This window comes from Alcaligenes sp. NLF5-7, from assembly GCF_024266725.1.
Classification (GTDB): domain Bacteria; phylum Pseudomonadota; class Gammaproteobacteria; order Burkholderiales; family Burkholderiaceae_B; genus Alcaligenes; species Alcaligenes phenolicus.
Window position 1 is genome coordinate 288,358 of record NZ_CP100755.1, and the last position, 115,343, is coordinate 403,700.

General features: G+C 56.7%; 103 protein-coding genes, 2 tRNA genes, 1 pseudogene and 1 riboswitch (2 of these 107 only partly in view). Of the genes and pseudogenes, 33 read left to right on the forward strand and 73 right to left on the reverse strand.

The window, feature by feature from the left end:
- Window positions 1-1,554, reverse strand: partial view of an ATP-dependent RNA helicase HrpA gene (gene hrpA / locus MID00_RS01400; RefSeq protein ID WP_254499571.1) — the beginning only. 2,238 nt of this gene lie to the left of the window's left edge; the window shows 1,554 of its 3,792 coding nt (coding positions 1-1,554); it begins with the start codon at window positions 1,552-1,554; its stop codon lies beyond the left edge, outside the window.
- A 72-nt stretch (window positions 1,555-1,626) separates the two neighbouring features.
- On the opposite strand from hrpA, the gene argA reads away from it, so the two are divergent.
- The 3 genes from argA to MID00_RS01415 all read left to right on the forward strand — a co-directional run bounded on the left by argA (window position 1,627) and on the right by MID00_RS01415 (window position 4,980).
- On the forward strand, window positions 1,627-2,982 hold the full coding sequence (argA, locus tag MID00_RS01405; RefSeq protein ID WP_009461662.1) for an amino-acid N-acetyltransferase: 1,356 nt from the start codon (window positions 1,627-1,629) through the stop codon (window positions 2,980-2,982).
- A 70-nt stretch (window positions 2,983-3,052) separates the two neighbouring features.
- Window positions 3,053-3,325, forward strand: a complete 273-nt coding sequence (locus MID00_RS01410; RefSeq protein ID WP_009461661.1) for an oxidative damage protection protein — start codon at window positions 3,053-3,055, stop codon at window positions 3,323-3,325.
- Window positions 3,326-3,693: 368 nt separating this feature from the next.
- Window positions 3,694-4,980 carry an EAL domain-containing protein gene (locus tag MID00_RS01415; protein ID WP_254499572.1) on the forward strand — a complete coding sequence of 429 codons (1,287 nt, stop codon included), beginning with the start codon at window positions 3,694-3,696 and terminating at the stop codon, window positions 4,978-4,980.
- A 61-nt stretch (window positions 4,981-5,041) separates the two neighbouring features.
- Here MID00_RS01415 and phoU read toward each other — a convergent pair whose 3' ends face one another.
- From phoU to alr, 12 genes are all read right to left on the reverse strand, one after another.
- Window positions 5,042-5,776 carry a phosphate signaling complex protein PhoU gene (phoU, locus tag MID00_RS01420; protein WP_009461659.1) on the reverse strand — a complete coding sequence of 245 codons (735 nt, stop codon included), beginning with the start codon at window positions 5,774-5,776 and terminating at the stop codon, window positions 5,042-5,044.
- An 87-nt stretch (window positions 5,777-5,863) separates the two neighbouring features.
- Window positions 5,864-6,547: a ribose-5-phosphate isomerase RpiA gene (rpiA, locus tag MID00_RS01425; RefSeq protein ID WP_035270715.1), complete on the reverse strand. Its 684-nt coding sequence runs from the start codon at window positions 6,545-6,547 to the stop codon at window positions 5,864-5,866.
- 38 nt (window positions 6,548-6,585) lie between these two features.
- Entirely contained in the window at window positions 6,586-6,945 is a 360-nt protein-coding gene (locus MID00_RS01430) for a Spx/MgsR family RNA polymerase-binding regulatory protein (protein ID WP_161808944.1), read from the reverse strand.
- 12 nt (window positions 6,946-6,957) lie between these two features.
- On the reverse strand, window positions 6,958-7,764 hold the full coding sequence (locus tag MID00_RS01435) for an ABC transporter permease subunit (protein WP_009461654.1): 807 nt from the start codon (window positions 7,762-7,764) through the stop codon (window positions 6,958-6,960).
- Window positions 7,761-8,681, reverse strand: coding sequence for an ABC transporter permease subunit (locus tag MID00_RS01440; protein WP_254499573.1), 921 nt, complete (start codon window positions 8,679-8,681; stop codon window positions 7,761-7,763). The genes MID00_RS01435 and MID00_RS01440 overlap by 4 nt, the downstream gene beginning before the upstream one ends.
- Window positions 8,678-9,808, reverse strand: coding sequence for an ABC transporter ATP-binding protein (gene potA / locus MID00_RS01445; protein ID WP_009461650.1), 1,131 nt, complete (start codon window positions 9,806-9,808; stop codon window positions 8,678-8,680). The genes MID00_RS01440 and potA overlap by 4 nt, the downstream gene beginning before the upstream one ends.
- 6 nt (window positions 9,809-9,814) lie before the next feature.
- On the reverse strand, window positions 9,815-10,921 hold the full coding sequence (locus MID00_RS01450; protein WP_009461648.1) for a polyamine ABC transporter substrate-binding protein: 1,107 nt from the start codon (window positions 10,919-10,921) through the stop codon (window positions 9,815-9,817).
- 77 nt (window positions 10,922-10,998) lie between these two features.
- Window positions 10,999-11,718, reverse strand: a complete 720-nt coding sequence (locus tag MID00_RS01455; RefSeq protein ID WP_009461646.1) for a 3-deoxy-D-manno-octulosonic acid kinase — start codon at window positions 11,716-11,718, stop codon at window positions 10,999-11,001.
- 9 nt (window positions 11,719-11,727) lie between these two features.
- Window positions 11,728-12,507 (reverse strand): sulfite exporter TauE/SafE family protein, encoded by a 780-nt coding sequence (locus MID00_RS01460; RefSeq protein ID WP_009461644.1) that lies wholly within the window; start codon window positions 12,505-12,507, stop codon window positions 11,728-11,730.
- Window positions 12,508-12,512: 5 nt separating this feature from the next.
- Window positions 12,513-13,898 carry a DNA repair protein RadA gene (radA, locus tag MID00_RS01465; protein WP_009461642.1) on the reverse strand — a complete coding sequence of 462 codons (1,386 nt, stop codon included), beginning with the start codon at window positions 13,896-13,898 and terminating at the stop codon, window positions 12,513-12,515.
- A 9-nt stretch (window positions 13,899-13,907) separates the two neighbouring features.
- Entirely contained in the window at window positions 13,908-14,624 is a 717-nt protein-coding gene (locus MID00_RS01470; RefSeq protein WP_009461640.1) for an SDR family oxidoreductase, read from the reverse strand.
- A gap of 18 nt (window positions 14,625-14,642) precedes the next feature.
- A complete protein-coding gene (gene alr, locus MID00_RS01475; protein WP_009461638.1) occupies window positions 14,643-15,773 on the reverse strand; it encodes an alanine racemase in 1,131 nt (376 codons plus the stop codon).
- Window positions 15,774-15,843: 70 nt separating this feature from the next.
- Between alr and hpnC the strand changes: the two genes are divergently transcribed.
- The 3 genes from hpnC to hpnE are packed head-to-tail and all read left to right on the forward strand — an operon-like array spanning window position 15,844 to window position 18,857.
- A complete protein-coding gene (hpnC, locus tag MID00_RS01480) occupies window positions 15,844-16,704 on the forward strand; it encodes a squalene synthase HpnC (RefSeq protein WP_251196127.1) in 861 nt (286 codons plus the stop codon).
- Window positions 16,705-16,710: 6 nt separating this feature from the next.
- Complete coding sequence (gene hpnD, locus MID00_RS01485) at window positions 16,711-17,574, forward strand: presqualene diphosphate synthase HpnD (RefSeq protein ID WP_035270728.1); 864 nt, start codon at window positions 16,711-16,713, stop codon at window positions 17,572-17,574.
- Window positions 17,571-18,857: a hydroxysqualene dehydroxylase HpnE gene (gene hpnE / locus MID00_RS01490; RefSeq protein ID WP_009461632.1), complete on the forward strand. Its 1,287-nt coding sequence runs from the start codon at window positions 17,571-17,573 to the stop codon at window positions 18,855-18,857. The genes hpnD and hpnE overlap by 4 nt, the downstream gene beginning before the upstream one ends.
- Before the next feature lie 16 nt (window positions 18,858-18,873).
- On the opposite strand, the gene speG is transcribed toward hpnE, so the two are convergent.
- The 4 genes from speG to alaC form a co-directional block, all read right to left on the reverse strand.
- Window positions 18,874-19,431: a spermidine N1-acetyltransferase gene (gene speG / locus MID00_RS01495; RefSeq protein WP_009461630.1), complete on the reverse strand. Its 558-nt coding sequence runs from the start codon at window positions 19,429-19,431 to the stop codon at window positions 18,874-18,876.
- A 311-nt stretch (window positions 19,432-19,742) separates the two neighbouring features.
- Complete coding sequence (gene thrC / locus MID00_RS01500; RefSeq protein ID WP_254499574.1) at window positions 19,743-21,152, reverse strand: threonine synthase; 1,410 nt, start codon at window positions 21,150-21,152, stop codon at window positions 19,743-19,745.
- Window positions 21,152-22,450 (reverse strand): homoserine dehydrogenase, encoded by a 1,299-nt coding sequence (locus tag MID00_RS01505; RefSeq protein WP_022983573.1) that lies wholly within the window; start codon window positions 22,448-22,450, stop codon window positions 21,152-21,154. Before MID00_RS01505 ends, thrC begins: the two co-directional genes overlap by 1 nt.
- A complete protein-coding gene (gene alaC / locus MID00_RS01510) occupies window positions 22,447-23,634 on the reverse strand; it encodes an alanine transaminase (RefSeq protein WP_026484343.1) in 1,188 nt (395 codons plus the stop codon). The genes MID00_RS01505 and alaC overlap by 4 nt, the downstream gene beginning before the upstream one ends.
- A 167-nt stretch (window positions 23,635-23,801) precedes the next feature.
- Here alaC and MID00_RS01515 point away from each other — a divergent pair, with 167 nt between their 5' ends.
- The 5 genes from MID00_RS01515 (at window position 23,802) to MID00_RS01535 (ending at window position 28,563) form a co-directional block, all read left to right on the forward strand.
- Window positions 23,802-24,245, forward strand: coding sequence for an Mth938-like domain-containing protein (locus MID00_RS01515; RefSeq protein WP_009457563.1), 444 nt, complete (start codon window positions 23,802-23,804; stop codon window positions 24,243-24,245).
- Entirely contained in the window at window positions 24,242-24,709 is a 468-nt protein-coding gene (locus MID00_RS01520; protein WP_009457565.1) for a peroxiredoxin, read from the forward strand. The genes MID00_RS01515 and MID00_RS01520 overlap by 4 nt, the downstream gene beginning before the upstream one ends.
- Window positions 24,710-24,761: 52 nt before the next feature.
- Window positions 24,762-26,486, forward strand: coding sequence for a PhoH family protein (locus MID00_RS01525; RefSeq protein WP_254499575.1), 1,725 nt, complete (start codon window positions 24,762-24,764; stop codon window positions 26,484-26,486).
- A 116-nt stretch (window positions 26,487-26,602) separates the two neighbouring features.
- Entirely contained in the window at window positions 26,603-27,595 is a 993-nt protein-coding gene (gene pdxA, locus MID00_RS01530; RefSeq protein WP_009457568.1) for a 4-hydroxythreonine-4-phosphate dehydrogenase PdxA, read from the forward strand.
- Window positions 27,592-28,563 (forward strand): bile acid:sodium symporter family protein, encoded by a 972-nt coding sequence (locus MID00_RS01535; RefSeq protein ID WP_022983571.1) that lies wholly within the window; start codon window positions 27,592-27,594, stop codon window positions 28,561-28,563. Before pdxA ends, MID00_RS01535 begins: the two co-directional genes overlap by 4 nt.
- Before the next feature lie 144 nt (window positions 28,564-28,707).
- Here MID00_RS01535 and MID00_RS01540 read toward each other — a convergent pair whose 3' ends face one another.
- The 12 genes from MID00_RS01540 to MID00_RS01595 form a co-directional block, all read right to left on the reverse strand.
- A complete protein-coding gene (locus MID00_RS01540; protein ID WP_009457570.1) occupies window positions 28,708-30,078 on the reverse strand; it encodes a replicative DNA helicase in 1,371 nt (456 codons plus the stop codon).
- Between the two features lie 274 nt (window positions 30,079-30,352).
- On the reverse strand, window positions 30,353-30,808 hold the full coding sequence (rplI, locus tag MID00_RS01545; RefSeq protein ID WP_009457571.1) for a 50S ribosomal protein L9: 456 nt from the start codon (window positions 30,806-30,808) through the stop codon (window positions 30,353-30,355).
- 18 nt (window positions 30,809-30,826) lie between these two features.
- Window positions 30,827-31,099: a 30S ribosomal protein S18 gene (rpsR, locus tag MID00_RS01550; RefSeq protein WP_003802444.1), complete on the reverse strand. Its 273-nt coding sequence runs from the start codon at window positions 31,097-31,099 to the stop codon at window positions 30,827-30,829.
- 89 nt (window positions 31,100-31,188) lie between these two features.
- Complete coding sequence (gene priB, locus MID00_RS01555; protein ID WP_009457572.1) at window positions 31,189-31,506, reverse strand: primosomal replication protein N; 318 nt, start codon at window positions 31,504-31,506, stop codon at window positions 31,189-31,191.
- Between the two features lie 13 nt (window positions 31,507-31,519).
- Window positions 31,520-31,918, reverse strand: coding sequence for a 30S ribosomal protein S6 (gene rpsF / locus MID00_RS01560; RefSeq protein WP_009457573.1), 399 nt, complete (start codon window positions 31,916-31,918; stop codon window positions 31,520-31,522).
- A 143-nt stretch (window positions 31,919-32,061) separates the two neighbouring features.
- Window positions 32,062-32,865, reverse strand: coding sequence for a GTP cyclohydrolase FolE2 (gene folE2, locus MID00_RS01565; protein ID WP_022983570.1), 804 nt, complete (start codon window positions 32,863-32,865; stop codon window positions 32,062-32,064).
- Window positions 32,866-33,014: 149 nt separating this feature from the next.
- Window positions 33,015-34,880, reverse strand: coding sequence for a 1-deoxy-D-xylulose-5-phosphate synthase (dxs, locus tag MID00_RS01570; protein ID WP_254499576.1), 1,866 nt, complete (start codon window positions 34,878-34,880; stop codon window positions 33,015-33,017).
- Window positions 34,881-34,993: 113 nt separating this feature from the next.
- Complete coding sequence (locus tag MID00_RS01575) at window positions 34,994-35,902, reverse strand: polyprenyl synthetase family protein (protein WP_022983568.1); 909 nt, start codon at window positions 35,900-35,902, stop codon at window positions 34,994-34,996.
- A 1-nt stretch (window position 35,903) separates the two neighbouring features.
- On the reverse strand, window positions 35,904-36,170 hold the full coding sequence (locus MID00_RS01580; protein ID WP_003802451.1) for an exodeoxyribonuclease VII small subunit: 267 nt from the start codon (window positions 36,168-36,170) through the stop codon (window positions 35,904-35,906).
- Between the two features lie 179 nt (window positions 36,171-36,349).
- Window positions 36,350-37,189, reverse strand: a complete 840-nt coding sequence (locus MID00_RS01585) for a sulfurtransferase (RefSeq protein WP_254500285.1) — start codon at window positions 37,187-37,189, stop codon at window positions 36,350-36,352.
- Between the two features lie 4 nt (window positions 37,190-37,193).
- Entirely contained in the window at window positions 37,194-38,102 is a 909-nt protein-coding gene (locus MID00_RS01590) for a DMT family transporter (protein ID WP_250756911.1), read from the reverse strand.
- A gap of 89 nt (window positions 38,103-38,191) precedes the next feature.
- Window positions 38,192-38,350: a hypothetical protein gene (locus MID00_RS01595; protein WP_155624324.1), complete on the reverse strand. Its 159-nt coding sequence runs from the start codon at window positions 38,348-38,350 to the stop codon at window positions 38,192-38,194.
- Between MID00_RS01595 and htpX the strand changes: the two genes are divergently transcribed.
- Window positions 38,349-39,230 (forward strand): protease HtpX, encoded by an 882-nt coding sequence (gene htpX, locus MID00_RS01600; RefSeq protein WP_009457574.1) that lies wholly within the window; start codon window positions 38,349-38,351, stop codon window positions 39,228-39,230. The genes MID00_RS01595 and htpX overlap by 2 nt on opposite strands.
- Before the next feature lie 133 nt (window positions 39,231-39,363).
- Here htpX and MID00_RS01605 read toward each other — a convergent pair whose 3' ends face one another.
- From MID00_RS01605 to aceE, 3 genes and pseudogenes are all read right to left on the reverse strand, one after another.
- A complete protein-coding gene (locus MID00_RS01605) occupies window positions 39,364-39,822 on the reverse strand; it encodes a GNAT family N-acetyltransferase (protein ID WP_009457575.1) in 459 nt (152 codons plus the stop codon).
- 64 nt (window positions 39,823-39,886) lie between these two features.
- The gene (locus tag MID00_RS01610; RefSeq protein ID WP_254499577.1) at window positions 39,887-40,831 is read right to left on the reverse strand and encodes an alpha/beta hydrolase; all 945 of its coding nucleotides are present in this window, start codon (window positions 40,829-40,831) and stop codon (window positions 39,887-39,889) included.
- A gap of 186 nt (window positions 40,832-41,017) precedes the next feature.
- Window positions 41,018-42,367: pseudogene (gene aceE / locus MID00_RS01615) on the reverse strand (pyruvate dehydrogenase (acetyl-transferring), homodimeric type); the annotation flags it as partial.
- Between the two features lie 181 nt (window positions 42,368-42,548).
- On the opposite strand from aceE, the gene MID00_RS01620 reads away from it, so the two are divergent.
- Window positions 42,549-42,998, forward strand: coding sequence for a MarR family winged helix-turn-helix transcriptional regulator (locus MID00_RS01620; RefSeq protein WP_035270761.1), 450 nt, complete (start codon window positions 42,549-42,551; stop codon window positions 42,996-42,998).
- Between the two features lie 60 nt (window positions 42,999-43,058).
- On the forward strand, window positions 43,059-44,723 hold the full coding sequence (locus MID00_RS01625; protein WP_026484327.1) for a Na/Pi cotransporter family protein: 1,665 nt from the start codon (window positions 43,059-43,061) through the stop codon (window positions 44,721-44,723).
- 94 nt (window positions 44,724-44,817) lie between these two features.
- Here MID00_RS01625 and polA read toward each other — a convergent pair whose 3' ends face one another.
- Window positions 44,818-47,535, reverse strand: coding sequence for a DNA polymerase I (gene polA, locus MID00_RS01630; RefSeq protein WP_009457588.1), 2,718 nt, complete (start codon window positions 47,533-47,535; stop codon window positions 44,818-44,820).
- Here polA and MID00_RS01635 point away from each other — a divergent pair.
- The 4 genes from MID00_RS01635 (at window position 47,534) to hisM (ending at window position 50,506) form a co-directional block, all read left to right on the forward strand.
- Complete coding sequence (locus MID00_RS01635) at window positions 47,534-48,202, forward strand: TIGR00730 family Rossman fold protein (protein WP_009457591.1); 669 nt, start codon at window positions 47,534-47,536, stop codon at window positions 48,200-48,202. The genes polA and MID00_RS01635 overlap by 2 nt on opposite strands.
- Before the next feature lie 102 nt (window positions 48,203-48,304).
- Window positions 48,305-49,099 (forward strand): ABC transporter substrate-binding protein, encoded by a 795-nt coding sequence (locus MID00_RS01640; protein ID WP_009457593.1) that lies wholly within the window; start codon window positions 48,305-48,307, stop codon window positions 49,097-49,099.
- Between the two features lie 16 nt (window positions 49,100-49,115).
- Window positions 49,116-49,805 (forward strand): ABC transporter permease, encoded by a 690-nt coding sequence (locus tag MID00_RS01645; RefSeq protein ID WP_009457595.1) that lies wholly within the window; start codon window positions 49,116-49,118, stop codon window positions 49,803-49,805.
- Window positions 49,805-50,506, forward strand: coding sequence for a histidine ABC transporter permease HisM (hisM, locus tag MID00_RS01650; RefSeq protein WP_022983563.1), 702 nt, complete (start codon window positions 49,805-49,807; stop codon window positions 50,504-50,506). Before MID00_RS01645 ends, hisM begins: the two co-directional genes overlap by 1 nt.
- Before the next feature lie 76 nt (window positions 50,507-50,582).
- Here the strand turns inward: hisM and MID00_RS01655 are convergent, their stop codons facing one another.
- The 10 genes from MID00_RS01655 to scpB form a co-directional block, all read right to left on the reverse strand.
- Window positions 50,583-51,041, reverse strand: a complete 459-nt coding sequence (locus MID00_RS01655; RefSeq protein WP_254499578.1) for a DUF1641 domain-containing protein — start codon at window positions 51,039-51,041, stop codon at window positions 50,583-50,585.
- Between the two features lie 14 nt (window positions 51,042-51,055).
- Window positions 51,056-52,246, reverse strand: coding sequence for an FAD/NAD(P)-binding oxidoreductase (locus MID00_RS01660; RefSeq protein WP_254499579.1), 1,191 nt, complete (start codon window positions 52,244-52,246; stop codon window positions 51,056-51,058).
- Between the two features lie 363 nt (window positions 52,247-52,609).
- Window positions 52,610-54,427 carry a translational GTPase TypA gene (typA, locus tag MID00_RS01665; RefSeq protein WP_009457601.1) on the reverse strand — a complete coding sequence of 606 codons (1,818 nt, stop codon included), beginning with the start codon at window positions 54,425-54,427 and terminating at the stop codon, window positions 52,610-52,612.
- A 3-nt stretch (window positions 54,428-54,430) separates the two neighbouring features.
- The gene (gene truB, locus MID00_RS01670) at window positions 54,431-55,183 is read right to left on the reverse strand and encodes a tRNA pseudouridine(55) synthase TruB (RefSeq protein WP_022983561.1); all 753 of its coding nucleotides are present in this window, start codon (window positions 55,181-55,183) and stop codon (window positions 54,431-54,433) included.
- A gap of 33 nt (window positions 55,184-55,216) precedes the next feature.
- Window positions 55,217-55,630, reverse strand: coding sequence for a 30S ribosome-binding factor RbfA (rbfA, locus tag MID00_RS01675; protein WP_009457603.1), 414 nt, complete (start codon window positions 55,628-55,630; stop codon window positions 55,217-55,219).
- A gap of 3 nt (window positions 55,631-55,633) precedes the next feature.
- A complete protein-coding gene (gene infB / locus MID00_RS01680; protein WP_254499580.1) occupies window positions 55,634-58,690 on the reverse strand; it encodes a translation initiation factor IF-2 in 3,057 nt (1,018 codons plus the stop codon).
- Between the two features lie 67 nt (window positions 58,691-58,757).
- Entirely contained in the window at window positions 58,758-60,242 is a 1,485-nt protein-coding gene (gene nusA / locus MID00_RS01685; RefSeq protein ID WP_009457606.1) for a transcription termination factor NusA, read from the reverse strand.
- The gene (gene rimP / locus MID00_RS01690; RefSeq protein WP_009457607.1) at window positions 60,239-60,730 is read right to left on the reverse strand and encodes a ribosome maturation factor RimP; all 492 of its coding nucleotides are present in this window, start codon (window positions 60,728-60,730) and stop codon (window positions 60,239-60,241) included. The genes nusA and rimP overlap by 4 nt, the downstream gene beginning before the upstream one ends.
- Window positions 60,731-61,053: 323 nt before the next feature.
- On the reverse strand, window positions 61,054-62,886 hold the full coding sequence (rluB, locus tag MID00_RS01695) for a 23S rRNA pseudouridine(2605) synthase RluB (RefSeq protein ID WP_254499581.1): 1,833 nt from the start codon (window positions 62,884-62,886) through the stop codon (window positions 61,054-61,056).
- A gap of 2 nt (window positions 62,887-62,888) precedes the next feature.
- Window positions 62,889-63,908, reverse strand: coding sequence for an SMC-Scp complex subunit ScpB (scpB, locus tag MID00_RS01700; RefSeq protein ID WP_254499582.1), 1,020 nt, complete (start codon window positions 63,906-63,908; stop codon window positions 62,889-62,891).
- 72 nt (window positions 63,909-63,980) lie between these two features.
- Here scpB and MID00_RS01705 point away from each other — a divergent pair.
- The 5 genes from MID00_RS01705 to MID00_RS01725 all read left to right on the forward strand — a co-directional run bounded on the left by MID00_RS01705 (window position 63,981) and on the right by MID00_RS01725 (window position 66,985).
- A tRNA-Met gene (locus MID00_RS01705) sits at window positions 63,981-64,057 on the forward strand.
- Window positions 64,058-64,191: 134 nt separating this feature from the next.
- Complete coding sequence (locus MID00_RS01710) at window positions 64,192-64,365, forward strand: hypothetical protein (RefSeq protein WP_254499583.1); 174 nt, start codon at window positions 64,192-64,194, stop codon at window positions 64,363-64,365.
- 523 nt (window positions 64,366-64,888) lie between these two features.
- Window positions 64,889-64,965 (forward strand) — tRNA-Met (locus MID00_RS01715).
- Between the two features lie 559 nt (window positions 64,966-65,524).
- Window positions 65,525-65,887 (forward strand): hypothetical protein, encoded by a 363-nt coding sequence (locus MID00_RS01720; RefSeq protein WP_254499584.1) that lies wholly within the window; start codon window positions 65,525-65,527, stop codon window positions 65,885-65,887.
- Between the two features lie 72 nt (window positions 65,888-65,959).
- Window positions 65,960-66,985: a DUF3829 domain-containing protein gene (locus MID00_RS01725; RefSeq protein ID WP_035270781.1), complete on the forward strand. Its 1,026-nt coding sequence runs from the start codon at window positions 65,960-65,962 to the stop codon at window positions 66,983-66,985.
- Between the two features lie 131 nt (window positions 66,986-67,116).
- Here the strand turns inward: MID00_RS01725 and MID00_RS01730 are convergent, their stop codons facing one another.
- A complete protein-coding gene (locus MID00_RS01730; RefSeq protein ID WP_254499585.1) occupies window positions 67,117-68,082 on the reverse strand; it encodes a hypothetical protein in 966 nt (321 codons plus the stop codon).
- Between the two features lie 140 nt (window positions 68,083-68,222).
- Between MID00_RS01730 and MID00_RS01735 the strand changes: the two genes are divergently transcribed.
- Window positions 68,223-69,365, forward strand: coding sequence for a GNAT family N-acetyltransferase (locus MID00_RS01735; protein ID WP_254499586.1), 1,143 nt, complete (start codon window positions 68,223-68,225; stop codon window positions 69,363-69,365).
- Between the two features lie 3 nt (window positions 69,366-69,368).
- Here MID00_RS01735 and phaR read toward each other — a convergent pair whose 3' ends face one another.
- The 5 genes from phaR to MID00_RS01760 form a co-directional block, all read right to left on the reverse strand.
- The gene (gene phaR / locus MID00_RS01740) at window positions 69,369-69,911 is read right to left on the reverse strand and encodes a polyhydroxyalkanoate synthesis repressor PhaR (RefSeq protein ID WP_009457627.1); all 543 of its coding nucleotides are present in this window, start codon (window positions 69,909-69,911) and stop codon (window positions 69,369-69,371) included.
- Between the two features lie 59 nt (window positions 69,912-69,970).
- Window positions 69,971-70,708 carry an acetoacetyl-CoA reductase gene (gene phbB / locus MID00_RS01745; protein WP_009457629.1) on the reverse strand — a complete coding sequence of 246 codons (738 nt, stop codon included), beginning with the start codon at window positions 70,706-70,708 and terminating at the stop codon, window positions 69,971-69,973.
- A gap of 124 nt (window positions 70,709-70,832) precedes the next feature.
- Window positions 70,833-72,464: an alpha/beta hydrolase gene (gene phaC / locus MID00_RS01750; RefSeq protein ID WP_060185736.1), complete on the reverse strand. Its 1,632-nt coding sequence runs from the start codon at window positions 72,462-72,464 to the stop codon at window positions 70,833-70,835.
- Between the two features lie 142 nt (window positions 72,465-72,606).
- Window positions 72,607-73,374, reverse strand: a complete 768-nt coding sequence (pgeF, locus tag MID00_RS01755; protein ID WP_254002824.1) for a peptidoglycan editing factor PgeF — start codon at window positions 73,372-73,374, stop codon at window positions 72,607-72,609.
- Window positions 73,356-74,321 (reverse strand): RluA family pseudouridine synthase, encoded by a 966-nt coding sequence (locus MID00_RS01760; RefSeq protein WP_026484310.1) that lies wholly within the window; start codon window positions 74,319-74,321, stop codon window positions 73,356-73,358. The genes pgeF and MID00_RS01760 overlap by 19 nt, the downstream gene beginning before the upstream one ends.
- 95 nt (window positions 74,322-74,416) lie before the next feature.
- On the opposite strand from MID00_RS01760, the gene MID00_RS01765 reads away from it, so the two are divergent.
- Window positions 74,417-75,214, forward strand: coding sequence for an outer membrane protein assembly factor BamD (locus tag MID00_RS01765; protein ID WP_026484309.1), 798 nt, complete (start codon window positions 74,417-74,419; stop codon window positions 75,212-75,214).
- Window positions 75,215-75,467: 253 nt separating this feature from the next.
- Here MID00_RS01765 and MID00_RS01770 read toward each other — a convergent pair whose 3' ends face one another.
- The 6 genes from MID00_RS01770 to MID00_RS01795 are packed head-to-tail and all read right to left on the reverse strand — an operon-like array spanning window position 75,468 to window position 80,753.
- Window positions 75,468-76,148, reverse strand: a complete 681-nt coding sequence (locus MID00_RS01770) for a TetR/AcrR family transcriptional regulator (protein WP_250756862.1) — start codon at window positions 76,146-76,148, stop codon at window positions 75,468-75,470.
- A gap of 51 nt (window positions 76,149-76,199) precedes the next feature.
- Entirely contained in the window at window positions 76,200-77,495 is a 1,296-nt protein-coding gene (locus tag MID00_RS01775) for a TRAP transporter large permease (RefSeq protein WP_250756861.1), read from the reverse strand.
- A 2-nt stretch (window positions 77,496-77,497) separates the two neighbouring features.
- Window positions 77,498-78,004: a TRAP transporter small permease gene (locus MID00_RS01780; protein WP_009457636.1), complete on the reverse strand. Its 507-nt coding sequence runs from the start codon at window positions 78,002-78,004 to the stop codon at window positions 77,498-77,500.
- Between the two features lie 20 nt (window positions 78,005-78,024).
- Complete coding sequence (dctP, locus tag MID00_RS01785; RefSeq protein ID WP_250756860.1) at window positions 78,025-79,017, reverse strand: TRAP transporter substrate-binding protein DctP; 993 nt, start codon at window positions 79,015-79,017, stop codon at window positions 78,025-78,027.
- A 48-nt stretch (window positions 79,018-79,065) separates the two neighbouring features.
- Entirely contained in the window at window positions 79,066-80,391 is a 1,326-nt protein-coding gene (locus tag MID00_RS01790; protein WP_254499587.1) for an FAD-binding oxidoreductase, read from the reverse strand.
- Window positions 80,388-80,753 carry an ethanolamine utilization protein EutQ gene (locus MID00_RS01795; protein WP_254499588.1) on the reverse strand — a complete coding sequence of 122 codons (366 nt, stop codon included), beginning with the start codon at window positions 80,751-80,753 and terminating at the stop codon, window positions 80,388-80,390. Before MID00_RS01795 ends, MID00_RS01790 begins: the two co-directional genes overlap by 4 nt.
- Before the next feature lie 358 nt (window positions 80,754-81,111).
- On the opposite strand from MID00_RS01795, the gene MID00_RS01800 reads away from it, so the two are divergent.
- Window positions 81,112-81,591 carry a hypothetical protein gene (locus MID00_RS01800; protein WP_254499589.1) on the forward strand — a complete coding sequence of 160 codons (480 nt, stop codon included), beginning with the start codon at window positions 81,112-81,114 and terminating at the stop codon, window positions 81,589-81,591.
- A gap of 130 nt (window positions 81,592-81,721) precedes the next feature.
- Here the strand turns inward: MID00_RS01800 and MID00_RS01805 are convergent, their stop codons facing one another.
- Entirely contained in the window at window positions 81,722-83,776 is a 2,055-nt protein-coding gene (locus tag MID00_RS01805; RefSeq protein ID WP_026484303.1) for an ATP-dependent DNA helicase, read from the reverse strand.
- 160 nt (window positions 83,777-83,936) lie between these two features.
- On the opposite strand from MID00_RS01805, the gene MID00_RS01810 reads away from it, so the two are divergent.
- From MID00_RS01810 to MID00_RS20595, 3 genes are all read left to right on the forward strand, one after another.
- Complete coding sequence (locus MID00_RS01810) at window positions 83,937-86,285, forward strand: Tex family protein (protein WP_060185728.1); 2,349 nt, start codon at window positions 83,937-83,939, stop codon at window positions 86,283-86,285.
- A 3-nt stretch (window positions 86,286-86,288) separates the two neighbouring features.
- Window positions 86,289-86,801: a hypothetical protein gene (locus tag MID00_RS01815; RefSeq protein WP_250756857.1), complete on the forward strand. Its 513-nt coding sequence runs from the start codon at window positions 86,289-86,291 to the stop codon at window positions 86,799-86,801.
- Between the two features lie 235 nt (window positions 86,802-87,036).
- Window positions 87,037-87,696 carry a CatB-related O-acetyltransferase gene (locus MID00_RS20595; RefSeq protein WP_009457660.1) on the forward strand — a complete coding sequence of 220 codons (660 nt, stop codon included), beginning with the start codon at window positions 87,037-87,039 and terminating at the stop codon, window positions 87,694-87,696.
- 363 nt (window positions 87,697-88,059) lie between these two features.
- Here the strand turns inward: MID00_RS20595 and MID00_RS01825 are convergent, their stop codons facing one another.
- The 5 genes from MID00_RS01825 to MID00_RS01845 form a co-directional block, all read right to left on the reverse strand.
- Complete coding sequence (locus tag MID00_RS01825) at window positions 88,060-89,382, reverse strand: tryptophan--tRNA ligase (RefSeq protein WP_022983551.1); 1,323 nt, start codon at window positions 89,380-89,382, stop codon at window positions 88,060-88,062.
- A gap of 76 nt (window positions 89,383-89,458) precedes the next feature.
- Window positions 89,459-90,550 (reverse strand): cell division protein ZapE, encoded by a 1,092-nt coding sequence (zapE, locus tag MID00_RS01830; RefSeq protein ID WP_035271417.1) that lies wholly within the window; start codon window positions 90,548-90,550, stop codon window positions 89,459-89,461.
- 217 nt (window positions 90,551-90,767) lie between these two features.
- The gene (gene lpdA, locus MID00_RS01835; RefSeq protein WP_009457672.1) at window positions 90,768-92,195 is read right to left on the reverse strand and encodes a dihydrolipoyl dehydrogenase; all 1,428 of its coding nucleotides are present in this window, start codon (window positions 92,193-92,195) and stop codon (window positions 90,768-90,770) included.
- A 161-nt stretch (window positions 92,196-92,356) separates the two neighbouring features.
- Entirely contained in the window at window positions 92,357-93,571 is a 1,215-nt protein-coding gene (gene odhB / locus MID00_RS01840) for a 2-oxoglutarate dehydrogenase complex dihydrolipoyllysine-residue succinyltransferase (protein WP_009457673.1), read from the reverse strand.
- Window positions 93,572-93,605: 34 nt separating this feature from the next.
- On the reverse strand, window positions 93,606-96,473 hold the full coding sequence (locus MID00_RS01845; RefSeq protein WP_009457674.1) for a 2-oxoglutarate dehydrogenase E1 component: 2,868 nt from the start codon (window positions 96,471-96,473) through the stop codon (window positions 93,606-93,608).
- A 520-nt stretch (window positions 96,474-96,993) separates the two neighbouring features.
- On the opposite strand from MID00_RS01845, the gene MID00_RS01850 reads away from it, so the two are divergent.
- Window positions 96,994-99,288: an NADP-dependent malic enzyme gene (locus MID00_RS01850; RefSeq protein ID WP_250756856.1), complete on the forward strand. Its 2,295-nt coding sequence runs from the start codon at window positions 96,994-96,996 to the stop codon at window positions 99,286-99,288.
- A 273-nt stretch (window positions 99,289-99,561) separates the two neighbouring features.
- Here MID00_RS01850 and MID00_RS01855 read toward each other — a convergent pair whose 3' ends face one another.
- The 3 genes from MID00_RS01855 to MID00_RS01865 form a co-directional block, all read right to left on the reverse strand.
- Window positions 99,562-100,320, reverse strand: coding sequence for a class I SAM-dependent methyltransferase (locus MID00_RS01855; RefSeq protein ID WP_250756855.1), 759 nt, complete (start codon window positions 100,318-100,320; stop codon window positions 99,562-99,564).
- A 202-nt stretch (window positions 100,321-100,522) separates the two neighbouring features.
- Complete coding sequence (locus tag MID00_RS01860; protein ID WP_250756854.1) at window positions 100,523-101,764, reverse strand: voltage-gated chloride channel family protein; 1,242 nt, start codon at window positions 101,762-101,764, stop codon at window positions 100,523-100,525.
- A gap of 80 nt (window positions 101,765-101,844) precedes the next feature.
- Window positions 101,845-101,917: riboswitch (Fluoride riboswitch) on the reverse strand.
- A 45-nt stretch (window positions 101,918-101,962) separates the two neighbouring features.
- The gene (locus MID00_RS01865; protein ID WP_137431269.1) at window positions 101,963-103,726 is read right to left on the reverse strand and encodes an L-lactate permease; all 1,764 of its coding nucleotides are present in this window, start codon (window positions 103,724-103,726) and stop codon (window positions 101,963-101,965) included.
- Window positions 103,727-103,967: 241 nt separating this feature from the next.
- Here MID00_RS01865 and lldR point away from each other — a divergent pair, with 241 nt between their 5' ends.
- The gene (lldR, locus tag MID00_RS01870) at window positions 103,968-104,747 is read left to right on the forward strand and encodes a transcriptional regulator LldR (protein WP_254499590.1); all 780 of its coding nucleotides are present in this window, start codon (window positions 103,968-103,970) and stop codon (window positions 104,745-104,747) included.
- A 251-nt stretch (window positions 104,748-104,998) separates the two neighbouring features.
- Here lldR and gltA read toward each other — a convergent pair whose 3' ends face one another.
- The 7 genes from gltA to MID00_RS01905 all read right to left on the reverse strand — a co-directional run bounded on the left by gltA (window position 104,999) and on the right by MID00_RS01905 (window position 110,782).
- The gene (gene gltA / locus MID00_RS01875; protein ID WP_022983549.1) at window positions 104,999-106,303 is read right to left on the reverse strand and encodes a citrate synthase; all 1,305 of its coding nucleotides are present in this window, start codon (window positions 106,301-106,303) and stop codon (window positions 104,999-105,001) included.
- An 18-nt stretch (window positions 106,304-106,321) separates the two neighbouring features.
- A complete protein-coding gene (locus MID00_RS01880) occupies window positions 106,322-106,582 on the reverse strand; it encodes a succinate dehydrogenase assembly factor 2 (protein ID WP_003802528.1) in 261 nt (86 codons plus the stop codon).
- Window positions 106,583-106,600: 18 nt separating this feature from the next.
- Entirely contained in the window at window positions 106,601-107,317 is a 717-nt protein-coding gene (locus tag MID00_RS01885) for a succinate dehydrogenase iron-sulfur subunit (protein WP_003802530.1), read from the reverse strand.
- A gap of 13 nt (window positions 107,318-107,330) precedes the next feature.
- Entirely contained in the window at window positions 107,331-109,109 is a 1,779-nt protein-coding gene (sdhA, locus tag MID00_RS01890; protein WP_022983547.1) for a succinate dehydrogenase flavoprotein subunit, read from the reverse strand.
- Between the two features lie 3 nt (window positions 109,110-109,112).
- Window positions 109,113-109,496 (reverse strand): succinate dehydrogenase, hydrophobic membrane anchor protein, encoded by a 384-nt coding sequence (sdhD, locus tag MID00_RS01895; protein WP_003802535.1) that lies wholly within the window; start codon window positions 109,494-109,496, stop codon window positions 109,113-109,115.
- The gene (sdhC, locus tag MID00_RS01900) at window positions 109,496-109,909 is read right to left on the reverse strand and encodes a succinate dehydrogenase, cytochrome b556 subunit (RefSeq protein WP_009457694.1); all 414 of its coding nucleotides are present in this window, start codon (window positions 109,907-109,909) and stop codon (window positions 109,496-109,498) included. Before sdhC ends, sdhD begins: the two co-directional genes overlap by 1 nt.
- A gap of 102 nt (window positions 109,910-110,011) precedes the next feature.
- A complete protein-coding gene (locus MID00_RS01905) occupies window positions 110,012-110,782 on the reverse strand; it encodes a GntR family transcriptional regulator (protein ID WP_009457695.1) in 771 nt (256 codons plus the stop codon).
- A gap of 289 nt (window positions 110,783-111,071) precedes the next feature.
- Here MID00_RS01905 and MID00_RS01910 point away from each other — a divergent pair, with 289 nt between their 5' ends.
- Window positions 111,072-112,061, forward strand: a complete 990-nt coding sequence (locus tag MID00_RS01910) for a malate dehydrogenase (protein WP_022983546.1) — start codon at window positions 111,072-111,074, stop codon at window positions 112,059-112,061.
- Between the two features lie 154 nt (window positions 112,062-112,215).
- Here the strand turns inward: MID00_RS01910 and MID00_RS01915 are convergent, their stop codons facing one another.
- On the reverse strand, window positions 112,216-112,995 hold the full coding sequence (locus tag MID00_RS01915) for a helix-turn-helix transcriptional regulator (protein WP_254499591.1): 780 nt from the start codon (window positions 112,993-112,995) through the stop codon (window positions 112,216-112,218).
- Window positions 112,996-113,126: 131 nt separating this feature from the next.
- Here MID00_RS01915 and MID00_RS01920 point away from each other — a divergent pair, with 131 nt between their 5' ends.
- Window positions 113,127-114,566, forward strand: coding sequence for an MFS transporter (locus MID00_RS01920; RefSeq protein ID WP_254499592.1), 1,440 nt, complete (start codon window positions 113,127-113,129; stop codon window positions 114,564-114,566).
- Window positions 114,567-114,636: 70 nt separating this feature from the next.
- Here MID00_RS01920 and prpR read toward each other — a convergent pair whose 3' ends face one another.
- Window positions 114,637-115,343 carry the 3' end of a propionate catabolism operon regulatory protein PrpR gene (prpR, locus tag MID00_RS01925; protein ID WP_254499593.1) on the reverse strand. 1,207 nt of this gene lie beyond the right edge of the window, so only the last 707 of its 1,914 coding nucleotides appear in the window; the start codon falls outside the window, past its right edge — the gene reads right to left on this strand; the stop codon is at window positions 114,637-114,639.

Genomic DNA, 115,343 nt, shown 5'->3' on the forward strand with positions numbered 1-115,343 from the left:
CAGCTTCACATAGGACAGGAACTCGGACTTGTCGTCGTTGAAACGGGCATGGGCCTGATTGGCCGCTTCACGCTCATGGACAGGACGATCACGCGGATCTTGCACGGACATGGCCGAGGCCACGATCAGCATTTCCGTCAAACAATGATGTTCATGACCGGCCAGAATCATGCGGGCCACACGCGGGTCCACAGGCAGTTTGGCCAGGGAACGGCCTACCTTGGTCAGGCGCTGCTGTTCATCCAGCGCACCCAGCTCTTGCAGAATTTGATACCCATCGGCAATCGCACGGCCAGTGGGCGGCTCCACAAAGGGGAAGGTTTCCACATCGTCCAGATGCAAGGCCTTCATGCGCAGAATCACCGAGGCCAGCGAGGAGCGCAAAATCTCGGGATCCGTAAAGGGGGGGCGGCTCTTGAAATCCTGCTCGTCATACAGACGAATACAGATACCGGGGCCAATACGACCGCAACGCCCTGCCCGCTGGCTGGCCGAGGCCTGACTGATCGCTTCAATACGCAGTTGCTCGACCTTGTTGCGCCAGGAATAGCGCTTGATACGCGCCAGACCACTATCGACCACAAAGCGAATGCCGGGCACGGTCAGCGAGGTTTCTGCCACATTGGTCGCCAGCACCACACGGCGCGCATTGCCTTTGGGTCGGAAAATACGTTCCTGATCCGCCTGCGACAGACGCGCAAACAAGGGCAGGATCACGGTATTGATGGGCTTTTCTTTTTCCAGCGCCTCGGTGGCTTCGCGGATTTCACGCTCACCAGGCAGGAAGACCAGAATGTCGCCCGTACCATGCCGGGCACATTCCTGCACCGCATCCACAATGCCTTGCATCAGATCCCGCTCCTCCTCGGAGGCGGAACGGCGTTCTTCGGCATCGACCAAAGACGGGTCCAGAATCGGGCGGTACACAATATCGACGGGATACAGACGGCCCGACACTTCAATGACAGGCGCCTTCCTGCCCTTGTGGGCAAAGTGCTGCGCGAAACGCTCGGCATCAATTGTGGCCGAGGTAATGATCAGCTTCAGGTCCGGACGCCGTGGCAACAGTTGCTTTAAAAAACCCAGCAGAAAGTCGATGTTCAGACTGCGTTCATGGGCCTCGTCAATAATGATCGTGTCATAGCGGCTTAACAGGGGATCGCGCTGGGACTCGGCCAGCAAGATCCCGTCTGTCATCAATTTGATGGCCGAGCGCGGTCCGGTCTTGTCGTTAAAGCGGATTTGGTACCCTACCCAGTCACCAATCTCCGATTGCAGCTCCTGGGCAATACGCTTGGCGACCGACGTGGCGGCCAGACGGCGCGGCTGGGTATGACCAATAATCTTGCCCTGCAGGCCACGGCCCAGCTCCAGACAGATTTTGGGTAATTGGGTGGTTTTGCCCGAACCGGTTTCACCACACACAATGACCACCTGATGGTCTTTGATCGCCTGCGCAATTTCGGCCCGTCGGGCGCTGACTGGCAGGTCATCAGGGTACGAAATTGTTGGTAAAGAGTGTGGGTTTTCAGTCAATTCGTCGGACTCGTGCATGAAAGGTAGTTTCTGGTACAGACATCATTATAATTTTGGCTTGAAACCATTTGGACGCAAAGATCCCCCGCAATGAACACAGACATCCCCGACTCGTACAACGCCATCGAACCACCTGATGAATCCCAGGCACAATTTGTGCGATGGTTCAGGGAAGTGGCGCCTTATGTGCACGATTTTCGTGGCAAGACGTTCGTGGTGGCCTTTGGGGGCGAGCTCATCAACGATGGACTGCTCTACACCCTGATCCCGGATTTGTCGCTGCTGTCAGCACTGGGCATCAAGCTGGTGCTGGTGCATGGCTCCCGCCCCCAGGTCAATGAGCAACTGCGCCTGAAAGGCGAAACCACGCAATTCGGTCGCGGTACCGAGCCAACCAGTGCGGTCGCTCTGGAATGCGCCAAAGAAGCCGCTGGTGAAATTCGCCTGGATATTGAAGCCGCTTTCAGCCAGGGTTTGCCCAACACCCCCATGTCACATGCCCAGATTCGCATCATTTCGGGCAACTTTGTGACCGCGCGTCCGGTGGGCGTGATTGATGGCCTGGACTTCAAGCATTCTGGCGCGGTACGCAAACTGGACGTGGACGCCATGCGGCTGATCATGAGCCAAGGAGCGCTTATTCTACTCTCCCCATTGGGTTTTTCTCCAACTGGCGAGGCCTTTACCCTGGACATGGAAGATCTGGCCACCAGCACGGCCATCGCCCTGCGCGCTGAAAAGCTGATTTTCCTGACCCCGGAGCATATCGGGCACTCCAATAATCTGGATATCGATTCGGAACTGGCCCGTGCCGATGCCGACTCCCTGCTGGCCTCGGGCAAGCTGGACGAGGACTGCTCCACCTTCCTGCGCTACGCCTCGCAAGCCGTCAAACGCGGTATTGCCCGTGCGCACCTGGTACCCTACAAGCAGGACGGCAGCATTTTGCTGGAGATCTTCACCCACGATGGGGTGGGCACCATGGTGGTGGAAGACACACTGGACGATTTGCGCCCGGCCAATCTGGACGATGTGGGTGCAATCGTGCAACTGATCGAACCCCTTGAAATTGACGGCACCCTGGTCCCCCGCGGCCGCTCGGTCATCGAGCGCGAGGTGGAGCAGTTCACGGTTCTGGAGCACGACGGCATTATTTACGGCTGTGTGGCATTAATTCCGTACGAAGAAGAAAGCATGGCCGAAATGGCCTGTCTCATCGTGCACCCGGAATGGCAAGGCTCGGGCGAAGGTGAAATTCTCTTGCGCCATACCGAAGCCAAGGCCCGTGCGGCCGGCTTCAAGCGTCTGTTTGTGCTGACTACCCGCACGTCTCACTGGTTTATCAAGCGTGGCTTTGTACAAGGTGGCGTGTCCGATCTGCCCAAGGGCAAGCAGTCGCATTACAACCGTTCGCGCAACAGCATGGTCTTTATTAAAAAGCTGTAAGCCGGTTTGCCACTCCTGCGCCCCTAAGTACAATACGCCCATCCAAGCATTTGATTGAAAAGGAACACATATGGCACGCATGATTCACTGTGTGAAGCTGAAACAGGAAGCCGAGGGCCTGGAGTTTCCCCCCTACCCCGGCGAGCTGGGCACCAAGATCTGGCACTCGATTTCCAAACAGGCCTGGGCCAACTGGATGGACGTGCAAACCCGTCTGGTGAACGAGAACCGCCTGAACCTGGCCGACGCCCGTGCCCGCACGTATTTGAAAGAACAGATGGAGCAATATCTGTTTGAAGACAAGGACGTGGAAGCCGACGGTTTTACCGCCCCTTCCGCTTAAGTCCCGATTCAGGACACGCACGCAGACCCCGGAGCATTACCATCGTGCTCCGGGGTTTCTTTATTTCTGCCCCCGACTCCCCCGCCTTTCCCCGCATTCTTATCAAATAGCCCCACCTTCAGCACGCAGCCAAAACGTAATTAAATGAAACGCTGCGCGACAAGTTAGTTTCAGACTGGTCAAAAATCAAAAGAAATGGGATTTTTCTACAGTTACCTGAAGCCCTAAGGCACAAAATCACGGCTGGCCTTGATGCGCATACAGTGCCCAAGCCACACCGGCCCATCACGTGTCCATGTCTGAGCAGCCTTGCGCCGAGCCCTGCACAGCACCGCCGCTTACTGCTTTACCCACAGGAAAAGAAGTTCATGTGCCGCCTAGACCTACCCGAGATTGACCAGTACTCCACTCACTTGCGCCTGTGGCTGGTCAACCTGAGCTATTTGGAGGCTTTGTATGGGCCGCAGTTTCATGCTTTTGTGCTGGATACCGTGCAGCAAAGGCTGCTGGACTGTGGGCTGACTGCCAATGAAATCTTTATCCGGGGAGATTTTGTCCTGATTGCCTTGAAGCAGTTGGGCAAGCAACACCGCTTTCAGCGTACCCATCCCAATGCCCTGGCCCAATTGCTGGGTGCTGCACTGGAGTGTGACCCCATCACCCAGGATGAGCACCGCATCTACCTGCACACCCAGATGGCTTACCACTACGATAGCCGTCAGTACGACACGAATCAGCTCCACCCTCCCGCTCCCAACCCCTGCTCTCATAATCATCCAGCCACGCTGGCCGCCTGGCACAAGGTCTGGGCCAAGACGTACCGGGACGATATGAGTCTGGCAGTTCGCATGCTGGATGATTTACAGAATGGGCTGCTGGCCCTGGCCTTTCAGCCCATCTATCACCTGGGTGAAAAACACAAGAACAAGGACTTTTATGAAGAAGCCTTGATTCGTCACTGTGGCACGGCGGATTACTCTTTACCCGAGGCCATCGCCGCTCTGGAGCGATTAGGTCTGGTGTCCCGGCTGGATCGCAGTGTCTTGGGCAGTGTGGTGGAGCTGCTCAGTACAAAACCCGGTCTTTGTCTGGGAGTGAATATCTCCGCAGGCTCCCTGCAGGACGATTTGTGGTGGCAGGATCTGTTCAGCTATCTGGACAGTCGCCCGGATGTGGCCCAGCGCCTGATTCTGGAGGTGACGGAAACCGGCACCATCGCCCACAAGCCCACGGCGCTGCGCCTGATTGCCCAACTGCAAAACCTGGGGGTACGGATTGCTCTGGACGACACGGGATCGGGCAATAGCACCCTCGCCTTTCTGGTGCAGACCCATGCCGACATTATCAAAATTGACCGCTCGATCTTGCTGCGGGCACGCAGCCCCGGTCAGCCAGCCCATTTGCTGCGCAACCTGGTCAATGTCTGCGCCGACTACAGCCCCTACGTAGTAATCGAAGGTGTCGAGGATGAGGCTGATCTGGAGTTTGTGCGCCAGTCCGGTGCGCACGGCGTACAGGGCTATCTGCTGGCCTTGCCAACGCTGACCCCGCCCTGGTGGGACTCGGCAGTGTTGATAACGGTGCAGGATGCGGTCCTGCTACGTACCCAGTTCTATCCTGATCAAGCCCCCAAAGGCTACGGCTTTGGTTTTTGAAAAGCAAACAAGCCTTGCATGTTGTCATGCAAGGCTTGCAGCAAGAAGGCCCGGGTCGGAATCAGGCTTTGTCTTCGGATTCCGGTTCTGGCAAGGGCTCACCACGCGCAGTACGTTCGGTGTTCTTCACACCGGTGTGACGCACGTCGTCACCACGTACCATGTAGATCACGCGTTCAGCCATGTTCTTGGCATGGTCACCAATGCGCTCCAGCGCACGGGCGATAAAGATCAGGTCAATGGAGTGCGAGATCGTGCGTGGATCTTCAATCATGTAAGTGATGATGTGACGCAGCGAACCCTTCCACTCACGATCCACTTCCTTGTCGCTACGCACAATCTGTGCTGCGTGTACGGCATCCTGGCGCGCAAAGGCGTCCAGCACATCGTTGATCATGCCAGCAACCGAGGAGCTCATATGACGCAGCTCCACCACAGGCTCGTAGCCAGCGGTGCCTTCGTGCAGACGACGAGCCATCTTGGCGATGCGCTCGGCCTCGTCCCCGCAGCGTTCCATATCGGTCAGCATTTTGGAGATGGACAGCAACATGCGCAAGTCAATGGCGGTGGGTTGATTACGGGCGATCAGGTTGGTGATGCGCTCGTCAATTTCCACTTCCAGGCGGTTGATTTCTTTTTCACGCTCGCGAACCTGGTCAACCAGCGACATATCCCCGGTTTGCAGGGCTTCGGTCGCACTGCGAACCATAGATTCAACAATACCGCCCATCTGCAAGAACAGCGAACGGGTGGCCTCCAGATCGGAGTGAAACTGCTTATTGGTATGTTCGTTCATAGTGGCCTTCTGTAACAGCAAAATGGCTCGCGCCAGCGCTTAATCCGTGCATAGATTAAGCACCGATTATGACAGAGACATTAAAATTCAGAAACCGTCGCCAGGCAGGGTACGCACACCCTGTTGACCGGCAATCAAGGCCACGCTGGCTGGGGCAATCGCGAACAGACCACAGCACACCACACCGGGCATATTGTTGATCTGGGCTTCCAGAGCAGCCGGGTCTGCAATCGACAAACCGGACACGTCCAGAATCAGGCCACCGTTATCGGTGACAAAGCCCGTACGCTCGACGGGATTACCGCCCAAGGCACGCAATTGACGAGCCACGGCATTCTTGGCCATGGGGATGACTTCCACCGGCAAGGGGAACGCCCCCAGGCGATCCACCAGTTTGGAATCGTCCACAATGCACAGGAACTTGTCCGAGACCGAAGCCACGATTTTCTCGCGGGTCAAAGCGCCACCGCCGCCCTTGGTCATGTTCAACGCCGCATCGATTTCGTCGGCACCATCCACATACCAGTCCATACGTTCGATGGTGTTCAAGTCTTGCACTGCAATACCCAGACTTTGCAGGCGAGCGGTCGAGCGCTCCGAGCTGGAAGCAGCAGCCTTGAAGGCATGTTTGTGCGCCGCCAGAGCATCAATAAACAAATCAACCGTGGAACCCGTACCCACACCCAGAATGGAATCCGGGGTCAGGAAAGGAAGGACGTAATCAACCGCGGCCTGAGCCACCTGTTGTTTGAGTTCGGTCTGTGTGTACATGGCAGATATAAAAATGGGGGGGCTTGGCCCCCCTTGGTTTATTTAAGAAAACGAGCGGCAAATTTGCCTTCGTTGAAACCCACACTGACCTCGCCCTCGGGCGTAATCAGCAAGGGGCGGCGCACCAGCGCCGGAAATTCAGCAATCAAGGCCAGCCATTGGGCATCGTCCTGCGGCTCTTTACGTTCCGCAGGCAAATTACGCCAGGTCATGGAGGCGCGGTTAACCAGCTTGGGCCAGCCACCCAGCTCCTGCGCCCATTGTTGCAAGCGGGCCGCTTCCAAGGGATGTTCGCGGTAATCCACAAAGTTCAATGGCAGACCGTTTTGCTCAAACCAGGCAATCGCCTTTTGGCAGGTGCTGCAATTTTTCAAACCATACATCGTGAACACGGCAATACTCCTTATCAATCAGGCGCGACGCTCGCGGCGTACCTGCAAGCGGCTGGCGACTACAACAAAAATACCAATCACCAAAATCAGCAGGGTTGCCAACGCATTGATCTCGGGCTTGAGACCCAAGCGTACGCGCGAAAACACTTCCACCGGTAACGTGGTAAAGCCAGGACCGGACAGGAAGGAGGCAATCACCACATCGTCCAGCGACAAGGTAAAGGCCAGCAACCAGGCCGCCATCAAGGCAGGCACGATCGAAGGCAGGACCACCTGGAAAAACGCCCTCAAGGGGGTGGCACCCAAATCAAGCGCCGCTTCTTCCTGAGAGCGATCCAGCTCACGCATACGCGATTGCAGAATCACGGTCGCGTACGCGGTGCACAGCACCACGTGACCAATCCAGATAGTGAAGATACCGTTCTGTTCCGGCCAGCCAAACAGGGAGTTCAGCTCCACAAACATCAGCAGCAGGGAAATACCCAGCACCACTTCCGGGATGACCAGCGGTGCACTGACCAGACCGATATACAGAGCAAAGCCCTTGAAGCGTCCCATACGGGCCAGCACATAGGCGGCCCAGGTGCCCAGAATGGTGGCCATGGTCGCGGTCAGCACGGCTATCAGGAAAGACAGCTTGGCAGCACTGAGCAGCGCTTTATCCTGAAACAGGGATTCGTACCAGCGGAAGGAAAAACCCGACCAGGACGTCATGATGGCCGATTCATTAAATGAAAAGACGATCAGGAACAGGATAGGAATGTACAGAAAACCAAAGCCCAGCGTCAGGACGATGGCACGCAGCCAGGGATTAGGCTTGGTCATGAGCGGCCTCCCCGTTGCGCTTCTATCTGTCGCATCTGGCTGTACTGGAAGAAAATCAAGGGAATGATCAAGAGCAGGACCATCACGCAAGTGACGGCAGCAGCCATCGGCCAGTCCGCATTATTGAAGAACTCGGTCCACATGACACGGCCCATCATCAAGGTGTCAGCCCCACCCAGCATTTCCGGAATCACGTACTCGCCTACGGCCGGAATAAACACCAGCATGGCACCGGCAATCACGCCGGACATGGACATGGGCAAGGTGATATTCCAGAACGCCGACCAGGGACGTGCGCCCAGATCGTAAGCCGCTTCCAGCAAGCGCATATCCAGCTTTACCAGATTCGCATACAAAGGGAGGATGAAAAATGGCAGATAGGCATAGATCAAACCGATATAGACGGCCAGATCGGTGCGGTAGATTTCCAGCGGCGCATCAATAATGCCTATCCACAGCAAGACCTGATTGAGCAGGCCATCGCCACGCAAGATGCCTACCCAGGCGTAGACACGCAGCAGCATGGAGGTCCAGAAAGGCAGAATCACCGCCAGCAACAACAGACTACGCACGGCGGGTGAAGAGCGCGCAATGTAGTAAGCCACCGGGTAGCCGATCAGGATACAAAAGATCGTGGTGACGGCAGCCATCTTCAAGGAGCTGACGTAGGTGGCCAAATACAGATTGTCGCTGAACAGCAGGATATAGCCGCGCAGGTTCAGTACAAAGGAAATGCTTTCCTCGGCAAACTGGGCCAAGGGCGTATACGGCGGCACCCCGAAATCAAGATCGGCAAAACTGATCTTGAGCACGAGCAAAAATGGCACCAGCAGAAACAGGATCATCCACAGGAATGTGGGTGCGACCACCAGCGTGCGACTGGTGGGCAGCAGTTTGCGCCAGGACAGGTTCTTCATGTGCTCAGTACCGTTGCGCTGTCGTCGGACCAGGACACGTAGACCTCTTCGTCCACGCCGGGAGCATCTGGCTGGGCCAAGGTGCCGCTAGGCATTTGCGCCTCGATCAACATGCCGGCGTCCAGACGAATCTGGTAGCGGGTGTAGCTACCCATCCAGGACACATGAGTCACGATGCCGTGGCCCCAGTTGGTGTCCTCGGAAGGCAACTCACGACTCACCTTGATCTGCTCGGGACGAATGGACACATACACGTCCATGCCCAGCGGTTCGCTGATCCCGTGGCTGACATACAAGGGGCGGTTTAACTCCTCGCACTCGATATGAACGTGGTCCGGTTCGTCCACCGTCACTACGCCGGTGAACAAATTGGTGGAACCGATAAAGCCCGCCACAAAGCGCGAGTTCGGGAAGGAGTACACATCGTAAGGCGTACCGGACTGGATGATCTGCCCATCGGACATTACCGCCAGTCGGCTGGCCATGGTCATGGCCTCTTCCTGGTCGTGAGTCACCATAATGCAGGTCACTCCCACACGCTCCAGAATCTTGACCAGCTCAATCTGGGTTTTCTGACGAATCTGCTTGTCCAATGCGGACATGGGTTCGTCCAGCAAGAGCAGCTTGGGACGCTTGACCAGGCTACGCGCCAAAGCGACACGCTGTTGCTGCCCGCCTGACAACTGATTGGGTTTGCGGCGTGAAAAACCCGCCATCTGCACCAGATCCAGGGCTTCAAATACGCGTTCGTGGATTTCGTTGCGGGGCACGCCTTCCTGCTTCAAGCCAAAAGCCACATTGGCCTCAACCGACATGTGCGGAAACAGCGCGTAGGACTGGAACATCATATTGACCGGCCGCCGGTAAGGCGGCAGGTCGGTAATATCCTCGTTGTCCAGATAAATCCGACCGGAAGTCGGCTCCTCGAAACCTGCCAGCATACGCAGCAAGGTGGATTTGCCACTGCCTGAACTACCCAGCAGCGCAAAAATTTCGTGACGGGCGACGTCCAGACTTACAGACTGGACGGCCACCGTATCGCCAAAAATCTTGACGACTTCGTCCACACGCACGAAAGCATCCTCGCCATCCATCCAGGGCGAGGTTCCGGTACGGATATCTTGCATGATGCCTTAACGTCCAGACTTGAGTTCAGCCCACAGGCGCGTTTGCAGACGCTGCACCTTCAGTGGCTGTGGTTTGATGACGAACAAAGTCTTGGAGACTTCGGGCGAAGGGTAAATCATGGGGTTGTCAGCTACTTCCTTGACCACGAACTCGCGCGCATCTTTATTGGCGTTCGGGTAGAACATGGTGTTGGTAATGGCGGCATGGACTTCCGGCGTTTCAATGTAGTTGATGAAGGCGTGGGCCTCTTTCACATTGCTCGCGCTCTTGGGGATGGCCATGGTGTCAAACCAGACCGGAGCCCCGCCTTGCGGAATGTAGTAGTCGATGGCGTACGGCTTTTTAGCCTGGCGCGCACGATCAGCGGAGATCATCACGTCGCCGGAGAAACCGTAGACCATGCACAGATCGCCCGCAGCCAGCTCGTCGATATAGCCCGAGGAGCTGAACTGACGTACGTAAGGACGGATTTGCTTGAGCAAGTCCAGGGCTTCGCGGTAATCGGCTTCATTGCTGCTGTTGGGGTCTTTGCCAATGTAGTGCAGCACGGCCGGGAACACCTGGGCGGCTTCGTCCAGAATGGAAATGCCACAGCCTTTCAGCTTCTCGGCATTTTCAGGCTTGAACAGCATGTCCCAGTTGCCCAGGTCCACCTGCTCGCCCATGATCTCTTTGACTTTGGTAACGTTGTAGCCCAGGCCATTGGTGCCGTAGCCCCAGGGAATCAGGTATTCATTGCCGGGGTCCACATCGGAGAGCAGCGCCATGATGTCCGGATCCAGATGGGACCAGTTGGGAATCTGACTTTTATCCAGCTTCTGGAACAAACCGCCTTCGATCTGACGCGCTGCGTAATGCGTGGAGGGAACCACCACGTCGTACCCCGACTTGCCCGTCAACAACTTGGCTTGCAAAGTGTCGTTATTGTCGTAAACGTCATAACGCACGGTAATGCCCGTGGCTTTCTGAAAGCCGGACAAGGTGTCGGGGGCCGTATATTCAGCCCAGTTATAGACGTTAACAACCTGATTTTGTGCCTGTGCAACAGGCATGATGGCAGCAGCGGCCAGCAGGCCGGCGAGTACCTGTGGTGTGTTCATCCCAAAAGACATCACGAGTCCCCTTCCTATCGAAAGCGAAAAACCCAAAAGGCGAGATGATAAAGCTTTTTTAAAGCCCGTAGTCGTAATTAACGCTGCGTTTGGTGACGGTAAGCAGAAAACATCTGCTGCCACCACTGATCGCCACGCGGCCCACACACTTTGAGCAAAGATCGTCTCAGGCGTTGCACATTACCCAGCGCCTGGGCGGGGCTGACGGGCCCCTGTCGTGCACGGTCAAAATCGATCAGCCAGACTTTGTCATTCGCATCCAGCAAAATATTGTAGGCGTTAAGGTCAGCGTGCCAAACCTCGAATTGGTGCATGCGGACAATCTCGTGTGCCACCGCTTCGGGGGAGGCACGGTCCAGGCACAGAGTCAAAGGCTGCACATTGGGCACCCGCTGGCTTATCAGAGCCGCATGGTACCAAAAACCTTGCTGCCACCATGCGCCCGCCAGCACTTTGGGGACGGCCAAGCCCTTGTTGTGCAAATAAGACATCACCTGAAATTCTCGCCAGCTGCGAGTCCGGGATGCCCCTTGCCACAAGTAGGAAGACTCATTGAAGCGAGCCACCAGACCACCACGGCGGTAGTGACGCAGCACCGCCTGACCAAAGGGCCCGTTCACAAACCAGGCGGCCTGACGACCACCCTGTCCCACCTTGCTGGCCTGGTCGCCATACGAGGTGGCCTCGAACCAGCGCTGCAAGGCCTCAGGCTCCAGATCCAGCTGATTGGCCAGCTCCGGTGCCAACAAGGCACCGCCGCCGGGCAAAGAATAGACAGTTTCGGATTGGGTGCTCACAGCAGCTCCTCAGGCACGAACCAGCAACAGGGCCATGATCAATACCAGCATGCAGGCAAAAATAAACTTCAGGCGATTCTCAGGCAGACGGTAGGCCAGACGCACACCAAACGGCACCAGCAGCAGGCTGCCTATCGCCATCGGTATGCCGACCTGCCAGGTAGCCTGACCATGAAACGCGTACGTCGCCAAGGCGACCAACGTGCCGGGAATAATCATGGACAGGGCCAAGCCTTGCGCACCGGTCTGGCTATAACCCATACGGCTGGTCAGGAACGGCACCACCAGCACCGCACCGCCCACACCAAACACGCCTCCGGCCAAGCCCGCCATCATGCCTACCGCGATATACCACAGCTGGCCAAACGACTCCGGGTCCGGACGCGGCTTGTCACTGCGACGACGCCGCCGGGAAAAACCCAGACTCTGGTCGAAATAATACAGGGCAATGGCCATCACAAATACCGAGTAAATGCGACGCAGCAAGATCGCATCCATGCCCAGAGCCAGACGTGCGCCCAGCCAGGTAAAGATGATGGAGGAGATCGCCCCCAATGCTGCCCGACGAAAATCAATGTGGTTGCGACGATGGTACTGGCGCACGGTCAGCAGCACCGCAGGCACCACCATGATCAGGGCCGTACCTTGAGCGGTTTGCTGGTCCATACCCAGAATCAGGCCCAGCAATGGAATAGCCAGCAAGCCGCCACCGATCCCCAGGACCCCGCCGGTATAGCCAATAAGCGCGCCTCCCAGCAAGCAGGCCAGGATCAATTCAATACTTATCATGGCGGTTACAGATTACGCAGACGGTCGACAGCGTCTTCCACCCGGTCTACCGCCCAGATTTCCAGGCCTTCGATCGCCTGACGCGGGGCGTTGCTCTTGGGAATCAAGGCAATGCTGAAGCCCAACTTGGCCGCTTCGCGCAAACGCTCCTGCCCACGCGGGGCCGGACGAATTTCACCGGCCAGGCCGATTTCCCCAAACACGACCAGGCCACGTGGCAAGGGGCGGTTATTCAGGGAGGACAAAATAGCCAGCAACACCGCCAAGTCAGCGGCTGGCTCGGTAATCTTGACGCCCCCTACAGCGTTCACGAACACGTCCTGATCGTAAGTGACCACGCCAGCATGACGATGCATCACCGCCAGCAGCATGGCCAGACGGGAGCTTTCCAGCCCCACAGACAGGCGACGCGGATTGGGTACATGGGCCGAGTCCACCAAAGCCTGAATTTCCACCAGCAAAGGCCGTGTGCCTTCCTGGGTGGCCATGACGCAGGAACCGGCTACTGACTGGGAATGCTGGGACAAGAACAGGGCCGAAGGATTGCTGACTCCTTTCAAGCCTTTTTCCGTCATGGCAAACACGCCCAATTCATTTACCGCGCCAAAGCGGTTCTTGAATGCGCGCACCATGCGGAAAGAGGAATGGGTATCCCCCTCGAAATACAGCACCGTATCCACAATGTGCTCCAGCACACGCGGACCGGCCAAGGTCCCGTCTTTGGTGACGTGACCGATAAAAATCATGGAAGTACCGCTTTGCTTGGCCAGACGGGTGAGCTGCGCCGCACATTCACGCACCTGCGATACCGAGCCTGGGGCCGCACTGAGCTGATCGGAATACAGGGTTTGAATCGAATCGATTACCACTACGCTAGGCTGGTGCGACTGCAAGGCCTGGCTGATGGATTCCAGTCGAATTTCAGCCAGCAGATCCACACCTTCGGTAGGCACGCCCAAACGGCGAGCACGCAAGGCGACCTGCTCGGCGGATTCCTCGCCCGTCACATACAGAACTTTGGTTTGCTGGGCCAAGGCTGCCATGGCTTGCAGCAGCAGCGTGGATTTACCGACACCGGGATCGCCCCCGATCAGGATCACGCCGCCTTCCACCAGGCCACCGCCCAGGACACGATCGAACTCGCCTATGCCTGTGGGCACACGCGGCAGTTCCCGTGCCTGCACATCTGAAAGACTTTGGACCGGGCTGGAGCCAGCCAGGGAAGCAAAACGATGCGCACTGGCCGCAGCCGGTGTCTCTACCGTTTCCTGCAAGCTGTTCCAAGCCCCGCAGGCAGGGCATTTGCCCGCCCACTTGGGTGTATCTGCCCCGCACTCCGTGCAAACAAATACAACTTTGGCCTTGCGGGCCGCACGAGTACTGGTGGCCATAGAAATTCCTTAACGTCCGGCCAAGCTGCCACCGCCATCCACGCCCAGGTTCTGGCCGGTGATATAAGCAGCTTCATCGCTTAGCAAGAAGGTAACCGCAGCAGCCACTTCGGCCGCCTGCCCAAAACGTCCCAAAGGAATGGAGGACAGGCTGCGCTGTTCGGCTTCGCTGCCGACGGGATGATTGGCACGGAACAATTCGGTTTCGATCGGACCAGGAGAGACCGCATTGACGGTAATGCCGTAAGGAGCCAATTCCAAGGCCCAGGTGCGGGTACAACCCAGCAAGGCACTTTTGGCCGCGGCATAGCTGGTGCGATCGGAACCGCCGTGCACAACACGACTGCAAATATTGACGATGCGGCCTTCCTTGCGCGCTTTCATCGAAGGGATGAAAGCCTGGGCCACTTGCACCGCCACACGTACATTCAGGTCAAACACCTGATAAAGATTGCCCAGGTCCACCTGACCAATCGGTTCGGGCGCGACCATACCTACGTTGTTCACTACCGCATCAACGGGATATTTTTCGCGGATAACGCGCAGCATTTCCTCGGTTTCGCCTGCATTGCTCAAATCGCAGGAGTACAGATATCCGGGGAAATCAATGCTTTCGGTGTGGCGGGCCAGACCCACAACGTGGGCCCCGGCATCAGCCAGCCTTTGGCTGATTGCCCAGCCGATTCCTTTGGTAGCGCCGGTAACGAGTACACATTTATTTTTCATGGCTATGCCTTGTTGGTGTTAATCCTGGATGACGCGCGGCACGCGTGGGGCGACCGCGCAAATCAATTCGTAGCCCAGGGTTCCGGCTGCCGCAGCAACCTCATCCACACTGGGCCCGCCTTGACCGAACAACACCGCCTGACTGCCTACACCGGCGGCGGGCACCGGGGTCAGGTCGACTGCCAGCATGTCCATGGACACACGACCGAGCAAACGAGTGCGCACACCGTTCACGGTAATCGGGGTGCCGGTTCCCGCGTGACGCGGGTAACCATCGGCATAGCCACAAGCCACCACGCCAATACGCATGGCCTGCTCGGCAATGTACGTATGGCCGTAGCCAATGCCCTCGCCCTGCTTGACGCCGCGCACGCTGATCAGCTCTGCGGCCAAAGTCATACCAGGCTGCAGGCCGAAGTCCTCGGCGCTGATGTCCGCAAAAGGAGAGCTGCCGTACAGACAAATACCGGGGCGTACCCAGTGATCCGGACCGGAGGGCATGTATGCACCCAGGTCAGGGCTTAGTGTTGCCGCTGAATTACACACACTGACCGGGCCCGGCAAGCCGTCGGTGATCCGGTTAAAGCAGCGAATCTGCTCCAGCGTGGCGTCGATATTGTCGTCAGCGCGCGCAAAGTGCGTCATGCGCCCCACGGTTCCCAGCTTGCCCGCTTTTTGCAGACGCTGAGCGCGCTCGAAGGCGGCGGGGTAATCGTCCACGCTGAAACCCAGACGGTTCATGCCGCTATTGAGCTTGACCATGGCATTCAAGGCCACCCCGCCCTTCCACTGCTCCAGCATCTTGAGCTGCTCGTGGCAATGAATGACAGTGGTCAGGCCAAACTCGGCCAGCACATCCAGATCTTCAGGCTGGAAAAAACCTTCCAGCAACATGATGGGGCCGGTCCAACCGGCAGCCCGACAACGTATGGCTTCTTTCAGGTCCAGCATCGCCATGCCTTCGGCGGCACTGAATGCCCGCACCGCATTTTCGATGTCATGACCGTAAGCATTGGCCTTCATGACGGCCCAGATATGGGGCCGTTTTACGCCGGATGGAGCCGTGGCGTTATTCAGGCTCTGAATAACCATATCGAGATTGTGACGCAGTGACGCAATATGAATGGTGGCCGAGATAGGACGTGGCATGGTTCTCCCCGAAGCAATACGAAAGTCTAAACCAGCCCTAGTGGAAACGAAAGCCGTATACTGGCGGACTATGTCTATCGAGCACTATGAAAACTTCCCTGTCGCCTCTGTGCTGCTACCTCGTCGGCTACGCCGACCGGTCACCGATATTTATCGTTTTGCCCGCAGCGCCGACGACATTGCTGATGAAGGCGATTTAAGCGCTGCCGAGCGCCTGGAACTGCTGGCGCAGTTCGAAGCCGGAATAGAACAACTGCAATATCACCAGCCCGTCCTGGCCGATACCCCGCACAGTGAAATTTTTGTCCCTCTGGCCAGCAGCATCAGCAACTTCCAGTTGCCGCTCAAGCCTTTTCTGGACCTGCTGTCTGCGTTTCGCCAGGATGTCACCACTCATCGCTATAGCGATATGGCCCAGGTGCTGGATTACTGTACCCGCTCGGCCAACCCGGTCGGCCGTTTGATGCTGCATCTATATCAAGCCCACAGCCCGGAGCTGGTCGAGATGGCCGACTCCACCTGTACCGGACTGCAACTGGTTAATTTCTGGCAGGACGTGGCACTGGACTGGCACAAGAACCGTGTCTATATCCCGCAAGACCTGCTGGCCCAATATGATCTGGATGATGATTACATCCAGGCCCGTACCCAGCTGCTGCGTCAGCCCGAGGCCGATGCCCGCTGGCAGGAAATGATGCAGTTGCTGGTTACCGATGCCCGTCAACGCCTGCAAGCCGGGCTGCTGCTGTCCAGCTATCTGTCCGGGCGCATCAGCCTGGAACTGAAAATGATGGTATTGGGCGGCCTGCGTATTCTGGAACGCCTGGAAGCGGTAAAGTTTGATGTCTTCAGCCATCGTCCCACCCTGTCCCGCCTGGACTGGCTACGCCTGATTACCCGCGGCTTGAGCCGTACCCCTTACCGACCCTGAACGTCCATGAGCCCAGACGAGTATTGTCAGAACAAGGCAGCCCAGAGCGGCTCCAGTTTTTACTACGCCTTTTTGTTTCTGCCGCCTGAACGCCGCCGTGCCATCACGGCGCTGTACGCGTTTTGCCGCGAGGTGGACGACGTGGTGGACGAGGTTCACGAGGAATCGGTTGCCCGCATGAAGCTGGTCTGGTGGCGCACGCAAGTGGCCGATCTGTACGAAGGCCGTGCCCATCACCCGGTCATGCAGGCCCTGGCACCGCATATCAAGGCGTTCGATCTGCCTCAGGACGAGCTGCTGGCCGTGATTGACGGCATGGAAATGGATCTGGACCAGGTTCGCTACCAAAGCTGGACCGAGCTGGAACGCTACTGTTGGCACGCCGCCAGCGTGGTGGGACTGCTGTCGGCGCGTATTTTTGGCCAAACCCAGGAACAGACCAGCGATTATGCCCAAAAACTGGGCCTGGCTTTTCAGTTGACTAATATCATCCGTGATGTGGGCGATGACGCTCGTCGTGGCCGCATCTACCTGCCCCAGGAAGATCTGGACAAGTTTGGTGTGTCACCTCACGAGATCCTGGATCAACAGCATTCGGAGCGCTTCGAGGCCCTGATGGCCTTTCAAACCGAACGCGCCCAGGACTTGTACCGACAGGCCATGCGCGCCCTGCCCGCTGTGGATCGCCGGGCACAACGCCCAGGCCTGTTGATGGCCGCCATCTACCATGCCCTGCTGGTAGAAATTGCCAATGATCGCTGGCATGTACTGGAACAGCGCATTTCGCTGACACCCATTCGCAAATTCTGGTTGGCCTGGAAAACCTGGGTATCGGGCGGCCGCAGCTTGCAACGCAAACTGGGCCGATGAAAGTCGCGGTTATCGGGGCGGGCTGGGCGGGCTGTGCTGCCGCCTGGCGGCTGAAGACGCAAGGCCATCAGGTCAGTGTCTTTGAAGCCTCGCGCCATATAGGCGGGCGTGCCCGCCGCATCCACAGCCCCAATCTGGGGCGTGATACCGATAATGGCCAGCACATCATGCTGGGCGCCTACTCCGTCATTCTGGGTTTGATGGGGGAAATCGGACTGGACGAAGCATCCCGTCTGGAACGCAAGGATCTGGACGTGATCTCGGCCGATGGGCGCTTTCGCCTGCGCAATCGCCCCTTGCCTGCCCCCTTCCATTTATTGACTGGCCTGCTAGGCGCCCAGGGCCTGAGCTGGTCGCAGAAAATCAAGCTGGCACGTTTTTGCCGCTGGCTGATGAAACAGCAATGGCGCACCCCGGATGGTCTGACGGTTTTGCAGCTCCTGGAGCAGCATCAGCAAGACAGCCAGGTCATCCGTTTGTTCTGGCAGCCGCTCTGCGTGGCGGCCATGAACACGCCCATTGAGCAAGCCTGCGCCCAACTCTTTGCCCATGTCTTGCGCGACAGCCTGGGCGGTCCCCGGCAAGCCAGCCAAACCTTGATTCCCTTGATGGATTTAAGCCAGCTCTGGTGCGAGCCCGCCCTGCGTGACATTCAGCTACAGCTGGGCCACAGAGTACAAAGACTGGAACTGACAGAGTCAGGTGTACAAATTGACGGCCTGCAGTTTGATGCAGCCATTGTGGCCTGCCCTCCCGTCCAGGCTGCGCGCCTGCTGCATAGCCTACCCAGCAGCCCGGCCAGCGAACAACTGCTGGCCGATCTGGAAGCCTTCAGCTACATCCCTATTGCCACCCTGTATCTGGAATTGGAACAGGCCTGGAATCTGCCCCATTCCATGTTGATGCTGGACGATAAAAGCGGCAGTGGTGGCCAATGGCTGTTTGATCACAGCGCCCTGAAACCGGGCAGCGGTGAAACGCTGGTGGGGATCGTCATCAGCGATGCTGTGCGCCTGCAAGCGCTGGACCGCGAGCAAGCCATTGCCGCGATCATCGAGCAGGTACGCAGCCAGACCCGGCACCTGAAAGCCATGCCTGCCATACGGGCCAGCGAGCTGATTATCGAAAAACGGGCTACGTTTGCGGCTGTGCCCGGTCTGCGTCGCCCTTCGGTAGCGACACCTTGGCCAGCTATTCGTCTGGCAGGCGACTGGACCGATACCGGCTACCCCGGTGTGCTGGAAGGCGCTGTGCGCAGCGGTCTGAAAGCCGCGCATCTGTAAGGGCCACGACTGAGCACTACTGCGCCGACGGTGTCAGCAAAGTTTGCGCAGGCTTATGAGCGGCCAGAAACTCCGATTGAAACAGGCACATGCGCACCACATCCCGATATTGGCCGTTAATGAAGAACTCGTGCTTGAGCTCGCCTTCCACCTGAAAACCAAACTTCTGATAAATGTGAATGGCCTTGTGGTTTTCCTTGTCCACAATCAGCACGATCTTGTACAGGTTCAGCACTCCAAAGCCGTACTCGATAGCCAGCTTGGTCGCCCGCGAGGCAATGCCCTTGCCCTGGAACTCCGGCGCAATAATGATCTGGAACTCTGCCCGGCGGTGTACATAATCAATTTCCACCAGTTCCACCACGCCGGACGGCTGCCCTTCCCACTCCACAACGAAACGACGTTCACGCTGATCGTGAATATGCTCATCGTACAGAGCCGCCAGCTCGCCATAGGTTTCGTAAGGTTCCTCGAACCAGTAGCGCATCACGCTGGCGTTATTGTCCAGCAAATGCACAAAGCGCAAGTCTTCGCGCTCCAGCGGGCGTAATTTAACGTGAGTCGTTTTACTCATGATTTTTCTATCCTTTCTCTATGTTCGATAGACGAGCCGCCTATCTGCCTATACCAAAGGCCATAGACATCATGCCCGCATATCGTGTGTTTTTGATGAAGGCCTGATAGAAAAAGTTCAGTTGGCTGCAAAACCGCAGCCCGACCAGTCTTGCGGCAAAACCGGCCAAAAACGCAAAAACCCCGATTTCTGCTTTCCTGCATAGCAAACTGAACATCAGTCAGGCCAGCAGGAATATCAAAATCGGGGTTTGAAACTACTACCTGGCCGCTATGGCTGCGCCAGCCCGGAGCTAGCGCAGGTAGCGGGCATCAGGTTGGGGCGTGTTCCTCGATGTAGCGACGTACTTGAGCTACATCCGAATCCATCACCACCACTTTCTGTGGCAAGTCTGCCAGACCGGCCAGGTGCGCAGGCACCGGAGCGGGCTGACCAATCGCTTCTTCGATTGTCTCGGAGAACTTGGCAGGCAGCGCGGTTTCCAGCACCAGCATGGGGATGCCTTCTTCGCGGAAGTTCTGAGCCACCTTGACGGCGTCTGCCGTGTGCGGGTCGATCAGAGTCTGGTACTGCTTGTTCACCTGAGCAATGGTGTTCAGACGATCCTGGTGCGAGCTGGCGCCGGCCACAAAACCGAATTCTTCCTGGAAGCGTGGCAGATGCTCGCTCAGGTCGAATTGGCCTTCTTTGGCCAACTGCTCCCACAATGCCTTGACCTTGCTGCCATCACGGCCCAGCAAATCAAACACAAAGCGCTCGAAGTTGGAGGCACGGGAAATGTCCATGGATGGGCTGGACGTGGCGTAAGTTTGCTCGGAACCACGGGGACGATAAATACCGGTGCGGAAGAACTCTTCCAGCACGTTGTTTTCGTTGGTGGCCAGAACCAGCTTGGCGATAGGCAGCCCCATCTGACGAGCAATGTGGCCCGACAGAATATTGCCGAAGTTACCCGAAGGAACGGCAAAAGAGACTTTCTGACCCGCCTGGCTGGTGCTTCGCAGCCAGCCCCAGAAGTAGTACACCACCTGAGCCGAAATGCGGGCCCAGTTAATGGAGTTCACGGCGCCCAAATGCCATTTGGACTTGAACTCCAGATCACCCGCCAAGGCCTTGACGATGTCCTGGCAATCATCGAACACACCTTTCACCGACAGGTTGTGGATGTTTTCGTCTTGCAAGGAGTACATCTGAGCGCGTTGGAAAGCACTCATGCGACCGTAAGGCGAGAGCATGAACACGCTGACGCCACGCTTGCCGCGCAAGGCGTATTCAGCCGCCGAACCCGTGTCGCCGGACGTGGCACCCACAATGTTCAAAGTGCTGTTGCGCTGTGTCAGCACGTATTCGAAAACCTGGCCCAGGAACTGCATGGCCATGTCTTTAAAAGCCAGGGTTGGGCCTTGGGACAAGCCCAGCAAGGAGAAACCGGGTTCCAGTTCCTTGACCGGTACCACCTGCTCGCTGTCGAACACGCCGGGGGCATAAGCACGTGCCGTCAAGGCGGACAGTTCATCAGCCGGAATATCGGTGACGAACAGGCCCAGCACTTTGGCGGCCAGTTCGGGGTAGCTCAGGGCGCGCCAGGACTCCAGCGTTTCTGCACTGACTTGAGGGTAGCTCTCTGGCATGGCCAAACCGCCATCCGGAGCCAGGCCTTCCAGCAAGATGTCCGAAAATGGCTGGGCCTTCATGCCGCCACGAGTAGAGATGTAATTCATTACAGGTTCTCCACGCGCAGACGGGTCACGGCAGACTGAACAAAAGGCAGATTCTGAATCTGGCTGATCGCGCCATTGATGGCACCTTCACGCGCTTCATGCGTCAGGAAGATGATGTCAGCCTGTTCACCGGCTGGCTCCTGGAACATGGAACCGATCGAGATCGAGGCTTGCGCCAGAATGCGAGCCACATCAGCCAGAACACCAGGACGGTCATCCACACGCAAACGCAGGTAGTACGAGGACACCACTTCATCCATAGGCAGGATGGGCGTATCGGACATGGCGTTGTGCTGGAAGGCCAGGTAAGGCACGCGATGTTCCGGTTCTGCCGTTTGCAGACGGGTCACATCCACCAGGTCCGCCACCACCGCCGAGGCGGTTGGCAAGGCGCCGGCACCGGCACCGTAGTAAACGGTTTGGCCCACGGCATCGCCATGCACCAGCACCGCGTTCATGGCACCTTGGACATTGGCCAGCATGCTTTGCAGTGGAACCAGTGTGGGGTGTACGCGCAGTTCGATACCTTCTTCACGGGCGCGGGTAATACCCAGCAGCTTGATGTTGTAGCCCAGGCGTTGTGCGTGTTGCAGGTCTTCCAGTGCCAGGCTGGTAATGCCTTCCACGTGAGCCTTGCTAAATTGCACGGGGATACCAAAGGCCAGGGAGGCTAGCAGGCTCAGCTTGTGCGCAGCATCCACACCTTCAATGTCGAAAGTAGGATCGGCTTCGGCGTAACCCAGACGCTGGGCATCGGCCAGGGCTTCAGCAAAGCTGACACCACGGTTGCGCATTTCGGACAGGATGTAGTTGGTGGTGCCGTTGATAATGCCGGCCAGCCACTGAATACGGTTGGCCGTCAGGCCTTCGCGAATTGCCTTGATGATAGGAATACCACCGGCCACAGCGGCTTCGAAGGCCACCATGACGCTACGCTCGTGAGCAGCGGCAAAAATCTTGTTGCCATGCTTGGCCAGCAGCGCCTTGTTGGCGGTGACCACGTGCTTGCCCTGGGCAATGGCTTCCATGACCCACTCGCGTGCCAGGGTGTCGCCACCCACCAGCTCGACCACAATATCGATCTCGGGGTTGCGCACCACATCCATGCCGTCTGTGGTCAGGGTGACCTCGTCCCCCACCAGCGCGCGTGCCTTTTCCAGGTCACGCACAGCAATAGCGACCACCTCAATACGGCGACCGGCGCGGCGAGCGATTTCATCTGCATTGCGTTTCAATACGTTCCAGGTGCCGCTGCCAACCACACCCAAACCCAGCAAACCTACTTTGATAGGACTCATTGAACAAATCCGTCCTTACGGAACATTTCTTTGATGCCGCGTACCGCCTGACGGGTACGTTGCTCGTTTTCGATCAGCGCAAAGCGCACATAGTTGTCGCCATACTCACCAAAGCCGATGCCGGGGGATACGGCTACTTTGGCATCGCTCAGTAAGCGCTTGGCAAACTCCAGCGAACCGATGTCCTTGTAGAACTCGGGAATCTTGGCCCAGATATACATTGATGCCTTGGGGACATCGACCATCCAGCCTGCTTCATGCAGGCCCTTGGCCAATACGTCGCGACGGCGGCGGTACTGCTCCACCACCTCGCTGACACAATCTTGTGGTCCTTCCAGCGCCGCAATGGCGGCCACCTGAATCGGTGTGAAGGTACCGTAGTCGTGATAGCTCTTGATACGTGCCAGGGCATTGACCAAGGACTCGTTCCCCACCATGAAGCCAATACGCCAGCCGGCCATATTGTAGCTTTTGCTCATGGTAAAAAACTCGACTGCGACATCGCGCGCACCTTCCACCTGCATGATGGAGGGGGCCACGTAGCCGTCAAAGGTAATGTCGGCATAGGCCAGATCGTGTACCACCAGAATATTGTGCTCGCGTGCCAGCGCCACAATACGCTCAAAAAAGGACAGTTCCACACACTGGGCCGTCGGATTGCTGGGAAAACCCAGAATCATCATTTTGGGCTTGGGAATGGACTCCCGCACGGCTTTTTCGATTTCCTCGAAAAAGTCCACGCCGGGGACCATGGGCACCGAACGGATATTCGCGCCGGCAATGACGGCACCATATATATGAATCGGGTAGCTGGGGTTGGGCACCAGAACGGTGTCGCCCTTGTCCAGGGTTGCCAGCATCAAGTGGGCCAGACCTTCTTTGGAACCGATGGTAACGATCGCTTCACTATCAGGATCCAAGTGCACATTGTAGCGGCGCTCGTACCAATTGGTCACGGCTCGGCGCAGACGCGGAATGCCTTTGGAGACAGAATAACCATGAGTGTCCGGGCGGGTGGCCGCCTCGACCAGCTTTTCCACGATGTGCGCCGGTGTCGCGCCGTCCGGGTTCCCCATGGACATGTCGATAATGTCCTCGCCACGACGGCGGGCGGCCATTTTCAGCTCGCCTGTAATGTTGAACACGTAAGGCGGCAAACGCTCGATGCGCGGAAAGCGAATCATGACATTCCTTGAGAAGAAAACAGCGAAGACCCAAACCAAAAGGTGCGAAGTAAATCAAAGAGTTTAATCCATGATTGACTTACTGAGAATCACTGCAAACAGATCAGGTGCCGCATCGTCCCTGACTCTTTGCGCTATCATCGACCCTGTAACGGGAGAGACTCATCGTGCAACTGCAACGCGAACACAATCCAGCCATGAATGCCATCACCGCTTACGGTGAGGACTATGTGGCAATCAACTTTCAAAACCACGATCATTCCATCTTCTTTAGCCCTGAAGGTCCTGTGCAGGACCTGGCCATTCAAAGCGCAACCGAGCTGACAGCCCCGTTGCTGCGCCGGATTGCCGGACTGGAATCGGTCAAGCAAGACCCCATGGCCTTTCTGGACGACGCCCCACCGGCGCGCCCTGACAACGCCCCCGAATTGATCTTGATTGGGACTGGCCAGCGCCAACACTTTCTGCACCCGGCTGTCACGCAGGAAATGCTGCAGTGGGGCATAGGTGTGGAAATCATGGATACCCAGGCCGCCGCCAGAACCTACAATATCCTCATGTCCGAAGGCCGCAAAGTTGTCGCCGCCTTACTCATACAGGAAAAAGCATGACAGCCCTACAAATTGGTGCCCCCATCCCCGACTTTTCCGTGCCCTCCACCCAGGGCGAGTTCAGCGCCGCTGACCTGAAAGGAAAAATGACAGTGTTGTACTTTTACCCCAAAGACAACACGCCGGGCTGCACCACCGAGTCCCAGAATTTCCGCGATGCCCTGCCCGAATTTCAGGCTGCAGGCGCACAAATCATTGGCGTTTCGCGCGACTCACTCAGTTCGCACGAACGTTTTATCGACAAGCAAGCCCTGACTTTCCCTTTGCTTGCCGACACCGAAGAGCGCTTGTGCGAACTGTTTGGGGTCATGAAAATGAAAAACATGTACGGTAAACAGGTACGTGGCATCGAGCGCAGCACCTTTTTGATCGACGCCCAAGGTGTGTTGATTCAAGAATGGCGTGGCATCAAAGTGCCCGGCCACGTCCAAGCTGTATTACAGGCTGTTCAGCAAGCCGCCTGAAACCTTACCGTGCCGACTTGCAGGTCGGCACACAACCAGGAGTACGTGTTATATGCCGCTACCAACGTTGCCCACCAAGCTGGGAACCCTGCTTAGCGAAAAAGATGACAGTGTCATCCTTGCCGATCCACCCGTACCACTAGACGAACCCGACACTCCCCCCGCCAGCCCCAAAGCCGCCACCAGCAAAGCGGCTGCTACGCCACGCTCCAAAAAGCCTGCGCCCGTCAAAACGGCGCCCGCGGCCCCCGCAGCAGCGCCTGCGCCCGCCAGTGTGGCCAAAGCAGCTCCCAGCAAAAGCGCTGCCGCCATCCCTGCCCAGCCCCCCAAGCCTGTCGCCGGCGCAGCCAGCAAACGCACCCGTCTGGCCCCCACCCAGCGCAAATTGTTTGTGCTGGATACCAACGTCTTGCTGCACGACTCCAATTCGCTGTTCAAGTTTGAAGAGCACGACATCTTCCTGCCCATGATGGTGCTGGAAGAACTGGATCACCAGAAAAAGGGCCTGTCTGAAGTGGCTCGCAATGCGCGTCAGGTCAGCCGCTCCCTGGAAGGTCTGGTGGGCGATCATGGTCTGGACAAGCCCATCAATCTGGATGGCATCGGCAATACCGAAGCGCGTGGCGCCGTCACCTTCCAGACCAGCGCTCTGGATACCACCCTGCCTATCCAGCTGCCGCTGGGCAAGGCGGACAACGCCATTTTGGCCGTGGTCAATGCCCTGACCCAGAGCATGCCCAAACGCGAAGTGGTGCTGGTGTCCAAAGACATCAATATGCGTCTGAAGGCCAAGGCACTGGGCCTGCTGGCCGAAGACTACCGCCACGATCACGTTCTGGATGACTCCGACCTGCTGTATGACGGTGTCATGCCCTTGCCGGACAATTTCTGGACCAAGCACGGCAAGAACATGGAGTCCTGGCAACAGGGTGGCACCACCTTCTACCGTATCAGCGGGCCGCTGTGCAGCCAGTTCATGGTCAACCAGTTCGTGTTTACCGAAGGCGACGATCCCTTGTACGCCCAGGTACGCGAAACCGCTGGCAATACCGCCGTACTGGCCACCTTGCGCGACTACAGTCACGGCAAGAACAACGTCTGGGGCATTACGGCTCGCAACCGCGAACAGAACTTTGCCCTGAATCTGTTGATGAACCCGGATTTTGATTTCGTCTCCCTGCTGGGCCATGCCGGTACGGGTAAAACGCTGCTGGCCCTGGCCAGTGCGTTGACCCAAACCCTGGAGACCAAGCGCTACAACGAGATCATCATCACCCGTGCCACCGTGCCTGTCGGAGATGACATTGGCTTCCTGCCCGGTACCGAGGAAGAGAAAATGCAGCCCTGGATGGGTGCGCTGGAAGACAACCTGGAAGTCCTGCACCTGGGCACCGGCAAGTCCTCCAGCAACCTGAACAACCCACAAGGCACCGAGGCTCCGCGCAACTCCACCATGGAACTGGTGCGCTCCAAGATCAAGGTCAAATCCCTGAGCTTCATGCGCGGTCGTACCTTCATGAACAAGTTCCTGATCATCGACGAGGCGCAGAACCTGACGCCCAAGCAGATGAAAACACTGGTGACGCGCGCCGGTCCAGGAACTAAAATTGTCTGCTTGGGCAATATTGCCCAGATCGACACGCCCTACCTGACCGAGGGCAGTTCGGGGCTGACCTACGTAGTAGACCGATTCAAAGGCTGGCCGCATGCAGGCCACATTACCTTGCAACGTGGTGAGCGCTCCCGTCTGGCCGACTACGCCAGCGACGCACTCTAAACCGAATCGCTACTCACTCAAACCGGGTCCAGGACCCGGTTTTTTTTTACCGCCAGGCTGCATCAAGGCCAACAAGCACAGCAAAGACGCAGCGTGGGGGATTTTTATTGACTGTTATGAAACGTACTGCACAGCCCATCGGGCTTACCATGGGCGATGCCGCTGGCATAGGCCCGGAAATTATTGCCCGCCTGATTGTTGAAGGCCTGCCCCACCCCGCCGTAGTCTATGGCGATGCGGGTGCGCTGCGCCGTGCCCTGACACTGATTGGCGCCGACCAGGACTGGCACGTCGAGGAGGTGGAGCAGCCTGTTTGCACACCCAAGGGGCTCATTGCCGTCCTGAATCGCTGGCAAGCCCTGCCCGACGATCTGCCCTATGGCGAAGTTAACGCTCAGGCCGGACGCGGCGCCTACGAATACCTGTGCCACGCTATTGATGATGCCCAAGCCGGTCTGATCCGTGCCATCGTCACCGCCCCACTGAACAAGCTGGCCATGCAAAAAGGCGGTATCGATGCCCCTGGCCACACCGAGATTCTGGCCGAGCGCAGCCACACCGAGCACTACGCCATGATGCTGGCTAACGAACACTTGCGCTCCATTCTGGTCACCATTCACGAACCGCTGGCCCGTGTCCCCTCCCTGATTACTAAAGAACGCGTCTTGCAAACCATCCGGCTGGCACAGTTGGCCTGCACCCAGGCCGGGATCGCCAAGCCCCGTGTGGCGGTGGCAGGCTTGAACCCCCATGCCGGTGAGAGTGGCAAATTCGGCTCTGAGGATATTGAGCAGATCACACCGGCCATTGAACAAGCCTGCGCCGAAGGCATCCAGGCCAGCGGCCCCTGGCCCGGCGACACGATCTTCATGCGGGCTCGCCAAGGGGAGTTCGATATTGTGGTGGCCCAGTACCATGACCAAGGGCTGATTCCCATCAAGCTGCTGGGTCTGGACGAAGGCGTGAACGTGACAGTGGGCCTGCCCTTTATCCGCACCAGTGTCGACCACGGCACCGCGTACGACATTGCCGGACAGGGCAAGGCTGATGCCTCCTCCCTGGGCTATGCCTACCGTATGGCTCTTTCCATGAGCGCGCATCAAGCATGATCAAGCGCTTACCGATTGACCCGTTTTTGCTGAAGCTGTTTGCCACGGTTGCACTTGCCAGTCTGCTGCCTGCCCAAGGTTGGGGCGTGCCTCTGTTCCAACACATCACGCAGATCGCGATTGCCCTGCTGTTCTTTCTGCATGGTGCCCGCCTGTCTCGTGAGGCTATCTGGGGCGGCCTGTCCCACTGGCGTTTGCACCTGTTGATTCTGTCCGTCACCTTTGTGCTCTTCCCTATTCTGGGCAGCGGCGTGGCGGCTGTGCTGCGTCCCTGGCTAACCGACAATCTGTACCTGGGAATACTGTTTCTGGCTTGCCTGCCCAGCACCGTGCAGTCTGCCGTGGCGCTGACCGCAATGGCCAGAGGGAATGTGCCGGTGTCGATTTGCAGCGCCTCGGCCTCCACCTTGCTGGGCGTGTTCATCACTCCCTTGCTGGTCGGCATCATGCTGGCGGGTGCCACCAGCGCCCAGGCCACCGTGTCGCTGGAGGCGGTGGGCAAGATCATGCTGCAGCTATTTTTCCCCTTTGTCTTCGGGCATATGCTGCGTCCCGTGATCGGGGCCTGGGTCATGAAGCGTCAGCAACTACTGAAAGTCGTGGATCAAGGCTCGATTCTGCTGGTGGTGTATACGGCTTTTTCAGGCGCGGTGGTGGGCGGTCTGTGGTCCTCCACCCCATTGAGTGCCTTGGGACTGATTGTGCTGTCCAACGCCGTTCTGCTGACCTTGGCGCAAGTGCTGGCCTGGAACCTGGGGCGCTGGCTGGGCTTTTCTTTTGAGGACCGTGTCAGCCTGCTGATGTGTGGTTCCAATAAAAGCCTGAGCAGCGGCATCCCGATTGCCAATGTCATTTTCCCCAGTGCCATGGTCGGGCCTATCATCTTGCCGATCATGTTGTTTCACCAGTGGCAGCTACTGGTGTGTGCATGGCTGGCGAAACGGCTGGCGGCCCGGAGTGAAAACTAAGAGAACGACGAACCTCCTCGCCTGACTACCCATACACGCTGAACGATGAATAAAAAAGAGGCATACCAAGGTATGCCTCTTTTTTGTCCTGACATCTGGCAAACGGCCTCACAAGCCCGCGCACTGAAGCAGCCACTGTGCTTTTTAATTGGGCATGTAATCCAGAAAGCGCGTGCTGGCTCCGGCGAAGGTCAAGCGAACCGAACCAATAGGACCGTTACGCTGTTTACCAATAATAATTTCAGCCGTGCCTTTATCGGGCGAGTCCGGGTTGTAGACCTCGTCACGGTAAATAAACAAGATCAAGTCAGCATCCTGCTCAATAGCGCCGGATTCGCGCAAGTCACTCATCACTGGGCGCTTGTTGGGCCGTTGCTCCAGGCTTCGGTTCAACTGCGACAAAGCAATCAAGGGACAATTCAATTCTTTGGCCAGACCTTTCAAGGAACGACTGATTTCAGAAATTTCCGTTGCCCGGTTCTCGCCACCGCTTGAGGACATCAGCTGCAAGTAGTCGATGATGATCAAGCCCAGTTGGCCACACTGTCGTGCCAGACGTCGAGCCCGTGCACGCACTTCCATGGACGACAGGCCGGGCGTTTCATCAATGTAAATCTGGGCCTCCTGCACCTGCTGCACGGCATGTGTCAGACGTGGCCAATCGTCGGCTGTCAGCTTGCCGGTACGCATACGGTGCTGGTCCAGCAAACCGACCGAACCGACCATACGCATGGCCAACTGTACCGCGCCCATTTCCATGGAGAACACGGCAACGGGCAAACCCTGGGCAATCGCAACGTGCTCGCCAATATTCATGGAGAACGAAGTTTTACCCATGGAAGGACGACCCGCCACAATCACCAGGTCGCCTGGCTGCAAGCCTGACGTCATCTTGTCCAGGTCAATAAAGCCAGTTGGGACCCCGGTTACTTCCGAGTCGCCTTCGCGGTGATACAGCTCGTCAATACGTTCCACCACCTGGCTTAGCAGGGGCTGGATTTCCAGAAAGCCTTGCGAGCCACGCGCCCCTTCCTGGGCAATCTGAAACACACGGGTTTCCGCCTCGTCCAGAATCTGCCGGGCCTCCTTGCCCTGCGGATTGAAGGCGGCCGAGGAAATATCATCAGCCACGGTGACCAGCTTGCGCAGAGTGGAACGCTCGCGCACGATTTCGGCGTAGCGACGAATGTTAGCAGCCGATGGCGTGTTGTGAGCCAGCGCATTCAAATAGGCCAGCCCACCCACCTCTTCCTGCTTGCCTGCAACCGACAGGGACTCAAAGACCGTGACGACGTCAGCAGGACGGGCCAGACCAATCAAGCGGGTAATGTGTTGCCAGATCAGCTTGTGATCAAACCGATAAAAATCCTCGTCGGTGACAATATCGGCCACCCGGTCAAACGCGGCATTATCGAGCAACAAGCCACCGAGCACCGACTGCTCCGCCTCAATGGAATGAGGCGGGACCCTGAGGTAATCCAGCGTTGAATCGGATTTGGCTGACTTGCTTTCCATGCATATACCTTCAAATCAAGGAAAAAAATCGACGCCGCAGCCAACAGAATGTGTTGTGCGGGCTTGAACAGTATGTGTATCTGGGGTCAGAACAGTCAGGCTCAACAGCGTGCTGGGCTGACAGGACCGAATGCGGCAATACAGTCACGCCGCAGGCGTGCTGGCTCTCTTCAAACAGAATGAAGAGAAAACAAAAAAGCCGGCTTGCACCGGCTTTTTTGAGCTTGGCAGATACACTCCATGAAAGAATGTACCATGCGTCAACGCGCTAGTCTTAGGCTACGTCGCCTTGAACCACAACGTTGATTTCAGCGATCACGTCAGGGTGCAGAACAACCTGAACGGGGTACTCGCCAATGGCTTTCAGGTGACCGTCTGGCAGACGAACCTGAGTCTTGACCAGGTCGGCAAAGCCGGCATTTTGCAATGCATTGGCGATGTCCATGGTGGTCACGGAACCAAACAAACGACCGTCCACGCCGGCTTTTTGAACCAGGGTGAAAGCTTGGCCGTTCAACTTTTCGTTCTGAGCCTGAGCAGCGGCCAGCTTTTCAGCTTGCAGCTTTTCCAGTTCGGCACGGCGTGCTTCGAACTCTTGCAGAGCGGCAGCCGTAGCACGGCGAGCAACTTTGCGTGGCAGCAGGAAATTACGGGCGTAACCATCACGTACGCGCACAACGTCACCCAGATTACCCAGGTTGGCGACTTTTTCGAGCAAAATAACTTGCATGACTAAGGTTCCTCTGGATTATTTGTGGTTGTCGGTGTACGGCAACAGCGCCAGGAAACGAGCGCGCTTGACAGCGGTGTCCAGCTGACGCTGGTAGTGAGCTTTGGTGCCCGTCAAACGTGCAGGGATGATCTTGCCATTTTCCTGGATGAAATCACGCAGGGTGTCCAGATCTTTGTAATCAATTTCTTCAACGCCAGCGACGGTGAAGCGGCAGAATTTGCGGCGCTTGAACAGTGGGTTCTGTTGTGCAAATTTGCGTTTTTTGTCTTTGCCTCTACGGAAAGCCATTTTGTGCCTCGTTAGTAACCGGGCTATACCCGGAAGAATTCAGTGTGAAGCGAGGTGTTGAACACTTCGCGACGATCGAGCCAGACCAGTCAAACCGTAACAGAGCCTTGTCCCGGAAAGTGACGCTGATATTGCTGTACATGCAGCACCAGACGCGTCGAACCTTTACGGGCTGGGGCAATAAAACCTTGTAGCTGCAAACGGGCTCCCAAAGGAGTGTCTGCCAGACCCAATGCATTATTTCCCAAAGCCACTACCTGCATCGTCAAAGCGATTTGCCGGGAGTGACCGGCTTCCATTACGGAAGATTCGTGTTCCAGGACCAATTCCAGAGCTGGGACACCAGCCGGCGTATAACGCAAGGGCTTGATGTCGACAAGCTGACCGGCAAGAGAGAACTGGTTCACGTAGTCGGAGCTATTACTCTTCAGCTTGAGCTTCGGCTTCAGCGGCTGCAGGAGCGCTGGCTTCAGTACTTGCTTTACGTGCTTCTTCGCGTTCGACGGACTTCATCATGACCGAAGCGCCTTCAGGGGCTTTCTTCGTGCCAGCGATGAGGTAACGCAAGATAGCGTCGTTGTAGCGGAAGGAATGCTCCAGCTCGTCCAGGGTGGACTGACCGCATTCGATGTTCAGGCACACGTAGTGAGCCTTGACCAGTTTCTGGATTGGGTAAGCCAGTTGACGGCGGCCCCAGTCTTCCAGACGATGAATAGCACCGCCTTCGGAAGTAACAATCGCCGAATAGCGCTCGATCATGGCGGGCACTTGCTCGCTTTGATCGGGATGCACAATGAACACTACTTCGTAGTGACGCATGGAACAACTCCTTGTGGATATCGCCTACTACCCGCTGTAAAACCAGTCAGGCACCAAGCGCGACAGCCCGCCCATTCAATCCGGGTCGAGCAAGAAACCATAGATACTAGCACCAAGAAAGGCTGACTGACAAGCCGAAAGCCTTAGCCCTGCACGCTTGCGTAGGCAGAGTGATTATGAATCGACTCAAAATTCTCGGCTTCGATGCTATAACGCAACACTCCGGGCAAGCTGCGCACGCTGACGGCTACATCACGCACCAGATCTTCGACGAATTTGGGATTGTCGTACGCGTATTCGGTAACGTACTTTTCGTCAGTGCGCTTGAGCAAGCCCCACAGCTGACAGGACGCCTGCTCTTCAACCGATTTGATCAGCGTAGGCAAGTCCAGCGTAGCCGGATCCGCAAACACGGCCTGCACGGTAACGTGCGAGCGCTGATTATGCGCACCGTACTCCGAAATGGCCTTGGAGCACGGGCACAGGCTGGTAACCGGAACCAGTACGGACAACTCAAATTCGGGCTGGGCATCCACACCGACACGTGCTGTCCAGCTGACGGTGTAATCCATCAGGCTGGCCACACCGGATACGGGCGCCACTTTTTCCAGGAAAACGGGGAAGGTGGCTGTCATGTCGCCACGTCCGGCATTGAGCAAAGGCAACATGGCCTGGGCCATCTGCACAAAACCGGCGGGCGTCATGGCTTGACGGCGGTACTCTTCCAGCAAAGCGACAAAGCGCGACATATGGGTGCCTTTTTCTTCGGGCGGCAAGGCCACCGTCAACTCCCATTGCGCCACGGTGGGCACGGCCTGCCCCTGCAGGTCCAGCATCATCGGATGCCGCACCCCGCGCACACCCACGCGCTGAATCGCAACACGGCGTGTATCCGTGCTGCTTTGCACATCTGGCATGGCCAAAGGCGATTCCGACACTGTATTCATATCCATCAGGTTCAGCTACGACAGAGCCGCAACCGTAAATAAAAACAATAATGAATTATTATCTTACGCTTATCGCACACGAGGTTCGATAACCTTAATAAGAACGCGCATATTGGGGTATTTAAACCCTAAACTGTGCAGAAATTGCCTCACGCCTCAAGCAAACTTGAGAAACGTGCACGAATGGAGCGCTCGATGCCGGCGGCATCCAGACCCAGATCCTGAGCAATTTTCTTCTGATCGCCGTGGTCGATGAATTCGTCGGGGTAGCCCAGTTGCAATACCGGCATCACCAGCGCTTCACGACTGACAAACTCCAGCACCGCACTGCCTGCGCCCCCCATCAAACAGCCCTCTTCCACGGTAACAAATGCCTGATGGCCTTGTGCCAGCTCTTGCAGCAAGGCTTCGTCCATAGGTTTTACAAAACGCATGTCTACCGCGGTGGCATCCAGAACCTCGGCTGCTTTCAGCGCCTCGTGCAACACGGGACCAAAAGCCAGAATGGCCAGATTCTTGCCCTGACGGCGCAGATTGGCCTTGCCCAGCGGCACGGTATGGAGCTCCTGATCCACTTCAGCACCGATACCCGCTCCGCGCGGATAGCGCACCGAGCTGGGCCCTGGGTGCTGATAGCAACAGGTCAGCAACAAGCGGGTTTCGTTTTCGTCCGACGGCGTGGCCACCACCATGTTCGGAATGCAGCGCAGAAAGGCGATGTCGTAATTACCGGCATGCGTTGCCCCGTCTGCGCCCACAATACCGGCGCGATCCAGCGCAAAAGTGACATCCAGATTCTGCAGGGCTACATCATGAATCAGTTGATCGTAGCCGCGCTGCAAAAAGGTAGAGTAAATCGCCACAACCGGCTTCTGCCCTTCACAGGCCAAGCCACCGGCAAAGGTCACGGCGTGCTGTTCGGCAATGCCCACATCAAAATAACGACGGGGGAATTGTTGCTCGAACTCCACCATGCCACTGCCTTCACGCATGGCGGGAGTAATACCGTACAGACGTTGATCCTGCCTGGCCATATCGCACAACCACTGACCGAAAATCTGTGTAAAGGTAGGGCGCGGCTTGGTCGTAGGCGTGACCAAACCCACAGAAGGATCGAATTTGCCTGGACCGTGGTAGAGCACCGGATCGGCTTCAGCCAGCTTGTAGCCCTGCCCTTTACGGGTCACCACATGCAGGAACTGCAAACCACCCAGATCACGCAGATTGCTCAAGGTAGAGACCAGCGCATCCAGATCGTGACCATCAATCGGGCCCACGTAGTTAAAACCCAGCTCTTCAAACAGCGTGGCCGGAGACAGAATCCCCTTGGCGTGGCCTTCAAACTTGCGCGCCAGTTCCAGCACAGGCGGGACATGCTGCAAGACAGTACGGCCTACATTCTTGGCAGCGGCGTAGAACCGGCCCGACATCAGGCGGGCCAGATAATGATTCAAGGCGCCCACCGGCGGCGAGATCGACATGTCGTTGTCGTTCAACACCACCAGCACATTTACATCGGGCGTTACACCAGCATTGTTCAGGGCTTCAAACGCCATACCGGCCGTCATCGCGCCATCACCGATCACGGCAATGTGCTGACGCTCGATCCCGGCATTGCGCGAGGCCACGGCCATCCCCAGTACCGCGGAAATCGAGGTTGAGGAATGCGCCGTACCAAAGTCGTCGTACTCGGACTCGGAGCGCTTGGGAAAACCGGAGATGCCATCTTGCTGACGCAAACCACTCATCTGATCGCGGCGGCCTGTCAGAATCTTGTGCGGATAGGACTGGTGACCCACATCCCACACGATACGGTCGTGGGGAGTCTCGAACACATAGTGCAAGGCAGTGGTCAATTCAACCGTGCCCAGATTGGACGACAAATGCCCACCGGTTTTGGATACGGATTGCAGAACAAACTCGCGCAGTTGTCGTGCCAGCTCGGGAAGATCACGTTGATCAAGCTGGCGCAAGTCGGCGGGAGACTGGATCTGCTCTAGGGAAACGGTTGTCATACTAAAGACGTCTATCCGGGCAAATAAGTGAAACGACTGTCTAAAAACAATCGCCAATCGGCTATTGTAAAACGCTTCGCGGCCTGTGCCAAAGTAGCACAGGCCCGCGTCGCTTAATGATTGCGACCCACGATGTAATCAGCCAGTTGTGTCAGACGTGCCGCAGCAGGTCCCAAAGGACGCAAGGCCAACTGGGCCTGCTCATTCAGAGCACCGAGCAACTCGCGCGATCCGTCCATACCCAGGATGGAGACATAGGTGGGCTTGTTATCGGCGGCGTCTTTGCCAGCCGTCTTGCCCAGCGTGGCGGTATCAGCCGTCACATCCAGAATATCGTCCACGACCTGGAAGGCCAGACCCACAGCCTGGGCGTACTCTTCCAAACCATTACGCACGGTAGAGGAAGCACCCGCCACAATACCACCCAGCAAAACGCTGGCTTGCAACATGGCGCCGGTTTTCATGCTGTGCATCTCTTGCAACTGATCACGGTCCAGGGCAATGCCCACGCTGGCGCAATCAATAGCCTGACCACCGGCCATACCGGCACTGCCGGCGGCCTGCGCCAACTGGGTAATGGCTTGCACAATCAGCGCAGGGGCAATCGGCATTTGTGCCAATAACTCAAAGGCCAAGGGTTGCAAGGCATCGCCAGCCAGCATGGCGCAGGCTTCATCAAACTGAACATGGGTGGTCGGGCGACCACGACGCAATTTGTCGTCGTCCATGCACGGCAAATCATCGTGAACCAGCGAGTAGGCGTGGATCAATTCCACCGCTGCCGCTGCCAGCTCCAGGGCTTTCAATTGGGCAGCGGCCATGGGCTTGCCTTGCAAGGCAGCCTCACCGGCGGCATACACCAAGGCAGCGCGCACGCGCTTGCCACCACCCAGCACGGAGTAGCGCATGGCTTCGTGCAAACGAGCAGGTTCCTGGCTGACAGGGGGCAGCAATTGTTCCAGTACGGTCTCAGTCTGCTCAACCCGCGCCTGCAGCCAATCAGAAAAACTGGTAGAACTCATCTTAACTATCTCCAACAGCTTCATCCCCGGACAAGGGGCGCAGCAGATTGCCTTGCAATACGCTGACTTGTTCTTGTGCAAGGTCCAGCTTGCGCTGACACAATTGGGCTAACTCCACGCCCTGCTCGTAAGCCTGCAAAGCCTGCTCCAGCGGCAATGCCCCGCTTTCCATGCGAGCGACCAGCGCTTCCAGTTGTGCCAGAGCGGACTCGAAATCCTGCTGGGCTGGCGCCTGGGCGCTTTGATTATCATCGCGAGATTTAACCATAACTATTCCTGATCAATGAGGGCCGTCAGGACTGGCTGAGACCCAATTGGAAGTGGCATTGTACGGGAGGCGGCGGCTTGCTGCCCTTCCCAAGGAGTACTTTCTACTTTGGGACCGCTCCACAGCAAAAAAGCCGCTCCGGAGCGGCTTTCTCAGCACCAGAAACTCAGGGCGTTGAACTAGCTGCGCGCAACAGGTCGGCTGGCGTCACTGACCCATTCACTCCAGGAGCCGGGATAAATGCTGGAGCCAGACAAACCGGCCAACTCCATGGCAAAAAGATTGTGACAAGCTGTAATACCGGAACCACACTGGTGCACAACCATCTCTGCCGAAATCGCTCCCAGCAAGTCCTGAAACTCCTGGCGCAGCTGATCGGCCGGTTTGAAACGCCCCTGTTCACCCAGATTATTCAGATGCGACCGGTTAAGCGCATCGGGGATATGACCTGCGACCGGGTCCATCGGTTCCACGTCACCGCGATATCGCTCGGCAGCACGTGCGTCCAATACGGTAAAGATAGGTTTGGACAGGTTTTTCAGTACCTGCTCGGTCTGCACAGTAGGCATGGCAGCCTGCTCAGGCACACTCAATTTAGCAGCTGCTGGTACAGGCTTGGCCGGGCCGCTTTCTTCGGCTCCGCCCAACTGCTGCCAGGCCTGCCAGCCCCCATCCAGAATGGCGACTTGAGGATGCCCCAACCAGCGCAGCATCCACCACATATGGCTGGCGAATAAAGAACCTTGGGCGTCGTAGACCACGACCTGCATACCATCACGCAAGCCGTTTTTCTGCAAAAGCTGCGTCAGCTCCTGACGGCTGGGCAAAGGATGACGGCCATTCAGACCCGTCTTGGGTGCCGCCAGATCCAGCTCGTGATCCAGAAACACGGCACCCGGAATATGCCCCTGTTCGTAAGCGCGTCGCCCTGCCTGGTGGTCGGCCAAATCATGGCGTACATCCAGAATCAGCCACTCCGAATTATTCAGATTGGCCTGGACTTGCTCTGCGCTAATCAGAAATTCAAACACGTTCTGCCTCCTTGACGGGAGCCTGCTCCGCTGTCGCGGCCTGACCTCGCAAGATACGATCCTCGCTGTAGGTACGCCAGGCCGACAACAGACCAGACCCAATAATCAATGCCATACCTGCCCAGGCTAACCAGTCAGGCACATCCCCCCAGAAAGCAATGCCAATCAGGGCGGCGAAAATAATGGTGGTGTATTGCAAGGCTGCGGTCAACAAGGCCGAACCCAAGCCAAAAGCACGCGTCATGGTCAATTGCCCGAACAAACCGGACAGGCCCACGCCCAGCAAGGCCAACCACGCGCGCCAGCTCAGCTCGCGCCAGCCTTCCCACAAAAGTCCAACCAGGCTGGAACAGACGACAAAACAGGAGAACAGCAGCACGGTGCGCCATTCCGGCTCGCCAGAGCGCCCCAGAGCGCGTACCTGCATCATGGCCACCGCGCTCAAGGCGCCGGCACACAGGCCCAGCATGGCGGCCCACCATTGGTCTGGCGTAATGCTGGGGCGCAGGACACCGATCACGCCCATGAAGCCCAACAACACGGCAATCAGACGCACAGGGTCACGCTGGGTGCCCCCCCAGGCAAGCATCCAGAAAGCAATAAACAAGGGAGCGGTGTAGTTCAGGCTGACCGCGGTGGACAAGGGCAGATTAGCCAGAGCCAGAAAGCCCAGCCACATGGAACTGACCCCGGAGACATTACGCCGGATATGCAGTTTCCAGCTTTGAGGAGCCAGCCTCAAACCACGGCTTTTAGCCCAGAACACCAGAAGAAGAACCGAGGGCACACCCCGGAACAAAACAATTTGCGCCATCGACGCCCCGGCATCGGCGGACACTTTGACACAGGCCCCCATAATGGCAAACATGGCGCAGGCTACCAGCATCCATAATGACTGCATGTGATCAAACCAGGTTCAGTAATAAGGGAAAGCCACTACTATACTCCCCACCTTGTAAAAGTGGACCGGTAACCCCATATCCAGACCACTTACGCAACAGCAAGAACCTCGGCGCAAGAAACTATCTTGCCCGGAAGCTGACTAAAAGCTGAATATTTTATTTTAACGCCTGGAATCAAGGCTAAAATTCGCGCAGATCGTGTTCTCACGATCACGATTTTTTCTGTTACACCGGAATCCGCATTCATGAAACGAATTGTCCTTTTCTTAATCACCAACCTGGCCGTCATGCTGGTGCTCAGCGCCTCCATGAATATTTTGGGTGTGGGACGTTACCTGAACGCGCAAGGTCTGGACCTGACTCAATTGCTGATCTTCTCGGCTTTGGTCGGTTTTACCGGCGCCATTATCTCCTTGCTGATGAGCAAATGGATGGCCAAGCAAAGCGTGAACGCCCGTGTCATTGACCCGAATGCCCCCGCCAATGCCGAAGAGGCCTGGCTGGTCGATACCGTGCACCAACTGGCCGACCGTGCCGGTATTGGCCGCCCCGAAGTGGCCATTTACGAAGGCGAGCCCAATGCCTTTGCCACCGGCGCTTTCAAGAATGATGCTCTGGTCGCCGTGTCCACCGGCTTGCTGCGCGGCATGACCGAAGAAGAAGTCATGGCGGTGCTCGGCCACGAAGTTGCCCACATTGCCAATGGCGACATGGTCACCCTGACCCTGATCCAAGGCGTGGTGAACACCTTTGTGATCTTTCTGGCCCGTCTGGCCGGCTACTTTGTTGACCGCGTGCTACTGCGCAATGATCGCGACGTGGGCATGGGTTACTACGCCTCGGTCTTTGTGTTTGAGCTGATTTTTGGCGTGCTGGCCTCCATCATCGTGGCCTGGTTCTCGCGTCAGCGTGAATACCGTGCTGATGCCGGTTCCGCTCAGTTGCTGGGTTCGCGTCAGCCCATGATTCACGCGCTGGCCCGTCTGGGCGGCATGGCTCCTGGCGAACTGCCCAAGAACTTTGAAGCCTCCGGTATTTCGGGTGGTCGTTCGATCAGTGCGATCTTCGCCTCCCACCCTCCTATCGCTGCACGTATTCAGGCTTTGCAAAGCGCTCAATCAGTCTAAGATCCCAGGCGGCCTGAACGGCACAGCCAAATAAAACGCCCCAAAAGCACACAGGCTTTTGGGGCGTTTTTTATACCTTGGCGCAAACTTAGCGTATCGGCTGCCGGACAAAGGGCCACACACAGATCCAAACCTAATCAGCAAAGTGATATTCCAAAATATCGTCACCGAACTCATCACGCTGGCCGCTTTCGGTCCAGCCTAAATGACGATAGAAACCATAGGAGCGCACCTGAGGATCACTATTACAAGCCAGGAACAGGCGCGTAAAACCACGCCCCTGCAAGTCCTGCATCATCTGTGTCAGCAAACGACGGCCCAGACCCAGGCTTTCATAGTCGGGCAACAGCGCCAGCACCATGATCTCGCCGCTCTCGCTATCACCGAAGCAATAGCCAGCCATCTGCTCATCGACCAGGGCCACATAGCCGGGGCAACTACCATCCTCAATACCTGCGGCCCAGCTTTCGGCGGTAACTCCCAAGGCGGCCAGATCCTCTTCAGAAAAAGCATTTTCACGAGTCAGTCCCCGGATACGCAGGCATTCGCGGGCGTCATCAGGCACTGCAGCGCGCAAGACTATCTTGCTCATTCACTACTCCAATATAAAAAGGGCAATGACGGCAAATCATCACGTCATCGACCATACAAAAGACTTAAGGGGTGTCAGTGTTGAGTTGGCTCAACCACTGGGCAATGTCGCCCACGACCTGGGGCATGGCCGAGCTGCCATCGGCCTGCGTCATGACGTGGTCCAGATCGGAATAGCTGCGCCACACCACATGCGGGTTATCCACCAGTGCCACCATCTGGGCAGCGGCTTGCGGCGAGACCGAGGTATCGCGCCCGGACTGAATCACCAGAGTGGGGATAGCAATCCGTCGCAGCACCTCGGCCTGATCCAGATTCAGCATCTGCTGCCACCAATCGCGTCCATGTCCGCTCATCCGAGTATCCAAGCCGGCCCTGGCCTGCCTCAAAAATTCGCCCAAGCCATCAAGCATGGCTTGCTTGTCGGCAGCCGGCATCTCTTGGATCGAGGCGCTATAGAGCACATCATCCTGGAACCAGCGCCCGCCGCCATTAAAACTGATGGCCGCATCCAGATGCGAAGTCTGGGCCGCCAGCAAATGAACAATCACCGCTCCCTCGCTGCCACCCAAGGCAAAAAGCTTGTCATAGCGGGTCTGACTTTGCAGCTGTTTTAAAACCGCCTCCAGATCAGCCACACGCTGTTGGGGCTGGTCGCGCTGAATATAGTCTGTCGGGCAGTCGCTACGCTCGGGATCGTCGCTATCAGGCAGCGCGGCCGTCAGCGCATATTTTTCCACCGCCAGCACCTGGGCTTGTGGACGAGCCTTGGCCAGGGTTTCCCAAACAACTTTCTTGTGCGCCACGCTATTGCAATCCGAGCCTTGCACAATCAGAAGCAGCTCATGCACACCTTCTTGAGGGGCGATGGCAGGCTGGACATAATAATGAATGGTGCTGCCATCTGCACGCGCCAATTCATGTGGCTGCGCTTGAGCATAAGCCTGGCTGCCCACGCCCCCAGAGATAGCAAGGCCCGCCAGGCGGGCCAGAGAAATTGAATAATCCATGCCGCACTGTGGCACAGAATGATGAAGATTTGATGGAGAAAAATGGCGGACTCGCCGCCATGAAAAGGGACCAGCCAGCAAAGAGCTGACCTGACCGGGGGAGACATCAAGCCATCACACCCTTTGCTGGCTGGTGTCCCGCCGCCGGTCGCCATTTGCCCAAAAAGACGACCGGACTGGCAAGACTCAAGGCTTCATGGGATTGGTCTTTTCCGGATTGATTTGATAGCGCTGCAAAGCATCGCTAACCAACGAGCGTGGCACCGAACCTTCGTCGGCCAAGGCCTTCAAGGCCGAGACCACGATAAAGTGCCGGTCCACTTCAAATCCGTGGCAACCACAATCGGGCCTGCATGCCCTTCCAGGCAAGACTGCACATAAGGGATACGCGGCTCGCTTTCCGGGTGCAAGGTGTTCCAGCGCTCCGTATCCAGGCCATCACGACGCAGTTGGTTCAGGCTGGGCGCATTCCACACATCGCTGGCCACACCAAAGTCCTCTTGCAGCAACTGTGCGGCAGCCAGCACCTCCATCAAGATAGAGCCACTGCCCATCAACTGCACACGCGGGGCCTTGGCTTTTTGCTGCGGTCCCGCCTGCAAGAGATACAGCCCTTTGATAATGCCCTGCTCCACCCCTTCCGGCATCTCGGGATGCGGGTAGTTTTCATTGAGCACGGTAATGTAATAGAACACGTCCTCCTGATCCTGATACATGCGACGAACACCATCCTGCATGATCACGGCCAGCTCATAGGAGAAGGTGGGGTCAAAAGAGCGGAATCGTGGGCACACCGTGATTGCTGTAGGCCGTGCCTGCTGCAATCCAGGAGGAGATTGCCCCGGACTCATTCAGGCCTTCCTGCAAGATCTGCCCGTCCTTGGCTTCTTTGTAATAGCTCAACTGGCCAGCATCCTGTGGCGTGTACAACTGCCCTAAATAAGAGTGGATACCAATCTGGCGGAACAGACCTTCCATCCCGAAGGTGCGCGATTCATCCGGCACGATGGGCACAATCAATTTGCCCAGCACCGGGTCTTTCAACAAGGTGCTCAAAATACGCACAAAGGCCATGGTCGTGGACAGACCACGCTCGCCCGTACCCTTCAACTGTGCGGCAAAACTGTCCAGTGCGGGAACAGCCAAGGCCGGAACGGAAGTTCTGCGCGATGGCACAAAACCGCCCAGAGCAGCACGACGTTGCTGCAAGTAAACCGCTTCCGGGCTGCCTGGCTCGGGGCGCAGATAAGGCAAGGCTTCCAGTTGCTCGTCCGAAACAGGTAGCAGGAAACGATCCCGGAAAGCACGCACGGCATCCGCGCTCATTTGCTTGAGCTGGTGATTGATGTTCTGGCCTTCACCGGCCTCGCCCATACCAAAACCCTTCACGGTTTTCACCAGAATTGCGGTCGGTCCGCCATGGCTGTTACGTGCTGCTTGGGCATAAGCGGCGTAGACCTTGTCAGGATCGTGACCACCACGGGCCAGGGCCCAGATGTCGTCGTCCGACAAATCCGCTACCAGTTCCAGCCACTCAGTCGTCTCTTGCGGGTCCTCATCTGCGATCTGCAAAGCGTGATTCATAACAATCTCCAGGTGGATAGGCCGGATCCGCCACGCGACGTCCTCACGGCCTGAACAAGACGCAGGGCAGGACAGACCCTCACCCATACGATTGCAATTGCAACTAAAAAATAAATTCCTGGGGGAAAGAACGATGAGTCGCTCCGACACGGATCTGTGGTTTTCCTTTGTGCGCGCGCACCGCAGCATCCTGAAAGAAATCGAACGCAGACTGGCTGCCGAAAAGTTGCCACCCTATGCCTGGTACGACGTGTTGTGGGGACTGGAAAGCGGACCGGAGGGGACCCGTCGCATGCATGAGCTGGCCGATCGACTGGTCATAGAACGCTATAACCTGACGCGACTGATCGACCGGCTGGAAGCCCAGGGGCTGGTCCAGCGCAGTCGTTCCTCGGAAGATGGTCGGGCCGCCTTTGCCAGCATCACGGATGAAGGCCGGGCCTTGCGCAAACAGATGTGGCAGATCTACCAAAGCGCTGTGCAGGAGCTGTTTCTGTCGGCCTTTTCCGATCAGGAACAAACGCAGTTTGCACACGGGCTGGATCAGGCTGCCCGACAAGCGCGGCAATCCTCCAACACCTAGATGTGTCTAACTGATACCTGAGGCTCACGCTTGTAAGAGGCGCTGGGCTATTATTTAGCAATGAAAGAAATCTTCGCACTTCTCGATTTCGGGGGTTATATCGCCTTGCTCCTGTGGGGTATCCACATGGTGCAAAGCGGTGTGCAACGCGCCTTTGGTGCTGAGCTGGGCGTCTGGATGGGCCATGCCCTGGGCCGCCCCCGCCGCGCCTTTTTTGCGGGTGCGGCCATTACCGCCGCCATTCAAAGCAGTACCGCCACCGGACTGATGATTACCAGCTTTGCCGCCACTGGCATGGTTGCCCTGGTTCCAGCCCTGGCCGCCATGCTGGGCGCCAATGTGGGCACGACGCTGATCGTGCAACTGCTGTCCTTCAAAATGACCGCGCTGGCCCCGGCCCTGATTCTTCTGGGCGTCTGGCTGTTCCGCTCGCAGGAGCCTGGACGCCGTCGTGACCTGGGTCGCGTCTTTATTGGTCTGGGCCTCTTGCTGCTGTCCCTGCATGAACTGGTGGGCTTGTTCTCCCCCATTCAGGACGCCCCCCTGCTGCAAACCATTCTGGAAGCGCTGGCAGGCAGTCCCATGACGGGCATGCTGCTGGCCGCTCTGCTGACATGGGCCGCGCACTCCAGTGTGGCCATTGTGGTGCTGATCATCTCGCTGGCCAGTCACCAGCATATGGACCCGCAACTGACCTACGCATTGGTGCTGGGTGCCAATGTGGGTACCGCCATCAACCCGATTCTGGAAGGGGCTGGCGGCTCCAAGGACCCAGCCAACAAACGTCTGCCCATCGGCAACTTGGGCACACGTGTGTTTGGTTGTCTGGTCGGCATGATTTTGCTGCCCTGGATTCCGGATTTGATGAGCTGGTTCACCAATGATCCAGCTCGTGCTGTGGCCAACTTCCATACCTTCTTCAACCTGGCCGTGGCAGCCTTGTTCCTGCCTTTACTCAAACCCTATTCGCGTCTGCTGAGCCGTTATCTGCCCCGCCGCACCGACCCGGATGATCCCGGCCTGCCCTTGTATCTGGACCAGTCCGCTCAGGAAGTGCCTGCCGTGGCCTTGGGCAATGCAGCGCGTGAGGCGTTACGTCTGTCCGATATGCTGCAGGAAATCCTGGATACGGCTCGCCAGAACATGCTGAACAATAGCGCCCAAAGCATTAACCATGCGCGCTATATCAGCAATGCCGTCAACCGTCTGGAGCCGCTGATCACCACTTATCTGGCCAGTATGGACCAGGAAAACCTCAGCAAGAAGGATACCCGTCGTCTGAACGATATTCTGACGTTCTCCACCAATATCTCGCACGCCGCCACGATCAGCGTCAATGGCTTGCTCAGCCACACGGCCAAGCTGCGTAAACAAGGCTGGATACTGCAATCGGAAGAACAGGCCGAAATCGGCAAAGTCATGGACAGGCTGATTCGCAACCAGCGTCAGGCAGCAGCCCTGTTTGTGGCCGAAGATGTAAAAACCGCCCGCTTCCTGGCCTTTGAAAAAGACTTCTTCCGCGAACTGGAAGTGGCGGCGGGAGACCGTCATATTCGCAAGATCAAGGCCGGTCAGCTGGACTCCGCCGAGCAGGGCTCCTTGTACCTGGAGATTTTGCGCGACGTGCGTACCATCAACTCCTATCTGGTCAGCGCCGCCGCCTATCCAATTCTGGCCAAGCACGACGAGTTGCTGCCCAACCGAGTGCGCTCCAACGAGGAATAAACAGACTGCAGCCAGGCGGTGAAAACAAGCCACTCTGCTACTTAAAAAAAAGGCGACCATCAGGTCGCCTTTTCCTTTAGCTTGCCAGGAAGCCTTAGTGAGCCTGTTCCCAGTTATCACCCACGCCGACTTCAGCCACCAGCGGCACATCCAGCTTGGCTACATTGCACATCAGGCCCGGCAGGTTTTCACGCAGAACATCCAGCTCGTCTTCGGGTACATCGAATACCAGCTCGTCATGTACCTGCATCACCATCTGCGTGCGCAGCCCTTTTTCTTCCAGCCAGCGCTGCACAGCCACCATGGCCATCTTGATCAGGTCGGCCGACGTGCCCTGCATTGGCGCGTTAATGGCGGCACGCTCTGCACCGGCCATGCGTGGCCCTTTCGCGCCCTTCAATTCAGGTAGCCACAGACGGCGACCAAACACGGTTTCCACATAACCCTGCTCATGCGCCTGCGCCTTGATGCGCGTCATGTAGCTGGCCACGCCAGGATAGCGGGCGAAGTAGCGATCAATATAGGCACGGGCTGCATCACGAGTAATGCCCAGATTGCTGGCCAGACCAAATTCGCCCATGCCGTAGATCAGACCAAAGTTGATCGCCTTGGCCGCACGACGCTGGTCCGAGCTGACGTCCTTGGCATCCACACCGAAGATCTCGGCAGCGGTTGCCGTGTGCACGTCCCCACCCTGCTCAAACACCTGCTGCAGATTCTCGTCGCCCGATACATGGGCCATGACACGCAATTCGATCTGGGAATAGTCAGCCGACACCACTTTGCCCAGTTCAGACACGAAAGCGGCGCGAACACGGCGGCCTTCTGCGGTACGCACAGGAATGTTCTGCAAGTTGGGATCGGAGGAAGCCAGACGTCCGGTAATGACGGCAGCCTGTGCATAACGGGTATGCACACGGCCACTGTCCGGGTTCACCATTTTGGGCAGTTTGTCCGTATAGGTGGACTTGAGCTTGGCCAGGCCACGATATTCCAGCAGTACCTGGGGCAAGGGGTAATCCTGAGCCAAACGGGTCAGCACATCCTCATCAGTAGAGGGGGCACCGCTGGCGGTTTTACGAACCACCGGAATACCCAGCTTGCCGAACAGAATCTCGCCCACTTGCTTGGGGGAGTTCATATTGAAAGGTTGGTCGGCCAGTTCGTAAGCCTTGTTTTCCAGTTCCAGCATTTTCTGGCCCAGCTCGTGGCTTTGGCGCGCCAGAGTAGGCACATCAATCTTGACGCCATTGCGCTCCACAATGGTCAGCACGTCTGACGCCTGCACTTCCAGCAAATAGATACGCTCCAGCCCCTCTTCCCTGGCTACTTGAGGGCGCAGGCACTGATGCAGACGCAAGGTGTAATCCGCGTCTTCACAAGCGTATTGCGAGGCCACAGGAATATCCACCTCGTCAAAGCTGATCTGCTTGGCCCCCTTGCCGCAAATATCCTCGTAAGAGGCGCCTTTCAGACCCAACCATTGCAAGGCCAGCTCTTCCATGCTGACACGCTTGTGCGATTGCAGAACATAAGCCTGCAACATGGTGTCCTCGCGAATACCGCGCAGGCTGACTTTTTCATTCAGCAGGACATGGGTATCGTATTTGGCGTTATGCAGGACCTTGGCCGCCTCTGCGCTTTCCAACCAGGGGCGCAGCGTTTCCAAGACATAGTCTTTATCCAGCTGTTCTACATCCAGCGAGCCACGATGAGCCACCGGCACATAAAAAGCCTGCCCCGCCTTGACCGACACCGACAGGCCCACCAGACGCGCTATCAAGGGGTCCAGGGAGGTGGTTTCAGTATCCAAGGCCACCAGCTCGGCTTTTTCCAGCAGGCTTAGCAGGGTCTGTAGTTGTTCTTTCGTCGTGACGGTCTGGTAATCCAGCTCGGCAGGCGCAGCAGGTGTTTCAGCCTCGACACGGGCATCCTGGGCGGGAACGCGTTTGGGATCATCCGTCAATTCACGCAACCAGCTGCGGAAACCGAAGGTCTCGTAGATATCCTGCAACACGGCGTTGTCGCGGGGCTCTGGCTCCAGCGCCTCGAAATCCCCCGTAAACCCAGGCACTTCGCAATCAAGTTTGACGGTGACCAGTTTGCGCGTCATTTCAAAGTTGGAGCTGAAGTCGCGCAGATTCTGGCCGGCCACCCCCTTGATTTTGTCGGCATGCTGCAACAGTTCATCCAGACTGCCATATTCGCCCAACCACTTGGCAGCCGTCTTGGGCCCCACCTTGGGAACGCCGGGAATATTGTCCGAGGTGTCGCCAATCAACATCAAATAATCGATAATCTGATCTGGGCGTACCCCATACTTGCTGGTAACGCCTTCTACATCCAGCTTCTCGTTACTCATGGTGTTGACCAGCTGCACATGCTCATTGACCAGCTGGGCCAGGTCCTTGTCCCCGGTAGACACCACGGTCTCGATGCCATTTTCTGCCGCCAGACGGGAAAGCGTGCCGATGATATCGTCGGCCTCTACGCCAGGCTGACAAATCAGATGCCAGCCCATGGCGCGTACCGCTTTATGAATAGGCTCTATTTGCACCGCCATATCTTCGGGCATGGAGGGCCGGTTAGCCTTGTATTGATCGTACAGATCGTCCCGGAATGTGCGGCCTTTGGCATCAAATACGCATACCATATAGTCCGCTTGATAATCCTGTAGCAGACGGCGCAGCATATTGATGACCCCGTACAAGGCGCCTGTGGGCTGGCCTTGCGCGTTTCGCAGATCGGGCATCGCATGGTACGCTCGGTACAGATAGCTGGAACCATCAACGAGCAACAAGGTTTTTTTCATGTCTAACAATAAAATCGTCCGTTTACCGGCCTCTGAGCAGATTCCTACCATCATGAAGGAGCTGCAAACTGCGGTCGATACATTAAAAGAAATGGGTGCTGGCGTTAGTGTTTTCGGCAGCGCACGCATCAAACCCGGTCATCCTTACTACGAACTGGCCCAGGAACTGGGCCGTCGTCTGGCCGAAGCGGGCGTCACCCTGATTGCTGGCGGTGGCCCTGGCCTGATGGAAGCCGCCAATAAAGGCGCGTACGAAGCAGGCGGGCAAAGTATTGGCCTGAATATACGCTTGCCTCACGAAACCACCAACAACCCTTACCAGACACAAAGTCTGCAGTTCGAGTACTTCTACTCGCGCAAGGCCACCTTTTTCATGCACAGCTGGGCCTACATTGCCCTGCCTGGCGGTTTCGGTACCCTGGACGAGCTGTTTGAAGTCATGACCCTGGTTCAAACAGGCAAAGTCCCACCCGCACCCATTGTACTGATCGGCACTTCCTTTTGGTCCGGCCTGATCGAATGGATTGGTGACCAATTGATGGAGATGGGCCTGATTGGTCCGAAAGACCTGAATTTGCTGGTCCTGACCGACGATCTGGACGAGGTCATGGGCTACATCAACCAGTGCTGCGTACTGCCTAGGGCGGAACCCGCATTGCCCCAGTAAGGCGTACGGGTTAAATTTGCAGTCTTTCTTCGGCCCTCCATCAGCAGGGCCGAATTTGTATTGAATGCCACAAGCTAGTCGATATTTGCCGGAGTCCTCCACATGAACAAAATGCTTGCCCGCCTCCTGATGGTGGCTTTTTGCAGTGCCTTGGTGCCCGCTGCTGCCCATGCAGCCGGGCCGTCCGAAATCCGTTTTGCCACTGAAGCGGGTTATCCCCCCTTCGAGTTTCTGGACCCCAGTGGCGAGCTGCAAGGCTTTGACATCGACATCGGCAACGAAATCTGTAAGCGCCTGCAAGCCAAGTGCGTGTGGATCGATCAGTCCTTTGACAGCTTGATCCCCGGCCTGCAAGCCCGCAAATTCGATCTGGCCAACTCCACCATGACCGCCACCGAGGCACGCGCCAAGGTGATCGACTTTAGCGAGCCCATGTATATCGTGCCGGTTCGCCTGGCCGCCCGCAAAGGCAGCGGTCTGGAGCCCACCGCCGAATCCCTGAAAGGCAAGCGTGTCGGTGTGCAGCAAGGCACCACCATGGAAACCTATGCGCGCCAGAACTGGGCCAACAACGGTGTCACCATCGTGGCTTACCCCAGCTACACCGACGCCTTCAATGACCTGGCCGGTGGCCGCGTGGACGCCACCTTCCAGGAAGCCCAGAACGCCGTTGAAGGCTTTTTAACCAAGCCTGCCGGTGCCGACTTTGAGCTGACCGGCAGCACCGTGGACGACAGCCCCATCCTGAACGAACCTATCGCCATGGGTATTCGCAAGGGCAACAAGAAACTCAAGAAAACTGTTGATGAAGTTCTGCGTGAAATGAAGGCCGATGGCACCATGCAGACCTTTGCCGACAAATACTTCCAAAAAGAAAACATTCGCATCGCGCCCTGACCTGGATACCTGAACCATGTTGCTTTACGGTTATGGGCCGCAGTTGCTGGTCGGCACCTGGGAAACCATCAAACTGGCCGTGCTCTCGCTGCTGGTTTCCCTGGTGCTGGGTCTGGTCGCTGCCCTGATGAAACTGTCCCGCACCTCGCTGCTGCGATGGGTGGGCGGTTTGTACACCACCTTGATCCGGGGCGTCCCGGATCTGGTGCTTTTGATGTTGTTCTTTTTCAGCTTGCAAATCTGGTTGAACGAACTGACTGACTGGCTGGAATGGGACATGATCGAGATCGATCCCTTCGGAGCCGGTGTGGTCACGCTGGGCTTTATTTATGGTGCTTACTTCGCCGAAACCTTCCGCGGCGCCCTGATGGCCATCCCCAAGGGCCAGATGGAAGCGGGCAAAGCCTGTGGCTGGAGCGCCTGGCAAGTTCTGCATCGCATCCAGATTCCTCAGATGATGCGCTACGCCCTGCCCGGACTGGGCAATAACTGGCAGATCCTGCTCAAATCCACCGCGCTGGTGTCCCTGATCGGCCTGAGCGATGTGGTCAAGATTGCGCAAAATGCCGGTAACGCGACCTTCAACTCCTTCCTCTTTGTGGGCATCACTGCCCTGATCTATCTGGGCCTGACCGCCGTCAGCAATATTGGACTGGGCTACCTGGAGCGACGCTACAACATTGGCGTGAAAGGAGCACAGTTCTAATGGATGTTCTGAACGAATTCTGGCGCGCCTATCTGTACCAAAGCAATGGTCAGCTCTCGGGTCTGGCCATGACACTTTGGCTGCTGGTGATCTCGGTTGCCATCGGCTTTTTCCTGTCGATTTTCATGGCCATTGGCCGTGTCTCGGGCAAGGCCTGGCTATCGCGCCCTATTGGTGCCTTCACCTACTTTTTCCGTGGCACTCCCTTGTACGTGCAGATCCTTTTGATCTACACCGCCATGTACAAGCTGGCCATCGTCAAATCCGTGCCTGCATTGGAAGCCTTCTTCATGAGCGGCTTCAATTGCATGATTCTGGCACTGACCTTGAACACTGTTGGCTACACCACCGAGATTTTTGCCGGAGCCATCCGCTCCATGCCTCCCGGTGAAGTCGAGTCGGCCCGTGCGTATGGCATGTCCGGCTGGACCTTGTACCGCCGCGTGATTCTGCCGCAAGCCCTGCGTCGTGTGCTGCCTGCTTACAGCAATGAAGTGGTGCTGATGCTGCATGCCACCTCGCTGGCTTTTACCGCTACCGTTCCTGACCTGCTCAAGATCGCGCGCGATGCCAATGCGGCCACCTACCAAACCTTTACCTCCTACGGGATTGCTGCACTGATTTACCTGTGCGTGTCCTTCATTCTGGTGGGCATTTTCCGTATCGTGGAAAAGCGCCAAATGGCATTTTTGAATCACTGAACGCTGAGGTGCTGAACAAGAAAAAAGGGCCGCTTTCACAAGCCGCCCTTTTTTCTTTAGCGATACAGCTACCGTATCAATCCCCCATATGGTCCAGGTTTTGATAACGCATCTGACGCCCCATCACACCGGCCATCATCAGAAAGAACGTCAGGCCACGTCGCACTTCCGGCTCCTTAGCCAGGCGTATAAGCCCCATCAGGGTCGGGGTGGTCTCCGTAGCTCTCACCTGGTCCGCAGCCATACGTGCGGCGTTTCCAACCGACCAGGCAGCCCCTACACCCTCCTCAAAGCCCTTCATGAGCTTTTCAAGCATATAGTCGTCGCTCATATCGACCAGATCGGCCAGCAGGGACACCGCATCCACCACCCGATTCAAACGACCACCGGCCAGCAAAGGTTCGATCTTGCCGATCAGTTCATCCAGGCCCTTGATGCCCGGATCCTCTCCAAGCAGGCTTTCCAGGGCGGAAGAGGACTTCTGAGCAGCGCCCGCATCACCGGGATTCAAGGATTTATCCGATACCGAATTCATCTGTCTCTCCTGAATTAGACCAAGCCACGGGCCACGGCCCAGTAAATACCCCGGTTAAAACCCTTGCGCAGCAGTCCACCCAGTTTGGTGGGCGGCGTAGGATGCACATCCTCCTTGTAGTCGTACCAGAGGGGCATACCGCCCTCCAGACCCATTTGGGCTACCGCCACCACACGGCCATCGTATTCGTCGCTGGTGCGCCCAAATCGCAACTCTGAGGCCAGGTTGTTGACCACCACGGGCGATTGGTTATGGCAGGAGCCGCCCGCTTTACTGATGGGCAGGTCCACCGTGTCACCCAGCACGTATACATTGTCCAGCCCCAGCACCTTCATGGTTTGGTGATCAGTGGGGACCCAGCCTTCGTTGTCGGCGGCTTGAGAAATCCCCGAGTCACGCACAGCAGGCACCGCCGTAATGGGAGGAGTCGCCATCAGGAGGTCGAACGGCTCTTCTGCGCCTTCTTCGGAATAGGCAATCTTGCGTTCAGAGTCTACACGGCTCAGGGTGAAACCGCGTTGATGCTTGATGTCCCGATCCTCAAAAATGGGCGGCAAGACCTGACAAACCTCATTCTGCATGAACAGACAATTACGCAAAAGCTGGGAGGTCGTGGGATAGGTATAAGCAATCTCCACCTTGTCGCGTACACCACGACGACGCAGGTACTCGTCCAGCATCAAGGTTGTTTCTACCGGTGCAATACCGCACTGGTGAGGAACGTTATGAGTTTTGGGGAAGGTGACCGTTACCAATACGCGGCCTTTTTCCAACTTGCTCAGGCGGTCAGCCAGTTGACGCGCAGGAGCATGCTGATAGAAGTGGTCACCGCCCTCTTTCAAACCTTCAATTTTTTCCGGAGAGGGCACGCAGCCCGTAGACAGCACCAGGTAGTCGTAATCAATCTTCTTGCCACTGGCGCAATGCAGGCGGCTGGCCTTGAAGTCAAAACCACTGACTTCCTCTAGCTGAAAATCAATTTCGGGGCGCAAAAGTGAAATTTGCGGACGTCGCAACTCGTCCCTGAAAAAAGCATCAAACGCCACGTACATAAAAGCGGGCTTGTAATAATGCCAGGGAGAGTTGGACAGCATGGTAATGCGGACTTTACCAGAGCGAATTTCCGGGTATAGCTTGGTCACTAAATGATTGGCGGTCATCGTACCGCCAATACCACCACCTACAATCACAATATGCTGCACCATCAGTATTCTCCTTAATGGGGGAAACTGCGCACCGGCTCTTGCAATGAAAAAATCTTTTCAAAAACAAGAAGATGCCCAGCTACAACTGAGACTTTGCAAAGCGAGCTTGGTAATGTGTCCAGCCAGTTTGTATCAGGCAGGTATTAAGCAGAAATTAAAGCAACTCATCAGACTCAATAAGCCACTTAATCAATTTTATTTATCCCACACCCTTTCTTGAATTTAAAAATCAAGCTGGGGTGCTTATGCATACACCCCAGCTTTTTAATACCGCGTTCTAAATCCGGCTGACGCCAACCATAGTAAGACAAAAAAAACGCCTGCATCAAGCAGGCGTTTTCTCGTATCGCTAAACCCGAAAAATTAACTTTCGCGTTGGCTGCGACGGCGCTCGTGTTCTTTCAGGTAACGCTTGCGCAGGCGAATGGACTTGGGAGTCACTTCAACCAGCTCGTCGTCATCCAGGAAGTCCACGGCGTATTCAAGAGTCAGACGAATAGGTGGAACCAGATCAATGTGCTCGTCCTTGCCGGAAGCACGCACGTTGGTCAGTTTCTTTTCCTTGATGGGGTTAACCACCAGGTCGTTGTCGCGGCTGTGAATACCGATGATCATGCCTTCGTACAGAGCATCACCCGGGGACACAAACATGCGACCACGATCCTGCAGCTTCCACAAGGCGTAGGCCACGGCATCACCGTCGTCCTGGCTGATCAGCACGCCGTTACGACGCTCGCCAACCGTGCCTTCGCGCATGGGGCGGAACTCGTCAAAGGTGTGGCTCATCAAGCCGGTACCGCGTGTCAGCGTCATGAACTCGCCCTGGAAACCGATCAGGCCACGGGCGGGAATACGGTACTCCAGACGTGTACGACCACGGCCATCAGCAACCATATCCTGCAAGTCACCACGACGACGACCCAGTTCTTCCATCACGCCGCCTTGGTGGCCGTCTTCGACGTCCACGGTCAGCTGCTCGTAGGGCTCCATCTTGACGCCGTTCTCTTCACGAATCAGCACGCGTGGACGCGACACGGCCATTTCATAGCCTTCACGACGCATGTTTTCGATCAGAATGGTCAAGTGCAACTCACCGCGACCGCACACTTCAAATACGGTGTCGTCGTCGGTTTCGTTAACACGCAAAGCCACGTTGGACTTCAATTCACGGTCCAGACGGTCACGCAACTGACGGCTGGTCACGAACTTGCCTTCACGACCGGCCAGAGGCGAGGTGTTCACCATGAAGTTCATGGTCAGCGTAGGCTCGTCAATGCGCAGCAAAGGCAGAGCTTCCTGGTGAGCAGGATCGGTCACCGTGCAACCAATGCCCAGCTCTTCAATACCGTTGATCAGCACAATGTCGCCGGCTTCAGCTTCATCTACCGATACACGCTCCAGGCCCTTGAACTTCAGAACCTGATTGATACGGCCTTTGATGACTTCGCCATCAGGACCAAATTTCACGACCACGTCCTGGGCAGCGCGCACGCGGCCACGGTTCACACGGCCTACACCGATCTTGCCCACGTAAGAGCTGTAGTCCAGCGAACAGATCTGCAACTGCAACGGTGCGTTGACGTCGTCCTCACGCTGAGGCACATGCTCCAGGATAGCGTCGAACAAAGGACGCATATCGCCTTCACGCACGTCTTCGGTCAAACCGGCGTAGCCCGACAGACCCGATGCGTAAATGATGGGGAAATCCAGCTGTTCGTCAGTCGCGCCCAGTTTGTCGAACAAGTCGAACGTGGCGTTGATCGCGAAGTCAGGACGGGCGCCGGGACGGTCAACCTTGTTGACCACCACAATCGGACGCAGGCCCAGTTCCAGAGCTTTGCGAGTCACAAAGCGGGTTTGAGGCATGGGGCCTTCAACCGCATCCACCAGCAACAACACGCCGTCAACCATGGACAGCACGCGTTCGACCTCACCACCAAAGTCAGCGTGACCGGGGGTGTCGATAATGTTGATGTGGGTGCCTTCGTATTCAACGGCACAGTTCTTCGCCAGAATGGTAATACCGCGTTCTTTCTCGATATCGCCCGAGTCCATGACACGTTCGGAGATATGTTCGTTGTCACGGAACGTACCTGCCTGTCTCAACAATTGATCGACCAGGGTGGTCTTCCCGTGGTCAACGTGGGCAATAATGGCCACATTGCGCAATGCGCGTCTCATAACTCATCCTTCTGATTGAAGTTTTTTGGGCAAAATCTCGGTAGGCAAGCTCTCGATGGCCAGCAAGGCCGACATCGGGTCTTCCATCGCCTGCAACCCGTCCAGGGTGTAGGCGTCGTCGATATGAAAAGGTCCTAATTCTGTCCGGCGCAAGGCCGTCAGATGGGCAAAACACCCCAGAGCACGTCCAATGTCTTGCGCCAGGGTCCGGATATAGGTTCCCTTGCTGCAACGTACAAACAAACGCGCCGATTGCGGCGTAAAGTCTTGCACCTGCAAATCGTGAATCACGAGATGTCGTGCTTCACGTTCCAGCTCTATACCCTGACGGGCATATTCATACAGGGGCTTGCCATCGCGCTTGAGCGCGGAATACATGGGCGGCACCTGGGTAATGGGTCCTCGGAAAGCAGGTAGAACTGCCTCCAGCGCCTCGAGGGTGACACCGGCAAAATCTGCCGGAGCCTGGGACACCACATTGCCGGTCAAGTCACCTGAATCGGTTTCCTGCCCAAACTGCAAGGTAGCTTCATAGGCTTTGTCTGCTTCCAGCATCGTGGCGGAAATCTTGGTAGCCCGGCCAAAACAGCAAACCAGCAGGCCCGTTGCAAACGGGTCCAGGGTTCCAGTATGGCCAGCTTTGCGGGCATCCAGAGTGCGGCGGGCACGCTGCAAAGCGTGGTTGCTGGACATTCCGTCGGACTTGTCCAGTAGCAGCACACCATCAATCAACTGCCCGCGTTTTCGCGTAGCCATCGTGTGTCAATCCGTGAAGAAACAACAGCCGCGTCAGGGCTGTTCGTCTGGCTCGTCCGATTTGGAAGCAGAGCCAGTCAATTCGCTATCGGCCTGGTTGGCGCTGTCGATGAGCTTGGAGAGCTCCATGCCGCGTTCCAACTGTCGGTCGTGATGAAAATGCAGAGTAGGAACCGTGTGGATGTGCAGCAGCTTGAACAACAGCGAGTGCAACCAACCGGCCTTCTCGGTCAAAGCCGCCTGAGCGACTTCAGGCTCGGCGCCCAGCACCGAGTAATACACTTTGGCGTGTGCGTAGTCTGGAGACAGCTCCACGCCGGTCAAGGTAATCAGACCAGCGCGGGTCATGTCGATCTCGCGCTGGATCAGGACCGCCAGATCCTTCTGGATCTGGTCGGCCAGGCGCAGGTTGCGCCCCGGGTTTGGTTTGGACTTGTGTCGTGCCATAAATTACAGTGTCCGGGCGATCTCTTTGATCTCGAAGATCTCAAGCTGGTCGCCCACTTGGATGTCGTTGTTGCCACGCAGCGTGATACCGCAATCGAAGCCGGAACGCACTTCCTTGACGTCGTCCTTGAAGCGGCGCAGGGAATCCAGGTAGCCACTCCAGTGCACGACGTTGTTGCGCAGCAAGCGAACTTGCGAATCGCGACGGACCACGCCTTCGGTAACCATACAACCGGCGATATTACCAATACGCGACACGTTGTAGACTTCGCGGATTTCAACCATACCGATGACTTCTTCGCGCTGCTCGGGAGCCAGCATGCCGGACAGGGCTGCTTTGACCTCGTCAACCGCATCGTAAATGATGTTGTAGTAACGCAGATCAATGCCGTTGGCTTCAGCCAGTTTCTTGGCGCTTTGCTCGGCACGGACGTTAAAGCCGATCACTACCGCGTTGGAAGCAATCGCCAGGTTGACGTCGCTCTCGGAGATGCCACCCACGGCGGCGTGTACAACCACCACACGCACTTCGTCGGTAGACAGCTTGACCAGCGACTGTACCAGCGCTTCTTGCGAGCCCTGAACGTCGGTCTTGATGATGAGCGACAGGGTTTGCATGCCTTCGCCCAGATTGTCGAACATGGACTCCAGCTTGGCGGCCTGTTGACGCGACAGTTTCACATCACGGAACTTGCCTTGACGGAACAGCGCGATCTCACGAGCTTTACGTTCGTCAGCCATCACAACCAGTTCATCACCCGCAGCGGGCACTTCAGTCAGACCCTGGATTTCTACAGGAATCGACGGACCAGCCGAATTCAGCGACTTGCCGGTTTCGTTCAGCATGGCGCGAACGCGACCGAAGGAGGCGCCGACCAGCACGCTGTCACCACGGTTCAAGGTACCGCTTTGAACCAGGATGGTGGCCACAGGACCGCGGCCCTTGTCCAGACGGGCTTCAATAACCGTACCCTTGGCAGGTGCGTCAACCGGAGCCTTCAACTCCAGCATTTCGGCCTGCAGCAGCACGTTTTCCAGCAATTCGTCGATGCCCTGGCCGGTTTTGGCCGACACAGGAATAAAGGGCACATCGCCACCGTATTCTTCAGGCACCACTTCTTCGGCTACCAGTTCCTGCTTGACGCGTTCCGGGTTGGCTTCAGGTTTATCAATCTTGTTGATCGCCACCACCAGCGGCACGCCAGCGGCGCGAGCGTGGTGAATGGCTTCACGAGTCTGGGGCATCACACCGTCATCGGAGGCCACCACCAGAATCACCACGTCAGTGGCTTTGGTACCGCGAGCACGCATGGCCGTAAAGGCTTCGTGACCGGGGGTGTCCAGGAACGTAGCCGTGCCACGTTCTGTCTTGACGTTGTACGCACCGATGTGCTGTGTAATACCACCGGCCTCGCCCGAGGCGATCTTGGCACGACGGATGTAGTCCAGCAGCGAAGTCTTACCGTGGTCAACGTGACCCATGACAGTTACCACTGGAGCACGGGGCTTCAGTTCGGCGTCGTTCTGAGCATCGGTATCGACCAGGAAGGCTTCAGGATCGTCCAGCTTGGCAGCAATCGCCTTGTGACCCAGCTCTTCGACCAGAATCATGGCTGTTTCCTGATCCAGAACCTGGTTGATGGTAACCATCTGACCCAGCTTCATCAGGTGCTTGATCACCTCGGCAGCCTTGACGGCCATCCGGTGAGCCAGATCGCTGACCGAAATGGTTTCCGGCACGTGCACTTCACGGGCAATGAATTCTGCCACTTGCGGTTCACGGCGCTCGGCCTGAGCGTTGCGGCCACCACGACCACCCTTGCCACGACCTGCCTTGGCATTGGCTTTCCAGCCTTCACGACCACCACCGGCACCGGCGGAAGCCACATCAGCCTTGGAAGGCTGCTTCTTGCGGCTGGCATCGCTGGTCCAGCCAGGGGTGCTGTCAGTCTTGACGGGTTTGCCCGGGGCCTTCTCGGTCTTGGAGCCTTTGGCGTCTTTCTTCTGAGCGCCCTTGGCACCTGCCTTGCTATCAGCCTCTGGCTCGGGAGCACGCAAGACCTTACGAGGACGGTTCAACATATCGCGCAACGCAGCGGCTTCGGCCTCTGCGGCCTTACGGGCGCGATCACGATCCTGGTCTTGCTCCACATCGGCGGCAACAGGAGGAATCACCGGGCCACGCACTGCACGGCGCTGACCAGTAGCAGCCATATCCCGAGGTTTTCCAGTCGAAGTGGGCGTTTTAGTCCCTTGAGGGTGCTGATTTTTATTCACAGAGTTAGCTTGACGGGCGTCGTTTACAGATTTAGTAGGTTCCACGGGCTTTTCTTGGGCCGTAGGAGAGGGAGCCGATTCGGCCTTTTCCTGAACAGGCGCTGCCGCAGCTTCGGATGGCTCCGTTGCAGCAGGTGCTTGTTCCTGAGGCTGAGGCTCGGGTTTCTTTGTATCTTCCTGAGCAGCCTCAACGGGCTGTGCAGGAGCAGCAGGTTCGGGCGCAGGCTCGGCAACAGGAGTCGGCTCGGGAGCAGCGACCACTTCGGGCTCAGGCTCTGGCTTGGGCTCAGGCTTGGGCTCGACAGGGGCTTGCTCTTTCACAGGAGCTTCAGGAGTTGCTGCCACAGGATCTACGGGCTTGCTGACAGGCGCGGCAGGCGCCTGTTCAACAGCTTGCTTTTCCTGACTGACCGCCTGGGTCTGAGCAGCTTGCTCCTTTGCATTTTCCTGTGCCAATGCCGCATTGGCTTCTGCCACCAGCTCGGAGGGATCACGCTTTACAAACACGCGTTTTTTGCGTGTTTCCACCTGAATCGTGCGGGAGCGACCCGATCCGTCATCCTGACGGATCTCCGATGTTTGACGGCGAGTCAGGGTGATCTTGTTGCCTTCCTGACTGCCGTGCGAGCGGCGCAACGATTCAAGCAGCTTCGCCTTATCCGAATCAGTGATGGCGTCATCAACTGATTTGAGCTCAATACCTGCGCTACGCAACTGCTCCAGCAGAACATTCGCAGGCATTTTCAGTTCTTGAGCGAACTGGGCGACAGTGTTACTCGACATTCGACTCTCTCTTGCTTTACTACAACTATTCTTAATGAATACAACGCGCGGGACCTAGCTAGACATATCAGGCCTCGTCGTCAAACCAGTGGGCACGGGCACGCATGATCAGTTCGCTGGCCGCATCTTGCGCCAGGCCGGTCATCTCGGACAGTTCGTCCGTTGCCAGTTCCGCCAGTTCATCCAGCGTTGTAATCTCGTTTTCGGCCAGTACGGCGATCAGCTCGGGCGTCATGCCCTCGACTCCTGCCAGTTCCTTGACCGCGGTCTGTACCAATTCTTCCTTGGCGATGGCCTCGCTCAGCAGCGCGTTGCGGGCGCGGGCACGCAGCTCGTTGACGGTTTCTTCGTCAAAGGCTTCGATGTCCTGCAATTCCTGCAGAGGCACATAAGCGATTTCTTCCAGACCGGTAAACCCTTCGTCGATCAGAATATCGGCCACGGCTTCGTCCACATCCAGACGGGACATGAAGGTAGCGCGCAATTCTTCGCGCTCTTCGTCCTGACGGTTGCGGCTTTCTTCCGGTGTCATGATGTTGATCTGCCAGCCCGTCAATTCCGATGCCAGACGCACGTTCTGACCACGCGAACCAATCGCCTTGGGCAGGTTTTCTTCGTCTACCACCACATCCATGGCGTGCTTGTCTTCGTCCACCAGAATGGATTCGACGTGCGCCGGTGCCAGAGCACCGATCACGAATTCGGCCGGATCATCGGCCCACAACACGATATCGACCTGCTCGCCGCCCAGTTCGTTACGCACCGCAGTAACGCGCGAACCTCGCATGCCCACACAAGTACCGATAGGATCGATACGCTTGTCGTAAGCAATAACAGCGATCTTGGCGCGCACACCCGCATCACGGGCAGCGGCCTTGATTTCCAGCAGGCCCTGTTCGATCTCGGGTACTTCGTTCTCGAACAGTTCTTTAATGAATTCAGGTGCTGTACGCGACAAGATGACCTGCTGGCCACGTGCTGCGTAGTCCACCTTCTGTACCCAGGCGCGGACACGGTCGCCCACGCGGATATTTTCCTTGGGGATCATTTCCGAACGAGGCAAACGTGCTTCGATCTTGCCCATTTCGATAATGGCATCGCCCTTGTCCATGCGCTTGACCGTACCGGAAACGATGGTCTCACCACGCTCCAGGAAGTCGTTGAGCACTTGCTCGCGCTCGGCATCACGGATTTTTTGCAGGATGGCCTGCTTGGCAGCCTGGGCACCGATACGGCCAAACTCGATAGGCTCGAGTGGCTCTTCGATGTAATCGTCCACTTGCAGCTCGGGATCGATCTCCTGGGCGTCCGACAGCATCTCCTGCTTGTCGGGCTCTTGCAGACCGGCCTCGTCGGGCACGACCAGCCAGCGCCGGAAGCCTTCGTGGGCGCCGGTTTCCCTGTCGATTTCCACACGGATATCGACATCTTCCTTGAAGCGCTTTTTCATGGCCGAGGCCAAGGCGCTCTCGAGCGCGCTGAACACGACATCACGCGCTACGGATTTTTCACGCGCCAGCGCATCGACCAGCAATAGAATTTCGCGACTCATCGCTTCTTACCCTTGAAATCAAGAACGGGATCCAATTTGGCACGATCCACCTGGTCATAGGTGAATTCGACCTGCGTCAGCTTGCCCGATGCTTCGTCCAGTTCCAGCCTAAAAACGGTATCCAGCGGAACACTAGCCGGTAGCGCCCCTTCAGGAGCGTGGAGCGTACCCACAAACACTTTCCGATTGTCGAGCGCCTCGTGCAGGCGCACCTGCACCCGACTGCCCGCAAAGCGCACGTAATCGCCAATACGCAACAAGGGGCGATCTATCCCCGGCGAGGCCACTTCCATGCGCTTGTAATCCACGTTTTCCACTTCGAAAACGCGTGATAATTGTTTAGACACCCATTCACAGTGTTCGATACGCACCCCTTCCGGGTGATCGATGACGATGCGTAACAAGCCTAGCGGCGCACGCTCCACGTCCACCAGTTCGTACTCGGTACCCGCCAGGGTCTCTTGTGCCAAAGCTAGAATGTCTGCCATAAAATCCAAAAAAAATGGGCTGTACGCCAGCCCATGGTCACCATGCACGCTTGAGAATCAAGCGGGCCCTGGTCTTGCGCATTGCCAACGTCAAATCGGGATAGTTGCAGGCGCAACCGAACCGGATGATCTACGCGGTCTTTGCCTTGAAAGACCGCCCTATTCGCTGGCGCGCAGCATCAAAAAAGACCCAGCCGACACAAACGTCTCTGAGCCAAGTTCTATATTCTACCAGAAAACCGGAAAATACGTGCATTCACACGGCCTTACAGGCCCAAACCGCAGGGTTCGGGCCACAAACTCAAAGTCCGTGCGTCCTGGCTTTACCGGCGCCCGCGTCCCAGGTGGGATTCATGGGCCGCCGAGCTGGCTGGTTGCCAGTCATCATCACGACGGCTGACACGGCGCACCACCGTTGTTTTCTTCACATGAGCCTTGGGCGTTTGCCCGGCTCCGGCACGATCGGACGCGCCGCGACGGGCCGAAGGCGCACGTCCTTCCTGAGCACCGCGAGCGTGACCACCACGGGCCTGATCACCACGCCCCTGCTCACCGCGCGCCTGGTCGCCACGCACTGGACGGCGGCCATTGTTCACACGCGCACCTTCCTGCGAACGCCCCTCGCGACTGCGACCTTCATGCGCGCGTCCTTCCGAAGAACGCCCTTCCGCCGAACGACCGCGTTGCTGGCCACCACGTACACCCTGACCGCTACGTGGAGCACCACGCCCTTGACCACCGTGTTCACGACGACCACCATCAGGATGGCCATTGGCCAGACCACCGCTAATGAACAAGGCACCGCTGACAGATTCGTTTACACGCACATTATTTGAGGAGCGACCGCGACCTGCCACACGACCACCACGCCCCATGCGAGCACCACTCAGACCGTTGTGCTCCAGCGTACCGAAACCGGGAGGCAAAGCGCTGTCGTGGGACAGAGGTTGACGTTCGCGACGCTGGTGGGTGCCTTCGTCATCCGACTCTTTCACCAGCCCCAGGCGCAGCATGAATGCCATCACCACATCAGCATCCAATTCTTCCCAACGGCCACGGCGCAGATTCTTAGGCAGACCCACATCCCCAAAACGAGTGCGAATCAGACGGCTGACCGTCACACCCATCGCTTCAAACATACGGCGCACTTCACGGTTACGGCCTTCATGAATAGTGACGCGATACCAACGGTTGCTGCCTTCGCCACCCAAAAATTCGATCATGCCGAACTTGGCCACACCGTCTTCCAACTGCACGCCATCGCGCATGGATTGCATTTGCTCTTCGCTCAGCTCACCCAGAACACGTACAGCGTATTCACGCTCGGCACCGTAGCGCGGATGCATCATGCGGTTGGCAATATCACCCGATGTCGTGAAGATCAGCAAACCCTCGGTATTCAAATCCAGTCGACCGACCGACAACCACTTGCCCACTTTCAGGGAAGGCAGGCGACCAAACACGGTGGCACGGCCTTCGGGATCGTCGTGCGTGACAATTTCGCCAGCCGGCTTGTGATACAGAATCACGCGCGGAGGACGCTTGGTGTTGGCACGATTGATCAGTTGACCATTGATACGCACCTTGTCATCGGCACTGACACGCTGACCGATATGGGCAGGTTCGCCATTCACGGAGACACGACCTGCAACGATCAGTTCTTCCATATCGCGGCGCGAGCCGATACCGGCTTCAGCCAGCACCTTGTGCAATTTAGGCTGCACCAAGTCGCTGCCCATGTATTTACCCAGGCGCTGCGACAAACGACTTTGTTTGTCCAGATGGCTGAATGCGATGTCATCATCACCATCCAGAATCACAACCGGAGCGTCGTCAGCAGGGTTGGAGTAACGGGCGGCCTGGGTGTTGCCTGGTCGCTTGTTGGCGCCACCGCGTGTATCTGGACGACGACCAGCAGCCGCAGGTTTGCGTCGATTGTTTTGTGGGCGAGCTGGGCGGGCCTTGGCCTCACCAGGAGCGGCCGCCTGGACCTCTTCATTCTGACGGGGAGCCGACTCTTGCGTGGCATCGCCACGACGGCGGCGAAACGGCGTGCGCAGCTTGCGCCCCTGGCCCTTCGCGCGGGGATTCTTGGGGTCGGCCGCGCCAGAGGCGTCCGACATGGAGGCTGTGTTCGTCTCGTGCGAATCAGTCATTTTTAATCATTTACTCCAGAGTTTTTTATTTCGTCCGGTACCTGTATATCCGATAGGCCAGCCGCAGCCTGGGCCTCATCCACGGGGTCCGGTGTCGTATTCACTTCAGCTTGTTCGGTTTGTGGCAGCTCCGCTTCTGAAACTGCCTCAAGCAAATCGTCCTGACTGCCTGGCTCGGAATCCGGTTCGGACTCCAGCTCAAGCTGAGCAACAGAGGCCTGTAGCGGCTCCATGCTCACTTCCAAAGCAGCGTCTTGCTCTGCTTCTAGTTCTATTTCTTGCCCTGCTTCGGAACCAGTTTGCTGCCCTGCCACAGATGCAGACTCTTGCTCTGCACCCTGCTCTGCCGCTTGCTCCTGGCTCTGATCCTGATGATCCCCGCCCTGCTGTTGATCTTGCTGTTGATCCTGTTGCTGATCCCGTTCTTGATCCAATTCTTTGTTCTGCTCCTGATCAGCCGACGCAGCTGCTTGCCCGTTTGGCAAGGAAGCCAAGGCATCCAGGGAGTCCAGAGTTTCAACCGAAGGCAACTCATCCAAAGAGCGCAGACCCAGATCATTCAGAAACTGACGGGTCGTTCCCAGCAATGCCGGGCGTCCGGGCGCATCACGATAGCCCAGCACTTCAATCCAGCCCCGATCCTCCAGGGTACGCACAATTTGAGTCGATACGCTCACACCACGTATGTCCTCAATATCCCCACGGGTAACAGGTTGCCGCCAAGCAATAATCGCCAAGGTTTCCAGCACGGCCCGCGAATACTTGGGCGCGCGCTCCAGACTAAGACGGGACAAAAACACTTGCATGGCCGGGCGACTTTGAAAGCGCCAACCCGAGGCAACCTGAACCAATTCCAGGCCACGCTCCTTCCAATCCAATTGCAAGATAGCCAGATAACGGCGCAGATCATCCGCGCTCAGCGGCGGGGAGACAAACATTTTGCGCAACTCGGCGCTGTTCATGGGCTGCTGTGCACACAGCAAAGCCGTCTCCAGGACTCGGATTATTTCACTTTCAGTCACTGCTGGGAAGCCTCACTTTCTGGCGATACTTGCATAAAGCAAAAATTCCATGTTAGTATTTATCTTTTCCGGCGCGGGGTGGAGCAGCATGGTAGCTCGTCGGGCTCATAACCCGAAGGTCGTAGGTTCAAATCCTGCCCCCGCAACCATCACCCGGAACTGCTTAGCAGAATCAAACAAGCCAGCCAATTTGTGCTGGCTTTTTTGTTGCCCGCTATTTTGATCTGCAATCTTGCGCGCGGCGCAGCCCACAGTCAGAACACGCAGGCCAGCCATCAGCGCTATGGCAACAACCCCAGCCCAAGCAAAGGCCACCACAGCAGCCGCAGCACGCATCCGAATCACCATCGTCGCCATCATCGGGTTTTTTTGCATCGGGCCGGAAGCGCACGCAAGCCCGCCGCCCTGGCTCAAACCAGAAACAGCCGCTTTAAAAGCAATTAAAAATGTTGTGTAAGCACACATGCTGATGATGAGTATGTCCGCAAGCCCTATCGGACTGGATTTGAATTGGCGCTCCGGATTGGCGGAACGCGAAAACAGCACAACAACGTTTGGGGCAATAACTGATCGGGGCGACAGGTCTACATTGTCAAATGCCAACATCAAGGCACCAACAGACCACCGCAGGGCTTATCGATTGCCTAAACCTGAAGCAAAGCCAGAAACAGAGAAATTCGTTTTGCCGGGACATCCCGCCTAGTAGGGGAGCCGACTGCTATCAAAGCCAGATGCCAGCCATCAAGAACTGGTCGCTATACAGGAAGCCGCTTGCGCGTTTGAACTTTTTGAAATGCCAGTCCGGCTGAACCTGTAAGCACAGTTCGTATTACACCATTGCGACCAGCAAGACGCAAGAAAATTGAGGATCGTTTTATCCAGCCTTTATGCCCCTTCCAGCGGCAATCGCCAAATATTAATGAAATAAACACGCCACACTATGTACATAATCAAAAACTATGTTATAGTTACTTTTCTGACGCGGGGTGGAGCAGCATGGTAGCTCGTCGGGCTCATAACCCGAAGGTCGTAGGTTCAAATCCTGCCCCCGCAACCAAATTCATTTATCGGCTTCTTGCAGATAAATTTAAAAAAACCGGATTTATTCCGGTTTTTTTTATGCCTGTTATTTTTAAATAGTCCGGCTTCGTCAAAACAATAAACAAGGCGAACCCAAGACAAGCCCCCCCCTTCCTGCAGTAACTCCCATCCCGCCAGTACGCACCCATCTACTTCAAGCACGAAATGTTCTTGACGACCGCAGTCTCACCGTGCGATAAACCTTCCCGTGCGGGTGATTAGCCAGCTTGAGCATGACCAGAACACAGAATAACAAGTCAGCTCCAGCCCCTCTAATCGCGCTTCAAATCCCGCCAATCAGCTTGTTTGTGCGTGAACACAGTGACGCCTCATGGGCGTGGTCTACGCTGCACGCTCACGCCTCACAGCCAAGCTGAGTTTCAAGAAAGACGAAATCCCTTACGAAAGCCAGGCCACCTCTTCTCCAGCGTTGGAGCCAAGTACGTGCCTGCGCGATCCCAGGATGAGTCGTACTTTTTGCAGTCACTCACACCCAAGCAGAATCGGCTGGAGACAGCCGACTAAAGGATCAAGACATGAAACGAGTACCCGCAATCGCAGGGGCCGCTCTGGCCTTACTGATGGCCAGCACCAGCACCTTTGCTGCCACCACCTATTTGACTTGCGAGTTTGCCGACCCGTCGGGCAAGCCCCAGGTTTTCAAATTCGCCCTGAATCAAGAGGCAGGAACATTTGGGGTCTACGTTCCTGCTTCGGGCAGCGAAAGAATGGAGCGAGGCACCTTTGCCGACAACAAGGCCAGCCTGAATGAAGGCGCAATTGCCTGGGAGATTGACTTGGCAAGCGGCACCATCATCCGCGATCGCCGCATGGTAGGCGAAAAAGACCAGGGCAGCTGCAGCGCCATTTCTGCCGAGCGCAGTGGCTTCGAGCAGTAACCCCCCTCCCCGAAAAGACCTGTCTCTGTCCATTTCCCCAGGGGCAATGCAGCTTATCTCTACAGCGCGAAAATGAAGAAACTTACAAGTATTGTGATCCTGGGCGCGATCGGCATTGCCATCGGCGCCTACGCCAGCGGCCAATTCAACACCTGGCTGCCACAGGAAATGAAGGTCGGCACCTCTGGCAGTTCCCTTCTGGGCAATGGTGAAGTGAGCCTGCAAAAGCAGGATATGCAACTGGCCGAGAAACTGCAGCCAGTAATTGCCTGCCTGAATGACGTCGCCAGCCCCTTGAGCCAGCATGCCCAGAAATACATCAAGGAATATCAGAACCTTGTCGCTACCCCCGGCTCCACCCGCATTGCCGCCAGCTTCAAGATCAAGGTGTACGAGCAGAACAACTCCATCTCGCGCGAATGCATCACCCAAATGCGCAATGCCATCGCCATGCCGCCAGCAGACGCTGGACTGGACAAGCCTGGTCAAGTGTTTGCTGACACGCTGGAAAAGCTGATTCCCGTCATGAATGAAGCGGATCTCTATTACAGTCGCAAGGACAATATTGACGACCAGATGAAGAAAGGCCGCGAGCTGGACGAGCAGATCATGCCTCTGTTCATCAGCTTCTTTGATGCGGAAGACACGCTCAGACAAACAGTCTCGGAGCGCAATCACAGTCTGCGGGAAAAACAGCTGGTAGCGATTGAAGAGGCTTACGGCACCGAGAACTTTGCTTGGCACACGCTGAATGTCTCTCTGGCCGCCCGCCGCGCCGTTGATGCCATCAGCACGTTGGCAGAGTCCGAGCAGCTCACTGGCCAGTCCATCGAGAAAATCGAGCAAGCGTATCAAGCCGCCTTCGACAAGGCTGATGCCTTTGCCAAAGCACATCCCGACACCAAAACGCAGCTGGGCAACGCGCCCAAGTGGTTTGCCCTGTCCAGCAACTTCAATACCTTCCTGGTGGGCTTGAAGGATCTGCGCCGAGCCCTGGCATCGGACGCAAAGCAAGCCAATGTGGAGTACCAGCTCTCCAAGCTGGAGAACGACTACAACAGCATGATCAGAAACTACAACATGCTACCCGACGCCTGACGAAACCAGGCTAAGGGCTGCGTTTTCCGTAAGCAGGAGAGCGCAGCCTGCGCACTGGCAATGGCAGACCCCAAGCAAGATGGGGTTGGTCCGGTATTACAGGGCCTCCCGCCACCAGGGCCAAACGCTCATTAGCGCGCCGCGTCATCCTTGCGAAGACCGAAAAACTGCAAACCATCGCGCAGGCGATCACGCAGCCAGACATAGACAGAGGGGACTTCTTGCCCCGTATGGTATCTGGCTTGCACCTTCATGCCAGACATCAATTTACGCACCTGATCCACAGACAAGCCAGACTCCAGACGTGCCGCTGGCCAAGGGGGATCCATTGTCATATTCAACGACAAGCGCCCTTGAGGCGCGGGGAGCTGAGCAATAAATGCCAGCAAGGCATCACGGCTGTCCCGATCCGCCACCGAGTCAGGCATCAACTGCACGGAAGTGCGTGCGGCCAGCAAGGCCTTCTCAATACCGGGGCGCGGGTCTTCGTACATGCTCATGTTCATCACCAACGCAGGCATGATCATGGACTGGATCAGATTCTGATTATCCAGGTACAGATTCAGACTTTTAAGCTCTGCCTGCTCAAGATCATCGGCACCCAAGGGGCGTCCTGCGGCCGACTCAATCCCGAATTGCGCCTGAGCACGAACCTCACGCAGGTACTGACTACGCAGTCGAGCCTGCTCCAAATTCAATTGTGCCGAGGCCGAGTCCCACTTGTACTTGAAAGTAAAATCCATAGGCTTGGCTTGCAGGCGCATTACGTAGTCCTGCCCTGGCAAACGTCCCGTCAGAACATAGATCCCGCTTACTTGTAGATCCATGGAGTCTGGAATAACTTGCCGCTCGGACAAGGATGCCAAGCCTTCATCACGCAAGACCAGCTCATCAAAGGCCAGCAGCATTGACGAAAAACCGGCCGACCATTGTCCGTTCTGAACCAGACAAGCCCCCTCCTGATCCTGCATCTGCAGCTCGTCGCCGGATTGCGGCTGTAAAGCGACATAATTACGCAAATACTCACAAGCAGGACCCGCTTGAGCCGAACCTGCCAGCACCATCCACGTACCCAGCGCCAAGGTAATTTTCTTCATGAATTCCTCTTATTGGGCAAGCGCTGGCAACAATACCAATCAAGCCTTCCCTTTGTATGAAACGCTGGCTAGTATACAAAGCCGTCAGGGTCTATGCCCTAGCCCTGTTTCAAGTTGAGCTTACCGACGTACTCCTTGCCATGGTCAGCACTGAACCGATCCAATTTTCACTTTGCACACAACTGAGTCAGCTCGACGCAGCACACTGGGACGCGCTCTCTGGCCATCACCTGTTGCTCAGTCATGCTTTTCTGACGTCATTGGACGAAGCTGGCTGTGCCATTCCACAGACAGGCTGGTCGCCACATTACCTCTTGATGCATCGTGGACAGACGCTGTGTGGTGCCGTGCCCCTGTATCTGAAGCACCATTCGCGCGGCGAGTATGTGTTTGATCAGGGCTGGGCGCAGGCTTATCAACGCCATGGGCTGGACTATTACCCCAAGCTCCTGTGTGCCATCCCGTTTACACCCGTCAGCGGCCCTCGCCTGCTGGCCCACACCCAGGAGGATCGCGTACTGCTGGCCAGGCAACTGATCCAGCTGACGCGAAGTAATCAGCTGTCCTCTGTGCATGTCCTGTTCCCGAATCCAGAGGACAGGCAAGCTCTGGAGCAGGCGGGCTTCATGATTCGCCACGATGTGCAGTTTCACTGGCAAAACCAGAACTACGCCAGCTACGAGGACTTCCTGGCTTCCCTGACCCAGCAAAAGCGCAAAAAAATGCGACAGGACAGCCGCAAGGTTTACGAGCAGGGGCTGTCCTTTGAGCACAAACAGGGTCAGGAGATTAGCGAGCAGAACCTGGACTACTTTTACCAGTGCTATGCCAATACCTATCAGGAGCGCGGACAACGCCCTTATCTGAATCGGGATTTCTTTGCGCGCCTGCACGAACATCTACCCGACTCTTTGGTACTGATTCTGGCGCAGCAAGATGGGCAAGATGTAGCCTGCGCCCTGTCGCTGCGGGACGGGCATACACTTTATGGACGTTACTGGGGCTGTACTCGATACGTGCCAGGCCTGCATTTCGAGACCTGCTACAACCAGGCAATTCAGTTCTGCATTGCGCAGCAACTGCGTTTCTTTGAAGGCGGTGCTCAAGGGGAGCACAAGCTCTCGCGAGGTTTGCTGCCCACTCCCACCAGCTCGGCGCACTGGATTGCTGACCCCCGCTTTGCCCACGCCATTGAAGAGTTCCTGCATGAAGAAGCGGGCCATGTGGCCCGCTATCAGGAAGCACTAAACAGCCATACCCCGTTTAAAACGCTGGCAAGCTAAAAATCAGTCTTTCTTGTCTTTGCCTGGTGGCGCAAAGGGAAAGACCGAGAACATTTGCCGGGTCTGATCCTGCATTTGGTCCTGCATTTGCACGAACAGATTCTTGCTCTGATCGATATAGCTGTTCATGACGGTTTGCATCACAGGCGCCTGTATGCTCATGAACTGAGCCCAGGCTTCGGGGCCGAACTGACCGCCGTAGACGCCTTTGGACTGTTCAGTCATGCGCTCCTGGATTTCCATGAAGGCCTGAATGTTCTTTTCCAGATACGAGCCCATCACCCCCTGCATGGCATTGCCATAAAAGCGGATGATCTGCATCAGCACCGGAGTGGAGAACATGGGGATACCCCCGCTTTCTTCCTCAAGAATGATCTGCAACAGAATACTGCGCGTCAGGTCCTCGCCGCTTTTGGCATCGACGACCGCGAACTCCTCTCCTGACAGGACCAGTTGCTTGACATCGACCATAGTGATGTAAGCGCTGGCCTGCGTGTCGTACAAGCGACGATTGGGGTATTTCTTGATGAGTCGAGGGGATCCCATGCTGGTGCTTACTTCCTAATCAATAAATCAAAAACACGCGCTATGCACTGCAACAAGCCTTAGCTCATGTGCAAGCCACCGTTCAGGGAGAAATCCGCACCCGTGGCAAAGCCGGAATCACCCGAGGCCAGCCAGGCCACCATGGAGCCAATTTCATCCGGTGTACCCAAACGGCCCACTGGAATGGTCGCCACGATTTTCTCCAGAACGTCGGGGCGAATCGCACGCACCATGTCCGTACCAATATAACCGGGGGAAATAGTATTGACCGTCACCCCCTTATTGGCAACCTCCTGAGCCAGAGCCATGGTAAAGCCGTGGATCCCGGCTTTAGCCGTGGAGTAGTTGGTCTGGCCAAACTGCCCTTTCTGCCCGTTTACTGAGCTGATATTGATGATGCGGCCCCATTGGCGCTCTACCATGCCATCAATGACTTGTTTGGTCACGTTGAACAGGCTGTTCAGGTTGGTGTCAATCACCGCGCGCCAATCTTCCTGACTCATTTTACGGAAGGTGCCGTCGCGTGTAATCCCGGCATTATTGACCAGAACATCCACACGACCAAAATCGGCAAAGACTTTTTTAAAGGTTTCAACGGTCGAGTCCCAGTCTGCTACGTTGCCCACCGAAGCATGAAATGTGTAGCCCAGCTCGGCCTGCTCACCCAACCATTTCTGAAAATCGCGATTGGGGCCGCAGCCTGCAATAACGGTAAAACCGTCTTTGGCCAGACGCTGACAAATGACTGTCCCTATCCCTCCCATACCACCAGTGACGTAAGCTACTTTGCTGCTCATATACTTCTCCTGAAAGGGGTGACAAAGCTCGATCCCTGGGCCGGCCCGGACAATGAAAAAGCCTGGCGTCGGGATAATGGAAGCAGGCAAACCGCCCTGCTCCCGAAACCTGAAAAATTGAAAATTAACTGGCGCGCACTTTCACATAACTGCCGGGCGCATCCTCCAGCACGGGATAACGCGCATGGCCCAGACGACGTTTTGCGCGACGCCGCGTACCCGACAAGGGTGCAAGCCACGCAATCCAATCGGACCACCAGCTACCAGGTACGGACTGAGCCCGCTCCATATACTGCTGGGCATCCAGCGTGGCGACTGGCTCGCCATCTTGCAGCACCCAGTAATTACGGCGCTGCTTGGCAGGCGGATTGATCACGCCTGCGATATGGCCCGAGGCCCCCAGCACAAAACGATGCTGAGCCGCAGGCAGTGCCTGCAAGGACGCATAGGCCGACTGCCAGGGCACGATATGGTCTTCTTTCGAGCCATACAGGTACACAGGCAAATCCAGTTGGCTCAGGTCGGCGCGGTGCGCCCCCACGGGGACACCACCTTTTTGAACCAGACGATTTTCCAGATAGGTATTGCGCAAATACCAGGTAAAGAAAGGACCGGGCAAATGGGTGCCGTCGGAGTTCCAGTACAGCAAGTCAAAGGCAGGTGGTTTTTTACCCTGCAAGTAGTTACTGTTCACATAGTTCCAAACCAGCTCGGCGGGGCGCAGGAAAGAAAAGGTACTGGCCAGCTCACGGGCATTGAGCAATCCGCCCTGCCCCAACTGCCACTCCCGAAACGCAACCTGTGCTTCGTCGATAAAGACATTCAGCATGCCCACGTCGGTGAAATCCAACATGGTGGTCAGCAAGGTCATGGAAGCGGCTGGGTCCTGACCTTTATCGCGTGCCAGTGCCAAAGCGCTGGCCAGCAAGGTGCCACCGATACAAAAGCCCAGCGTATTGATTTTTTCCTGGCCCGACAGCTCCTGGCTGACACGAATCGCCTCCAGCACGCCCTGCTCCAGATAATCCTGCCAACTCAGTGCATGGATATGGGCCGCGTCATTCGGCTGGGGATTGCGCCAGGACATCAGGTATACCGTCAGCCCCTGATCCAGAGCGTGGCGTACAAAGGAATTCTCCGGCTGCAGGTCCAGAATGTAGAACTTGTTGATGCAAGGCGGCACGATCAGCAAGGGCACGGCATGGACCATGCTGGTAGTAGGTGCGTATTGAATCAGTTGAAAAATATCGTTCTGGAACACCACGGCACCGGGGGTGGTACCCACGTTTTGCCCCAGTTGAAACTGGCTTTCATCCGTTTGTGTCAGACGGCCTTTTTGCCAGTCGTCCATAAAATTGGACATCCCTTCCAGCACGGACTGGCCGCCCGTATCCATCATGGTTTGCAGGGCCTGGGGGTTGAGCATCAAATAGTTGCTGGGCGACATGGCCTCGGCCCACTGCATCATGGAAAAGCTCAGGCGCTCACGCTGCGCGGCTTCCAGCTCCATCGAGTCCAGCATCTCGTTCATGGCCTGAACGCTAAGCTGCCAGATATGGGCATTGAACAAGGCGGTGGGATTGCTCTGCCAGGCGGCATCCGCAAACCGGCGATCCTGGGGAGGTGGCAAGGCACCGCGCTGGGCCTGGTCCCACAACTCCTGCCACTGTTGCATATAACGAGCTTGCAGTTCAGCACAGCGGGTGGCATCGATCGGTTTGCCAAAACCTTGAAAAGCTCTGTTGTTACTCGACATCTGCCACCTGTAAACGAATTGCAAATACGCTTAGAGCATGACGTTCGTAACAAAAGCAGTCAATTGGGGTAATTAATTAGGCTGGCACGCCAATAGACGGAATTAAAGATTCCATATCGTATTTAATACGATCAAAAAACCGTTAAAGCAGGTTCAAGCGAGCAATGGTGGCCTGTCGGCCGGTCAAGGGCGAGCGGCGGTAGGAATAAAACAATCCATTCTCTTGAAACGTACACAAGCCACTTAAGTGCACGGTCATTTTTCCAGGGCTTAATTTTTCCAAACGGTGGCGGGCAATACCGGGCAAATCCGCCTGCCATTTTCCAGGACGCTTTCCCTGAATAAAAAAGGCGGCCAATTCCGGCTCATCCTGAACATAGGCATCAAAGACCTCCTGCCCGACTTCGAAGTGCTCCTGACTGATTGCCGGACCAATCCAGGCTTGCCAGGATTGCGCTTGGGGACAACGGGCGGCCATCGCCTGCCAGGTACGCTCCAGGACTCCGGCTTGCAGACCACGCCAACCGGCATGGGCCACACCCAATACCTGAGATTGCTCGTCCCAGATCACCACCGGCAGGCAATCGGCGGTCAGAATGGCCAGGGTACGATCCCGGCGTGTAGTGATGGCAGCATCAAACTCTCTGGGCACGGCAGGCAACACATCCTGATCTGCATCCAGCACATCTGTGCCGTGTACCTGTGCCAGCCAGACTGGCTCCGAAGCCAGGAAGTCCGCCAGCCGCTGGCGATTTACCTGCACCCGCTCCGGATCGTCGCCGGTATTCAGGCCCAGATTCAGGCTGTCACGCTCGTCCTGGCTGACGCCCCCAGCCCGAGTCGTACAGAAATAAAGCAGCCCCGCTTGTTCGGGGCCGCTAACACCAGGAATCAGCTTTGAGTGTGCCATTCAATCGCCTCTGCAACAGACTGATAGTCAGACGGTGGCTCCGCCGAGAAGCGACGGCGCTCGCCCGTATCGGGATCATCAAACTCCAGCACATGGGCATGCAGCATTTGGCGCTGCGCCCCCGCGACAACGCGGCCACCATATAAGGTATCGGCCAGCAGAGGATGCTTGATTGAGCTCAGGTGGACACGAATCTGGTGGGTACGCCCTGTCTCCAGTCGGCAAGCCACCTCGGTCACCGCTTCCTCGCCTGCATAACCCTGACGCAACATTTGATAATGCGTTACAGCATGCTTGGGAGCGACGGACGGCCCAGTACTCATGCGCACTGGCACGCGCAAATCGCGTCCAATCGGCTCATCGACCGAGCCCTGGCCCGGCAAGACGCCATGGACCAACGCCAGATACTGGCGTCCCATGCTACGCTCTTGCAGTTGTCGGACAAAGTGAGTTTGTGCGACTTCCGTGCGGGCCACGACCAGCAAGCCGGAAGTGTCTTTGTCCAACCGGTGTACAACACCGGCACGGGGTACCTGACGCAGATTGGGGAAGCGAAACAGCAAACCATTGAGCAAAGTGCCACGCCAGTTACCCGCGCCAGGATGCGTGACCAGACCCACTGGCTTGTTAACCACCAGCCAGGAGTCGCTTTGAGCCACAATCTCGAAGTCCACGTCATCGGGTTCGAAGGCCATGTCTTCTGGGGCCTGTTGCTCCCAGACCAGCACGGTATCACCGGGGTAAACCGTATGCTTGACCTTGACGGCCTGGCCGTTGACGAGAACATGCCCACTCTCGACCCAGGACTGTAGACGGCTGCGCGAATGCTGTGGCAGTAAACGCGCTAAAGTCTTGTCCAGACGATCGGGAGACGCAGTGATGGGAAGGATAAAACGCAGTGCGTCGGAAGAAACAACACTATCTTTTTCAGTATCTGTGTCAGGCATGGCGACAAATCATATAATTGAGCAGCAATGCTAACACCAAGGACGCTTTTGTGACTCGCCTGAACCTGAACTTGCCACGTATTCGTGGTACCAAGCTGGCCCAAGTAGCCGCATTAATGCTGGCTGCCACTTTGCTTGCTGGCTGCGGCACTACCAAAAAAGAAGTTGACCCCACCTCGGGTTGGACCGCCGAGCGCCTGTATAAAGACGCCCGTGAAGAAATGTCCGCCGGCAACTGGAAAGACGCGCGTACCCGCCTGGAAGCCGTCGAGTCCCGCTACCCCTTTGGCACTTACGCACAGCAATCGCTGATCGACCAGGCCTATATCAACTGGAAAGACGAAGAGCCTGCCAAAGCCCTGGCCGCTATCGACCGCTTCCAGAAGCAGTACCCCAGCCACCCCGGTACCGACTACATGCTGTACCTGAAAGGGCTGATCTCCTTTACGCCTCCTAGCGCTGCCCTGTCTAACATTACCCAACAGGATCCCAGCGAGCGTGACCCCAAAGGTCTGCGCGAATCCTACGAAGCCTTTAACGATCTGCTGCAACGCTACCCCAATAGCCGTTACGCACCGGATGCCGCCAAGCGCTTGACCTGGCTGGTCAGCACCATCGCCCAGAACGAAGTACACGTAGCCGAGTACTACTACAAGCGTGGCGCTTACGTGGCTGCTGTGAACCGTGCGCAAACCGTGATTACGGACTTCAAGGGCGTGCCTATTGCTGAACGCGCGCTGTACTTGATGTACCTGTCCTACGACAAGATGGGTCAAACCGAGCTGCGTGACACCACCAAACGCGTGATGGATCAGAACTTCCCGGACTCCACCTACTTCAAGGACGGTCTGGATGCCAAGGTTAACTACTGGAACCCGATTAACTGGTTCTAAACCTTGAGGCAAAGCAGCATAAAACACAGGCTGCCTTTGTGAAGCGACAATAAAACGCATCACAGAACGCAGTCAAAAAAAGGCCGAATCCCATACAGGATTCGGCCTTTTCAGTTTTCCGGCTTCAAGCTGATATTCCTTACCAGTCTGCTCTGCCCTGCTCATCAAAACAGTAACGACAAGTCAGGTAGCTCCTTAGCCTGCAGCCATCTAAACACACCCCGCCCCCACAGGCCCCAGAGCATCCTGAATATCACCCCACCTTCTTGGCATTGTCCTTTTGCACGCTATACATACGCTCTGCAAAAGCCTTGGCCTTGGCTGGGTCCAGGGGCTGGCCTCCCAGAATCTTCATAGTGTCGTCCAGATACACCATGCGGTCTTCCAGCTCTTCCTGCAGGCCAATCAGGTAATAGCCAATCTGACAAAAGTACGTCGTCCGGGCTCGGGTCTGGGCTTCAATCTCTTCCACACCCATGCGCTGAAAGAAATTGGCCAAGGCATTCATGCAGGCCTTGTCCGCCCGCTCGACGGCTTGACGCACTCGCTCGGAGCGCCTTGCCCAATCCCGCATGGCCATATCCAGGCCCGGCTCAAAACGGGACACGTCCAACCAGGTAGAGAACAGGGACAACATGCCATCTTGCAGATTGTCCACATTCTCCAGCGCCAACATGGTGGAGCGCATATTCTTTTGTTCCCAGAAACCGACCAGCCCATCCAGCAGATCGTCCCTGTCCTTGAAATGCCAATAAAAACTGCCTCGCGTGACGGCCATCACCTGCGCCAGACGAGTGATGCGCACCGCCTCCACGCCTTCCTGCATGAACAGGCGAATGGCCGCCTCCAGCCAATCCGCCCGCGTCAAATGCACATTGGGCTCGGTCAGTACGCCGGCCTGGGCCACACGTTCAATCAATTCCTTATCGCTCATATCGCCTGCTTGTAGAGTCGCTTTAGTCGCCAAAGTATACCGGCGCTCCTCTTATAACAGGCCCAGCATTCGTGGAAACGCCAAGGAAACAGCGGGCACGAAGGTGGTGATCAATTGAATCGGAATAGCCACAAACACGATCATGGCGATGGCCGGGCCAAAGGAACGATGTACCGTCACCTTGCTGATACGGCAGGACATGTACAGCACAGGTGCCATCGGCGGGCTGTTGGAACCCACAATCACCGCACACGCCACAATCGCGGCAAACTGTATCGGATTGACATCGGCCACGCCCACCAAAGGCAGCAGCAAGGGAGCCACCACCACGGTCAAGGACACATCGTCAATAATCATGCCCACCAGAATCAGGAACACATTGACCATCAAGAGAATGCCGATGGGGCTATCCACCAGACCCGTCACAAAGGCGGTCAGGTCCTGAGGCACGCCTTGCGCAACCAAAATACGGCCGATCAGAAAGGAGAACAGCAAGATCAGGATAACGGTGCCCGTAGTCTCTGCCGTGCGAACGAAGCTGTCACGCAGCTTGCCCAGGGTCAGTTCACGATACACAAAGCAGCCGATGCCAATCACCAGCACAACCGCCACCGCCGCAGCTTCCGTGGGTGTGAATACGCCCCCGTAAATACCACCCAGAATCAAGGTGGGAATACACAAGGCGGGCACGGCATAAAGCAAAGTCTTGAGGGAAGAACGACGGGATTTTTCATCAACAGCTTGTGCTGGCAGCTCCTTGAACCAGCGTCCAGCCACCACATAATTGAACAGCGTCAGCCCGACCATCAACAGAATCCCTGGCCCGATCGTGGCTGCAAAACACGCCACTACCGACTGCTGCGTCACCACCGCGAACAGAATCATGGTGATGGACGGCGGAATCAGAATCCCTAGCAAAGAGGAAATCCCCAGCAAGGCCGCCGAGTACTGACGCGGATAACCGCGCTGCTCCATGGGATCGACCAGAATGGTGCCAATGGACGCCACCGCCGCCGAGGCCGTACCCGAAATCGCCCCGAACACCCCGGAAGCCAGCACCATGCTGGCCCCCATGCCACCACGACGATTCTTGACCAGCATCTCGGCAAAGCCCACCAAACGGTGTGCAATCCCGCCTGCCTGCATCAAGTACCCCGCCATGATGAACAAAGGCAAAGCCAGCAGAACCAGGGAGTTCAAGGAACGGAAACCTTGCAACATCAAGGTGTTCAAGTTGACGTCATACACCAGCGTCAACATCAGCAGCGTGCCCGCAAAGGACCAGGCCACTGGCACCCCGACACCTAGCAGGAACAGGAGCAAGAGAACAGAAAATCCAGCATGCATAATCAATGGCCTCCATGGCGCAAGGCCATTAAAGACTGATAAACATCGCGCAAGGCATACATCAGGCTACCGGCGGCGTTCAGACCAATAGCGGCTTGCGGTACCCAGACAGGAATTCCCAGCTCGGCCATCGTGGTCGAGAACCGGGAACCCCACATGAACATGCGCAAGGTCCAATAGGCAAAAGCCACCACAATGATCAGCACCAGTACGGACACGATGAAACGATGGATAGCACGCGCCCGTGGGGTCTTCAAACGATGCGACAGGTAATCCACCACCAAATGCTGACGGGACTGGCTGGCGATCAAGGCCCCCGTCATGTACAGCCAGATCGCCGCCACCATCACAATGGTGTGCACACCGGCTGCCGGCCAATTCAGGTAATAACGTGCGGCCACCACATAGGCCAAACCTGCCGCCACCACAACGCTGGACGCAATGGCCAGCCATTCCAGAGCGATCAGGGTCGGCCCTCGCTTGATCAGAGGGTCCTCACTCACATTCATACTCCCTTGTTCCAAGGTGTTCACTTGAGAGCCGAGGCGTTTTTCTCGATATGGGCCATGATGCTGTCGCCCACTTCAGCGTGCATCGCAGGCCAGACCTTGGCACGCACATGGGTGCCCAAAGCAGCCAGTTGATCCTTGTCGAGCTCAAGGTAGGTTTTACCCAGCGCTTTCCACTTCTCCACAATGGCCGCGTCCGCTACCTGGGCCTTGGAAAACTGATCTTGCATGATGGTGATGGCCGAGGCCTGAATCACTTCCTGCTGCTCGGGCTTCAAGGCTTCCCAGGCTTCCAGGTTCATGGACAGCACGCCGGTAATGAACTGCTGCTTGCTGCGCACGTAGTAATCCAGCGTGTCGCGGAAATACTCGTAGTCGTAGTAAATGACGTTGGCTGCATCGCCATCCACCACGCCGGTCTGAATGGACGTAAACACTTCGCCCCAGTCAATGGCTGCCGTCTGATAACCCATGGCTTGCACGGACTGCTGCATCATGGAGATCGGGGGGACACGTACCTTGATGTTCCTGGCGTCCTCTACCGTCACCGCATGTTTGCCTTTAGTGGCGACGCCATTGAATCCTTCAGGCCAGGCACCGAAGAACTTCAAGCCGTTCTCTTTGTAGATACCGTCCAGCGTTTCATTCAACCAGCCACCGGGCTGGTACGCGGCCAAGGCTTCTTCCCAGGTGGTGAACATGTAGGGCGTGTAGATCACCGCAATGCGCTTGTCGTAGGAAGTCATGGGCCAGTTCAGCATCAACTGCACATCACCGGCTACATGCTGGTCGAACACCTCTTCCTGACCACCCAACTGGTTTTGATAGAAAACGCGTGGCGACACCGCGCCTTGCGTACCCTCCTTGATCAGCGCAGCCCATTTCTCGATTGCATCACCGCTAGGCGAGCCTTGCGCGCCCGAGTCCGTTGCAATGCGCATGGTCTGTGCGGACACGGTGGCCGCGCTCAGGCTGAACATCACCGTCAGCAAGGTCTTGCTCAAAAGCTTCATAACTCCTCCTGGGTATGTCTTTTAAATTTATTGTTCAAACGTCGGCTATCAGGCTTCCGCCCGGTGCCGCCATAACTCCCAGCCCAAACGGGCCCGGACACCCACATCCAGAAACGGACGTGGCGGCAAGGCATCGGGTTGCCCCAAAGCCTGCATATCGGCAATCAAGGGATTGTCCACACCGCAAGCCAGATCGGCGACCAACATGCCGGAAATCGTGCCCTTGGTCAGACCCACCCCGTTCTGACACACCGCGGAATACACATGCGGTGCCACCTGCCCAAAGCCTGGGGAACCATTACGGGACAGGCAGATAAAGCCCGTCCAAGTGTGTTCCATCTCCACGTTCTTCAGATTCGGGAAACGCTCGTCAAACAGGGTTTTGTGCTCAATGCGCACGCGGCGGCGGCTTTCATCATCACTGCGCAAATTGGGCGCGTAAGTCATGTGCTGGCGGATCAGAATGCGTTGGTCATTGGTACGACGCATGGTGATGCCCACAAAGGCATTGGCGGGGGTCAATCCCCAACTGGGCAAACCACCCAGCTCGCGCTGTTCGCTTTCCGTCAGGCAGCGGGTCAGGCTGGCATGAGCGGCCATGGGCATCAGCTTGCCGCTGTAAAAACCGAACTGCTCGGCAAACACGTTCACAGCCAGAATCATCTTGCCGGCACGCACTTTGCCACCGGGTGTTTCCAGCGTGACGCCATCACCTTGCTGCACAGAAAGCACAGGCGTTTTTTCGTAGACGGTAACGTTGGGAGGCATGTTGTCGGCCAGACCACGCGACAGACCCGCCGGGTTCAGCAACACGGTACCGGGGGTATAAATGCCTGTGCGGAAATGCGTGAACCCCAACTTGTCCTGCAAGGCTTTGCCGTCCAGCCATTCGTACGGCTCTTGCAAGGAATCCAGAACCTGACGCGTCGGCTTCAGTGTTTTCTCTACGCCCTCTTGCGAGACCGCAGCGTGGAACTTACCGATGGGACTCCAGTCGCATTCAATGCCGTAACGCTCTACCTGTGTTTTCAGATATGCAATCGCCGTACGTGCCAGGCGCAGATGCGAACGCGCGGCATCCAGCTCGCCCATCGAGCTACCCACGTTGTGGGGGCTATCAATGGCAAAGCCGGAGTTTCGACCTTGAGCACCCTCGCCCACCTGATCCGCTTCCAGTACCACGATGCTGTCACCGGGGCGGTTCTCTGCCAGACGACGGGCGGCGGCCAAACCGGCCAGACCACCACCGACAATCACCCAATCCGCCTGTATGTCTTTAGCCAGGGACGGTTTGGGGGTACGAGGAGTCAGCAGCCGACTCCACCCATTGGTCTTGTCGTTCTCCGGCAAGCGCGTGATTTTCCGGATGCTCATGCGGCCGTCCGTGCGCTAGCCCAGTTGCTGGGATGCAGACAGTAATGAATCAAGGCGGATTCTGTTTCGTAAATCAAGGGTGTGCCAGCAGGCAGCCAGATGCAATCCAGAGGCCCAGCCGTCAACACTCCTTGTGGGGTGTGAATGTTGATGCTGCCTTCAATCACCGTGACCACTTCGTCATACAGGACGGTCCATTCAATCCGTGCCTTGCTCAAGCGGGCATAACCGGCACTTAAAGGCGTACCGTCCTGTTCTCCCACGATCTCGGCCAGTTGTGCCATCTCGGGCTTTTCCTGTCGAGGCTGGAAGGCCAACTCATCAAAACGCATTACCCGCGGCATAGTCTTTTCTGCCGTCATTAGGATCACCAAACACAAGTGGATTTAGAACATACATAGTTGTATGCTGTGATGGTAATGAGCCAGATTTGGGGAGTCAATCTATTGGAGGATGGGGATTACCCTGCGTTCGGCAGTCAAGTGTTTTACATTTAAACAATGAAGCCGGCGTTACAAGCACCCTTCGGAATGATGTTTCTCATGGAGCGGCAAACCGTTTTTTTGACGGGCCTCGTGCTCAGGATCCTGGCTAAAATTACCCGGATGCAAAATCAGCAGAATGGATTGTTGATTTCTGAACAAGTGTGGACATGCACCACACTTTTCCTCGCCACCGTTTCCCCGTCCCCGGACGTGCCTCCTTCTTAAAGCAGACACCATGAATCACGAACAAGCAGAAAAACAGGTGCTGCAAGCCATTCCTGTCCTGGCAGCGAAGCAAAGCATTGACGAATGCATCACTCAACTGCAAGCCAGCGGCCTGTCAGAAGTCCGTGCGACCAAGCTTTGCGTGATGATTCCCGAAGCCTTCGGGCTGGCACTGGCCTGGCGCCTGGGTGCAGCACTGCCTGATGAAGAGCAGATGTTTGATGTGCGCAATCGCGCAGGCGAGACGGTTCAGGTCCCCATGCTGGGCCAGCATGTGTTTTCCGTGGCGCTGGCCATGGCTGTCGCTGTACTCAAGCAGGGCTGGTATCCGCCTATCACTCGGGAAGCATTTGAGGCAGTCAGCAATCGCAGCGCCATCATGTCCGTGCTGCAGCAGATAGAGGGCAATCTGGAAGGTGCTGGCACGCCCGATCTGTTCTTGTGGGGCTTGGTGGCAGAGGACATCATCGCAGACGAGTCCTTGCCCTAGATTTATATAAAAAAGCCAGCCCGCGGTAGGCTGCACAGGGAGCGGCTGGCTTTATTTCCTCTGCTCCTCTGCCTCAAGCTTCTACAAGCGTGTAGTCCAAGCCAAGGCAAACGGAATACAAGCCGTATTCTCAAGCCTGTTCAGAGCTGTCGTTCAGTTCCACATCGCTGGCTTGAGCACTCTGCCGCCTGGCTTTCTGCTCCCGCAGAAACGCCAAGGCACGGGCAGGATCACGAGTACGCGCAAAGGGGGGCAAACCACGCCACAGCAATTTGCCGTAGGGCTTCTCGACAATACGGGTGTCGCCCACCATCAGCACGCCCCAATCACGTTCGGTACGGATCAAACGCCCTGCCCCTTGCTTCAAGGCAATGGCGGCTTCGGGCAACTGGTATTCCATGAAGGGATTACCGCCCCTGTCCTTGCACTCCTTGATACGCGCTTCCAGCACCGGATCATCCGGCGGAGCAAAGGGCAGCTTGTCGATAGCAACCAGCGTCAAGGCATCACCGGGCAGGTCAATCCCTTCCCAGAAGCTGGCGCTCCCCACCAAAACCGCATTACCACGGGCACGGAACTCGTCCAGCAGAACTTGCCGTGAACGCTCCCCCTGGCGCAGCACATTGCGTTCGATGTCTTCCCGATCAAATCGGTCCCGCAGCATATCTGCAATCCGCTCGACCGAGCGCAAGGTGGTACAGAGCACCAGCACACCACCCTGCCCCGCCTTGATCAGCGGAATAAGCGCATCCACGAAGGCCTGATTGAAGTTGGGATGGCTAGGAAGCGGCAAGGTGCTGGGGACGTAGAACAGCGCCTGATTCGGATAATCGAAAGGCGAAGCCCAGGCTTCGGTGCGAGCATCAAACAAACCCAGTTGACGCTTGAAGTGATTGAAATCACCATGCACCGACAAGGTGGCCGAGGTCAGCACCCAGGACTGCTCCTTGCCTCGGTAGCGCGAGAAAATCTTGGCCACCGACAAAGGGGCACTGTGCAGGCGCAGATAGTGCTGACCGCTTTCTACCCAACGCACGAACTCGTCGGGCTGGTCTTCGTCTTTTTCACTTTCTGGCAAATAGGCGTGGCGGCCTTGACGATCCGGCTGGCTCCATTGGAACAAGCGCGCACGTAACTCCAAGGCGCTTTTATGCGCCGCCGTCAGATCAGGATGGCGCTCAGCCACCATGGCCAGCATCTTGATGACCTTGTCAAAGGTCTCCAGCAAATTCTCCAGCGCCTCATCAAAAAGCTCGGGCTCGGGCAAGGCCTGAAAAGTGGCACGGCCACCTTGGGCGGCCAGCGACGCGGTGCGCAAATGCAAATCCCGAGCCGCTTGCTCCAGCTTGCGCGCCACCTGACTCCAGTCCACGGTCTCGCGCGCCTGGGCCAGACCCGCCGCTTCTATCTGACGACACAAATCCGTCAATTGATACAAGGACACGCTACTACCCAGAAAACGGGTGGCCACGTCGGGCAGTTGGTGTGCCTCGTCAAACACCACCAGATCCACGCTAGGCAACAAATCCGTCACACCCTCTTCGCGCAAGGCCAGGTCCGCCATGAATAGAGCATGGTTCACCACTACTACATCCGCATCCTGGGCATGACGGCGCGCCTTCATCACAAAGCAGTCGCGCACAAAGGGGCAATCCTGTCCCAGGCAGTTATCGCGTGTGGAAGTGACTCGGTGCCAGATATCCGCGTCTTCCGGGACTTCGGCCAGCTCACCCTTGTCGCCGCTACGGCTGCGCTCCGTAAAAAGCTGGATGGCCCGCAGATAAGCAATTTCCGCACGGGACTTCAGGGCACGGTCATCCTGCCCCAATCGTTCCAAATGGTAATGACAAACGTAGTTGCTGCGCCCCTTGAGCAAGGCCACATCCACCGGCAAGGCCAGCGCCTTGCGCAGGTGGGGAATATCCCGACGGAACAATTGGTCCTGCAAGGTGCGCGTACCGGTCGAGACCAAGGCTTTGCCACCTTGCATGAACACAGGCACCAGATAGGCCCAGGTCTTGCCCGTTCCGGTACCAGCCTCGGCAATCAATACACCGGACTCGGCAACCGTCTCGCTGATGGCTTGGGCCAGCTCCAGCTGAGCCTGCCGCGGACGATAGTGCGAGACAGACTCTGCCAGAGGGCCTTGGGGAGAAAAGATATCGGAATAATCCTGCAACAACATGGGGCAAAACCGCTCAGGGAGAGGTGACGAATGACAGAACTGTCTACAATCACAGTGGAATACATACAAGATGATACCTGCCAATTCTGGGTCGCTGCCGGTCTTTATGGCAAAATGCGGCGCTTGCAGACCCTTTTACAACGATGGACCCATAACTGAAATGACTGTGGAAACCCTCGCCCAGCAACAGGATCACCAACAGATTCTGGCGCTACTGGCCTCTGAACTGAACATCCGCATCCAACAAGCCGCCTCTACGGTTGAGCTCTTGGACAACGGGGCCACGGTCCCTTTTATTGCCCGTTACCGCAAGGAAGCTACCGGCGGCCTGGACGATAATGTCCTGCGTGATCTGGAAGTGCGCCTGATCTATTTGCGCGATATGCAATCGCGTCGTCATGCCATTCTGGAATCGATCCGCCAGCAAGAAAAACTGACGCCCGAGCTGGAGCAAGCCATTTTGGCGGCTGACACCAAGCAGCGTCTGGAAGACTTATACGCCCCTTACAAGCCCAAGCGCCGTACCCGTGCCCAGATCGCCCGCGAAGCCGGCCTGGAGCCGCTGGCGGACGCCATTCTGGCCCAGAAGGACGCAGACCCTGTGGCGCTGGCCGAAGGCTATCTGAATGCCGAAGCCAAGATCGACACGGCCAAAGCCGCCCTGGACGGTGCCCGCGACATTCTGGCCGAACGCTTTGCCGAGCAGGCCGATCTGCTGGAAGCCATGCGCGACTATCTGTGGAAGTCCGCTCACCTGTACTCCAAGGTTGCCGAAGGCAAGGAACAGGAAGGCGACAAGTTCCGCGACTGGTTCGACTTTAACGAAGCGCTGCGCCAACTACCTTCTCACCGTGTACTGGCTTTGTTGCGCGGTCGTCAGCAAGGTGCACTGGACCTGCGCCTGGGCCTGAACCCCGAGCAGGATGCGCTTCTGCCCCACCCTTGTGTACTGAAAGTCGCCGAGCTGACCGATATTGGCGCTGACTTTTCCGCCGACGCCAGCCCACGCGACCATTGGCTGGCCGAGGTTTGCCGCTGGACCTGGCGCGTCAAGTTGCTGACAGCATTCGAATCCGAACTGATTGGCCGTCTGCGCGAAGAAGCCGAGCAAGAATCCACCCGCGTGTTTGCCGCCAATCTGCGCGATTTGCTGCTGGCAGCCCCCGCTGGCAATAAAGCCGTTCTGGGCCTGGACCCAGGTATTCGTACCGGCGTAAAAGCCGCTGTGATCGATGCAACCGGCAAGGTGCTGGATACCGCCACCGTCTACCCCTTTGAACCCCGTCGTGACCGCGAAGGCGCCATTCGTACCCTGGCCGGCCTGGCGACTCGCTACCAAGTTGAACTGGTGGCGATTGGTAACGGCACAGCGTCACGCGAAACCGAGAAACTGGTTGCCGACCTGCAATCCGCTTTCCCGCAGTTGCCTTTGACCCGCGTGGTCGTGTCCGAGGCGGGCGCTTCGGTGTACTCCGCCTCTGAACTGGCCGCACAAGAATTCCCGGATATGGACGTCAGCCTGCGCGGTGCCGTCTCTATTGCCCGCCGCCTGCAAGACCCACTGGCCGAGCTGGTCAAGATCGACCCCAAATCCATTGGTGTGGGTCAGTACCAGCACGACGTGAACCAGCGCGAACTGGCTCGCAGCCTGGACGCCGTAGTTGAGGATTGTGTGAACGCCGTGGGTGTGGACGTCAACACCGCCTCTGCTCCCCTGCTGGCGCGCGTTTCCGGCCTGAACAACACGCTGGCCAAAAACATCGTCACCTGGCGTGACGAAAACGGTGCCTTCCAAAGCCGCAAGCAGTTGCGTGAAGTGCCGCGCTTTGGTGAAAAAGCCTTTGAACAGGCAGCGGGCTTTTTGCGTATTCCCGGTGCAGCCAACCCTCTGGATGCCTCGGCAGTTCACCCCGAAGCCTACCCGGTTGCCGCCCGCATTCTGGAGCGCCTGCAAACCGAAGCCAGCGATGTCATGGGTAAATCCGGCGCATTGAAAGGCTTGTCGCCTTCGGACTTCACGGATGAACGCTTTGGTTTGCCCACCGTGCGTGATATTTTTAATGAAATTGAAAAGCCCGGTCGCGACCCTCGCCCTGAATTCACCACCGCCAAGTTCCAGGAAGGCATCAACTCCCTGAACGATTTGACGCCCGGCATGATTCTGGAAGGCGTGGTCACCAATGTGGCCAACTTTGGTGCCTTTGTGGACGTGGGTGTGCACCAGGACGGTCTGGTGCATATCTCGGCCCTGTCCGAGACCTTTGTCAAAGATCCGCGTGATGTGGTTCGCGTTGGGCAGACCGTTAAGGTTAAAGTCCAGGAAGTGGATGTAGCTCGTAAGCGTATCGGCTTGACCATGCGCCTGAACGACGACAGCGGCCCTGTGCGTGGTTCCAGCAACACCAGCAACGCACCCCAGCGCCGTTCCGGAAACAATCGCCCCAACCGGCAAGCTGAACCGGCACCGACAGGTGCTATGGCAGCCGCCTTTAGCAAACTTCGGAGATAAGCCATGACTGAGACCGAGCGCCTTTCCCAACTGACGCGTCTGCTCAATCTGCTGACCGGATTTGATCAGAAGGAACAGGATATTGCAGCCATCAGCCAGTCCGTGCTGACAGCCAGCGCCAGCCCGACAGCGATGGGTGAGGCGTATGGCAAGCACGCCCAGAACTTGATGGAACACGATCCGGATGGCGCTCTGATCCTGGCCATCAGCTACGAGCTGGACGACTATCTGGCTCTGGCCGATACCGTGGACGAACTGTGGGAAGAGATTCTGGCTGCCTTTGAAAGCCAGGATCTGCCCGCCTTTCCCTACGACGACATGCCTTTTCAGGACGTGGACGGCTTTTTCCAATGGGCGAACGAGCAGTTGCAGGAGTTTCACCCCTCCTACTGCCTGCTGGAATTTGCCCAAAGCTATGACGAGGAGTTTCAGCTGATCGTGGTCAAACGCGAGAGCCTGGAGGAAATCCTGAGTCTGTGTGAAAAGTTGGATATTCCTGCCCAGCCAGCCGAATAAGGCCAGCAATCCCGGCCTAAACACACCAAGCCCTGCGTGAGCATTCATGCAGGGCTTGATGCTTTTGGCCCGCTTGAATGCCAAGCAGCTCAAAGCGCATTAGTCTAGTCCCGCCATCAACATCAGCAAGCGAGCCTCTTGTGCTCGCTTGGCTGCTTGGCCCAAACATGAACACCCACTTTGCCGGGACCGGCGCAAAGTCAGTTCCAGCGCGGCAAGGTCCAGAAGGAAAAACATGGAGCAAAAACACTGGTCGCAGGTCGAACTCCTGCACGAAACCGTATCCAACCCCAATATCCATGTGCGTGGCACGCACAGCTACTACAGCCATGCCTGGACCGGCAGTTTTGAAGAAAGCGTGGTGCGTTACCTGTACGGGGACGAGTACAGCCTCAAGGCATGGACCTCGCAATGGCCAGTGGACCAGCTCCACATCGGTGACTACGTCTGCATCGGTGCCGAGGCCGTCATCCTGATGGGTGGCAATCACACCCACCGCATGGACTGGTTCAGCCTGTATCCCTTCGTAGACAAAATTACGGAGGCCTACGTTGGCAAAGGTGACACCTACATCCATGACGGTGCCTGGATCGGTATGCGGGCCATGATCATGCCCGGCGTGGTCATTGGTGAAGGTGCCGTAATTGCCTCGGGTGCACTGGTCACCAAGAATGTGGCCCCGTATACGATTGTGGCAGGCAACCCAGCTGTGCCGGTGCGCAAGCGCTTTGAGGACGCAGCGATTGACCGGCTATTGGCCTTGAAGATTTACGACTGGTCGGAAGAGAAATTCACGGCGTTGCGAGATGTGATCTGCGCAGAAGATATTGCAGCATTGGAGCTGGCCAGCCAGGACTGGGATCAGAAGTCCAAAGCCCAAGGGCGACTGGCCTAGGCTCAAGTCCAGGTCTTAAGTCCGAATCCAGGTTTCGGGCTCAGAATTCAGAGTTCACGTTCGAATCAGATCTGATTTGGCTTGGCTTGGTTTGGCTTGGTTTGACCTGACCTGATTTCAAGAATGAATTTAAGGCCAAAGCCGATTACACGAGCAAGCTCAAGCCAAGCTCCAGCTTTGATCTTCTGCACACGTTCAATACAACGCAGAAAGAACAGCCCCAAAAGTGAGATAGGTCTCTCTTTTGGGGCTGCTCATTTTCAAGCAATCTTCAAGCTGAAGCGTTGCTGCTCAAAGAAGCTTGCTGCCTCCACTGCGGCATCAATCCTGAACAGCCGATCAATCCCACAGTAGACAAACCACTTAGTCGCGCATCGAATCCAAAGCGGCTGCAACGGCATCACGCAGATCTGCCGATACTCGTGCCACTTCTTCACCGGCACAATGGATTTGCAACTCCTGACCTTCCTGCTTGGCAACTTCGGCAAAAGCCGCAGTCTGCAGTGCCTTGATCGCCACACCAGCCTGTTTTGGGTCTGCATAAGAGCGAGACAGAAACAGCTCTTGTCCAGCAGCATCTTGCAGGCGGAAACGGAAGGTGCCGTCTTCGTCGCGGAAGTTCACAAAACGAGCTTTACGAGCCTTGGCTTCAGTCTTGCTAACTGCCACGCTCAAGGGGTCACGCAGGCCCACGGCCGCCTTCAATTCATGGATGAAGGGAGTAGCGTAGGCACGAGCCTTGCGCGCGCCGACTTGCAGCAAATCCTCAATATCCTGGGGACGAGCCATCAAGGCTTCGTAGCGATCACGCATGGGCGCAATCATGGCTTCCAGCAACTGATGCAAGGCATCCTTGGCCTCGCCCCAGGCCATGCCGTCGATCAACTGCTGACGAAAGGCCTGGGTCTGCTCGGGTGTCGCAAATGCCTTGTACAAGGCCGTCAGGTGCGAATCATCGGGATCTTTAGACTCGCCGGGACCTTTGGAGTCCGTCACGATGCGGGCAATGGCTGCCTTCAGTGCCTTGGCACCACCCTCGAACAGAGGAATCGTGTTGTCGTAGCTCTTGGACATCTTGCGGCCATCCAGACCAGGCAAGAGGGCCACGTCCTCTTCCACCTGCACTTCAGGCAATACAAACAGCTCCTTGCCACGGCCATACAGGTGGTTGAAGCTCTTGGCGATATCGCGTGCCATTTCCAGGTGCTGCACCTGATCCCGGCCCACGGGCACCTTGTGGGCATTGAACATCAGGATGTCGGCCGCCATCAGTACGGGGTAGCTGAACAGGCCCATGGTGACGCCATCATCAGGCTCTACGCCCGCCGCTTCATTCTTGTCGACAGAAGCCTTGTAGGCGTGGGCACGGTTCATCAAGCCCTTGCCGGTTACGCAACCCAGCATCCAGGACAGCTCCGGAATTTCCGGAATATCGGATTGACGGTAGAACGTTACTTTTTCCACATCCAGGCCGCAGGCCAGCCAGGTAGCAGCAATCGCACGGCGCGAAATGGCTACGCGCTCCGGATCGTCACATTTGATCAGGGCGTGGTAGTCCGCCATGAAGAAAAATGCGTCGACATCGGCTTGCTGGCTAGCACGGATAGCAGGGCGAATCGCCCCGGCATAATTACCCAAGTGTGGAATACCGGTCGTTGTAACGCCGGTCAGTACTCGTGTCGTCATGATAAAAAATACGCTTATAAAACTACGTGTCAGGGTTCAGGAATCAGACGCGTGGCCAGTGGCCGCGCCCAGCATCCTACAAAATAACTGCCTGGCGCCGTTCTGACTCCAGGTACTCCCGCGATTGCATTTCCATCAAACGCGAGACAGTACGGTGGAACTCATTGGCCATAGGGCCATCCACATACAATTCTTCTTCAGGCACCGCTGCGGACATGATGAACTTCACCTTGTGATCGTAAAAAACGTCGACCAGCCAGGTGAAGCGTCGCGCCGCAGAGGCATCACGCGCCGTCATGCGAGGTACGTCAGACAAAATCACGGTCTGGAAGCGGTTCGCCAGTTCCAGATAGTCGTTTTGCGAACGTGGGCTGACGCACAGGGTCTCGAAATCAAACCAGACGGCTGAACCGGACAAGGCGACCGCTTTTACATCCCGGTTTTCAATACTGAGCACCGGCTCTTGAGGGGCCGTGTCCGACAAGGCGGTGAACATTGATTGCAGCTCTGCGGTGGTCTGCGGGCCCAATGGCGTCAAATAGGTTTTCACCTGCTCCAGAGCACGACGGCGATAATCCACGCCCGTATCCACGTTCATGATATCCATGTTCTTCTGGATCAGCGCAATCGCAGGCAAGATGCGGTCGCGGTGCAGGCCTTCCGGATACAAGGTGGAAGGCTCATAGTTGGAGGTCATCACAAAGGACGTACCGCGCTCGAACAGACCCAGCAGCAGCTTGTACAGAATCATGGCATCGGCCACATCCGAGACGTGGAACTCGTCAAAACAGATCAGGCGATAACGCTTGGCGATACGTTTGGCGACCTCATCCAAGGGATCGCTCATGCCTTTGACCTGATTCAGCTCTTTGTGCACGCCGCGCATGAACTCATGGAAGTGAATCCGAGTTTTGCGCTTGAGCGGCACCGTCAGGTAGAAGGCGTCCATCAGGAAGCTCTTGCCGCGCCCGACCCCACCCCACAGGTACACACCACGCGGCACCTCCGGGCGGGAGAACATACGACGCAAGGCGCTGGAGCGCATTTTGCGAAACTCTACCCACTCGTCGTAATAGCGTTGCAGCCGGTCTATAGCTTGCTCCTGTGCCTGGTCGGCACGGTAGCCTTTTTCCGCTAAAGCCTGATGGTAATACTCGCGAACATTCATATCACTGAAAATAAAAGAACCTGTCCAAGACAGGTAGTAGTCTGCCAGCATGCACTGCGATCCACAGCAGCACCGCTTTTGATGCAGGGTCTGAGCATACTGCGCGGTCAATTATCTCACGCATCGCAACCGCTACGGACTGCTGTGATCAGCCTTTCGTGACGAAAAAAAGGGCGAGCCTGTGCCCGCCCTTTTCCAACAACACCCTGAAAGTCTATCAGAAGTTCAGAGCGCGTTTGTCCACTGCCAAGGCCGCTTCTTTCAGGGCTTCGGACAGGGTTGGGTGAGCATGGCAAATACGGGCGATATCTTCCGACGCGCCACGGAATTCCATGATTGCAACAGCTTCAGCCACCAGCTCGGAAGCCACAGGGCCCACAAAGTGCACGCCCAGAACTTCGTCCGTCTTGGCATCCGCCAGAACCTTCACAAAGCCGGTCGTGTCACCCAGTGCGCGGGCACGGCCGTTAGCCAGGAAGGGGAAGCTGCCAGCGCGGTAAGCACGGCCTTCGGTCTTCAGTTGCTGCTCGGTCTTGCCAACCCAAGCGATTTCGGGCGAGGTGTAGATAACCCAAGGTACAGTGTCGAAGTTGACGTGGGGCTGCTGACCAGCCAGACGCTCGGCCACAGCCACACCTTCCTCTTCGGCTTTGTGAGCCAGCATAGGACCACGCACCACGTCACCCACCGCCCAGATACCTGGCAGGCTGGTGGCGCAATCGTCGTCCACAACCACGAAGCCGCGCTCGTCCAGTTTCAGACCGATGGTGTCTGCACCCAGACCGGCAGTGTTAGGCACACGGCCGATGGATACGATCAGCTTGTCGGCTTCCAGCTTGTGCTCGGCACCAGCGGCGTCCACGTAGTTGATGGTGACCTGTTTGGCAGACTTCTTGATTTCGCCAACTTTCACGCCCACATTGATCTTCAGACCTTGCTTGGTGAAAGCCTTCAGGGCTTCCTTGGCAACGTCGCGATCCACGGCGGAAAGGAACTCGGGAGCACCTTCCAGAATGGTCACTTCGGCACCCAGGCGACGCCACACGCTACCCAGTTCCAGACCAATCACGCCGGCACCGATAACGGCCAGCTTCTTGGGAACCTTGGGCAGACGCAGTGCGCCGTCGTTGGACAGAATTTGCTCTTCGTCGAACTCGGCACCGGGCAAGGCACGAGCCGAGCTACCGGTAGCGATGATGACGTTCTTGGCAACCAGCTCTTCAGCGTTGGCACCGGCCACGTTCACCGACCAGCCGCCGTCAACCTTGGCGCCAAAGGAAGCGGTGCCGTGGAAGAAAGTGACCTTGTTCTTTTTGAACAGGTACAGGATGCCGTCGTTGTTCTGCTTGACGACCACGTCTTTGCGACCGATCAGCTTGTCCAGATTCAGCGATACGCCCTTGACGTCCACACCGTGATCAGCCAGATGCAGATTGGCGTGCTCGAAGTGCTCGGACGATTGCAGCAAGGCCTTGGAAGGAATGCAACCAACGTTGGTGCAAGTACCGCCAGGAGCGGGTTTGCCTTCAGCGGTGGACCATGCGTCCACGCAAGCGACGCTCATACCCAGTTGAGCAGCACGGATGGCGGCGATGTAGCCACCAGGGCCTGCACCAATCACGACAACATCAAATTGCTTAGCCATAAAAAATCCCATAAATGTGAAAAGGCACGCTGGACCGCCCGGAAGTCGGGCGGGAAAGTATCAGGTGGCGAACGCCAACCCCCAGGGCCTTAAACAAAGTCGGCCAAGGCTTAGAAGCAAGCACTTGGCCGTAAACATACTAGACCGAAACTACCGCGTGCTTAGACGTTCAACAGCAGACGCTGTGGATCTTCCAAGGCTTCCTTCATGGCCACCAGACCCAGAACGGCTTCGCGGCCGTCGATGATACGGTGGTCGTAGGACATGGCCAGGTAGTTCATGGGGCGAATCACGATCTGACCGTTTTCCACAACAGCACGGTCCTTGGTGGCGTGAATGCCCAGGATGGCGGACTGAGGTGGGTTGATGATGGGGGTGGACAGCATGGAGCCGAACACGCCACCGTTGGAGATCGAGAAGGTACCGCCTGTCATTTCTTCCAGGGTCAGCTTGCCGTCGCGGGCACGGGCACCGAAGTCAGCGATTTGCTTTTCGATGTCAGCGATGGACATTTGATCAGCGTTACGCAGGATAGGCACCACCAGACCGCGTGGGCTACCAACGGCCACACCGATGTCAAAGTAACCGTGGTAGATGATGTCCTTGCCATCAACCGAGGCGTTCAGTACAGGGTATTTCTTCAGGGCGGCAACAGCAGCCTTGACGAAGAAGGACATGAAGCCCAGTTTCACGCCGTGCTCTTTCTCGAACTGATCTTTGTATTTCTTGCGCAGATCCAGCACAGCTTGCATGTTGACTTCGTTGAACGTGGTCAGCATGGCGTTTTCGGACTGCGACTGCAGCAGACGCTCGGCGATGCGAGCGCGCAGACGGCTCATGGGCACGCGCTGCTCTGGACGGCCGTCCAGGGACAGGGTTGGAGGGGCAACAGGAGCAGCAGCAGGTTTAGCAGCAGCGGCGTTGGCTTCCAGAGCGTCACCCTTGGTGATGCGACCACCACGGCCGGAACCTTCCACGGAGCTGGCTTCCACACCCTTTTCAGCCAGGATCTTGGCAGCAGCAGGCGAAGCAACCGAAGAGGCGGCGGAGCTGGCAGCAGGAGCGGCAGCGGCTGGGGCAGCAGCAGGAGCGGCTTCTTGTGCAGCGGCGGCAGGAGCGGCAGCGCTGGCCTTGCCTTCGGAGTCGATACGGGCCAGCACGTCGCCGGAAGTCACAGTGCTGCCGTTGGCCTTGACGATTTCGCTCAGCACGCCCGAGGCAGGAGCGGGAACTTCCAGCACAACCTTGTCGGTTTCGACTTCGATCAGGATTTCATCAGCCTGGACCATTTCGCCAGGTTGTTTTTTCCACTCCAGCAAAGTGGCTTCGGAGATGGATTCAGAGAGTTGGGGAACCAGAACGTCGGTAATTGCCATGATTATATTTTCCGTATTTAAAATTTAGGGTGCGTTATTTGGTCAGCATGAAGCCTTTGCGAGCGCCGAAAGCCTGCTCCAGCAGCGCCTTTTGTTGTTCCTGGTGTTTGGCCAGGTAACCAACGGCAGGCGAAGCGGACGCGGCACGGCCGGCGTAACCCAGCTTCTGACCTTCGGTCATGTTCTCGTAGATGTGATGCTGAATGTAGAACCATGCACCTTGGTTTTGAGGTTCGTCCTGAACCCAGATAACTTCCTTGGCGTTGCTGTACTTGGCCAGCTCTGCCTGGAAGGCCTTGTGGGCAAACGGATACAACTGCTCCACACGGATAATGGCAATATCGTTGCGCTCCAGCTCTTTACGGTGGTTCACCAGATCGTAGTAAACCTTGCCCGAGCAAGCCAGAACACGTTTGACAGCGGCTGCATCAATTGCCTGATCGGTCTCGCCGATCACGGGCATGAAGTGACCCTCAGCCAGATCGCTCAGTGGCGAGGTAGCGTCTTTATTACGCAGCAAGGACTTGGGCGTCATGATGACCAAAGGCTTGCGGAAAGGACGGATCATCTGACGACGCAGCACGTGGAAGATCTGGGCGCCGTTGGTGGGCTGAACAACCTGGATATTGTTGTCAGCGCACAGTTGCAAGAAGCGCTCGATACGGGCCGAGGAGTGCTCCGGACCCTGACCTTCGTAGCCGTGTGGCAGCATCAGAGTCAGACCGCAATGACGGCCCCACTTGGCTTCACCCGACGTAATGAACTGGTCGATCACAACCTGGGCACCGTTGGCGAAGTCGCCGAACTGAGCTTCCCAGATAGTCAAAATGTTGGGCTCTGCCGAAGCGTAACCGTATTCAAATGCCAGCACGGCTTCTTCGGACAGAACCGAGTCGATCACCGTGAAGTTGGCCTGGCCTTCGGAGACGTTCTGCAAAGGAATGTAGGTGCCGTCGTTCCAGCGCTCACGTTTTTGATCGTGCAGCACAGCGTGACGGTGGGTAAACGTACCACGGCCCGAGTCCTGGCCGGTAATACGGATGGCGTAGCCGTTGTTCACCAAGGTTGCAAAGGCCAAGTGCTCGCCCATGCCCCAGTCCACCTGAGCTTCGCCACGTGCCATGGCACGACGGTCGTTCAGCATGCGGTTGACCAGTGGGTGAACCGTAAAGCCTTCTGGCACGGTGGTCAGTTTTTCACCAATGCGTGTCAGTTCGGACATAGGCAAGGCGGTGTCAGCCTGGTCAGTCCATTTGGCGCCCAGGAAAGCAGACCAGTCGGTGGCGTACTTGTTCTTGTAGTCTGTCAGAACAGGTTCAACCGTGCGCTTGCCATCTTCCATCAGTTGACGGTAAGCCTTGACCAGATCTTCGGGTTCGTTCTCGGACAGAATGCCTTGAGCAACCAGCTTGTCGGCGTACAGTTTGCGTGTACCGTTGTGCTGACCAATCTTCTTGTACATCAGCGGCTGGGTCATCGAAGGAGTGTCTTGCTCGTTGTGGCCCAGTTTGCGGAAGCAAACAATATCAACCACCACGTCGTGTTTGAACTCGCGGCGGAAGTCCAGAGCCAGCTGAGTCACGAACACCACGGCTTCAGGATCGTCGCCGTTCACGTGGAAGACGGGGGCTTCAATCATCTTGACCACGTCCGTGCAATACAGCGTGGAGCGTGTATCGCGAGGATCAGAGGTGGTGAAACCGATCTGGTTGTTAATAACGATGTGCAGCGTACCACCGGTACCGTAGCCACGGGTCTGGGCCAGGTTCAGTGTTTCCATGACCACACCCTGACCGGCAAAAGCCGCGTCACCATGAACCAGCACGGGCAGAACCTGGCTGCCGTCTTCGTCGCTACGACGATCCTGACGAGCACGGACCGACCCCTCGACCACTGGGTTAACAATTTCCAGGTGGGATGGGTTAAAGGCCAGAGACAGGTGAACCGGACCGCCACGAGTGGACAGGTCGCTGGAGAAACCGTTGTGGTACTTCACGTCGCCGTCGGTCAAGCCTTCAGCGTGACGGCCTTCAAACTCGGCAAACAGGTCACCGGGCATCTTGCCCATGATGTTGACCAGCATGTTCAGACGACCACGGTGAGCCATACCCACGATGATTTCCTGAACGCCGTTCTCGCCAGCGTGGTTGACCACTTCATCCATACAAGCGATGAAGCTCTCGCCACCTTCCAGGGAGAAGCGTTTCTGACCGACGTATTTGGTGTGCAGGAAGCGCTCCAGGCCTTCAGCCTCGGTCAGCTGCTGCAAGATGTTGCGTTTTTGCTCAACGTTAAAAGAACCTGTGCCATGCACCGACTCCAGGCGCTGCTGAATCCAGCGCTTGACGACCGGGTCGGAGATGTACATGAATTCTGCGCCCACCGAACGGGAGTACGTATCACGCAAGGCCTTGAGCATGTCGCGCAGCGTCATGGTGTCGGCTTTGGTGAAGTAAGTGTTGGTGGCGGAGTAGACCTGGTCCAGATCTGCTTCGGTCAAACCGTAGAAAGCAGGGTCCAGTTCAGGGATGCTGGGGCGTTCGGAGCGCTTCAGGGGATCCAGATCAGCAATGCGTGCACCCAGGGAGCGGTAAGCAGCAATCATGGACTGAATCGACACTTGCTTCATGGCAACTGTCAGGTCCGGTGCTTGGGCGCTGGTCAGGAAGGCATTGGCTTTGGCACGCTGAGCGAAGGACTCGACAATGGGAGCGTGAGCTTGATCGCGGGTGCTGTCGCGGCCGTCAGTCGCAGGCTGGTGCTGCAGCTGGTCGAAGTACTCGCGCCATTGGTCGGCGACGGAGCCTGGATTGTCGAGGTAGGACTCGTAGAGTTCTTCGACGTAAGGAGCATTGCTCCCGAACAAATAAGAGTTACTGAGCAGTTCTTTTTGCGATGACATTATTACGCTTCACCTATCCGAGTGTTTCACTCGTGTTGAGATGCAGGAAAACCTTCCGCGACACGGACCTCGCCGGTTAGCGGATAGCAGGAGCAGAAGGCAACGTGGGACGCCTTATACAAGCCGTATTGATCTAGTATAACGCCGCACACAAAAGGCGCAATTAATGACATCTAAAATGCTTGGCGACTGCGTCATACCGTTGGCATTAACAAACACATCGATCTATCACGAGGGCGAATTCTTACAAAAGAAGCGCTCCAAATCATGATTGACGCCCCTTGGCTGCCCCACATGAAGGAAAAATTCCGATATGCTAATCGGGTGCAGCAAGTACGCGCTTCGCGGGCCCCTTTTCCACCAAACCGAGCCCAGCCTGCCCTTGGTCACCTTGAGGCAGGCAACAAGCGTTGCCATGACATATGCTGCCTATAACAAATCAGCACCTACCTGGCGACTGTATTTCTTATAAATTAGATTCACTTTTACACTAGAAAATCCTATCAGGAGCTTTACCAAAATGGATGCCAACGCCGATCTGGCCAAACTTGCGCTGGACTATCACGCGTATCCCACTCCCGGGAAAATCTCGGTGGTCCCTACCAAGACCCTAGCCAATCAAGATGACCTCTCGCTAGCCTACTCCCCCGGCGTTGCATCTGCTTGCATGGCCATCCACGCCGAAGGCGAAGAAGCCGCCGCCAAGTACACCTCGCGCGCCAACCTGGTTGCCGTGGTTACCAACGGTACCGCCGTGCTGGGTCTGGGCAATATCGGCCCCCTGGCCGCCAAGCCCGTCATGGAAGGCAAAGGCTGCCTGTTCAAAAAATTCGCTGGCATCGACGTGTTCGATATCGAATTGAACGAAACCGATCCGGACAAGCTGGTCGACATCATTGCCGCACTGGAACCCACCCTGGGTGGTGTGAACCTGGAAGACATCAAGGCCCCCGAATGCTTCTACATCGAGAAGAAGCTGCGCGAGCGCATGAGCATTCCCGTGTTCCACGATGACCAGCACGGTACCGCCATCATCTCGTCCTCCGCTGTTCTGAACGGCCTGAAAGTCGTCAACAAGAACATCGCCGACATCAAGCTGGTTTGCTCGGGCGCTGGCGCTGCTGCCATTGCTTGCCTGGACTTGCTGGTTGCCCTGGGAGTGAAGCTGAGCAACATTTTCGTGGCTGACTCGCGCGGCATCATCTGGAAAGGTCGCGACGAGAACATGGAGCCCAACAAGGCTCGCTACGCTCAGGAAACCGATGCCCGCACCCTGGCTGATGCCATGGTTGGCGCTGACGTGTTCCTGGGTTGTTCCGCTCCTGGCGTATTGTCCGCCGACATGGTCAAGACCATGGCCGACAAGCCCCTGATTCTGGCCCTGGCCAACCCCGAGCCTGAAATCCGTCCTGAAGTAGCCAAGGCTGCCCGCCCTGACTGCATTATCGCGACTGGCCGTTCGGACTACCCGAACCAGGTCAACAACGTGCTGTGCTTCCCCTTCATCTTCCGTGGTGCCCTGGACGTTGGCGCCAGCGTGATCAACGAAGAAATGAAGCTGGCTTGCGTGAAAGCCATTGCCGATCTGGCCCAGGTCGAGCAAAGCGACGATATGGCCACTGCTTACGGCGGCGAAGATCTGCGTTTTGGTCCTGAGTACATCATCCCCAAACCGTTCGACTCCCGTCTGATCGTTCAGATCGCACCTGCCGTGGCCCAAGCTGCGATGGACTCCGGCGTTGCCGCCCGTCCTATCGAAGACATGGACGCCTACCGTCAGAAACTGATCGCCATGACCTACCACACCGGCCCGCTGATGCGTCCGTTGTACATGCAGGCCAAGGCTGCGCCCAAGCGCATCATTTACGCTGATGGCGAAGACGAGCGCGTATTGCGTGCCGTGCAAACCGTCGTGGACGAGAAGCTGGCCCAGCCTATTCTGGTGGGTCGCCCCAGCGTGATCGACATGCGCGTCAAGAAAGCTGGCCTGCGTCTGGAAGCGGGCAAGAACGTGCAAATCGTTGATCCTGAAGACGACGATCGCTTCACCGAGACCTGGACTGCCTACTACAAGCTCAAGGCACGTGAAGGCGTGACTCCAGACATCGCCAAAGCCATGATACGCAAGCACAACTCGCTGATCGGCGTGATGCTGCTGCAACGTGGTGATGCTGACGGCATGATCTGCGGCGTGGCCAGCAACTACGACAGCCAGCTGCACTATGTTGAGCAAGTCATTGGCCTGAAGAAAGAAGCCCAGACTTTCGCCGCCATGAACGTACTGATGCTGCCTACACAAACTCTGTTTGTGTGCGACACCCACGTCAACGAGAACCCCACTGCCGAACAGATCGCCGACATGACGATCCAGGCCGCCGAGGAAGTTCGTCGTTTTGGTGTGGTGCCTCGCGTGGCTCTCCTGTCGCACTCGAACTTTGGCAGCCGCCAGACCGAGTCGTCCCGCAAGATGGCCAAGGCTCGTCAGATCCTGGCTGAACGCGCTCCCGACCTGGAAGTGGACGGCGAAATGCACGCTGACTCCGCCCTGTCCGAGAAAATCCGCCTGAAAGCCTTCCCCGACAGCACGCTGCGCGGTTCGGCCAATCTGCTGATTACTCCTAACCTGGACGCCGGCAACATCACCTACAACATGCTGAAGATGACAGGCAGCAACGGTGTGGCCATGGGCCCCATCCTGCTGGGTGCGGCTCGCCCCATCCACATCCTGACCACCAGCGCTACGGTGCGTCGCATCATCAACATGACAGCCCTGGCTGTTGTGGATGCACAGCAAGAAGCCCAGCAAAACAGCTAATCCTGTTTAGCTGAATAAAAACCGGATGCAGCGTAAAGCGGCATCCGGTTTTTTTTTAATGATGACTTTGGCACCCAGTTTCGCTGAACAAAGCTGTCGCCTGATTCAACAGAGTATCGGTGCTCAGGATCCAGCTCATTTAGCCACAATGGATACAACACAGCCGCGTATCCTCTCTCAGGGTTGGCGGGTGCCCGGAATCTTGTGCAAGCTCGCTCCGTCAGCCGTGAAGTGTCCGAACCGGATGAGCAGACATCACACTCCAAGAGCGGCCTATTTCCGCACCCGCCCTGCCCGCACAGACAAAGGCCAGCTGATTCGGCGGTGATGGTCAGGATCACCCCACTGCTTGCGCAGCTCTACTTCCACTGCGCTCAAGGGACTGGCGCCCAGCGCTTTTTCAGCCGCTTTCACAGCCGACCAGGTTCTGATGTATCCCAGGAGCTGGGACAAATCCCAGTCCACCTCCATGGCCAAAGGCGGCAAGCTCAGGTCCTGAAAAGGAAAGGCCAGGCTGCGATACCCCTCCTCCACATGACGGCGCTCCGGTGGCCAGTAAGCGCCGATGGTTTCATAGTAGAAATGCTGCATGACGCTATCCACTTCACCCTCCACATGCAAGACGCCATAGGTGATCAAGGCCAGCAAGGCATCGGGGCGAGCGATACGCTGAACCTCGGCATAGAAAGGTTCCAGATCCAGCCAATGAGCCGCTTGCGCGACGGTGATCAAATCCACGCTGTTATCAGCCAGACCGCTGTTGTCAGCCAAAGCCGTGCGATAGCTCACACCCTCTTGCGGCTGCGCCTGAGCAATCTGATCGGCACTGCCGTCCGTGGCGATCACTTCCTTGAATCGCTTGGCCAGCAACACAGAAAGCTGCCCAGTCCCGCAGGCACAATCCAGCGCCCTATCCTGTGCGGGGCTCAGTTCGGCCAACACATCCGCCAGCTTTTGCGGATAGCTGGGGCGGTAACTGGCATAGTCGGCTGCAACTTGGGAGAAGTGATCTTTGAACTGGGAGTCTGCCATCGCTTCACCTTTGTCTCTTGATATCAAGCCATATAGTAGTTTGCTAAACGCGGAGCCTGGAAACCAGCGTAACAAAGAGACTATTTTTAAGCAGGCACATGAGGCATCCCTAGCCACTCGCTCACCGAGTGGCCGACTGACTGACTGACTGACTGACTGACTGACTGACTGACTGACTGACTGACTGACCGGCTGACCCAGCTCAAACAGGCCGACGAAGTTTGAACTTGCGATGACCCACACGTTGCGCATGATAGATCCCTGCATGCCCCGAGAACACATAGGCTGCTACACAAGCGATCGCCGCCAAAGGCCCCAGTTCTGCACCAAACAGCTCCATCGCCATCAGTGTGCACGCAATCGGTACATTGGCTGCGCCGGCAAAGACGGCCACAAAGCCCAAGCCCGCCATCATTGAAAAAGGCATGTGCAGCAAGGGAGCCAAGGCATTACCCAGAGTCGCCCCTATGTAGAACAAGGGCGTGACCTCCCCTCCTTTAAAACCGGAGCCTAAAGACAGGACAGTAAACCCCAGCTTGCCCAGAAAATCCCATGGCTGCATAGGCTCGTGGAAAGCGCGCACTATTTCCGGAACACCCAGGCCAATGTACTGGTAGGCATCCAACGCCCAGACAGCGATCGCCACCACCAGCCCGCCCCAGAAGGGTCGCATGGGTGCATACTTGATGCTCTTTTTCATCCAGGCGGAAAGCTGGTGAGTCAGCATGGCGAACAACATGCCGATCAGGCCGAACAGAACCCCGGCGATCAGCACAGCCAGCATGCTCCAGCCGTCTAGTGACACGACGTGCTCAACGACGTAATGGGTATGCTGCACCCCCCAGACCAGGCCCACCTGGTCGGCAGCAATCGCTGCGATCAGGCAAGGGAACAAGGCGTTGTAGCGCATACGGCCTATCGCCAGCACTTCCATGCCAAACACGGCTCCGGCTAAAGGCGTGCCAAAGACAGATGAAAAGCCGGCACTCATACCTGCCATCAACAGAATGCGTCGATCGTCCCGGTCCAAGCGAAACACATGGGTTAGCTGGTCCGACAAGGCGGCACCCATTTGTACGGCGGTGCCCTCTCGGCCTACCGATGCACCGAACAAATGGGAAATCACGGTTCCACCAAGCACCAAAGGCGCCATGCGCAAAGGCACCACTTTCTTGGGATCGTGAATTTCCTCGATCAGCAGGTTATTACCTGCACTAACAGACTGCCCTACGCGTTCATACACCCAGCCTACGGCCAAGCCTGCCAGCGGCAGTAGCCAGATCAGCCAGGCATGGTGCATCCGCCAGGAGGTAGCCTGCTCGAGTGAAAAAAGGAAAAAAGCGGAAGCGCTGCCTGCCAGCACGGCAATCAGGCAAGCGAGCACAAACCATTTGCCGTAATAGGCCAGCAGGTTTAGCGAGAGTGAGGTTTTGAGTCTGTTCATGGGTCGTAAGCTCAATGGAATCGGGCTGACCACAAACAGAAGATGTAAACGCAGACGCCTACAGCCCCGACGGTGGTCAGGTCGCTGTAGACGTCATCAGCTGCTTCAGAACGAAACGGCGGTTAAAGGAGGAACGTCATCTCCAGGAAGAAATTGTACAACGACTCCTTTAAGCCGCAAATAAACAGAGCGAAATGTTCAAGCCATGGCCGGCGTCATCTGACGGCCTCGGGACAGGCTCAAGCCCCCTATGGTCAGTGCCAGGAAGACTGCGGCAGCTATCCACCAGCCCATGGCACCAGTAATCAAGGCCTGGCCGATCAGGCCTGCCTGAATGACGTAATACACCATGGGTATCAAGGTCTTGCGAACAATCTCGCCCTCACGTCCCAACATGCCGACAACCGCACCGGCAGCCACCACGTTATGGACGCAAATCATATTGCCAGCCGCTCCACCTACCGCCTGCAATGCAACCACAATAGCGGACTGGTCCACACTCAAGCCAATTTGCTGAGCGGTAGAGAACTGGAAGTACGAAAACATCATGTTGCTGACAGTATTGGAGCCCGCAATAAATGCCCCCAAACTACCCACCCAGGGTGAAACCGTAGGCCATGCCTGCCCAACCGCCGACGCGGCCCCTTGAGCCAGCACCAGCGGCATGCTGGCAATGGAACCATCAGCCGCTGCCGAGTTGATAAACACCTGCACCATAGGCACGGCCAACAACAAAGCAGGAGCTGCGCTGCCCATGGTACGCAGCGATGCTTTCACACCGACGACATACTGCTGACTGTTCATGCGAAAAATCGCAATGCAGGCCAGTGAGACCAGAATCAAGATGGCCCCGGGCGAGAAAAGCAACTGAGCCGATGTAGAAATACCAGTACCCAAAATACCTTCCACCTTGATTGTGGCCGAAGGCCCCGTCAACCAGGCTTTTACGGCAGGAACAGTACGAGTAAAGATCAAAAGTGCAACCACCAGCACATACGGCGAGAAAGCCCGCAATACCGAAAAGCGTTGCTGCGATTCCGTGTTATCCATCGCCACTGTGCCCAGCCAGTGGGACGGCCATTGACTGCGATCCGGGAAATCAAAGGTTTTGCGAGGTGCAAACCAGCCCTTTCGAGCTGCGCTCACCACGATTACCAGTCCGACCATCGAACCCAGCATGGAGGGGAACTCAGGGCCCAGGGTAATGGCAATCAGGTAGTACGGAACGGTAAAGGCCAAACCGGCAAACAAAGCAAACTTCCATGCCCCCAGCCCCTCGGCAAAGGAGCGGCGTTCACCGAAAAAGCGAGTCAACAAACCGCAGAGCAACAGTGGAATCACAAAGCCGGTCATGGCATGAATCAAGGCGACGTTCTCGACGATCTGCTGCAAATACTCAAGCGGCTGCAAGGGCGAAATGGCAGCTGCAACATCAACCTTGTTATCAATACCTGAACGCACTCCAACCAGCATGGGCGTACCAACCGCCCCGAAAGACACAGGCGTGGACTGGATAACCAACACAGCCATCACCGCTGCCATGGCTGGAAAGCCCAGCGCCAGCAGCAAGGGAGCCCCAACAGCAGAAGGCGTACCGAAACCCGACGAGCCCTCGATCAGGGAGCCGAACAGCCAGGCAACAATAATGACCTGAATGCGACGATCCGGCGATACATCCATAAAGCCCTGGCGAATCGCACTTAATGCTCCGCCCACCTTGAGCGTATTCAAAAGCAGCACGGCACCAAATACAATGAACAGCAGGGTCAATGCGGTAACAATACCGTTGATCGTGGCTGCAGCAATAACTTCGGCCTGGCTCCCCCATACAAATAAAGCGAGAATCGCCGTAACCAGATACGCGGCCCCCATCGATAGTTTGGCTGATCGCCCCATCACCACCATCAATAGAAAAACAACCAATAATGGCGTCAGAGCCAACAAGGTGTATAAAAGACTCATCCCGGATTCTCCTTTGTGTGACTGCACGTATAGGAGGAAGAGGTTTTGTTGGTGAACAAATGCGGCTATGAGCCCGGCCCTGGGCAGCGCAACCACTTCCCGTTTTGTATTTTTGAGCATCATAGCGGTATTACCACCTTTGCATTACCAGCAGAAACCCTGACTAGTTTGGCGCCTCAAGGCCTTAATACGATTAAAAAACCAAGAAAGTGGTAATACCAAATTTAAAGAAGCGTCCTATATGACTATGAATCCCAGCACTCGCCTATCGGACCTGGTTGCTGAAAAAATCCGGCAACTTATACAGGATGAACAGTTGCAACCCGGTGACCGAATCCCGTCCGAGCGTCAATTGGCTGAACGGCTGGATGTGTCGCGTGTACCGATACGGGAGGCCTTGCGCTCGCTAAGCTCTGAAGGCTTGCTGATTACCCGCCGTGGTGGGGGTACTTATGTTCAAGACAGCGAGTTGATCAACTGGCCAGCCCAGAGCACTGCGCCTCTGGAGGAGCTGATCAATGAAGACCCCTTGTATCGCTATGATGTTCTGGAGGCACGTCGGGCCTTGGAAGCCAGCACAGCCTGGCATGCGGCACAACGAGCAACAGATGCGGACAAAAAGCACATTGAACAGTGCTTCCAAGTGATGGTTCGGCATCAACAAAACCAGGATGCAGACCTGTCGGCACGTGCAGACGCCCAATTTCATCTGGCAATTGCCATGGCCTCTCATAATGTCGTGCTGGTGCAACTGATGAATGGCTTGTTCCAGTTAGTGTTCTCTACAGTGAAAGAGAACCGGCGCGCCATGTTCGAGTTCGACAATGCACGGGAAGTGGAAATTTTGACCGAGCAGCACGCGGGAGTTATGAAAGCTATTTTGGATGGTGATGCAGAACGGGCTCGCGAGCTGATCGGGCACCACCTGGATCATGTCCAGGCCAAAGTCCGATTTTCTGAAGAGAACAAAGCTCGTGAACAGCGGATTTTCCGCTTCAACAACCACCTGTCTCAGCCTTGAAGCCTAGCCTGTCAGACATTGGGGCTGCTGCATGTTGACGTGCATAGGGTGATGACAATGCCAGCGACAATGCTGGCGGTGCGGGCAGTGTTGGTGATCGCTGTGGCTGTGGCTGTAGCCATAGCAATAAAAAAATAACGGGCAAAAAAAAGTGCACCCAATGGTGCACTTGACCTTCCAGCTACTGCTTCATAACGCTACGGGCTACATGAACACCCGGGGCACGCCCCAGGGATCGCAGCCCGAAAGCATTAACGTTGAGCAGGTACGTCGCGCTGAGTTGGGCCCACGTACAGCTGACGTGGACGGCCGATCTTGTAATCTGGATCGGACAGCATTTCGTTCCACTGAGCAATCCAGCCTACGGTACGAGCCAGGGCGAAGATAGCGGTGAACAAGGACGTCGGGATGCCGATAGCGCGCTGAACGATACCCGAGTAGAAGTCTACGTTGGGGTACAGCTTGCGTTCGACGAAGTATGGATCTTCCAGAGCAATACGCTCCAGTTCCATGGCCAACTTGAACAGAGGATCGTTCTCCAGGCCCAGGGCTTCCAGAACTTCCTTGCAGGTTTCTTGCATCAGCTTGGCGCGTGGGTCGTAGTTCTTGTAGACACGGTGACCAAAGCCCATCAGGCGCACGCCCGAGTTCTTGTCCTTGACCTTCTCCATGAACTCGCCAACCTTGTCGATGCCGCCGTTGGCTTGCAACTCTTCCAGCATGTTCAGGCAAGCTTCGTTTGCACCACCGTGGGCAGGGCCCCACAAGCAAGCAACACCCGCAGCGATCGCAGCGAAAGGATTGGTACCCGACGAACCGCACAGACGCACGGTGGAGGTGGAGGCGTTTTGTTCGTGATCTGCATGCAGGATGAAGATACGGTCCAGAGCGCGCTCAACCACTTCGTTGACCTTGTAGTCTTCGCAAGGGGTAGCGAACATCATGCGCAAGAAGTTGCCGGTGTAGGACAAATCATTCTTGGGATAGATGAAAGGCTGTCCCAAAGAATACTTGTACGCCATCGCAACCAGAGTAGGCAGCTTGGCGATCAAGCGGATAGCCGACACATGACGGTGATGAGGATTCGTGATGTCCGTGGAATCATGGTAGAACGCCGACAGGGCACCGACCAGGCCGGTCAGTATTGCCATGGGGTGAGCGTCCGGACGGAAGCCGCGCAGGAAGTGCTGCATCTGTTCCTGAACCATGGTGTGGTTCGTGACCAGGGAGTCAAATTCCTGCTTCTGATCTGCGTTGGGCAACTCGCCGTTCAGGATCAGGTAGCACACATCCATGAAATCGCACTTTTGTGCCAACTGGTCGATCGGGTAACCACGGTACATCAACTGGCCCTTGTCGCCGTCAATGTAGGTGATACCGGATTCGCAAGCCGCCGTTGCCATAAAGCCCGGGTCATAGGTAAACATACCTGTCTGACCGTAGAGCTTACGGATATCGATCACGTCCGGACCTACGGTGCCCTTGTGTACAGGGAACTCAACCGAAGGGCTACCGTCGGAGAAGGATAGCGTGGCTTTTTTATCTGACAATTCCATCACTTTTTTCCTCAATGGTTATAGCTTTCGCATAATGTCTACTAGTCGCTGAATGTCCGGTGTGGCGTACTGCCCTTCCGGCTCGGAGCGAGCCAGAAGGACATCCAGCAAAACTGTATCGTCCATTTCGAACAAGCGGGTCAGGGCCGAGACGTCCTGATCAGTCAGCTCGTTTTCGTATTGATCCAGAAAACGGGTGATCATCAAGTCGTTTTCAAGCAAGCCCCGGCGCGCACGCCAGCGCAGGCGCGCACGCTCCAATTCCGTCAATGTTCTCATCGGTACATACCCACCTTTTTAGATACTGCGACGCACCAGCATTTCTTTGATCTTGCCGATGGCATGCGACGGGTTCAGTCCTTTTGGACAGACGTCCGTGCAATTCATGATCGTGTGGCAGCGGAACAAGCGGTATGGATCTTCCAGATTGTCCAGACGCTCGCCCGTTGCTTCGTCACGCGAGTCGGCAATGAAACGATAGGCTTGCAACAAACCAGCAGGACCGACGAACTTGTCGGGGTTCCACCAGAACGATGGGCAAGAGGTCGAGCAGCAGGCGCACAGAATGCACTCGTACAGACCATCGAGCTCCTCACGGGCTTCGGGCGTTTGCAAACGCTCTTTCTCTGGAGGAGGAGCATCGTTGATCAGGAACGGCTTGACCGAATGGTACTGATCGAAGAAGTGGGTCATGTCCACGATCAGGTCACGGATAACCGGCAGACCTGGCAGTGGGCGCAGAACCACAGGCTCTTTCAAGTCGCGCATATTGGTGGTGCAGGCCAGTCCGTTCTTGCCATTGATGTTCATGGCATCGGAACCGCACACACCTTCACGGCAGGAGCGACGCAGCGCCAGGCTGTCGTCCATGTCGTTTTTAATGCGCAGGATCGCATCGAGCAGCATCTTGTCGGTGGGCTCCAGCTCGACTTCGATCTTCTGCATGTAGGGACGCTCGTCCTTGTCAGGATCGTAGCGGTAGATTTCAAATTTGACCTTACGTTTTTGGCTCATGTCAGTATCCTGCTTAGAAAGTCCGGGCCTTGGGCGGAATCGTTTCGGCTGTCAGAGGCTTCATCTGGACAGGCTTGTACTCCAGACGGCTGCCTTCCGAGAACCACAAGGTGTGACGCAGCCAGTTTTCGTCGTCACGTTCTGGGTGGTCATTCAGGGCATGAGCACCGCGACTTTCAGTACGATTGGCGGCCGACTTCGTCGTAGCGCGAGCCACTTCGATCATGTTGGCCACTTCCAGAGCTTCAATACGGGCGGTATTGAACACCTTGGACTTGTCTTTGAAGTAAATATCCTTGACTTCGGGAACCAGGGATTCGATCTGGTCGACACCCTTGTGCAACAGATCCAGGGTACGGAACACGCCGCAGTGAGCCTGCATGGCCACACGAATCTTGTTGCCCACGTCCTGTGCCTTTTCGCCCGATGTACGGGATTCCAGACGGTTGACGCGGTCCAGCGAGTACTCGATGGAGGACTCGTTGATTTCCTGGTGAGCGTGCGTTTTCTCGGGGTGCGAATCCACAATGTGGTTGCCCGCAGCGCGACCGAACACGATCAGGTCCAGCAGGGAGTTCGTACCCAGACGGTTGGCACCGTGCACGGAAGTAGCGGCACATTCACCGATGGCGTACAGACCGTTGACGATCTTGTTCTCGCCTGTTGGCGTTTGAGTCACAACCTGACCGTAGTAGTTCGTGGGGATACCGCCCATCTGGTAGTGGATGGTTGGAACCACAGGGATTGGGTCTTTGATCGGGTCCACGTTACCGAACTTGATCGCGATTTCGCGAATCGAAGGCAGACGTTTCTTGATGACGTCAGCGCCCAGGTGATCCAGTTTCAGAACCACGTAGCTGCCGTCGCCACAACCACGACCTTCCTTGATTTCCTGGTCCATGGAACGGGACACGAAGTCACGTGGGGCCAAGTCTTTCAGGGTGGGAGCGTAACGCTCCATGAAGCGCTCGCCGTCTTTATTGAGCAAGATACCGCCTTCACCGCGCACGCCTTCGGTAATCAGCACGCCAGCACCGGCTACGCCAGTGGGGTGGAATTGCCAGAATTCCATGTCCTGCAAAGGCAGACCAGCACGAGCAGCCATACCCAGGCCGTCACCCGTGTTAATGAAGGCGTTGGTGGAAGCAGCCCAGATACGGCCAGCACCACCGGTAGCCAGCACCACGCGCTTGCCTTCCAGAACGTAGATTTCGCCGGTTTCCATTTCCAGAGCGGTTACGCCCAGAACGTCACCCGCTTCGTTACGCAGCAGATCCAGAGCCATCCATTCCACGAAGAACTGGGTACGGGCTGCAACGTTACGCTGGTACAGGGTGTGCAACATGGCGTGGCCGGTACGGTCAGCAGCGGCACAGGCACGTTGAACAGGCTTTTCACCAAAGTTGGCAGTGTGACCACCAAATGGACGCTGGTAAATCGTACCGTCCTGGTTACGGTCAAACGGCATACCGAAGTGCTCAAGCTCGTACACAGCGTGTGGAGCTTCACGGCACATGAATTCGATGGCGTCCTGGTCGCCCAGCCAGTCCGAACCCTTGACGGTGTCGTACATGTGCCAGTACCAGTGATCCTCGCTCATGTTACCCAGGGAAGCACTGACGCCACCTTGAGCAGCCACGGTGTGGGAGCGGGTTGGGAACACCTTGCTGAGCACGGCCACGGACAAGCCAGCCTGAGCCAATTGCAGGGAACAACGCATACCGGCGCCACCGGCACCGACCACCACTACGTCAAACTGACGGCGGGGCAAAGATTTTGTGATGGAAGCCACGGTTTAGAGACTCCAGATAATTTTTGCAAAAAAGACGACACTGGCAACCAGCCACAGCAAGGTCAACACTTGCAGGAACAAGCGCAGACCAGCGGGCTTGACGTAGTCCATCCAGATGTCACGCACACCAATCCAGGCGTGCCAGGACAAAGACAGGAAGAACAAGGTTGCCAGCAACTGACCCAAAGGCAGGGAGCCGACCGTGAACGAGAACAGGCCGCGCCAGGTCTCGAAATTCAGTTCACTGCTAAACAGGATGCCGCCGATGATGACCAAGGTGTAGATGGCCATGATGACTGCGGTGACACGCTGTGCCAGAAAGTCCAAGGTACCGTAGTGGGCACCCACTACCAGGCGGTTTGCGCCAATGCGCTCACGATTTGCCATTACCACACCCCAAACAGTTTCAAACCAAACACAACGGTCAGCGCCAGGCTGACCCCGAACACCATACCGGCCGACTTCTTGGCGGACTCTTTGTCGTTACCCAGGTGCAGGTCCAGTGCCAGATAGCGGATGCCGGCACAGAAGTGGTGCAGGTAGCCCCAGATCAGGACCAGAAGGATCAGCTTACAGACAGGGTTGTCGACGTAGCTGCGCAAGGTCTCGAAGGACTCTGGAGAGCTGACGCTCAAAGAGAACAGTGGCAATAGAACGAGCGGCAGGCAAAGAAACAGCAATGCACCACTGACACGATGCAAAATCGACGATTTTGCAGCCAGGGGCAAGCGGTAGCTCAATATCTGCGGCACGCTGATATTGCGATACTGCGGACGCTGCTTGGGTGCGGTATCAGACATGATGGCCTCGAAGTAGATAAAAAAAAGTCATAAAATTTTTAACCTTGGTATTTTCACCTATTTGACACTACGGCGCAGTATCAAATACCGTATGCCGCCGAACTAGCTGAGCGTGTTTCGGTAATGGAAGCGCTCAGTCAGGTACAAGCCCCGGCGCAACTCCATCGGTCGATCACCATAGGTATAGGACACGCGTTCCACGTGCAGGAGCGGCGAACCGGCAGCGACCTGCAAGACCGAGGCGGCCTCTTCGGTGGCACTGACAGCACCAATCTTTTCATCGGCGCGCACCATGCTCACGCCGAATTTGCTCTCGAACCAGGCGTACATCGGGCCCTTGTTCTGCTCGACGGCCTCCAGGGTCAAACCCTTGAAGACGGAGCCAGGCAGCCAGATATCGTCATAAATGGTCGGGACCTGATCAAAGGACAAAACCCGGCGCAGGTTCACCACCATGTCGGAGGTGCGCAAATCCAGCAGCACGGCAACATCCGTAGGCGCTTTCATTCGACGCACATCCAGAATACGGCTCTGGGAAGCCACAGGCTTGCCATCATCCGGGGCCAGGCGCAGGAAACGAAAGCGCACACGAGCTTCGTGATGGGTGGCCACAAAGGTACCCTTGCCTTGACGACGGATCAGGAGGTTGTCGGCGGCCAGCTCATCAATGGCCTTGCGCACCGTGCCCTGGCTGACCTGAAAGCGGGCAGCCAGCTCCAGTTCACTGGGGATGGCTTCGCCGGGCTTCCACTCGCCACGATCCAGCCCCTGCAGCAACAAAGCCTTGATCTGTTGATACAGAGGGCTATAGGCCGCGCTAGGAGCGGATTTTTCGATTTCCTGGGTGCGTAGCGGCGGCACGTTATCAGACATGGGGCTCATAAAAAATGCGCGGCAGATACAGCTTGAAACGCGCATTTGTTCATAAAATAGACAGTGCACTAATTTTCGCATGACCGGCCCCGAATGTCTAACGCTCTTATGTCTTATATAAGATATAAGACGTTTGACGCCGCTATCGTTTTGGTCTAGTCTGCGCAGTGAAAAAAGAGGCTTTTCCTCTTGCGAAAAACCGTTTTCCACGCCAGCCGCCCGGTCTGCAAAAGATTTAAACTGTGTTTTTCGTCACCGTCTTCAAACCCAAAAACGGAGTCTTACTCTCATGTCCAAACCCGCAATGCGCGTCGCCGTTACCGGCGCTGCTGGCCAGATTGGCTACGCCCTGCTGTTTCGCATCGCTTCCGGCGAAATGCTGGGCAAAGACCAGCCTGTAATCCTGCAGCTGCTGGAACTCGCCGACGAGAAAGCCCAAAAGGCCCTGAAGGGCGTCATGATGGAACTGGACGACTGCGCCTTCCCGCTGCTGCAAGGCATGTCCGCCCACAGCGATCCTGAAACCGCCTTCAAAGATGCTGATATCGCCCTGCTGGTCGGTGCCCGTCCTCGTGGCCCAGGCATGGAGCGTAAAGATCTGCTGGCCTTCAACGCCCAGATCTTCACAGCACAAGGCCGTGCCCTGAACAAAGTGGCCAGCCGTGACGTGAAAGTGCTGGTGGTCGGCAACCCTGCCAACACCAACGCCTACATTGCCATGAAGTCCGCTCCTGATCTGCCAGCGAAGAACTTCACTGCCATGCTGCGCCTGGACCACAACCGCGCCCTGTCGCAGTTGGCCACCAAGTCCGGCAAGGCTGTTGCTGACATCGAGAACCTGATCGTTTGGGGCAACCACTCGCCCACCATGTACCCTGACACCCGTTTCGCTACCGTGAACGGCGAGAAGATCGACGCGATCATCAACGATCAGGCCTGGAACCGCGAAACCTTCATCCCCACCGTGGGCAAACGTGGCGCCGCCATCATCGAAGCCCGTGGCCTGTCCTCGGCTGCTTCGGCTGCCAACGCCGCCATCGACCACGTGCGCGACTGGGTGCTGGGTTCGAACGGCAAATGGGTCACCATGGGTGTTCCTTCGGACGGCTCCTACGGCATTCCTGAAGGCATCATCTACGGCGTGCCTGTGACCACCGAAAACGGTGAGTACAAGCGTGTTGAAGGGCTGGAAATCGACGCCTTCTCGCGTGAGCGCATGGACCACACCCTGAACGAGCTGCTGGAAGAGCGTGACGGTGTGAAAGACCTGCTGGGTTAATTGACCCGCTAGTCTGCAAAATCCCCGCCTGAACGGCGGGGATTTTTTTGCAGACCACAAAGAAGTGCCGGGCGCTGCATGCCAAAGGCCGAGTTGCAGATAGCGCAAGCCGCCATCCCTGCCTAAAAACCCAAGACAGAGCGCTGATCAGACGCTACACCGCGTCTACGTTCGCCTCATCCTGCAAAGACAGTGCATAGACCACCATCCGCAAATGGCGGCTTTCATCAATAATGAGCGAAGTCTGCTCGAACTCGCGCAGTTGCCCATCCAGGACCAGACTACGCAGGCCACTACAGGGCAAATGCACATCATGTTGATCCCAGTACTGCTTGAACTCCGGTGAGACCCGCTTGAGCTCATTGACCAGCTCCTGCATATCCGTACCCTCTGTCGCACGTGCGAAATCCCGCCGAAAGCCGGACAACATTTCTGCTGCCTGCTGTTCCCAAGATGCAAAACGCGTATGCAGCACCGGATCCGTAAACATCTGCCAGAGCAAATTACGCTGTCCTGGCTGATGAGCGCCAAAGCCCAGCAATTCATCGGCCATGTCATTGAAGCCCAAGACATCCCAACGGAGATTCAGAACAAAAGCAGGATGGGGCAAATCGTGCATCAAGCGTCGCACCAGAGGAGGCAAGACACACCAGGTGATACCCGGCTCAGCTGGCAGCCGCTCGTGAGCCAGCAAAAACAGATGACGTCGCTCGGCCGCGTCCAGCCTCAAAACGCGAGCCAAATTATCCAGAAAGCTGGCTGAGACCCCGATGTCACGGCCTTGCTCCAGCCAGGTATACCAGGTCAACCCCACTCCGGCCAAAGCAGCAACCTCCTCGCGCCGCAATCCGGGAGTACGACGTCGGCCACCGCTAGGCAAGCCTACATCCTGAGGCAAAAGGCGTTCACGACAGGTGCGCAAAAAAGCGGACAAATCGGGCCGCGTTCGTTCCAGCGTTCTCACTAATCAAACCCCCATTACTTTCAGTAATAGCATAAACAGTTAAATTGTAATCGCTTAAAAAGAATTCAAGAATACAGATGTTTTCACCTCAGACAAGCATCATGAACTCGAATTCCTTCTGCTCTACCCCTTGCTCACACGCAGCAAACAACCCGCCCTGGCTCGGCCTTGCCGTCCTGCTTCTGGCCGGATTCGTCACAATTTTTGATTTATTCGTCGTCAATATCGCCATCCCCAGTATTCAAGACCAGCTGGGGGCCAGCTTTACCGAGATTGGCTTCATTGTGGCGGCTTATGAACTAGCCTTCGGCGTACTGCTGATTACAGGCGGCCGCTTGGGCGATCTATTCGGCAGGCGCCGACTTTTCATTATCGGCATGACCAGCTTCACCGTAGCCTCGGCTCTGTGCGGTGTTGCCCCCAATGCTCCACTGCTTATTGTGGCCCGAGTAGCACAAGGACTGGCAGCAGCCCTGCTCTTTCCCCAAGTTTATGCCTCCATCCGAGTCAATTTTGACGGAGACAACAGCCGCCGAGCGTTTGGGCTTTTAGGTATGACGCTGGGGCTGGCCGCCATCGCTGGGCAAATACTGGGGGGCTGGATGGTTCACGCCGATTTATTCCAGTTGGGCTGGCGCAGCATCTTTTTAATCAATATTCCAATCGGATTGCTGGCAGTTGCCGCCGCCCGCTACATCCCTGAAACCCGTGCTGACCAAAGCAGCAGCCTGGATGGTGCTGGCGTCATGTTGATCAGCCTGGCACTGAGCCTTTTGCTCATCCCTCTCATCCAAAGCGCCGAGCATGGGTGGCCCCCATCCAGCCTTGCCGCCGCTGCTGCCTTCTTAGGGGTCTTCTATCTGCACCAAGAAAAACGGCGCTGCACAGGTCACGCTCCTTTAGTGGACATGCAGCTTCTAACCCAGCCGCGCTTTGCTTTAGGGACTCTATTGGTGTTGTTGGTGTACTCCACCGCCAGTTCTTTCTTTCTCTGCTTTGCCCTGTTACTGCAAAGTGGCTTGGGCTTAAGCCCTCTGTATGCGGGCAGCATCTTTGCCCCTGCCAGTGTGGGTTTTGTGGCCGCATCCCTGAGTGCTCCCCGCCTCGTCGCCCGCTACGGCACCCGAGCCATTACCGTTGGCTCTTTCCTCTACGCCCTCTCTTTTGCCTGGCTGATTGCTCAAATTGCGTCAAGCGGTACAGAGTTGACTCCCACATACCTGATTCCCGCCCTGACTCTTCTGGGAGCCAGCCAAGGTCTAATCATGACGCCCTTGCTGAATCTGGTTCTAGGCTTCGTCGATGAAACGCAAGCAGGCATGGCCTCAGGTGTAATCTCCAGCACCCAACAAGTCGGCGCAGCCCTGGGGATTGCCGTGGTCGGCCTGCTCTTTAATAACGGGCGCACTTCAGGCAGCGCCACCTCAACCATTGCAGAACAATATATCTCTGCCTTTGCAACAGGCATGCTCTATAACATGGCTGCTGCTCTGCTGATCAGTTTGCTATTACTGGCGTTAAGCAGAACCAGCCAACACTAGAAATAAGCCTTAACTGGTGGAAGTCTGCTCATTGGCTTCATTTAAGCGAGCTGAATACAGCCAAATACCATCAGCCTTTACGCAACTTCCGCCACAAGGTACTACGGCTAATTCCCAACTGCTGTGCCGCCAAGGCACGGTTACCGCCACACTCTTCCAGTACTTTGGCCAAATGCTCTTGTTCACTGCGCTCCTGCTGATCACGCAAGGCTGGCGAGGCGGGCTCGCTCACCACGGCCCGCAACTCAGGCGCAATATCTTCCAGCACCACAGCCTGATCGCCTTGCACTGTGCCTAACACCATCAAACGTTCAATCAAGTTTTCCAGTTCGCGAATATTGCCCGGCCATGTGTAGTGGCGGCCTAGTTCAAGCAACTCCGCCATCCACTGCGGGTTGAGCATGCTTGCACCACCCAGACGTTGGGCAACCTTGGCCAGTAAATGCTCCACCAACTCCGGCAAGTCCTGCGTGCGCAGACGCAAAGGCGGCAAACGCAGCACCAGAATGTTCAGTCGATAAAACAGATCCTGGCGGAACACGCCTTCTTTAACCTGCGCGGCCAGATCGCGGTGAGTAGCCGCAATCACGCGCACATCCACCGGCGTTGGCTCAATAGCCCCGATACGCAGCACTTCTTTTTCTTGCAGCACACGCAGCAAACGGGTTTGTAGCGGCAAGGGCATTTCGCCGATCTCGTCCAGAAACAGGGTGCCGGTGTGGGCCGCTTCCACCAGCCCCACCTTGCCACCTCGACTGGAGCCGGTAAATGCCCCCT

Coding starts and splice junctions, on each gene's coding strand:
- sdhD (WP_003802535.1), bottom strand. CDS start 109,496: ATGGCAAATCGTGAGCGCATTGGCGCAAACCGCCTGGTAGTGGGTGCC.
- MID00_RS01730 (WP_254499585.1), bottom strand. CDS start 68,082: ATGAAGAAAATTACCTTGGCGCTGGGTACGTGGATGGTGCTGGCAGGT.
- MID00_RS01415 (WP_254499572.1), top strand. CDS start 3,694: ATGTGCCGCCTAGACCTACCCGAGATTGACCAGTACTCCACTCACTTG.
- MID00_RS01815 (WP_250756857.1), top strand. CDS start 86,289: ATGACTGAGACCGAGCGCCTTTCCCAACTGACGCGTCTGCTCAATCTG.
- typA (WP_009457601.1), bottom strand. CDS start 54,427: ATGAGACGCGCATTGCGCAATGTGGCCATTATTGCCCACGTTGACCAC.
- thrC (WP_254499574.1), bottom strand. CDS start 21,152: ATGAATTACATCTCTACTCGTGGCGGCATGAAGGCCCAGCCATTTTCG.
- lpdA (WP_009457672.1), bottom strand. CDS start 92,195: ATGGCTAAGCAATTTGATGTTGTCGTGATTGGTGCAGGCCCTGGTGGC.
- truB (WP_022983561.1), bottom strand. CDS start 55,183: ATGGCTACGCGAAAACGCGGGCAGTTGATTGATGGTGTGCTGCTACTG.
- phaR (WP_009457627.1), bottom strand. CDS start 69,911: ATGGGATCCCCTCGACTCATCAAGAAATACCCCAATCGTCGCTTGTAC.
- nusA (WP_009457606.1), bottom strand. CDS start 60,242: ATGAGTCGCGAAATTCTATTGCTGGTCGATGCGCTGGCGCGTGAAAAA.
- MID00_RS01850 (WP_250756856.1), top strand. CDS start 96,994: ATGGATGCCAACGCCGATCTGGCCAAACTTGCGCTGGACTATCACGCG.
- MID00_RS01865 (WP_137431269.1), bottom strand. CDS start 103,726: ATGAGTCTTTTATACACCTTGTTGGCTCTGACGCCATTATTGGTTGTT.
- MID00_RS20595 (WP_009457660.1), top strand. CDS start 87,037: ATGGAGCAAAAACACTGGTCGCAGGTCGAACTCCTGCACGAAACCGTA.
- MID00_RS01450 (WP_009461648.1), bottom strand. CDS start 10,921: ATGTCTTTTGGGATGAACACACCACAGGTACTCGCCGGCCTGCTGGCC.
- MID00_RS01910 (WP_022983546.1), top strand. CDS start 111,072: ATGTCCAAACCCGCAATGCGCGTCGCCGTTACCGGCGCTGCTGGCCAG.
- sdhC (WP_009457694.1), bottom strand. CDS start 109,909: ATGTCTGATACCGCACCCAAGCAGCGTCCGCAGTATCGCAATATCAGC.
- MID00_RS01795 (WP_254499588.1), bottom strand. CDS start 80,753: ATGACGGCAGAAAAGACTATGCCGCGGGTAATGCGTTTTGATGAGTTG.
- dctP (WP_250756860.1), bottom strand. CDS start 79,017: ATGAAGCTTTTGAGCAAGACCTTGCTGACGGTGATGTTCAGCCTGAGC.
- MID00_RS01825 (WP_022983551.1), bottom strand. CDS start 89,382: ATGACGACACGAGTACTGACCGGCGTTACAACGACCGGTATTCCACAC.
- rpsF (WP_009457573.1), bottom strand. CDS start 31,918: ATGCGTCACTACGAAGTAGTGTTCATTGTGCATCCCGATCAAAGCGAG.
- MID00_RS01775 (WP_250756861.1), bottom strand. CDS start 77,495: ATGCATGCTGGATTTTCTGTTCTCTTGCTCCTGTTCCTGCTAGGTGTC.
- folE2 (WP_022983570.1), bottom strand. CDS start 32,865: ATGAATACAGTGTCGGAATCGCCTTTGGCCATGCCAGATGTGCAAAGC.
- MID00_RS01575 (WP_022983568.1), bottom strand. CDS start 35,902: ATGAGTTCTACCAGTTTTTCTGATTGGCTGCAGGCGCGGGTTGAGCAG.
- rpsR (WP_003802444.1), bottom strand. CDS start 31,099: ATGGCTTTCCGTAGAGGCAAAGACAAAAAACGCAAATTTGCACAACAG.
- phoU (WP_009461659.1), bottom strand. CDS start 5,776: ATGAACGAACATACCAATAAGCAGTTTCACTCCGATCTGGAGGCCACC.
- MID00_RS01790 (WP_254499587.1), bottom strand. CDS start 80,391: ATGAGCATCCGGAAAATCACGCGCTTGCCGGAGAACGACAAGACCAAT.
- MID00_RS01590 (WP_250756911.1), bottom strand. CDS start 38,102: ATGCAGTCATTATGGATGCTGGTAGCCTGCGCCATGTTTGCCATTATG.
- MID00_RS01505 (WP_022983573.1), bottom strand. CDS start 22,450: ATGAGTCCTATCAAAGTAGGTTTGCTGGGTTTGGGTGTGGTTGGCAGC.
- MID00_RS01520 (WP_009457565.1), top strand. CDS start 24,242: ATGACAGCCCTACAAATTGGTGCCCCCATCCCCGACTTTTCCGTGCCC.
- MID00_RS01810 (WP_060185728.1), top strand. CDS start 83,937: ATGACTGTGGAAACCCTCGCCCAGCAACAGGATCACCAACAGATTCTG.
- MID00_RS01780 (WP_009457636.1), bottom strand. CDS start 78,004: ATGAATGTGAGTGAGGACCCTCTGATCAAGCGAGGGCCGACCCTGATC.
- MID00_RS01720 (WP_254499584.1), top strand. CDS start 65,525: ATGAAACGAGTACCCGCAATCGCAGGGGCCGCTCTGGCCTTACTGATG.
- MID00_RS01800 (WP_254499589.1), top strand. CDS start 81,112: ATGAATCACGAACAAGCAGAAAAACAGGTGCTGCAAGCCATTCCTGTC.
- alr (WP_009461638.1), bottom strand. CDS start 15,773: ATGCCACGTCCTATCTCGGCCACCATTCATATTGCGTCACTGCGTCAC.
- MID00_RS01525 (WP_254499575.1), top strand. CDS start 24,762: ATGCCGCTACCAACGTTGCCCACCAAGCTGGGAACCCTGCTTAGCGAA.
- MID00_RS01605 (WP_009457575.1), bottom strand. CDS start 39,822: ATGAGCAAGATAGTCTTGCGCGCTGCAGTGCCTGATGACGCCCGCGAA.
- rimP (WP_009457607.1), bottom strand. CDS start 60,730: ATGGCAGACATTCTAGCTTTGGCACAAGAGACCCTGGCGGGTACCGAG.
- MID00_RS01660 (WP_254499579.1), bottom strand. CDS start 52,246: ATGGTGCAGCATATTGTGATTGTAGGTGGTGGTATTGGCGGTACGATG.
- MID00_RS01655 (WP_254499578.1), bottom strand. CDS start 51,041: ATGAATTCGGTATCGGATAAATCCTTGAATCCCGGTGATGCGGGCGCT.
- MID00_RS01535 (WP_022983571.1), top strand. CDS start 27,592: ATGATCAAGCGCTTACCGATTGACCCGTTTTTGCTGAAGCTGTTTGCC.
- pgeF (WP_254002824.1), bottom strand. CDS start 73,374: ATGGCACACTCAAAGCTGATTCCTGGTGTTAGCGGCCCCGAACAAGCG.
- argA (WP_009461662.1), top strand. CDS start 1,627: ATGAACACAGACATCCCCGACTCGTACAACGCCATCGAACCACCTGAT.
- MID00_RS01540 (WP_009457570.1), bottom strand. CDS start 30,078: ATGGAAAGCAAGTCAGCCAAATCCGATTCAACGCTGGATTACCTCAGG.
- rpiA (WP_035270715.1), bottom strand. CDS start 6,547: ATGTACACACAGACCGAACTCAAACAACAGGTGGCTCAGGCCGCGGTT.
- potA (WP_009461650.1), bottom strand. CDS start 9,808: ATGCAAGATATCCGTACCGGAACCTCGCCCTGGATGGATGGCGAGGAT.
- hpnD (WP_035270728.1), top strand. CDS start 16,711: ATGAGCCCAGACGAGTATTGTCAGAACAAGGCAGCCCAGAGCGGCTCC.
- pdxA (WP_009457568.1), top strand. CDS start 26,603: ATGAAACGTACTGCACAGCCCATCGGGCTTACCATGGGCGATGCCGCT.
- rplI (WP_009457571.1), bottom strand. CDS start 30,808: ATGCAAGTTATTTTGCTCGAAAAAGTCGCCAACCTGGGTAATCTGGGT.
- MID00_RS01760 (WP_026484310.1), bottom strand. CDS start 74,321: ATGCCTGACACAGATACTGAAAAAGATAGTGTTGTTTCTTCCGACGCA.
- MID00_RS01580 (WP_003802451.1), bottom strand. CDS start 36,170: ATGGTTAAATCTCGCGATGATAATCAAAGCGCCCAGGCGCCAGCCCAG.
- gltA (WP_022983549.1), bottom strand. CDS start 106,303: ATGGAATTGTCAGATAAAAAAGCCACGCTATCCTTCTCCGACGGTAGC.
- MID00_RS01595 (WP_155624324.1), bottom strand. CDS start 38,350: ATGAATGCGGATTCCGGTGTAACAGAAAAAATCGTGATCGTGAGAACA.
- MID00_RS01880 (WP_003802528.1), bottom strand. CDS start 106,582: ATGAGAACATTGACGGAATTGGAGCGTGCGCGCCTGCGCTGGCGTGCG.
- alaC (WP_026484343.1), bottom strand. CDS start 23,634: ATGATTCGCTTTCCGCGCATCGAGCGTTTGCCGCCTTACGTGTTCAAC.
- lldR (WP_254499590.1), top strand. CDS start 103,968: ATGACTATGAATCCCAGCACTCGCCTATCGGACCTGGTTGCTGAAAAA.
- speG (WP_009461630.1), bottom strand. CDS start 19,431: ATGAGTAAAACGACTCACGTTAAATTACGCCCGCTGGAGCGCGAAGAC.
- MID00_RS01770 (WP_250756862.1), bottom strand. CDS start 76,148: ATGAGCGATAAGGAATTGATTGAACGTGTGGCCCAGGCCGGCGTACTG.
- infB (WP_254499580.1), bottom strand. CDS start 58,690: ATGTCGAGTAACACTGTCGCCCAGTTCGCTCAAGAACTGAAAATGCCT.
- MID00_RS01905 (WP_009457695.1), bottom strand. CDS start 110,782: ATGTCTGATAACGTGCCGCCGCTACGCACCCAGGAAATCGAAAAATCC.
- MID00_RS01645 (WP_009457595.1), top strand. CDS start 49,116: ATGTTGCTTTACGGTTATGGGCCGCAGTTGCTGGTCGGCACCTGGGAA.
- MID00_RS01410 (WP_009461661.1), top strand. CDS start 3,053: ATGGCACGCATGATTCACTGTGTGAAGCTGAAACAGGAAGCCGAGGGC.
- radA (WP_009461642.1), bottom strand. CDS start 13,898: ATGGCCACCAGTACTCGTGCGGCCCGCAAGGCCAAAGTTGTATTTGTT.
- MID00_RS01470 (WP_009461640.1), bottom strand. CDS start 14,624: ATGAAAAATAAATGTGTACTCGTTACCGGCGCTACCAAAGGAATCGGC.
- polA (WP_009457588.1), bottom strand. CDS start 47,535: ATGAAAAAAACCTTGTTGCTCGTTGATGGTTCCAGCTATCTGTACCGA.
- hisM (WP_022983563.1), top strand. CDS start 49,805: ATGGATGTTCTGAACGAATTCTGGCGCGCCTATCTGTACCAAAGCAAT.
- rluB (WP_254499581.1), bottom strand. CDS start 62,886: ATGACTGATTCGCACGAGACGAACACAGCCTCCATGTCGGACGCCTCT.
- MID00_RS01440 (WP_254499573.1), bottom strand. CDS start 8,681: ATGAAGAACCTGTCCTGGCGCAAACTGCTGCCCACCAGTCGCACGCTG.
- MID00_RS01635 (WP_009457591.1), top strand. CDS start 47,534: ATGTCTAACAATAAAATCGTCCGTTTACCGGCCTCTGAGCAGATTCCT.
- MID00_RS01860 (WP_250756854.1), bottom strand. CDS start 101,764: ATGAACAGACTCAAAACCTCACTCTCGCTAAACCTGCTGGCCTATTAC.
- MID00_RS01640 (WP_009457593.1), top strand. CDS start 48,305: ATGAACAAAATGCTTGCCCGCCTCCTGATGGTGGCTTTTTGCAGTGCC.
- MID00_RS01725 (WP_035270781.1), top strand. CDS start 65,960: ATGAAGAAACTTACAAGTATTGTGATCCTGGGCGCGATCGGCATTGCC.
- rbfA (WP_009457603.1), bottom strand. CDS start 55,630: ATGGCACGACACAAGTCCAAACCAAACCCGGGGCGCAACCTGCGCCTG.
- MID00_RS01735 (WP_254499586.1), top strand. CDS start 68,223: ATGGTCAGCACTGAACCGATCCAATTTTCACTTTGCACACAACTGAGT.
- MID00_RS01435 (WP_009461654.1), bottom strand. CDS start 7,764: ATGACCAAGCCTAATCCCTGGCTGCGTGCCATCGTCCTGACGCTGGGC.
- MID00_RS01625 (WP_026484327.1), top strand. CDS start 43,059: ATGAAAGAAATCTTCGCACTTCTCGATTTCGGGGGTTATATCGCCTTG.
- MID00_RS01845 (WP_009457674.1), bottom strand. CDS start 96,473: ATGTCATCGCAAAAAGAACTGCTCAGTAACTCTTATTTGTTCGGGAGC.
- MID00_RS01610 (WP_254499577.1), bottom strand. CDS start 40,831: ATGGATTATTCAATTTCTCTGGCCCGCCTGGCGGGCCTTGCTATCTCT.
- MID00_RS01710 (WP_254499583.1), top strand. CDS start 64,192: ATGGCAACAACCCCAGCCCAAGCAAAGGCCACCACAGCAGCCGCAGCA.
- MID00_RS01885 (WP_003802530.1), bottom strand. CDS start 107,317: ATGAGCCAAAAACGTAAGGTCAAATTTGAAATCTACCGCTACGATCCT.
- hpnC (WP_251196127.1), top strand. CDS start 15,844: ATGTCTATCGAGCACTATGAAAACTTCCCTGTCGCCTCTGTGCTGCTA.
- zapE (WP_035271417.1), bottom strand. CDS start 90,550: ATGAATGTTCGCGAGTATTACCATCAGGCTTTAGCGGAAAAAGGCTAC.
- MID00_RS01855 (WP_250756855.1), bottom strand. CDS start 100,320: ATGGCAGACTCCCAGTTCAAAGATCACTTCTCCCAAGTTGCAGCCGAC.
- odhB (WP_009457673.1), bottom strand. CDS start 93,571: ATGGCAATTACCGACGTTCTGGTTCCCCAACTCTCTGAATCCATCTCC.
- phbB (WP_009457629.1), bottom strand. CDS start 70,708: ATGAGCAGCAAAGTAGCTTACGTCACTGGTGGTATGGGAGGGATAGGG.
- MID00_RS01920 (WP_254499592.1), top strand. CDS start 113,127: ATGAACTCGAATTCCTTCTGCTCTACCCCTTGCTCACACGCAGCAAAC.
- MID00_RS01460 (WP_009461644.1), bottom strand. CDS start 12,507: ATGATAAGTATTGAATTGATCCTGGCCTGCTTGCTGGGAGGCGCGCTT.
- phaC (WP_060185736.1), bottom strand. CDS start 72,464: ATGTCGAGTAACAACAGAGCTTTTCAAGGTTTTGGCAAACCGATCGAT.
- MID00_RS01620 (WP_035270761.1), top strand. CDS start 42,549: ATGAGTCGCTCCGACACGGATCTGTGGTTTTCCTTTGTGCGCGCGCAC.
- htpX (WP_009457574.1), top strand. CDS start 38,349: ATGAAACGAATTGTCCTTTTCTTAATCACCAACCTGGCCGTCATGCTG.
- dxs (WP_254499576.1), bottom strand. CDS start 34,880: ATGACAACCGTTTCCCTAGAGCAGATCCAGTCTCCCGCCGACTTGCGC.
- hpnE (WP_009461632.1), top strand. CDS start 17,571: ATGAAAGTCGCGGTTATCGGGGCGGGCTGGGCGGGCTGTGCTGCCGCC.
- MID00_RS01805 (WP_026484303.1), bottom strand. CDS start 83,776: ATGTTGTTGCAGGATTATTCCGATATCTTTTCTCCCCAAGGCCCTCTG.